Source organism: Bradyrhizobium sp. Ai1a-2 (assembly GCF_000426245.1).
Taxonomy (GTDB): domain Bacteria; phylum Pseudomonadota; class Alphaproteobacteria; order Rhizobiales; family Xanthobacteraceae; genus Bradyrhizobium.
Genome location: NZ_AUEZ01000002.1, coordinates 172,518 through 287,860 on the forward strand (window position 1 = coordinate 172,518; position 115,343 = coordinate 287,860).

Below are 115,343 nucleotides of genomic sequence, written 5' to 3' on the forward strand. Positions count from 1 at the left end.
ATGCACACGCACCACCAGGCATTCCTCGTAATAGGAACGGTTGAAGATGCCCATGCGGCCGCGCTCGGGCAGCGCGATCATCGAACGCCACATGAAATCGTGGTCGAGCTCCTTGGACGACGGCTCCTTGAACGAGGTCACCTCGCAGCCCTGCGGATTGACGCCCTCGAACACGCTCTTGATCGCGGAGTCCTTGCCGGCCGCATCCATGCCCTGGAAGACCAAAAGCAGCGACCAGCGGTCCTGGGCGTAGAGCTTCTCCTGGAAATCGTTCAGCCGCTTGCGATTGGCCTCGATGATCTCTTCGCCCACGACCTTGTCGATGCCGCCTTTCTCATTGGTCTTGAGCGATTTGAGATGAAAGTGGTCCGATCCGTCGACACGGAATGGCTCCACGAAAGGTTTCAGCTCGTCGGCCAGCAGCTTCGATTTCTTGCCCATGGGCCCTTTCTTACCTGCTCAGATGCATCTCGATGAAAGCGGTGACGAAGCGCGGCATCGCGGCGGTCAGGTCGCCGGCATCCCGCACCAGGCAGATCGCCGCCAGTTCGGGGTCTTCCTGCAAGGCAAGATTGCTTTCGATCCGCGCGCGCAAGGCATCGCCGGGCATGTCGACATACAGGATCCGCATCATGGCGATGGCGACACCGGTGAAGACACAATCCCAGTGCCCATCGGGGCGGTAGTCGGCGGGGGTGAGCCCGGTCTCCTCCTCCACTTCGCGCGCGACGCTGCCGGCGATGTCGAGCACGTCGCCCCTGATGTCGTCGAGATCAGGCGTGCCCGACGGGAAGTAGACCCGTCCGGGGTTCGAGGTGTGGTGGCCCATTTCGCCGAGCACGAACGCGCCGTCGCTTGCGAGCAGCGCGCCCATGCCAAAGCCGTTGAACACGCCCTCGTCTGGATAGCCCCAGTCGCGCCAGGCGAGGAAGCTCGCGAAATCGGTCTCGAAATAGCTCGCGGTCAAGCGCTCGCCTTCGAACGTGGCACTGCGTCCGAGCAACACGCGACCGTTCCAGAGGCTCGGCCGTTCGCGCTGCTCCTTGGCGAAATGAGCATCGATCTCGGCGCGCCGCTCTTGTGCAAACGGCCACGCCCATGGCTGCACCTTCAGATCAAGCGAGGTGACGCGGTGAATGGAGGGTGGCGTCATCGACCGGGGCTTACTTCGAACCCGTGCCGGTGGTCTTCTTCGCCTGTTCGACGAAGCTGTTGGTGTAGGTCTTGCTGACGTCGATATTGGCCTTGGCGACCTCAGGCGAACCTTCGCTGAACACCGCCAAGACCGCATCCGCGCCCTTCGGGTCCATCTTGCCGGTCTCCGAATACATCGGGATCGTGTTCTTCAGTGCGGCGAGATAGAGCTCCTTGTTCTTGCCGACCATCGCCTCGGGCATCTTTGCCATGATGTCTTCCGCCGAATGCGTATGGATCCAGGCGAGCGTGGCGAGGATCGCATTGGTGAGCGCCTGCGTCTCCTTCTCGTGCGACTTGACCCAGGCCGCGGTCGAATAGAGCGCGCCGCCCGGATATTCGCCGCCGAACACCGCCAGCGTGTCATGCTGGGTGCGGGTGTCGCTCAGGATCTTCAGGTCGGGATGGCTGCCCTGCAGCACGGTGACGGAGGGATCGAGCATCACGGCAGCATCGATCTGGCCTTGCTCCATCGCCGCGACCGAAGTCGCCCCCAGGCCGACGCCGATCACGGCAGCGCTGGCGGGATCAAGGCCGTTCTTCTTGAGCAGGTATTTCAGGAAGAAATCGGTCGACGAGCCGGGCGCGCTGACGCCGACCTTCTTGCCGGCGAGGTCCTTGATCGAGTTGATCTCGCCAGTGTGCTTCGGCGACACCACCAGCACCAGGCCGGGATAGCGGTCATAGACCACGAAGGCCTGCAACTCCTGCCGCTTGGCGGCGAGGTTGACGCAGTGATCGAAATAGCCGGAGACCACGTCGGCGCTGCCGCCGAGCACCGCTTTCAGCGCGTCCGAGCCGCCCTTGAGATCGACCAGCTCGACCGCAAGCCCTGCCTTCTCATATTCGCCGAGCTGCTTGGCGAGCACCGTCGGCAGGTAGCACAGGCAGGCGCCGCCGCCGACCGCGATCGTGACCTTGCTTTGCGCTGCGGCAAGAGATGACGTCAGCACCAGCGCCAGCAGCGCGCCGGCCAAGTGGCCAAACAGTTTACTCATCGACTTTCTCCATTCCGTTGGCCGCAGGATAAGGCAGCGCGCGGGCCTTGAGAAGCTCCGCCGTCATTGCGAGGCTTTGCCCACCCTACGCTTCGCGCGCCGCCGCTGGTCGCCAAACCAATAGCCGCCGTTCCACCACAGTCACGGCCATGTCGATCAGTATGACGAAGGCCGACAGCACGAACATGCCGGCGAATACGCCGGCGACGTCGAACACGCCCTCCGCCTGCTGGATCAGATAGCCGAGGCCGGCGGCGGCGCCGAGATATTCGCCGACGACGGCGCCGACCACCGCAAAGCCCACCGACGTATGCAGCGACGAGAACATCCACGACAGCGCCGAGGGCCAATAGACATGCCGCATCAATTGCCGCTCGCTCATGCCGAGCATGCGGCCATTGTCGAGCACGGTCGTGCTGACTTCCTTGACGCCCTGATAGACGTTGAAGAACACGATGAAGAACACGAGGGTGACGCCGAGCGCGACCTTGGACCAGATGCCGAGGCCGAACCATAGCGCGAAGATCGGCGCCAGCACGACGCGCGGCAGGGCGTTCGTCATCTTCACGTAGGGATCGAACACGGCGGCGACGCGCGGCTGGCGCGCGAACCAGAAGCCGACCAGGATGCCGAGCGCCGAGCCGATCACGAAAGCGAGGATCGATTCCCACAGCGTGATCGCAAGATGCTTCCAGATCACGCCGCTCGCGAACCAGTTAATGATCTGGCTGAAGACGTCGATCGGATTGGAGAAGAAGAACGGCGGCAGCAGGATGCGGCCGAACAGCGGCACGGTGGTAAAGACCTGCCACAGCGCCAGCACGACGACGGCGACCAGGACCTGGCAGAGCAAAAGCGCGGCGCGGGACATCAATTGGTTCCCCCGGCTTGTGTTGATTGCGCGTAACCTTTCATCACCTCTTCCTTCAGCACGCCCCAGATCTCGCGATGCAGTTCGTGAAACTGCTTGTCCAGCCGCACCTCGAAGATGTCGCGCGGGCGCGGCAGCTCCACGCGCCAGTCGCCGATGATGCGCGAGGAAGGGCCGGCCGACATGATGACGACGCGGTCGGCGAGCGCGATCGCCTCCTCCAGGTCATGGGTGACGAACAGCACCGCCTTGCGGTCGGCGGTCCACAATTCGAGCAGGAGATTGCCCATCACCTGCCGGGTCTGGGCATCGAGCGGGCCGAACGGCTCGTCCATCAAGAGGATTTTTGGATCGCGGATCAGGACCTGCGCGAGGCCGACGCGCTTGCGCTGGCCGCCCGAGAGCATGTGCGGATAGCGGTTCGCGAAGGCTCCAAGCCCGACCGAGGTCAGCCAGGCCTGCGCCTGCTCCAGCGCCTTCTGCCGCGGCGTGCCCTTGATCTCGAGCCCGATCGCGACATTGTCAATCGCGGTCTTCCAGGGGAACAGCGCATCGGCCTGGAACAGGTAGCCGGCGTCGCGGTTCAATCCGGCGAGCGGCTGGTCGAAGATCGTGACCGCACCCGCGGCCGGCTTGAGGAGGCCGGCGGCCACGTTCAGCAGGGTCGACTTGCCGCAGCCGGTGGGGCCCACGATCGCGACGAATTCGCCATGCGCGACCGCAAGACGTGCCCTCTCGACGGCGGTATAGACACGGGCATCCGCGAGGCGAAACGCCACCGTCGCATCCTCGAGCGCCACCGCCGTTGGCTTGGCCTTATCCATGGCCTGGTTCACCACGTTCCCTCCCTGGTCGGGAGGATGCCTTAGCCTCTCGTGCGGACAAGTTCAACGCAGCATCGTGACGTGCTAGTTGATCTGGGATCTCCCAAAATGGGGGCCGCAGCGCGAGGTTTGAACGGCATTGTCCAACGGACCACTCATTGCCTACACCAACGTCGGCAAGACCTTCTCCAACGGCGACGTGGTCGCGGTCGACGACGTCTCGCTTGATGTCGCCGAGGGCGAGTTCCTCGCGATCGTCGGCGGCTCCGGCTCGGGCAAAAGCACCCTGCTGCGGCTAGCCAACCGGCTGATCGAGGCCGACAGCGGCAGCGTCATGGTCGAAGGCGAGGACGTGCGCAATGTCGATCCAATCCGCTTGCGGCGGCGCATCGGCTATGTGTTCCAGAGCGGCGGGCTGTTTCCGCATCTTGCCGTCGGCGCCAATATCGGCATCACGCCGAAGCTGCTCGGCTGGCCAGCGGCGGAGATCGCAGCGCGCGTCGACGAACTGCTCGAACTGGTGCAGCTCGACGGCGCGCAATATCGGGACCGGTTGCCGAATGAGCTCTCCGGCGGCCAGCGCCAGCGCGTCGGCGTCGCGCGGGCGCTCGCCGCACGGCCCCGCATCGTGCTGATGGACGAGCCGTTCGGCGCGCTCGATCCCCTCACCCGCGACGCGCTCGGCGATGATTTCCGCGAGCTGCATCGCAGACTCAAATTGACCACGGTCATGATCACCCATGACATGACGGAAGCGCTGCTGCTCGCCGACCGAATCGCCGTCATGCACGAAGGCAGGCTGCTCGCACAGGGAACGCCGGCGGAGCTTTCCGAGAGCACCGACCCTTACGTCGAAAAACTCCTGCACACGCCGCGGCGGCAGGCGGAACGGCTCGGCAAATTGCTGCCAGGGGACGGCGCCGCATGAGCCTGTTTTCCGATCAGCGCTGGAGCGAGGCGCTCGCGCATCTGCCCGATTATCTCGGCAACCACGTCCGCGTGAGCCTCGCTGCGCTTGCGCTCGGGCTCATCGTCAGCCTGCCGCTGGCGATCATCGCACGCAACCGGCCGGTGCTCCGCGGCGTGCTGCTCGGCTTTGCCAGCATCGTGCAGACCGTGCCGGGGCTCGCGCTGCTGGCGCTGTTCTATCCGCTGCTATTGGTGCTGGCGGCGCTGACGGCGTCCTGGTTCGGCTTCGACTTCTCCGCGTTCGGATTTTTGCCGGCGGTGCTGGCGCTCGCGCTCTATTCGATGCTGCCGGTGCTGCGCAACACGATCACCGGCCTGTCCGGCGTCGACCCGGCGCTGACGGAGGCGGCGCAGGGCGTCGGCATGACAGAGCGGCAATCGCTGTTCATGGTCGAGTTGCCGCTGGCGCTGCCGGTGATGATGGCGGGCATCCGCACCGCGGCAGTCTGGGTGATCGGCACCGCGACGCTCTCGACGCCGATCGGGCAGACCAGCCTCGGCAATTACATCTTTGCGGGGCTGCAGACCCAGAACTGGGTGTTCGTCGTGTTCGGCTGCCTCGCCGCCGCTGCACTTGCGCTCGCGGTCGACCAGCTCCTGGCGCTGATCGAGAACGGCCTGCGCCACCGCAGCCGGCTTCGCGCCGCGCTCGGCGCCGTCGGCATCGCGGCGCTGGTCGCAGCGACGCTGGTGCCGACGATGGCGCGCTCGGCGTCGAACTATGTCGTCGGCGCCAAAACCTTCACCGAGCAATATGTGCTGGCAGCCCTGATCGCGCAGCGGCTGAATGCGGACGGGCTTTCCGCGACCACGCGCGCCGGCCTCGGCTCCAGCGTGATCTTCGATGCGCTCAAGGCCGGCGACATCGACGTCTATGTCGACTATTCCGGCACGCTGTGGGCCAACCAGTTCCATCACACCGACGTCAGGCCGCGCGAAGAACTTCTGGCCGACTTGAAGTCGATCCTGGCGAAGCAGGACATCACGATGCTCGGCGAGCTCGGCTTTGCGAACGCCTATGCGCTCATCATGCCGAAGCAGCGCGCGGAAGCGCTCGGCATCCACACCATCGCCGATCTCGCCGCGCTCGCACCCTCGATGTCGATCGCCGGTGATTACGAATTCTTCTCGCGACCGGAATGGGCCGGTATCAAACAGACCTACGGCCTGTCGTTCCGCACGCAGCGGCAGATGCAGCCAGATTTCATGTATGCCGCGGTCGCTTCAGGAGAAGTCGACGTGATCGCCGGCTACACCAGCGATGGGCTGATCGCGAAATATGATCTCGCGGTGCTCGGCGATCCCAAGCACGCGATCCCGCCCTATGACGCGGTGATGCTGCTGGCGCCCAAGCGCAAGGATGATGCAAAGCTACACGCGGCATTGCAGCCGCTGCTCGGACGCATCGACATCGCCGCGATGCGGGAAGCAAACCTGCGCGCGGCCGGCAATGATGGCTCCTCATCGCCTGATGCCGTCGCGCGCTGGCTGTGGGAGAAGATCGGGAAGAAGTGACGGCTCTGTCGTTGAGGAGCCAACGGATCCCGCCTTAGGCGGGCCCGATGACAGGCTCCGTGACGAAGCAATCCGTCCTCCGCTTGTGGCGCAATGGATTGCTTCGCTTCGCTCGCAATGACGGAGAATCGTTGCTGGATTGGCCCGATCCAAATCGGTCAGCTCGTCCGTGGTGCTAGAGCATGATCCGGAAAAGTGTGAAGCGGTTTTCCGAAAAGATCATGCTCAAACAACAACCTAAAGCGCGATGATGATTCATCCTCATCTCATCGCGCTTTAGTCGGCACGCACCCAAAGCGCTTCCAGTCCATTGAAGTTCAGCATCGTCCGGCGCTCCAAGGGGCGGTCGGTTCTCAGGCGCAGCTTCGGGAACCGCTCGAAAAGCATCGAAAGAGCGATCTGTGCCTCGGCCCGGGCCAATGGCGCGCCGAGACAGAAATGAGCGCCCCCGCCAAACGAGTTGTGACGCTTGTCTGGCCGTTCGATGTCAAACTGCTTTGGATCGGGATGCGCCTCCGGGTCATGATTCGCTGCATAGAGCATGGCTGTGATCGTCTGCCCCGCGGCGACTGGGCACCCGCCGATCTGCATCGCCTCGGTTGCGATCCGACCGCCCTGCATCACCGGCGAGTCATAGCGTAACACTTCCTCGACGGCGTTACGGACCAGGTTCGGCTCAGCAAGCAGTTTGCTGAGTTCACTGGGATGCTGTAGCAGCGCCAGCACGGCGTTACCGATAAGATCGGTCGTCGTCACGTTGCCCGCAATGAGCAAAGCATTGCAAACGTCAATGATCTCCGCTTCGTCGAGTTGCTCGCCGTCCTCTTCGGCGTCGATCAGGCTGCTGATCAGATCGGCCCGGCGTTCCTTACGACGTTTTTGGATCACCTCGGTGAAATAGCCGGCGAGAGCGGCGTCACAGGATGCCAGGACGGCCTCCTGCTCTGGCGTTCGTCGCGGGTTGAACATCTGTATTTTGCCCTCAGACCACTGCTTGAAGTCGTGGCAGCGAGCAGTATCGACGCCCAACATCAGCGCGATGGCTATCGTCGGCAACGGTCGAGCATAAGCGTCCATGATATCGAAGCAGGATGGATCGTCGATATCGTCCAACAAGCCGCATGCGACCTCAGTGATACGCGGGCGCATGGCATCGACCGCCACCTGGTTGAATGCTTTGACGACCAGGTTACGGAGGCGCTTATGGTCCGGGTCGTCCATATGCAGTATGAGCGGCCGAAATGTCTCATCCACTTTCAGTCGTACCCGGGAGAACGAACCCGGGCGGGATTTCCGTGGATCAGAGGCCAGGTGGCGATTGTTCATAACGGCTTCGACATCGGCTGCACGGGTCAGCACCACCCGATCGAACATCCGATCCTGGTGCACCGGCTCCTGCGACCTCAGCATGTCAAGATATTCGTCCGGCCGCTGACGAAAGACGGGATCAAAGTGGGTCAGGGCCATTCCCGTTGGCACAGCAGTCTCATCCTTACTCATGGGTCTCGTCCTTTCGCTAGGGTTTAGTTTCGATCGGCTTGGAACGAGCGAAGCCTCCGCATCGATGGCATGCCGATCCTAGGCAACTGGACCTCGGGTATCGTGAGGCGATCGCGCCCAATCGTCCGTACTATCGCGCACAGTCTCGCGCCTTACGACGGCGGCGCTGGCGCAATCTCGGAGGCGTGATTTGGCATGACGCAGAGGTGAGAAGGACCTGTCCGGGTCCGCGCTAGGCTGACCTGCTCGTGGCTTTGGAACAGGCTGCTGCGAACCAAACGATTAGGCTTGCAAGATCGCTGGCCCGTGGAGTCGATGGTGCATCCGAACGACGATTTTCTCAGCGCTCCAGAATTGGACTATGACGGCTTCCGAGCTGCACTGAGTGACGATTGGGGGTGGTTTAGCCCCGCTCACGAACCCAACATCTTCGCCGGCAAGGTACGCACGCGGCGCGTCTTCGGATTCGTTGCAACGGATCTCACCTGCAACGCCACCCGCGTTGAGCGGACGGAACTCGATATTCGCCGTGATGACATGGAGTACTATTACGTCACAGTTCAGGATACGGGCGAATCGACAATCATTCACAACGACCGGGTCGTAAATGTCGCCGCTGGCGATGTCGTCCTGCTCGATTCCACAAGACCTGTGACATTCGTCCCGGCGCCCCAGCACCGGCGCGCGCAATGGCTTAGTTTGCAATTGCCGCGCCAGAACCTGGCGTCGTATCTCGGCTTCGAGCCGCAAGGTGGCATGTGCGGCCGCCGGCAGGCGCAAGCGGCCCGTCTGCTCTGTCAACTCGCTCTTGACCCGGTCAGCGATGCGGAACCGGCGCTCGCGTCGGCTGATAAATTCATGCGCCTGGTGGTCTATGATCTCCTCGGCGCACTGTTTGCACCTCCCGCCTCGCCTAGCTCACGCCACAACGACAAGCTGTTCGCGCGCGTGCGCGACATCATCAAGGAGCGCTTTGCCGATCCGGACATCTCGCCGAGGGAGGTGGCTGCCGAGACAGGAATTTCGCTGCGCTATTTGCAGAAGCTGTTCACTGTCCGCGGGTCGACATGCAGTCACTACATATCTTCGCTCCGTCTGGATCATGCGGCGCATTTGATCGAACGCCGCGCGTCAATGAAGACAGGTCAGCCTCTCAGCGATATTGCCTACGCCTGCGGCTTTCGCGACTACACGCATTTCGCGCGCGGATTCCGCCAGCGTTTCGGCACCGCGCCGGGTGCTGTCGGCACAGGCAATACCGGTAATGACAACGCATGAGTCCGCGCCGACTTTGGGCAAAGTCGACTCGTTGCGCTGCTCGCCAACAATGACTCGGTCCCGCTTTACACCCGAGAGCGGGCGTCCACCCTACGCGGCTCACGGTCCCTTGATCATGAAGGCCAGCCAAACGCCCGCGGCTACACATGCAATGCCGGCAGCACGCGCGATCCATCGTCCGACCGGCGTCACTTTCTCCAAAAGGACGAGCAGCGCCAGGAGCGCGATCCAAAGCACGTTCATCACGCCGCCTACGAACAAAAGCGCCATCAAGACCCAGCAGCAGCCGACGCAATAGCCTCCGTGCCGAAGCCCCAGCAGCAGGCAGCCTCGCGGGTCGTTGCGAAAGCCGCCGTGGCGCATCAGGAACAGAAACGGCGACTGGCATTGGGCGAGACAAACGTCCTTGAGCGGTGTCCATTGATAGACTCCCGCCGCGATCAGCACGACGGCGCCGATCAGGTTGCTGTCGATCACCATCCGGGAATCCAGCAGGGCTGCCCGCTCGACCATCCATTGGAGGAAGGTTGCCGCCAGCGAAAAGCCGCTCCAGGCGAGGAGATAGCCGGCCGCAAACCAGCCGGTCGCAGCGAACGGCTTGCCCTGCGCTTTCCCCTGTCGACCCACGCGGGCGTACATGAGGATCATCGGCGCTGCCGAGGGCGCCATCATCCCGACCATCATTACCGCCCACATCAGGAACACATACGCGAACTCGATCGCTCGCCATGGCTCGTTGGCCGGCAGCATGATTCCGATTCCGGCCGGGATCATCCGGAATCCGGTCATGTCCATGCCGCCCATGTCCATGTCGTTGGCGAGCCAGAGCACATAGCCCCATGCCAGCGCCGCAATGATCCCGATCGCGCCGCCGACGATCCAGCGATCGCGCCGCAGCACGGCTTCCAGGGTGCTGCCGGTCATTTGCGATTGACGTTGCCGACCTTGTCGCAGGGCCGGATCAGGAACTGCATCACGCCTGGTTCGACCAGTTGATCGGCGCATAAAGGCCGTTCTTGCCGGAATTGTCCCAGCGCATGCCATGATCGCTGAACGTGTTGCCGGAGGCGCCAACCGCCAGCACCATCCCGTCGGGGCTGACCGGATGGCCGATGTTCGCCCACATTTCCCCGCTCGGATGCATGGTCGGCAACGGATCGACCGACATGTGCAGAATGCCCGGGATTTCTGCGGACCGCGTCTTGCCGTCGATCCGGAATGTGATCGGGACCTTCTTCACGCCCAGGTTCTTGCTGATCAGCGGTGTGAACGCAGCCATCGGACCACCGGCGACGCCGGTGAAGATCGCAGCCAGGGCCTCGGTCTGCTCATCATCGGCGCGCTGATCGATATAGGCGGCCACCGACCAATCTCCGTCTGCCATGACCCCAGGTGCGTGAAGGACAATCAGAACATTGAGTCCATCGAGCGCGATGTCGCCATAGCGGCCACTCTCGACGTGGAAGATCAGCGGTACGTTGCAAAAGCCCTCGGTCGGTCGCGAGGTCAACGGTGCTGCCGCTGACACAAGGCACGGACACACGATGCTGCAACTGCAATTCTCGAAATAGTCACCGGAAAGGTGCCATTGGACGTCCGCCATCGCTCTCTCCCGCTAGGCCGAACCCGACAAATTGCTTCCGAATGATCTACGTGTAGTTGAAAATTACGCTCCGCGGGGAAGAACCGCAAGCCGATTCCACTGCGGGGACCCTTGACCTGCTCCGATATATAGCGCGGAGGCGCTGAAGTGAGGATTGTAGGATGGGTAGAGCGAAGCGAAACCCATCAGCTTCGCGCCAAGCCGCCCGAATGATGGATTTCGCTTCGCTCTACCCATCCTACGCGGCTCCGCCCCTACAACCCCTTGATCATGCCGGCGTCGATCAGGAGGCGATTGAAGCGGCGCGCTTCGGCGCCGTCCTTGCAAGCGTAGAACAGGCCGTTGCAGCGGAGCATGATTTGCTTCTGCTCCTCGAACGAGGGATCGAGCGGAATGCCGGCGGCTTCCTGGATCACCAGGGGCAGATAGGCCGCATCGATCGTGTCCATCACGGCCGGCGACTTCACCGGCTCGAAATTGATGGCGTCGATTGCGTAATAGGTCGCGAAATAGCGCGGATCGTACTTCTCGAGCTTCTTGCCGATGCCGGCCGCATCCAGGCTGGGGTCTAGAAGATGCGGCGCGAATTCCGGCTGGTGATCGCCGTAGCGCACGATCAGGAATGGCCGTGCTGGAAACTTCTTCTTCAATCCCGCGACGAAGGCGGCGTAGTCGCCGGCGCTCATCGCCTGCCGGCGTACATATTCGTCGATGACGGGCGCGTTGCCGAGCGGGCGCCACGACGGCGTCAGGTCCGGGCGCAAGCGCGTCTGCCATGGAAAATGGTTAGCAGCGAGATAGACGAAGGTGAACAGCGGCGCGCCGGGCGGCTGCTCCGTCATCAGCCGCAGCGCCTTGTCATAGAAGAAGCGGTCGGGCTCGATGTCCTTGGCGCCGAGATCGCGCGCGTCGTAGAAGCTCTGGATGCCGGTCGTGGCCTGGAAGCTGCGCGCGCTCATGAAGGCGCCGAACGCCGGATAGAGTGAAAGCGTGTTGTAGCCGCAGCGGCGAAGCGCAAGCGGCAGCCCGCGCTCGACGCGGCCGGAGGCGATGCGGGTGACAAAATAGGCGAAACGGCCGAAGGAGCGCGAGGAGAGCCCGGCGAGCACGTTGTATTCGGTGAACCAGCTCGGTCCGCCATTGCTCTCGGCCAGGAATTTTCGCTCGACGCCATCATAGGACTTGAACTGCGCGCCGTAGCCCGGCGGCACCTTGATGCCTTCGGCCGCGCGGATATCGAAGCTCGATTCATCGTGGATCAGGATGATGTTCGGCCTGCGGCCGGTCGGATGGCAGGCATCGACCAGCGGGACTTTGAGGCGCTCGCTCGCGACCGCATCCGACTCCATGAGGCCATAGTTGATGAAATCAGAAACCGCCGTGACGGAGGAGCGGGCGAATTTCGAGAGATAACCGTCATCGTAATAGCTGCGCCAATCCTCGTCCGGCCAGATGACGGCGTAACCGGCCAGTGCGGCGAGGCACGCCAGCATGCAGGCCAGCGCCGGCAGGCGGCGGACACGGAACGGATCGAGCCACCACAGCGCGTACATCAAGGGCAGCGTGACGAGACCCGCGCCGAGCAGCGACCAGCGCAGGTTCGGGAAGATCGTCAGCAGGAAGGACGCGGTGTCGTGGTCGACCACCATCAGGTCGACGAAGTTCGCGGTCATCTGCACGACCTCGTGCTTGAACCGCGAGAGCAGCACCAAGGTCACCACCAGCGTCAGCGACAGCGCACCCGATAGCGCCGGCCGCCGCAGCAGCGCGATGAAGAAGAAGTTCAGCGTGCCCCACGACAAGAGAAAGCAGAGGCGCGCGCCGAAATCGGTCTCGGTCTGCACCATGATCGCGAGCGCCGCCATCTGCGGCGCGGTGACCGCGAGCAGGCGCCAGATGCCGATCGCGGCCAGACCGCCCGCGATCGCAGCAGCAATCGAAGAACCTTGATTCGGCGCGGGCGCCATGGGTGACCGACGCAACGTTCCCCGGCGCGGTAGTTCGCCTTGGCTGGAGGTGACCAGGAGGCGGACGACGCAGCCGGACCCCGCGTCGCGTCATAAAACCGTAATGCAACTGTCATGAATGCGCAATGAATTTGCGGCCGCTGGCGTCACGCGCGGCAAATCGAGGACGCCGTGCCGCTCAGCGCTTCGCAATCCCGTCGATGAAGAGGACGATGATCGCTTCCGCGGTACGGTCGGCATCGTCGCCTGCGAAACCTTAGCGCGGCGCGCCGTCGAAGCCGGATAGCCTGGAGCATATTGGCGTCCGATGGGATCAGAACGGAATATGCTCCAGCTGGTCGCTCGGTATCATTTCTTTCGCAGAATTTTATCCATCGCTTTTCCCTGCGCCAGCTCGTCGATCAGTTTGTCCAAGTAGCGGATTTCTCGCATGGTCGGTTCTTCGATATCCTCCACTCGGACACCGCAAACCACGCCTTTGATCAGGGCCCGCGAAGGATTGATCTTGGGGGCCTTTGCAAAGAAGGTTTCAAAGTCAGTCTGTTTTTCCAGCTCAGCGTCCAGCGCCTTCTGACCATAGCCCGTCAGCCAAGAGATAACCTGATCGACCTCTGCTTTTGTGCGTCCCTTTTTCTCTGCTTTCGCAACGTAAAGTGGATAGACCTTCGCGAAGCTCGTTGTGTAGATTCGATGCTTTGCCATGAATACTCCAGCTTTTCCGCAATCAAGCACATAAGGTTTGAGACAAGCTGACGGTGCCCGAGAACAGGATATCGTATACCTTCGAGGCAATCCGCTCCTGCGCAAGTAGCCGCACCGGGGAGCGACCATACGTCCCGGCTGTCGACCTTGTCCGGATGATCCATCTGCTGGATCATGCGTGAATCTTGCATACACGAAAACGGCTTGCTGCCGCCTCCACTCCGGCTGATCCAGCCGGAATAGAGCCAAGAAGAAAAAGGCGCCGCCGACGAGAGGACGTGACCCACCATCGGGAGGAGGTTGACTTGAGGCTGAAATCAATCGGTTACGTCTTGTTTGCGCTGCTGGCAGGCCTGTCTGTCCTGGCCGGCCAGGCCCGGGCCGACGCGTGGCCCCAGAAGCCGATCACCTTCATCGTGCCATTCGCGGCCGGGGGCGGCACCGACGCCTTTGCCCGCCCGCTCGCAGCCCAACTTGACACCCAGTTGGGCAAGCGCGTGCTGATCGAAAACCGCGCGGGCGCAGGCGGCACGGTGGGCGCTTCGGCGGCCGCCAAGGCCGCGCCGGACGGCTACACTTTCTTCATGGGCGCGGCGCATCACGCCATTGCGCCATCGCTCTATCCTAATCTCGACTACGACATCGAGAAGGATTTTGTCGCGGTGGCCTTGATCGCGCGGCCGCCGCAGGTGGTGGTCGTCAATCCCGACAAGGTCGCAGCCAAGACACTTGCCGAGTTCATCACCTACGCGCGTGCCAACCCGGGTAAGTTGAATTACGGCTCGGCCGGCGCTGGCACCACGCATCACCTCGCGGGCGAGCTGTTCAAGATCCTGACCAAGACAAACATCCAGCACGTCCCCTATCGCGGGGCCGGGCCCGCAATGCAGGATCTCATCGCCGGCCACGTGCCGGTCGTGTTCGATGGACTCGGCTCGTCGGCCGCGCCGATCAGGGCCGGGCAGTTGCGGGCTCTTGCGGTGGCCGCGCCAAAGCGGGTGGCGGCGTTCCCCGATCTTCCGACGGCCAAAGAAGCAGGCCTGGCCAATTATGAAGTGTCGACCTGGTACGGCCTGTTCGCGCCGAAGAACACGCCGCCGGAGATCGTCAAGCAGATGGTCAAGGAGCTGCAGAAAGCCATGCAGACGGCCTCAATCAAGGAGGCCTGGGAGCGCAACGGTTCCGACGTACCCGACGTCACCGGCTCTGCGTTCGCGACCATGGTCTCCGCAGAAGTCGTGCGCTGGCGCAAGGTCGTGAACGAGGCCGGAGTTAAACTGGATTAGCCTGCGTGAAACTGGCCAAGTTCACTCCTGCCCGACCAGATGAAATTTGCGGCCGAGCTGGTGATGCACGGTGATGACGGCGCGGTCGACGTCGCTGATCAGGCTGTCGCCGAGGACGACGTTCGGGATTTCCCAGTTGCGGCCCGCATTGGCGTGCGGCCGGGCCGAGACGGCGACGACTTGCGCCGTCTCGCATCCGGGCTGGCTGCGCAGCGCCTCATTCGCGAGCTGGGTGAGGTCCGCATTGCTTTTTCCGATCGTCGCCATCGCTACTCCCGAAAGGTCGATTGTGTGGTGTGCAACAGGCCTGCGGCGCGTTTTGGGCAGCTCAGGTGCGTCGTCACCGCTTTTGGCGGGGGTGATCCGACGATCTTGAGTTGAATGGGTTACGTCTCGCTAACCTTTTCGATGAGCGCGGCCCGGGTTCGGGTTCCAACTTAACGCGGGCGTAAGACCGCGCTTGCCATTTTCCGGACCAATCCGAGAAACCTGCAACAAGAACAATGCCAATGATGGTGCAACAGCCGGCTCACTCGATCATCGCCGAACTCGAGGAAGCCGTGAGAGACGGCTCGTCGGCGAAGCGGATCAAGACCCTTCGGCGGGTGACAGACCTCTTCCTGAACGACGGCGAACGCTTGAGCGACGAACAGGTCAATGTGTTCGACGACGTCCTGTGCCTGCTGATCACGCGCGTCGAGAACCGGGCCAAAGCCGAGCTCAGCAAGCGCCTCGCGCCGCTGGACTACGCGCCGTTCGAGGTGATCCAGCGCCTGGCAAAGGACGACAAGATCGAGGTCGCCGGCGAAGTGCTGGCGCATTCGAGCCGCGTCTCCACGGAAACCCTGGTCGAGGTTGCCAGCACCAAGGGACAGGATCACCTGCTTGCGATCTCCGGCCGCGCCAGCCTGCCCGAGGAGGTCACCGACGTGATCGTCGACCGCGGCGAGGTGCGGGCGATCCGCCGGCTCGCCAACAATGCCGGCGCGCGCTTTTCGGAGGCCGGCTATTCCGGCATCGTCGCGCGCGCGGAAAGCGACGACGAACTGGTCGAGATCCTGGGGCTACGCATCGATCTTCCGATCAAGTTCCTGCGCGAGCTGCTGCACCGCGCCAAGGACGCCGTGCGCGCCCGCCTGCTCTCGGTTGCGCCGCCGGCGCTGCAGGAGGAGATCCAGCAGGTGCTCGACGAGATCGCGCGCGAGGAGCCTGCGGCACGACGCAGCTTTGGCATTGCCGAACAACTGGTCAAGCTGATGAAGGAGCTGAACGAGCTGGACGATGCGGCAGTGTTCAAGTTCGCCGAAGCGGGCAAGTTCGACGAGGTGATCGTTGCGATCGCCCTGCTCAATGACGTCGCGCCCGAGATGATCGCGCGGGTGATGGAGGGGCACCGCTCCGACCTGATCCTGATTCCCTGCCGCGCTGCCCGGCTGAACTGGCCGACGGTGGAGACGATCCTGCGCAACCGGCCAGCGGCGCAACCGATCTCCGCGCAAACCATGGAGCAGGCGCAGCGGGATTTCCGCCGCCTGTCGATCGAGACCGCCCAGCGCACTGTGCGCTTCTGGCAGCTCCACAATCGTATCGAGAAGCCGGCGGAGGGGCGACCGGCAGCGAATTGACTCCCGTCGTCCGTAGGGTGCGCAAGCGCAGCGTGCCCACCAACACGAGCGGAGTACGGAAGGTGGGCACGGCGCAAAAGCGCCTTTGCCCACCTTACTTCTTCTTAGTTCTTCGTCTTGTCGACGAGGGCGCCCTTCTTGATCCAGGGCATCATGTCGCGCAGCTTGGCGCCGACTTCCTCGATCGGGTGCTGGGCGAGCTTGGCGCGGGTGGCCTTGAACGAGGTCTGGTTGACCTTGTTCTCCAGCATCCAGTCGCGGGCGAACTTGCCGCCCTGGATGTCGGCGAGGACGCGCTTCATCTCGGCCTTGGTCTCCGCGGTCACGATGCGCGGGCCGGTGACGTATTCGCCATATTCGGCAGTGTTGGAGATCGAGTAGTTCATGTTGGCGATGCCGCCTTCATAGATCAGGTCGACGATCAGCTTCACTTCGTGCAGGCACTCGAAATAGGCCATCTCCGGCGCATAGCCGGCTTCGACCAGCGTCTCATAGCCGCCCTTGATCAACTCGACCAGGCCGCCGCAGAGCACCACCTGCTCGCCGAACAGGTCGGTCTCGCATTCTTCCTTGAAGGTGGTCTCGATGATGCCGGCACGGCCGCCGCCGATCGCGGATGCGTAGCTCAGGCCGAGATCATGCGCATTGCCGGAGACATCCTTGGCGATCGCGATCAGGCAGGGCACGCCGCCGCCACGCTGATATTCGGAGCGCACGGTGTGGCCGGGGCCCTTCGGGGCGATCATCAGGACGTCGAGATCGGGACGCGGGTCGAGCAGGTTGAAGTGGACGTTGAGGCCGTGTGCGAACACCAGCGCTGCGCCCTTCTTCATGTTGTCGTGCAGGTGCTCGCGATAGATGTCGCCCTGCAATTCGTCAGGGGTGAGCATCATCACGAGGTCGGCCCATTTCGCGGCATCAGCCACGCTCAGCACCTTGAAGCCGGCGGCCTCCGCCTTCTTGGCCGAGGCCGAGCCCGGGCGCAGCGCGATCGACACTTCCTTGACGCCGGAATCCTTCAGGTTGAGCGCATGGGCGTGGCCCTGGCTGCCATAGCCGACGATGGCGACCTTCTTGCCCTTGATCAGGTTCAGGTCGGCATCGCGATCGTAATAAACTCGCATCGTAGTTTCCTCTTGAGGGGGCCGGACATCGGCCGATGGATCGGGCTTTCAGGTGGATCAAGACCGCCGGGCGCCCGCGAATTTCCGGCGTTGTCTAGAACGAAATGGCGCTTCTTTGAAGCGTCATTTCGTTCTAGCTCTTTGTTGGGCATGATCTTTTCGGAAAACCGGTTTCCACTTTTCCGGATCATGCCCTAAAGCTTTTCCCCGTCAGGGGAAACCCCGTTCTCGCATGGCGCGGTGCGGCATCATGCGTCCATGAAGACCGGGTAGAGTGAGGCGAGCAACAGGATCGCCATCACGATATTGAAAGCACGCACCGCCAGACGCGAAGTCAGGACCGGCCGCAGCGCGGTGCCGAACAGTGCCCAGGCGATGCAGGACAAGGTCCCGAGGATCAGGCTCAAGCCGACCTGGATCGCGATATTCCAGGGGAATGCGGCAATCGCCGCATAGGCGGTGATGGTGCCGATCACCATCACCCAGCCCTTGGCGTTGACCCATTGGAACATGGCCGCGCCCCAGAACGTCATCGGGCGGCCGCTTCCGTCGCCGGATTCCGGCGAGGATGGCTCGGCCATCGCGATCGCGGCGGCAAGATAGACCAGGTAGGCGACGCCGATATATTTGAGGATGGTCTGCAACACGGGATAGGCGATGAAGACGGTGCCGAGGCCAAGGCCGACGGCGCCGACCATGAACGCAAATCCGACCGTGATGCCCGCCATATGCGGCACCGTGCGGCGGAAGCCGTAAGTCAGCCCGGAGGACAGCAGCATGATGTTGTTCGGCCCCGGCGTGAAGAACATCACCACGGCGAACATCACGAAGGCGATCAGAACCGACTGGGACATGGCACCACTCATGCGATCTTCGCTCGGGGTTGCGGACGCTTCGAAAACAGCATGATGGCGATGCCGCCGACCACCGCGGCCATGCCCGCAAGCCGCAGCGGCCCGAACCTCTCGCCGAACGCGATGCTGGAGGCGGCGGAGCCGACGAACGGCACCAGGAGCGCGAACGGCACCACCTGCGCCGCCGGATAGTCGCGCAGCAGCCGGCCCCACAACCAATAGGCGATGCTGGTCGAGACGCCGCCGATGAACAGCATGCAGACGATGCCGGTCATCGACATCTGCGACAGCGCCTGCCAGGTCGGCTTCGGGCCGAGGGTGACCAGCGACAGCGCGAACAGGGGAACAGCGGCGCAGAGGCACAGCCATGCGAACAGATCGTACATGCGCGCACCCTGCGCGGGCCGCAGCAGGAGATTGCCGACCGCGAAACAGATCGGCGAGATCATCAGGATCGCGAATGCGCCGGCACTGAAATCATGGCCGACGGTGCCGGAGATCATCAAGAGGCCGATCGCGGCAATGCCGATGCCGACTAGCTGCATCCGGCTCGGCCATTCACTGAAAATGATGGCGGCGAACGCGATGGTGAACAGGGCCTGGCTCTGCACGATCACGCTGGTGAGCCCGACCGGCATGCCATGCGCAATGGCGATCGATTGCGCCAGCAACTGGCCGAGGAACAGGTTCAGGCTGATCGCGATCAGAAGCGGCCAGGACACTTTCGGCTTGCGCAGGAACAGGCACGGCAGCGCCGCGATCCCAAAGCGCAGCGCCGTCATCAATTCCGGCGGCAATTCGTCAAGCGCGAGCCGGCTCGCGACAAAGGCAAGCCCCCAGATCACCGCGACCATGACGGCGATGCAGACGTCGGCCGGTTTCATTGGCTCGTCTTTTCCAGCTCGTTGATTCTAGCTCTTCTGTTCCGGCTTCGGCTTGCGCAGGAGGTAAGTGCCGTGCAGCGGCGCGTGGTAGTCGGCGGAGACCAAAGTGAAGCCGGCCTCGGTCAGCATGCGTTCCATGACCCAACCGAAGGTCGAATATTCGTCGCGCATATGCGTCACCACGCCGTCGCGCTCGAAATCGTGGTTCTTGATGGAAAAATCAGCCCAGCCCTCGACGTCGCGCTCGACGCCGTCGGGCATGCTGACGAACACGATGTCGCGCAGATAGAACTCGCAGCCCGGCTTCAGCGCGTTGAAGATCCGCGACATCGCCACCGCTTTCCAGAAATCCGGCAAATGATGCAGCGTGAATTCGCTGACGATCAGGTCATAGGAATTCGGCTGATAGGCGAAGCTCAGAAGCCCCGCCGGCTGGGTGCGGATGCGCGCCCTGCGGTCACGTGCATAGATGTTGGCAAGCGTCAGCATCGCCGGCGAGATGTCGATCGCATCGACGTCGGCACCCATCAGCGCCGCTTCGCAGGCGAGCACGCCGTTGCCGCAACCGATATCGGCGACGCGCCAGCCCGGCTCGACGCCAAGCATCTTGAGCGTCTGGCGGGCGCGAAGGTCGGCGTCGTCATGGCGGCCATAGATCGAGGCGACCGCGGTGTCGATGCCGACCCGGCGTCTTTGCGTGTAATACCAGTCGCGTGCCAACATGGTTCACATCCCTTCCGGCCCGCGTCCGATCGCGGCAACGCCCGTACGTGACACCTCGACCAGGCCGAGCGGGCGCATCAGGTCGATGAACTGATTGATCTTGGCGGTATTGCCTGTGATCTCGAACACAAAACTCTCGGTAGTGGCATCAATTACCCGTGCCCTGAACGCGTCCGCCAGCCGCAGCGCTTCGACACGATGGTCGCCAGTGCCGCGCACCTTCACCATCGCCAGCTCCCGCTCGATCGAGCGTCCCGTCAGCGTCATGTCGACGACGCGGTAGACCGGGATCATGCGGTCGAGCTGATGCTTGATCTGCTCGATCACCATCGGCGTGCCCGTGGTCACGATGGTGATGCGCGAGAGATGTTTCTGGCTCTCGGTCTCCGAGACGGTGAGGCTTTCGATGTTGTAACCGCGGCCGGAGAACAACCCGATCACGCGCGCAAGCACGCCCGGCTCGTTCTGCACGAGCACCGAGAGCGTGTGGGTCTCGTTCGGGTCATGACGCTCTTCGAGGAAGTAAGCGGATGCGGGCTGGTTCATGGTCGTCCCCTCAAGAATTGCTCTGTCACGCCATCGCGCGTTCGGCGATGGCGTCCGTCCCGACCCACTGGCGGAACAGGTCAAAATCGATATTGCCGCCGCTCAAGACCAGGCCGACGCGCTTGCCTTGCAGCCTGTCCCGCTCCTGCAGCGCGGCCGCGAGCGCGGCGGCGCCGGCGCCTTCGGCGAGGTTGTGCGTATCGGTCCAGTAGGTGCGGATGGCGGAGCCGACCTCGTCGTCGGTCACCTGCACGATGCGGGAGGCGCCCTTGCGAATCATCGCGAGCGCATCGGCGTCGGGAATGCGGGTCGCCATGCCATCGGCGTGGGTATTGGCGGTCTCAGTGGTGACGACGGCGCCGGCCGCGAATGACAGGGCATAGGACGGCGCCTCGGTCGACTGCACGCCGACGATCTCGGTCTTCAGGCCGAGGAGATCGCGGACGCGGATGCAGCCGCAGATGCCGGAGCCCTGCCCGATCGGCACATAGAGCAAGTCGAGATCGGGTGCGGCCTTGAACAGCTCGAACGCATAGGTCGCAACGCCCAGCACCAGATCGGGATGGAACGACGGCACCATGTGCAGGCCAGCACTTTCGGCGCGCCGCACCGCCTCCTCGCGCGCCGCCTGAAAATCCTGGCCATGCTCGACCAGCTCGGCGCCGAACGCGCGCATGGCGCGGTTCTTCTCCACCGAGTTGCCATGCGGCACATAGATCGTCGCCGGCAACCCATGACGGCGCGCGGCGAAGGCGAGGCTCTGGCCGTGATTGCCGCGCGTCGCCGAGATGATCCCGGGCGTATCAGGCTGCTCGCGCTTCAGGCGATCGAGATAGACGAGCCCGCCGCGCACCTTGAAGGCGCCGGTCGGCGTGTGGTTCTCATGCTTGACCAAAACATCCGCACCCAGCCGCTCGGCGAGCAGCGGCCAGGCATGTGCCGGTGTCGGCGGCACCGCGGTGCCGACAATCGCCTGCGCGCGCTCGAGCTGTCCAAGATCGAACATCAATCCATCTCACAAGTAACCCCCTCTCCCCGCCCTTCGCGGGGAGAGGGTTGGGGTGAGGGAAGACGGTGAGAGTTGGACTCTCGGAGAGTCCCCCTCACCCGGCGCGACGCGCCGACCTCTCCCCGCAAGCGGGGCGAGGTGAAGGAAGTGCGCTCGCGGTGAAAGCATCATCATCACACCAGCGCCTTGCCGCCGGCGAAGGCGGTCGCGGTTGCCTCGTCGGTTGCCTCTTCCGGGAGCAGCATCTCGTTGTGCGCCTTGCCGGAGGGGATCATCGGGAAGCAGTTTTCCAGCGCGGCGACGCGGCAGTCGAACAGCACCGGGCGCTTGATCGCGATCATCTCCTTGATCGCGCCGTCGAGGTCGGCGGGCTTGATCACCTGCAGGCCGACGCCGCCATAGGCTTCGGCGAGCTTGACGAAATCCGGCAGCGCCTCGGTATAGGAATGCGACAGGCGGTTGCCGTGCAGGAGCTGCTGCCACTGCCGCACCATGCCCATGTACTGGTTGTTCAGGATGAAGATCTTGATCGGCAACTCGTATTGAACCGCCGTCGACATCTCCTGGATCGTCATCTGCACCGAGGCGTCGCCGGCGATGTCGATGACGAGGCTATCGGGATGGGCCACCTGCACGCCGACTGCGGCGGGCAGGCCATAGCCCATGGTGCCGAGGCCGCCCGAGGTCATCCAGCGGTGCGGCTCCTCGAAGCCGTAGAACTGCGCCGCCCACATCTGATGCTGGCCGACTTCGGTCGTGATGTAGGTGTCCTTGCCGCGCGTCAGCTCGAACAGGCGCTGGATCGCATACTGCGGCAGGATGATGTCGTTGTTCTTGCGGTAGGACAGCGAGTTGCGCGCACGCCATTGCGCGATCTGCTGCCACCACGCCTTGATGTCCGGCCGCTTCGCCTCCGCCTTGAACACCTGCAGGAGATCGCCGAGCACGTTGCCGGCATCGCCGATGATCGGCACGTCGACGCGGATGTTCTTGTTGATCGAGGACGGGTCGATATCGATGTGGATCTTCTTCGAGCCCGGCGAGAACGCATCGATGCGGCCGGTGATGCGGTCGTCGAAGCGCGCGCCGACGCACAGCATGACGTCGCAATCATGCATGGTCATGTTGGCCTCGTAGGTGCCGTGCATGCCGAGCATGCCGAGCCAGTTCTTGCCCGAGGCCGGATAGGCGCCAAGGCCCATCAAGGTCGAGGTGATCGGGAAGCCGGTGACCTCGGCGAATTCGCGCAAAAGTCTTGACGCCTCGGGGCCGGAATTGATGACGCCGCCGCCGCTATAGATCACCGGTCGCTTCGCGGACGCGAGCAGCGCCACGGCTTTGCGGATCTGGGCCGCCTCGCCCTTGACGCGCGGCGAGTAGGAGATGTGCACGTCGGACTTGCGCGGCGGATGATAGGTGCCGACTGCGAACTGCACGTCTTTGGGCACGTCGACCACGACCGGGCCTGGGCGGCCGGAGGTCGCGACGTAGAATGCCTCATGCAGGACTTTGGCGAGGTCGTTGACGTTGCGCACCAGCCAGTTGTGCTTGGTGCAGGGGCGCGTGATGCCGACCGTGTCGCATTCCTGGAACGCGTCGTTGCCGATGAGATGCGTCGGCACCTGGCCGGTGATGCAGACCAGGGGAATCGAATCCATCAGCGCGTCGGTGAGCGCCGTCACCATGTTGGTGGCGCCGGGGCCGGAGGTCACCAGCACGACGCCGGGCTTGCCGGTCGAGCGCGCATAGCCTTCGGCCGCGTGGCCGGCGCCCTGCTCGTGCCGCACCAGGATGTGCTCGACCTCGCTCTGCTGGAAAATCTCGTCATAGATCGGCAGCACCGCGCCGCCCGGATAGCCGAAAAGGTGCTGCACGCCGTGATCGATCAGCGCGCGAACGATCATCGCGGCTCCCGTCATCTGGTTCGGATCGTGGCTCTTGTCTTTCATGGCTGGCTCCGGATGCGCTGTTTTGCGCGGCTTCAAGTCTTTGATTTGGGAAATAAAAAAGGGCCCGAGAGGCCCCATGCACACCGCCTGTCTGTCAGATGGCCGCTAGCCATCCCCGGCGGTGTGCCTGGGTACGACGACGATGAGTTTGGTAATAATGTTACGCATAGAGCGGCTCAGGCTTCCCAAAGGTTGCGCGACCATAACGGCCAATGCCCGATTGTCAAGGCAGGGACGCGTTCAGGCCGATTTTTCATACTCTAACGGCGTTCCCGACATTCGACGAGTGTTTTTGCACGCATGGCAGAGGCGCCGTAGCCCGGATGGAGCGCAAGCGAAATCCGGGGCTGGGAGCCGCGAACTCGGCGTCCCGGATTGCGCTGCGCTCCATCCGGGCTACGGGACTACCGGCGATATGCCTCCAGCCATCCCCTCGCCGCCTCCGGCGTCACCCATTCGAATTCGGGCAACTGGTGGCGGAACCAGGTGAACTGGCGCTTGGCGTAATGGCGGGTGTCGGCGCGGCCGATTTCGGACGCTTCCTCGCGGCTGATCTCGCCGTTGAGGTGCCGGATCAAGGCCGGCACCCCGTGGGCCTTCATCGCCGGCAACAAGGGATCGAGATGGCGCGCCGCAAGCTTTACAACCTCCTCCAGCGCGCCCGCGTTCAGCATCGCCTCGAACCGGGCATCGATGCGCGCATAAAGCTTGTCGCGCTCGGGCGCGAGGAACAGGGCGAAGAATTCGCCTGATGGCAATAGCGGCGGCAGGCCGTTGCGATGCCATTCGGTCAGCGAGCGGCCGGTCGCCTCGACGACTTCGAGCGCGCGGGCAATGCGAGTGCGGTCGCGCGGCTTCAGGCGCTCGGCATAGGCGGGGTCGCGCCGGGAAAGTTCCGCATGCAGTGCCTCCACCCCGTCACGCTCGAGCCGCGCGCGCACGCCCTCGCGCACCTCGGCAGCGATCGGCGGCACTGCCGACAGCCCGCGGGTGAGCGCCTTGAAATACAGGCCCGAGCCGCCAATGAAGATCGGCAGCCGGTTCTCGGCCCGTACCTCGGAAAGCACCTTCGCGGCATCCGCAACCCAGGCGCCGGCGGAGAAATTCACGCTTGCATCGACATGGCCGTAGAGCCGGTGCGGAGCTAGCGCCTCCTCCTCGACCGTCGGCCGCGCCGTGATGACGCGGAGGTCGCGATAGACCTGCATCGAGTCGGTGTTGATCACCACGCCGCGAGCTTTTTGCGCAAGGTCGAGCGCCAGCGCCGACTTGCCGCTGGCGGTCGGCCCTGCGATAAGCACCGCTCTTGTCCCAGCTTGGGAAGTCGCCGCCATGTCGCTCGTCGCCACCCTCATCTGCAATCCCGCCAATCCGGCGCTCGACTCCACCATCGTCGACGGCGCGCTGGCCGTCCTGCCTTCGCCGGGCGCAGCGCAGTGGCTGTTCGACGAGGTCGCCGTCGACATTCCCTTTGACGGCAGCGAGGATATCAAAGCGGTCGAAGCCCGCCTGCAGGAGGCGCGCGGCGACCTGCCCATCGATATTGTGGTGCAGCCTCGCGCCTTCAGGCGCAAGAAGCTTTTTCTCGCCGACATGGATTCCACCATGATCGGCCAGGAATGCGTCGATGAGCTCGCCGATTTCGCCGGGCTGAAGGAACATGTTTCTGGGATCACCGAGCGTGCGATGCGCGGCGAGATCGCCTTCGAGCCGGCGCTGCGCGAGCGCGTCGCGCTATTGAAGGACCTGCCCGTCAGTGTGGTCGACGAGGTGCTGGAGAAGCGCATCACGCCGACGCCGGGTGGTCGCGAACTGGTCATGACCATGCGCGCGCATGGCGCCTGGACCTGCCTGATCTCTGGCGGCTTCACGCTGTTCACCAACGCCATCGCCGCCAGGATCGGCTTCCAGGAGAACCGGGCCAATGAGCTGATCGCGCGCGACGGCAAGCTTGTCGGCGAGGTGAAGGAGCCGATCCTCGGGCGCGCCACCAAGCTCGCCACGCTGATAGAGCTGCGCGAAGCCTTCGACCTCGATGACATCGACACGCTGGTCGTCGGCGACGGCGCCAATGACCTCGGCATGATCGAGGCCGCCGGCCTCGGCGTCGCCTACCACGCCAAGCCCGCGGTCGCCGCTGCCGCTGCTGCGCGGATCGACTACGGCGACCTCACCGCGCTGCTCTACGCGCAAGGTTATCGGCGGGACGAATTCGTGGCGTAACGCCTCGGTCGTCATCACCCGCGAAGGCGGGTGATCCAGTATTCCAGCGGACGCGGTGCAGGGCAGAGAAGTCTCGGCGTACTGGATACCCCGCCTTCGCGGGGTATGACAGTTGTGGTGTGGAAGCGCTCCGCCGCCCTACTGCACGCTGAGCGCCACGAAGCGCAGTTCGCCGTCGCCGTTGGAGACGAGCAGAAGAACCGACTTCTTGCCGTCCTTCTTCAACTGGTCGACGCGCTTCTTGATGTCGGCGGCGCTGGCGACCGCCTCCTGCGCGACCTCGACGATGACGTCGCCGGCGGACAGGCGCTTTTCGGCGGCGTCCGAGGTGCCGTCGACGCCGGTGATGATCACGCCCTTCACGCTGTCCTTGATCTTGTACTTGGTGCGGAGGTCCTTGCTCAGCGCCGCAAGATCGAGCCCGAGCGCCTTCTGCGTCACCGGCTTCTCCGCCGGCTCATCCTTGGTCTTGGCGTTGGCCTGCTGCACCTTGTCGGTGTCCTCGAGCCGACCGAGCGTGACCCGCTTGGTCTCCTCGTTGCCTTTGCGGATGACGACAACGTCGACTTCCTTGCCGACCGCGGTGTCGGCGACGATGCGCGAAAGATCCTTCGGATCCTTGACGTCCTTGCCGTCGAACTTGACGACGACATCGCCGGGCTCGATGCCTGCGGGTTTCGCCGGCCCCTTGTCGTCAATGCCCGCAACCAGCGCGCCGCGCGCCGGCTTGATGTTGAGGCTGTCGGCGATCTCGTCAGTGACCTGCTGGATCCGAACGCCGAGCCAGCCGCGCCGCAGTTCACCAAATTTCTGCAGCTGATCCACGACGGCGGCGACCGTCTTCGACGGCACGGCAAAGCCGAGGCCGATCGAGCCGCCGGTCGGCGAGATGATCAGCGTGTTGACGCCGACCACTTCGCCATCGAGGTTGAACAGCGGTCCGCCCGAATTGCCGCGGTTGATGGCGGCATCGGTCTGGATGTAGCTGTCGTAGGGACCCTGGCTGATGTCGCGGTTGCGCGCCGACACGATGCCGGCGGTCACCGAGCCGCCGAGGCTGAAGGGGTTGCCGATCGCGATCACCCATTCGCCGAGCCTGAGCTTGTCGGAATCGCCGAACTTCACCGCAGTCAGCGGCTTCGGTGGCTTGAACTTCAGGACGGCGAGGTCGGTCTTCTTGTCGACGCCGACCAACTCCGCTTTGACCTTGGTGCCGTCGTTCATGATGATGTTGATCTCGTCGGCATCGGCAATCACGTGGTTGTTGGTCACGACGATGCCGGCGGTGTCGACGATGAAGCCGGAGCCGAGCGAGTTGGTCTTGCGCGGCTGGAATTCGCCGTTCTTGTCCCCGCCCTTGCCGCCGCCGGGGCCACGGCGGTTCTTGAAGAAGTCGTCGAAGAACTCCTCGAAGGGCGAGCCCGGCGGCAGTTGCGGCATGGCGCCGCCGCCCTTGGCCTCCACCGTCTGCGACGTCGAGATATTCACGACCGCATCGATTACCTTTTCGGCGACATCGGCGATGCCGTCGGGCCCTCGCGCGAAGGCCGCAGGCACTGAAGCAAACACACCGGCAGCGCCGATGGCGATCGCGGCTCCCATCAGGCGCAGGCGACGGCTCAAGGCTGGTCTGGCACCGGTCATGTCAGCTTATCTCCAGGAAATGCAAGGTTTGGCGCACAGTGCGCCCTAACGGGGTGGCCGCGCAAGCATTTGAGACAACCATTTCGGCGAAAAACCGACGCCTTGCGGCTCACGATTGCGTTGGACCGATAAGTTCCGGATTGCCAATAATTTTCTGCTTACCGCCGCACCAGCCAGATCAGGATCAAGCCGCCGATTGCTGATCCGATCCCGACCACGCGTAGCACATTATCCGGGGTTGCAAGCGCGCTTTTCATCGCGCGCCGCATCCAGGTCGGACTTGCGGCAAATATCAGGCCTTCCAGCACGAACAGAATTCCCAACCCGATGAGGAAGTCGGCGAACGCTATGGACCTCATCGGATGGCAACCTCCCGTGCGGACGTTTCTTCTTGGCTAAGGGGCGAAGCCGATGCTTCGCCCGCGTGACGCGGTTACTGTTGCTTTGGCGCTGCGGCCGTGGCCGACGGATTGGCGGCCGCCGGACGGCCGGACGCGCTGCCGAAATATTTGAAGAAATCGGAGTCCGGGCGCAACAGGAAACGCGTGTCGTTGGCGCGCAGGCCGTTCTCGTAGGCCGTCATCGAACGGTAGAACGAGAAGAAATCCGCGTCCTTGCCGTAGGCCTCGGCGAACAGCCGGTTGCGCTCGGCGTCACCCTCGCCGCGCACCTGCTCCGCGCTCGAATTGGCCTCGGCGACGATGACGGTGGCCTCGCGGTCCGCCTTGGAGCGGATCTCCTGTGCCTTCTGGCCGCCCTGGGCGCGGAATTCGGCCGCCTCGCGCTGGCGTTCGGTCTGCATCCGCTGGTAGACCGCCTGGCTGTTCTGCTCGGGCAGGTCGGCGCGGCGGATGCGGACGTCGACCACCTGGATGCCGTAGCCGTCGGCTTCGTGGTCGAGCTGCTCGCGGATACGCTGCATCAGCCTTTCACGCTCGTCGCGGACCACGTTGATGAAGGTGACCTCGCCGAGCACGCGGCGCAGCGCAGCGTTCAGCAGCGTCGTCAACTGGACGTTGGCCGCCTGGATCGTGCCGATGCTCTGATAGAAACGCAGCGCGTTCTTGATGCGATAGCGGGCGAAGGCATCGACCACCAGCCGCTTCTGATCGGAGGCGATCACTTCCTGCGACGGGTTCTCCAGGTCGAGGATGCGCTTGTCGATCGAGATCACGGAATCGATGAACGGCGCCTTGAAGTTGAGGCCGGGGTCGGTGACGACGCGGACGGGCTCGCCGAGCCGGACCACCAGGACCTGCTCGGTCTGCTGCACGGTGAAGACCGAGCTGTAGCCGATGATGATCAGCACCAGCAGGATGATCAGGGCGGCAATGCCGGTGACGGGAGACCTCATCGCGTGGCTCCACCCGGCTGCTGGCCGGTCGTGGTGGACGGACGCCGCGGCGTCAGCTCGCTCAGCGGCAAGTATGGCACGATGCTCTGGCTGGACGCGCCGCCGCCGTCATAGACCAGCTTTTCCGAGCCGCCGAGGATGCGTTCCATGGTCTCCAGGTAAATGCGTTGCCGCGTCACGTCGGGCGCCTTCTTGTATTCATCATAGACTTTCAGGAAGCGCGAGCTCTGGCCCTTGGCCTCCGCCACCGCCTGCTCCTTGTAACCTTCGGCCGCCTGCACGATCTGGGCGGCGCGGCCGCGCGCCTCCGGTATCACGCGATTGGCATAGGTCTGCGCCTCGTTCTGCAGCCGCTCCAGGTCGGCGCGGGCCGCCTGCACATCGCGGAACGCGTCGATCACCTGCTGCGGTGGATCGACCTTTTGCAGCTGCACCTGGGTGATCAGAACGCCAGCGCCGTAGGTATCGAGCGTCTTCTGCATCAGTTCCTGCACGTTCTGCTCGGTGGTGGTGCGCGCGCCGGTCAGGATCGGCTGGATCTGCGACCGGCCGATCACCTCGCGCATGGCGCTTTCCGCCACCGCCTTCACGGTGCCTTCGGGATTCTGGATGTTGAACAGGAAGTCGCCGACGCCGTCGGGCTTGATCCGCCACAGCACGGTGAAATCGACGTCGACGATATTCTCGTCGCCGGTCAGCATCAGGCTCTCTTCCGGCACGTCGCGCATGGTGCGGCCGCGCCGCGCCGGGTCGTCGATCAGGGTCATGCCGATCGAAATGGTGGAGACGCGCAGCGCCTTTGGCAGCAGCACTGTCTCGATCGGATAAGGCAAATGATAGTTCAGGCCCGGCTGCACCGTGCGTACATGCTTGCCGAAGCGCAGGACGACGCCGAGCTCTTCCGACTGCACCCGGAAGAAGCCGGAGAGGCCCCAGATCACGAGCGCGCCGACGATGACCAGCGCGATCCCCATGCCGCCGAAATGGCCGCCGGGCAGGAGCTGCTGCAGCCGGTCCTGGCCGCGGCGCAGGAGGTCCTCAAGATCCGGCGGGCGCGGCCCGACCGATTGCGGTCCGCTGCCCCATGGTCCCTTCGGACCCGAGCCCCACGGCCCCCCGCCTTGATTCTTCCACGGCATTAACGCTTCTCCTCGGCAAGCCCGGGATGGATGATGGACGCCCGGCCTCGTCAGTCCGCCCGGCTTTATAGGGGACCGAATGGCCCCTTACAACGCAAGCTTCCAGCCCGAACGAGCTATGCCTGCGGACATAATTGTCAATGCAAACATTGGCTAGCGGGGTTAACGCCCAACGCGCCGACGATATGTCACATAGGAAAAATCGACGCTGTCATTTGGCCCGGCCGGATTCCGCACCCGCGCCGCTTCTTCCCATTTCGCCGGGTCAATTGTGGCGAAATACGTATCACCTTCCGGCCGCGCATGCACTTCGGTGATTTCGAGCCGATCGGCGCCATCGATCGATTGCGCATAGATCTCCGCGCCGCCGATGACGGCGATTTCGGTGGCGAAACGCCGCAGCGCATCGCCGAGCGCGATCGCGCGGGCGTTCTCGAACGACTGGGTGACGATCGCGCCGGGAGCGCGATAGTTCAGGTCGCGCGTCACGACGATGTTGGTCCGGCCGGGAAGCGGCCTGCGCAGGGACTCGAAGGTCTTGCGCCCCATCACCACCGGCCTGTTCATGGTGATGGCCTTGAAGCGCTGCTGGTCGCTCTTCAAGCGCCACGGGATCGCATTGTCGCGCCCGATCACGCCATTCTCCGCGACCGCGACGATGAGCACGATCTCCATCAGCGCGCCCCATCTGCCAGCGCCTGCAGCGCCGGACCAGTGACACGGCACAATGTCCATTCGTCCATCATGACGGCGCCGAGTGATTTGTAGAATTCGATCGACGGCGCATTCCAGTCGAGCACCGCCCATTGCAATCGCGCCCAGCCGTTGGCGACGCATTCCCTCGCAAGATGGGCGAGCAGCGCCTTGCCGATGCCCTTGCCGCGCAGCACCGGACGGACGAACAGATCCTCCAGATAGATGCCGTGCTTGCCGGCGAAACTGGAGAAATTGACGAACCAGAGCGCAAAGCCCGCAGGCTCCCCGTTCCACTCGGCGATATCGCAAATGAGCCGCGGATTGTCACGGAACAGCGCCTCGGCGATATCGGCTTCGGTCGCCTTCACTTCGTGCAGCAGCTTCTCGTACTCGGCGAGCTCGCGAACGAGCGCGTAGACGAGCCCGGCTTCATCTGCACGCGCACGGCGGATGGTCAGCGACATCCCTAAGGCGCTCACACCGCGACTTCGGCCTTGATATGCGGGTGCGGGTCGTAGCCCTCGAGTTTGAAGTCCTCGTAACGGAAGGCGAAGATGTCCTTTACCTCGGGATTGATCTTCATCACCGGCAGCGGCCGGGTCGGACGCGTGAGCTGCAGCCGCGCCTGCTCGAGATGGTTGGAATAGAGATGCGCATCGCCGAGCGAGTGCACGAAATCGCCGGGCTTCAGTCCCGTCACCTGCGCCACCATCATGGTGAGCAGCGCGTAGGACGCGATGTTGAAGGGCACGCCGAGGAAGACGTCGCCGGAGCGCTGGTAGAGCTGGCAGGATAGTTTGCCGTTCGCGACGTAGAACTGGAACAGGCAGTGGCAGGGCGGCAGCGCCATCTTGTCGACGTCGGCCGGATTCCAGGCGCTGACGATCAGGCGGCGCGAATCCGGATTGCGCTTGATCATCTCGATCACGTTCGAGATCTGGTCGATGCTGCGGCCGTCGGGCGCCGGCCAGGAGCGCCATTGCGAGCCGTAGACCGGGCCGAGATCGCCGTTGGCGTCGGCCCATTCGTCCCAGATGGTGACCCCGTTGTCGCGCAGATATTTGATGTTGGTGTCGCCGGCCAGGAACCAGAGCAGTTCATGCACGATCGCCTTCAGCGGCAGCCGCTTGGTCGTCAGCATCGGGAAGCCGGCCAACAGGTTGAAGCGCATCTGGTGGCCGAAGATCGACAGCGTCCCGGTGCCGGTGCGGTCGTGCTTCTCCGCGCCGTCGGCGAGGATGCGTTCGAGCAGGTCGTGATACTGGTTCATGGCGTGAGCTTCGGGCCTTCTGGGAACGGCGAATGTAGCGGCCGCGGCCACCGATCGACACCGCGACTCGGGGTCCAAGGCTGATTATACCCGGAAAAATGATGGGCCGCTCGCAAACGACAAGAGGACGGAACCCGCCTTTCGAGCGGCCGCCCTGTAGCCCGGGTGAAGCGCCAGCCTAACCCAGGTCCGCTCTCAATGTTGAGGCGCCTGTCCCGGGTTGCGCTGCGCTCCACCCGGGCTACGAGAGCTCTAACCCGCCGGCTTGAGCACCGGGGTCCACTTCTTGATCTCGTTGTTGACCAAGGTCCCCAGCGCCGCGGGCGTGCGGTCGGCCGGCTGCGGGACGACGCTGCCGAGTTCGAGCAGGCGCTTGCGGACGGTCTCGTCATCCAGCGCCTTGACGGCCGCCGCGTTCAATTTGGCGATGATCGGCGCCGGCGTGCCCTTGGGCGCGAAGATCGCGTTCCAGGCCTGGGCCTGGAAGGCCGGCAGGCCGGCCTCCGCCGTGGTCGGGACGTTCGGCAGCGACGGGTTCCGCTCGGGGGTCGCAATCGCATAGGCCTTGATGGTGCCGGCATTGATCTGCGGCACGGCGTTGACGATCTGGTCGCACATGTAGTCGACCTGCCCGGCCACCAGCGCGTTCATCGCCGGGCCGGTGCCGTTGAAGGGCACGCCGACCGGCTCGATGCCGAGGATCGAGTTCAGGAGCTGGCAGGAGACATGCGAGACCGAACCGACGCCGGCATGGGCCGCGTTGACCTTCTCGGCATTGGCCTTCACGTAAGTCACGAATTCCTTCAGGTCCTTCGGCGGAAAGTCCTTGCGCGCCAGGATCAGGATCGGCGTGCCGGCCAGCAGCCCGACCGGCTCAAAGCTCTTCTCCGGGTGATAGGCCAGATTGGGATAGAGCGGCACCGAGGCCGCGTGCGTCCCCATGTGCCCCGTGATCAGCGTATAGCCGTCATTGGCGGCGCGCGCCGCGCGTGCGCTCGCCGTGGTGCCGCCGGCGCCGACTACGTTCTCGATGATGATGCTCTGGCCGAGCGTCTGCGCCATATGCCCGGTGACGATACGGGCGATGACGTCGGTCGGGCCGCCGGCCGCGAACGGCACGATCATGGTGATGCTGCGCGTCGGATAGTCCTGCGCGCGGGCTGGCGCGACGACAGCCGACAGCACGGCTGCCAGCGCGAGAGAAGCACTCGCAAGCGAGCGACCATACCAATTCATCGTAATCCCCTGGGCTCGTTAAAGAGAAATGCCGGCTGGAGCGTGGCGAGGTTTCTTTGAACCGTCACCACGCTCCAGTTTTGATTTGAGCATGATCCTCTCGGAAAACCGGTTTGCACTTTTCCGGATCATGCTTTCGGCCAGCATTTCTTTTCATACCGAACTTCGGGGAGTCGATACGACTTCCGCCTGCGACACGCCGACGCAGGCGTGCCTCAGCCTTCGGACTCCACGAACACCTCGTCGCGCTTGGCGCGCAGGGTTGGCAACACCGCCAGCACCAGAAGGCCTGCGGCGATCGCCAGAAGCACCGCCGACAGCGGGCGGCTGACGAACACGCTCCAATCGCCGCGCGAGATCAGGAGCGCCCGGCGCAGGTTCTCCTCCATCAGCGGCCCGAGCACCATCCCGAGCAGCAGCGGCGCCGGCTCGAAATCGTGCTTGATCAGCCAGTAGCCGACCAGGCCGAACACGCCGGCCAGGACGACGTCGACCGGTGCGTTGTTCACGGAGTAGATGCCGATCGCGCAGAAGATCACGATCGAGGGGAACATCAGCCGGTACGGCACGCGGAGCAGCCGCACCCAGATGCCAACCAGCGGCAGGTTGATGATGACCAGCATCAGGTTGCCGATCCACATCGAGGCGATCATGCCCCAGACCAGATCCGGCTGCTTCTGCATCACCTGCGGTCCCGGCACGATGCCGTGGATCGTCATCGCGCCGACCATCAGCGCCATCACCGCGTTGGGCGGGATGCCGAGCGTGAGCAGGGGGATGAACGAGGTCTGCGCCGCGGCGTTGTTGGCGCTCTCCGGCGCCGCCACGCCCTCGATCGCGCCACGGCCGAACCGCGACGGATTCTTGGCAAGCTTCTTCTCCAGCGTATAGGCGGCGAAGGAGGCGATGACGGCACCGCCGCCCGGCAGGATGCCGAGGATCGATCCCAGCACCGTGCCGCGTCCGATCGCGGGCGCGGAGTCGATGAGGTCCTTTCTCGTCGGCATCAGGCCGGTGATCTTCTGCTGCACCAGATCGCGGCTCATCTCGGCGCCGTGATCGAGGTTGCGGATGATCTCTGCGAAGCCGAACACGCCCATTGCCACCGTGGCGAAGCCGAGGCCGTCGGCGAGTTCGGGAATGTTGAAGGCCATGCGGGAAGCGCCGGTCTCGATGTCGGAGCCGACCATCGACAGCAGCAGCCCAAACACGATCATCGCGATCGCCTTCAGCACTGAGCCCTTGGCGAGCACCACCGCGAAGATCAGGCCGAGCACCATCAGCGAGAAATATTCGGCCGGCCCGAATGCCAGCGCGAGTTTTGTCAACGGCGCTCCCAGGACGGCGATCAGGATGGTGGCGACGCAGCCGGCGAAGAACGAGCCGATCGCAGCGATCGCCAGCGCCGGGCCGGCGCGGCCCTGTTTTGCCATCTGGTGGCCGTCCAGGGCGGTGACGACCGAGGTCGCCTCTCCCGGGATATTGACCAGGATCGAGGTGGTCGAGCCGCCATACTGGGCGCCGTAATAGATGCCGGCGAGCATGATCAGCGCGCCGACCGGCGGCAATCCGAACGTGATCGGCAACAGCATCGCCACCGTGGCGATGGTGCCGATGCCCGGCAACACGCCGACCAGCGTGCCGACAAGCGCGCCGATCAGGCACATCAACAGATTGACCGGCGAGAAGGCGACGACAAAGCCGTGGGCGAGGTTAGCAAAAAGGTCCATCACGCCCTCACTGGATCAAAAAACGCGGGAACATCGGCATCGGCAGTCCCAGCACATAGGGGAAGAGGAGCGCGCAAGCGACCGTCAGGCACGCGCCGACGATGATGGCCTCGACCCATCGGGTCTCATGCGAGCCGACTGCAGCAATCATGAAGCTTGCGAAGGCCGACACCACCAGACCGAGCGGACGGATCGCCAATGCAAAGAAGATGATCGCGGCGCAAACGAACAGCGGTCCGCGCCAGGAATAGTGAGCCAGCCCTGGTCCCTCGGTGAAGAGCCCCATCACGGCAATGCCGGCGCCGAGCGCCACCAAGAGCACGCCGAACATCCACGGCGCGGTGCCGGCGCCGAAGGAGAAGCCGCGCATGCCCTGCAGGTCGCTCGAGGCCCACAGCGCGAGCAGCGCGAGCGCCAGCAGCATGATGCCGCCGATATAATCCTGCGGCGCTCGGATCTTGACGAACAGCGTGACGATCGCAACCGCAAATAGCGGATATGAATAGATCAGCGCCAACAGCACATCCGAGGAAAAGCCCTTCTTGGCGTCGGCGGCGACCGATCCGAACACCGCGTTGGGGGCGGCGGACAACAGCGCCCCGCCATGGGCGAGCAGCACCTGCGCCGGACCACGACCCGCGCCCAGTCCGATGATCGTGCCGAACGACCACACCAGCTCGAAAAGCTGCGGCGCCAGTGCCAGCACGACAATGCCGATGGCGGCCTTCGTGTTACGTGTGCTTGATGCGGTTTGGCCCATCGTTTCGGCCATACATGTCTCCTCCGTGCCCGCGCCGCGGGCCCTGTTATTCTATTGGCTGGAACTGACCCTGCCCCGGCCTTGCCTAACGATTTTCGTCAGATAACGCCAGCGAAACCGAGGACGCCCCCGGCCAGCAACAGCCAAAAAGGATTGAGCCGCGTCGCGAAGGCAACAATGGCCGTTATCACTGTCGTAAGAGCGGCAATCCAACTTTGGTCGGAGGTCCGGGCCAAAATGAACCCGCTCGCGGCCATCAGCCCGATCGAGAGCGGAACCAGTGCCGCCTGGATGATCGCCGGCCAGCGCGAATGGCGCGAGCGCGTGAGCAGATGGCTCACATAATAGGCAAGCAGCGCGGTCGGCCCGCACATCGCAAGCGTCGCCGCCAACGCACCGGCAAAGCCGGCGACGGAGTAGCCGATCAGGGTCACGATCAGCACGTTCGGCCCGGGCGACAATTGCGAGATCGCGAAGACGTCGGCGAACTCCTTGTCGGTCATCCAGTGGTGGACCTCGACCGCGATCCGGTGCATCTCGGGAATAGCCGCATTGGCGCCGCCGACGGCAAACAGCGACATCAGGCCGAACGTCCAGATCAGCGTCCAGATCGGATTGAGATCATCGTTCATGCCCGCCCCCGCCGGCGGATCAACAGCGTGACGGCCAGGCTTGCGGGAACGGCGACCAGCAGCACCGCTGCCAACGGCAGCCGCAACACGCCGATGGCGATGAAGACCGCCACAAGGACGACGAGGCCGGCGATATCGCGCCGCTTGATCAGCGGCATCGTCATCTTGAGCATCACCGACAGCAAAAGGCCGACGGCGACGCAGGCTACGCCGGCGAGCGTCCGCCGCAGCGCTTCGAGTTCGCCGTAATGCTTGTAGAGCGCCGCCAGCACGATCGCGATCAGCATGGGCGGCCCGACCAGCCCTGCAAAGGCCGCGATCCCGCCGGCGAGCCCCCGGAAGCGGGAGCCGAACACGAACGACAGGTTGACGATGTTGGGCCCCGGCAGGAAATGGCACAGGGCGAAAGTCTCGTTGAATTCGTCCGCGGTCATCCAGCGGTGCTGCTCGACGATACCCCGGCGCGCCCAGACCAGGACCCCGCCGAAGCCGGCCAGCGACATTTTTGCAAAGGCCACGAACAGTTCCCCCAGGCCGGGCTGGATCGGTGGGGTCGAGGCGGGAAGGTCCGGAACGGGAGCGGCGGCCGGCGGGGAATCGGAGGACATGGCAAGACCCTAAAATGCCGCACCGTGCCGGCCAAGGCGATAAACCGAAGCCGATCCATGCACGAAACGCCGGGTGGGACCGCCAAGGGCCTGTCTTTCCGTCGCTTTGCACCCTATATTGGGGGTGCCGGCTTGCCGGCTATGGAAATAAACGACCGTCGAAATAAACCATTCGGACCCGGGGGCGGTACCCGGCGCCTCCACCAGAGCCCATGCGGAATTGAGAGCCGTGGGTTCCGGCGGGGGCGAAATAGGATCGACGAGGGCGTAAAGGGCGTGTTTTTTCTCGGTATGGTTCCGCCGATATCGGGCCAATGCAATAGTTGCCAACGACAACTTTGCTCCGGTTGCTCAGGCTGCGTAACGCAGTTTGAAAGACCACTTTGAAGTCCTAGCGGGTTAAGCTCCGCTAGGCGGGGTTCGGAGGCACCTGGCAACAGAAGCCTCCACTTCACATTAGCATGGTAAAGTGCGTGCATCCTAAACGGGCGTTTGCGCCGCAAATTCGACCCCGAAGGCCTCATGACGTTGGCTTGTGGCCGGGATACCATAAAGCTAAAGGCGAGTCGGGCGACCGATATGCGGCCGGCCATTTTTGAAGGCGACAGGACCATCATGGCGACCGATCAGATCCGATATGACGTGCTGGCGCGCGACGCGCTGCGCGGGGTGGTGCGCCAAGTGCTGGCGGACGCCGCGGAGCATGGACTTCCCGGCGAGCATCATTTCTACATCACTTTCATCTCCAACGCCGAAGGCGTGAAGCTCTCGCCGCGGCTGCTCGCGCAATATCCGCAGGAGATGACGATCATCCTACAGCACCAGTTCTGGGACCTGGTGGTGACGGACGACCGCTTCGAGGTCGGGCTTTCCTTCGGCGGCATTCCGGAGCGGCTTGTCGTTCCCTTCGCTGCGGTCAAGAGCTTCCTCGATCCTTCGGTGAAGTTCGGCCTGCATTTCGAACCGTCCGAAGAGGACGTCGCGCCCGAGAAGCCCGCGCCCAATCTGCCGACGACTTCAGCTGCGCCACCGCCGCCTGCTCCGGCAGCCGAGGCTGCCGCGGAAGAGAAGGAAGAGTCGGAAAAGCCGAGTGAAGGCGCCGAGGTGGTTCGGCTCGACCGCTTCCGCAAGAAATAATCTAAGCACGCATCAATCTTCGACGCTGTAGAATGAACGTGGCGCCGCTTCATGGCGCAACGGACATTGGCAATGGCTCGATCAACATCCTCCTCACAAAAAAACAAAACCACCCGCGTCGAGACCGACAGTTTCGGTCCGATCGACGTCGCCTCCGACCGCTATTGGGGCGCGCAGACCGAACGCTCCCGGCAGAACTTCCGCATCGGCCGCGACCGTATGCCGATCGAGATCGTGCACGCACTCGGCATCGTGAAACTGGCGGCAGCTCTCACCAACCGCGAGCTCGGCCTGATCGACGCGCGCCGCGCCAGTGCGATCACGCGCGCCGCGAAAGAAGTACTCGAGGGCAAGCTCGACGATCATTTCCCGCTGGTGGTGTGGCAGACCGGCTCGGGCACGCAGACCAACATGAACCTCAACGAGGTGATCACCAACCGCGCCAACGAGCTGCTCGGCTTCGAGCTCGGCGCGAAGAAGCCGGTTCATCCCAACGACCACGTCAACATGAGCCAGTCGTCTAACGACTCGTTTCCGACCGCGATGCACATCGCCGCAGCGCAGGGAATTTTCGGCAAACTGATTCCAGCGCTCGGCGAATTGCATCGCGAGCTGCGCCGCAAGGAGAAGGCGTTCGCGAAGATCGTCAAGATCGGCCGCACTCACACTCAGGACGCGACACCGCTGACATTGGGTCAGGAATTCTCCGGCTATGCCGCGCAGGTCGAGAGCGGCATCGCGCGGCTGCGCACAGCAGCAAAGGATCTCTTGCCGTTGGCGCAAGGCGGCACTGCCGTCGGCACCGGCCTCAACTCCAAGCCGCGCTTTGCGAGACTGTTCGCAAAGCACGTCGCCAAGATCACGAAGCTGCCGTTCATCAGCGCGCCGAACAAGTTCGAGGCACTCGCTTCCAACGACGCCTATGTGCTGGTGCATGGCGCGATCAATTCGGTGGCGACCGGCTTGTTCAAGATCGCAAACGACATCCGCTTCCTCGGCTCTGGCCCGCGCTCAGGCCTCGGCGAATTGGTCCTGCCGGAGAACGAGCCGGGCTCCTCGATCATGCCGGGTAAGGTGAACCCGACGCAATGCGAGGCGATGACGATGGTGTGCACCTACGTGTTCGGGAACGAAACCGCCGTCACCATCGCGGGCAGCCAGGGACATTTCGAGCTGAACGTCTACAAGCCGGTGTTGGCGTATTGCATGATGAGTTCCATTCAGCTGCTGTCGGACGTTGTCCACTCTTTCACCGAGCATTGCGTGATCGGGATACGTGCCGACGAGAAGCGCATCGGTGAGTTGATGCAGCGATCGCTGATGCTCGTCACTGCGCTTGCGCCGAAGATCGGATACGACAACGCAGCGAAAGTCGCGAAAGCAGCACACGCGCGCGGCACCACGCTCAAGGAAGAGGCGCTGCGGCTCGGCTATGTATCCGAACGTGAATTCGACTCTTTGGTGCAGCCGGAGAAAATGACTCACCCGGGCTAAGTGAAACCGCGAGTTGCATAGTTTTCCCGGGAAAAAACGGTGATCGGGCTGCACTCACGCACAACGAGTTAACGCAGCCCGTCAATTGATATAATTATGGATCATAACGCCTAAAGAATGATTGGTTGTAGCGGGCGTTGCGTTGACGCATGGGACAGCGGCGAAATATATGGTTTTCGCGGGGCGAAGCTGACCTTTTGATGCTATCACAAGGCGCTATATAGGGACTTCGGATGGGCATGTGCTCTGCTTGCGCGCGATTTGGCTGCGCCGATCTCGCCAACAGGCACTTGCACTTTCGGATCACTGGATGATGGGGCGGGCATGGGGCACGTGATCAATTTGAACCGAGTAAGAAAACAAGAGCAGCGTAAGGAAGCTGCGAAGCAGGCTGAAATCAACCGCGCGCGATTTGGTCGTACCAAGTCCGAACGGAAGACGGACGAGCTTCGCAAAGCACACGACGAGAAGCTGTTGGATCAGCATCTCATCGACGGCGGAGACGCATCATGAAATCGCCCGTCGTCAAACGTTCGATCGTGGTCGCCGGCCACAAGACCAGCGTCAGCCCTGAAGAAGCTTTCTGCAATGGCATGAAGGAAATCTAAGGCATCCGGAACATGACGCTGTCGGAACTGGTCGGCGAGATCGACAGCAATCGCCAGCAGGGCAACTTGTCGTCAGCGATCCGGCTTTTCGTGCTGGAGTATTTCCGTTCTCGCGCAATCGCCGCGACGACGGCCCAGGCACCGGACAACAGGCCGCAAGCCTGATCCGTTGCAGATAGCCGGTGCCCTGGCACCGGCTTCACCGACGAACCAGAGTGGAGAGCGAAATGGATATGGCCAAGCGAACCTCGCCGCGAAACCTGTCCATTTCGGAAGCTCTCCATGTCTGCCTTTGTCGTCCTGGATTCGATCTCACTTCACGCGCCTGACGGCCGTCCTCTATTCGATGAACTGACGCTCGCGATCGGACGCGAGCGCACAGGCGTGGTCGGGCGCAACGGCTGCGGCAAATCGACACTGCTGCGCCTGATCGCGGGCGAGGTCGAACCGGCAGCGGGATCGATTCACCGTGCCGGATCGATCGGCATGCTCGCGCAGATCGCCGACGAACGCCTGACGGTCGCGCAAGCCGTCGGCGTCGATGGCGAACTCGCGCGCCTGCGCCGGCTCGCGCGCGGCGACGGCACGCTCGAGGACGCCGCATCAGCCGACTGGACACTGGAAGCACAACTACAGTCCACGCTGAGCGAGGTGGGGCTGCCCGCGCTGTCGCTGGATCGCGCGGTGGCGTCGCTCAGCGGTGGCGAGCGGACGCGCGTCGCGCTGACGCGGCTATTGATCCAAGCACCTGACGTGCTGCTGCTGGACGAGCCCACCAACAATCTCGATGCCGACGGCCGCGAGGCCGTGGCGCAATTGCTTCGGCGATGGCAAGGCGGCATCGTGGTCGCAAGCCACGACCGTATGCTGTTGGAGCATATCGACCGCATTGTCGAATTGACGCCGGTCGGCGTCACGATTTTCGGCGGCGCGTGGCCGGCTTTCGCCGAGCAGCGCGACGCGACACGCTTGCGCGCGGAAACCGAACTCGAGCGCGCCGCCGATGCGCTGCGCAACGCCGAGCGCACGGCGCAGAAGGCGCGCGAAAGAAAGTCGCGCCGCGACAAGGCCGGCCGCGCCTGGCGCGCCAAGGGCATCGAGGACAAGATGTTCATGGATCGCGAGAAGGAGCGCGCCGAGGCCAGTGCCTCCCGCGAAGGCCATCTCGCCGAGCGCCTGATCGGCGGGCGCGCGGATGCATTCGAGGAAGCCCGCGCGCGGGTAGAGATCGTGACGCCGCTGTCGATCGACCTGCCGAAGACCGCCCTCCCCGCCGGCCGCGAGCTCGTCACCTTCAACGACGTGGCGATGGCCTTTGCCGGCCGACGCCTGTTCGGCCCGCTCTCGTTCGAGCTGCGCGGCCCTGAGCGCGTTGCGATCGGCGGCGCCAATGGCGCGGGCAAGAGCACGCTGCTCCGTCTGATCACCGGAGCGGCGCAGCCGACTGCAGGCACGATCCATCGTCGTACTGAACGGATCGCAATGCTCGACCAGCATGTCGGCCTGCTCGATCCCGGCACCAGCATTTTGGACAATCTGCGCCGGCTCAATCCGGAATTGTCAGCCAATCAAGCGCATGCCGCGCTGGCGCGATTTGCCTTCCGCAACAGGGCCGCGCTCCAGGTCGTGGATACGTTGAGCGGCGGCGAGCGGCTTCGCGCTGGGCTGGCGTGCGTGTTCGCGCGGCCGGAGCCGCCACTGCTGTTGCTGATGGACGAGCCCACCAACCATCTCGACCTCACCGCGATCGAAGAGCTGGAAGGCGCGCTGCGCGACTTCGATGGCGCCCTCGTCGTCGTCAGCCACGACAAGACGTTCCTGCAGGCGATCGGGATCGAACGGGAGATTGCGCTCTGAGGCGTAGCCCGGGTGAAGCGCCAGCGTAACCCGGGATCGTTCGTAGTTGCTGATGCAGATGTCCCGGGTTGCGCGCTCCGCTCCACCCGGGCTACGAGCGCTAATTCTGCGCCGCCGGACGCGATGGCGGATTGGCGACCTGTGGCGTCAGTGCAAGCGGCGGACGCGGTTTTGGTTTCGCTCCGCCCGGCAAGGGCTTGACCTCGATCGGCGGCGGCAATGGGGCGAGTTGCGGCTGGCTCGCGACCGACGCCGGTGGATTGGCGGCTGGCGCGCTGGCCGGAGGCTGTGCCAGCGGCGGCCGCGGTGCGCTCGTTTTCGCCTTTTGCGCTCCCTTGCGCGGATCGCGGCCCGGGATCGGCACATCCGTTGACGCCGGCGGGATCGCCGCGCTCGCATCCGGCACTTCCGCCGGCTCCTGCGGCGGGATCAGCGGCGGCGTCGGCTGGAACGTTGGAGGCGGCTCGCCGCGCTCAATCGCATCCAATCGCCTGGTCTCGCGGTCGATCGCGCGCACCGCAAGCCAGGACGACAGCGCCGCGACATCGACGCTGCGGGTCAGCTCGTCCGGTGTGCCCACTGCGAACAACTGGATTTCCGGCCGGCTCGCCGCGGTGATCGCGGTCGGCACCAGCACAGCGCGGATGTCGGCCTGGTCGGCCGGAATGTCGTAGCCGCCGGAGATGGTGGCGTTGACGCCGTTGGCCGCGAGGGTGGTGGCGCCGACACGGATCCGCCCGTCGCGGATGTTGAATGGGATCTGGGCTGAGGCGACCGACAGCACACCATTTGCGAGCGCCGACTCGACGATCTGCTTCAACCGCGCGTCATCAGCGACCTGCCCGTTCTCGCTGGCGCGGATCGCAATGTCGAAAGCACGCGGATCGAGGCCGGCGATGCGCGCACCTTCCAGCGTGACCGTGCCGCTGCCGGACAGCGCGCCGGTCAGCGCCGCCGCGCTGCGGCCCTGGCTCATCAGCGTCATCTGCAAGGAGGCGCGCCCCTTGGGCATGCTGAGATTTCGGTAGCGCAGCGCCGTGCCATCGACGCCGCTAAGCTGCACGCTTCCATTCACGGTGATGCCGTTTGCACCCGGCCTTGCATCGATGGCGCCGCTGAGATCGCCGCCGCCGATCTTGCCCTTCAGGGCGTCGAAGGTCAGCGTCTGGCCATCGCTCTTGATCGTGCCGCTCACCGGCTGCAATTCGATGCCCCCAGGCAGCGCGCCGCGCAATGCCTGGAATGCGATGTTGCCGCGCCAGCCCTTGAGCACGCCGCCACCGAGCGGCTCGGCCGGATCACGCCCGCCGGCGCCGACAGCGAACGCGAACACCGGTGCGAGCGTGACCTGGTCGAGCCCGATCTCACCTTCGATGTTCTTCTCATCCCCCAAGGCGAGCGCGACCCGGCCACGCAGCCGCGAGCCGCCGACGATGCTGTCGAGATCGTCGAACGAGAGCTTGTTGCCGGCAAGCGATACGCGCGACGACAGGCGGACGCCGTCCACCGCCGTGTCCGACGGCTTGAGATCGAGCAGCGGACTGATGTCGGCGCTCCTGACCCGCAGATTGATGCTGGCCTTCTTCGCCTCGTCCCATGGCTCGACAGAGCCTTCAGCGTCCGCGTCAAGCCCCGCGCCCCAGATCCTCGCCTTCAGCCGCAACGGCGCGCGCCAGGCGCCATTAACTGAGCCTTCGAACTGGGCGGGGCCGTCGCCAACCGCGATGATGCGATCGAGGCTGAGCAGCGCGAGCATTGCACGCCCCTGCCCGGCTGAAAATCTGGCGTCGATGCCGAGATCGCTGCGGCTGAGGGCATCGAGGTCGGTGCCGCGGATCGCGGCGACCTGCGGCTTCGCCGTCACCGTGGCGGTGCCCTTGAGCTGCGGCGCGTCGAGATCGAACGCGGCGCGAAGGCTGCCGCGATCGGCCTGCCCCTTGTCGAGATCAAGCGCGAGCTTCAACCGTGCCGGACCGGGGATCGCAGCCAGTGTGTTGAGGCGCGGTGCGGCCGATGGCGCGAACGATGAGACCAGGCCGGTCAACTGGCTGAACGATGCCGCGTTGGCGTTGAGCGCAAGCTTTCCGGTCGCATTGATGCGATCGAAATTGCCGGTGCCCTCGATCGTCACGTTGTCCGGCTGGCCGATCTTCAGCCGCTCAAGCGAGACCATCTTCGGTCCATAGCCGAGCTTGGCCTGCAGCGGACGCAGCTCCTGTCCGGCCGAAATCGCGCGCCCGATATCAAGCGAGAGCTGCGCTTCCTCCGGCCATTCCGCCTGCGGCCCCGCCAGCGAGCGCACGACGGCGGTGGCTGCATCGAGATCCAGCCGGTCGGCCTTCACGTTGGCGTCGACCTTCGCGCCGCTATTGCCGGTGGGATACGACACCGCGACTCGTCCGGCGATCGCGCCGCCATCGATCTCGGCCTTCATGCTGTCGATGGCAAAACCGCTTGCGGCGACCGTGACGTCACCGCGCAGCTTGAGCGGCTTTTGGTTGCGAGAAGGGAGATCGCCGCGGCCCTGCAACCAGACCATCAACGCATCGGGATCGGAAGATTCGACATTGAGCGCCGCCTTGAAGCTGTCGGACTGGGCGCTTTGCGGACCGGCACCGCTGAGCGAGACGCGCGTGGCGCCCGGTGCGCGGAAGTCGAGCCGCCGCACCGTCCAGCCCTTGTCGTCGCCGTGAAGCTCGGCCGCGATGTCCTGCAGCGGCCGCCCACCGAGCATGATCTGCTCGGAAGCGAATTCGATCTGCGACGGCAGCGCGACGTGTGGAACGCCTGACAGCAGCGCGCGCAGCGCCGGCAGCGCACGAGCCGGTTCGGCGTTGTTGTCCTTGGTGGCAAAGCGGTCGACATCGAGTTGCCGTGCCGAGAGCGACGCGCGCAGCAGCGGCGAGGCGCCGAAGCGGATATCGCCGGCGCCTGCGAGCTTCAGCGCGCGCTCTTCATTGCCATAGCTGATCTCGATCTGGTCGAGCCGCGCCGCCGAATAATCCGCCTTGACCCTGGCTCCGACACGCCAGGGCGTCGGCGCGGCGTCATCGTTCTTTGACGCGGGCGGCGAGGCCAACGCTACCACGCCTTCGAAGCGCGGCGCGCGGGCCTCGAAGGTGAGCACGCCATCGAGGTCGGCCGACAGCGGGCGCTGGCCGGGGTCGATGTTGACATGCACGCGGGTGCCGTTGCCATCGGCGCTCTGGCCGGAGGAAATCCGGAACGGATAGCGGGAGCCGTCGAATGTGAAATTGCCGTCACCACGGATTGCGCCGGCAAGCGAGCGGACGTCGCCGCTGAAGGCGATGTCGCGCAGTTCCAGCGTGCTGCGGCTCGCGGCATCATGCAGGGCGATGCGACCGGTGAGGTTGACGCGATCGATCGCAAGCGAGGCGAAGTCGAAGCTGCCCTGCGAGGCCGGCCAGTCGATCCGTCCCTTCTGGTCGAGACCGAGATCGAGTGACATGCCATTGATCGTGAGCTCGGTCGCGCGCCACTCTCCACGCATCAGCGAGCCCAGGCTGAACTCGACATCGAGCTTGTCGGCCCGGATCTTGCCGCGATCGTTGTCGCCGCCGACCACGGCCGAGCGCAGCCGAAGCTGCGGCGCCGGCAGCAGCCGCGCGTCTAGCTCGCCGCCGATGCGCACGGGCGCGCCGATGATTCGCGTCGCCTCTGCCTCGAATTGCGGACGGAACTGGTTCCAGTCAATGAAGTACGGTCCGACCAGCGCGGCGATCAGCGCAAGAATGAACGCGATTGCCAGGCCGAGCAGCGTCGTCTGCACGGTGTCTCCCTTTGAGCCCCGCCCCGGCGCACGTGGCCAATACAGCGCCGGAGCAGCCCAATATATAGAGACAAGTATGGCGAAGTCACAGCGGTATCACACTGCGGCCGCTGGCGAGGATCGAGAACGTTACCAGCTCGCCGGCAGGCGCTTCAGGCCCCGCAGCACGAAGGTCGGCCGCCACTCCGGATTTTCCGCGTCATCCAGCCGCAGGTCCGGCAGGCGGCGGAGCAGCGTCGAGATCGCGATCTCGGCCTCGATTCGCGCCAATTGGGCGCCGAGACAGAAATGGATGCCGCCCCCAAAGGACATCGGTTTCACATTGGGACGCGTGATGTCGAGCCGCTCCGGATGGTCGGGATAGACAGCCGGATCGTGGTTGGCCGAGCCCAGCAGGCACAGCACGGCCTCGCCCTTGGGTATGCGCTTGCCGCAGAGATCGATGTCCTCCAGGGCCGCGCGTCCGGTCATTTGCACGGAGGAATCATAGCGCAGGAATTCCTCGATGGCGTTGGTGATCAGGCCGGGATTTGCCTTGAGCAGCGCGAGCTGGTCTGGGTTGCGGTGGAGCGCGAGCAGGCCGTTGCCGATCAGGTTGACGGTCGTCTCGTGTCCGGCCCCGAACAGAAGGATGATGTTGGCGGTCAGCTCTTCATTGCTGAGCTTGTGGCCGTCCTCCTCGGCCTGCACGAGCTGTGTCGTCAGGTCATCGCCGGGCTGCTTCCGCCGCAACTCGAACAGCTGCTGGAAGTACATTTGCGACATCATGGTTCTGGCGTTGCCCTGCTTGATCTCCTCCGCCGACAACGGCACCGGTTCGAGGATGCGCCCGCTGTCGCGCGCGCCGGTATAAAACGTATCGCGATGCTCCTCGGGGATTCCGAGCATGTCGCAGATCACCGTCACCGGCAGGCGGAACGCAAAGTCCTCGATCAGGTCCATCCTGCCCTGCGGGATGACACGATCGAGCGTCTGATCGACGATTTCCTGAATCCGCGGCCGCATGTCCTCGACCCGGCGCGCCGTGAATGCCTTCACCACAAGGCCGCGCAGGCGGGTGTGATCGGGCGGATCCTGCTGCAGCATCATTTGGCTCATGCTGCGGAAGACCGGGTCCTCCATGGCCTTTGGCCCGTAGCGGCGTATGGCGCGGCCGGCATAGTCCTTGCCAAAGTGCTTGTCGCGCAACACGAAGCTCACCTCCGCCTGACGGCTCGCGACGAAAGCGCCGAACGGCGTGACATGCATCGGGTCCTCGGTGCGCAGCCGCTCGTAATGGGGATAGGGGTTGCGGATGAATTCCGGCGCCAGGGGATTGAACAACGGATCGTTGTTCGCCGGCCGAACTTGCTCATTCATGGTGACCTCGATCGGTTGTCGCGTTGAGACAATCTTACGTTGAACGCTACCGGCCGACAACCCGGACGACCAGGCGCTTCCATCCCCCGCAACTCGATACACTCTTGTATCGAGTTGCATTGTGGCCTAAACAGGGCCGATGTCAAGAGTTCGGACCAGACCGACCAGGGACGACACCTGCGAAAAGCTGTTCGAGGCGGCGGCGCGCGTGTTCGAGGAACAGGGCATCGGCGGCGCCAGCATCGAGGCGATCGCGGCCGCCGCCGGTTTCACGCGCGGGGCGTTCTATTCGAACTTCAAGAGCAAGGAAGAACTCATCTTCGCGATGCTCGAGGACCATGTCGAGCAAACTATCCGGCGCAACCTCGATCTGCTTTCCCGGCACGGTAGTCTTGCCGACTTCATCGATGCGCTGAAGAGCATGGATCGCACCAGGCAGGATCCGCTCGGCCGCTCGCCGCTTCTGCACATGGAGATGATCCTGTTCGTTGCGCGCGCGGAGAAGCGCCGGCCCGAACTTGCAAAGCGCCTGCGCGCCCGGCGCAAGCTGGTCACCGAGATCATCGAGACCGCGCGGAAGAGCAACGGCAGGAACGGCCGGCTGGATGCGGCATGGACCGCCGCAATCGTGCTGGCGCTCGAGGACGGCTTTCGCCTGCACCGCCTGATCGATCCGGAGACCACGCCGGCCGACAGCTTCCTGCGCGCGATCGGCGACCTGCAGCGCGCGATCGGCAACGCCGACCGCTCCGTAGCCCCGGTGGAGCGCTAGCCCCGTAGCCCGGGTGGAGCGAACGCGTAACCCGGGATACCTGCATCGGCGCTTGCGAGTGGCCCCGGGTTACGCTGACGCTTCACCCGGGCTACGGGGCTGCAACGTGTGCAGACGCCCTGCTACCGCACGGACTTTTCCGGGCGCGGCCTGCCAGATCGCGAATGCGGACAATGCGCTCACGGCAATGCTGATCGCGAACGCCGCCGTGTAGCTGCCGGTGAAATCATACAATAGCCCCGTCGCCCACGGGCCCGCGGCACCGCCCGCGAGCGCGGCCAGCATGATGGTGCCGAAGATGCTGCCGTAGTGCCTGCCCTGGAAGATCTCGACCACGACCGGCCCCATCACCGAGGTCAGGCCGTAACCGAGCGCGCCTTGCGTGAACACCATCAGATAGACCAGCGGCAACGAAGGCGCGTATTTCAGCGCCACCAGGCTCGCAAAGCAGATTGCAAAGCCGACGCAGCTGATCGCCCACACCGCTTCGCGCCCGATCCGGTCGGAGAGATGGCCAAGCCAGATCTGGCCGGGAATGCCGAGCAGGCTGACGACGCCGAGTGACCACACCGCGACATTCGGGCTGAAGCCGATGTCGAGCAGGAATTTCGTCTGATGCACCTGCACCGCGTACCAGATGTAAAGGCCGCAGAAATAGCCGAGCGCGATCCACCAGAAGCGCGCGGTGCGGAGCGCCAGAGACAGCGTCCAGTCGGTGCCGGCCCAGACGGGATCAACGATGTTCGATACTGGTTTCGCCGAAGTGGCGGTCGGCGCAGCGTCGCCGTCGGGCAGCAGCCCGATATCCTCGGGACGTTTTCGCAGCAATAGATTGATCGGTGCGAGCACGACCAGCACGAGGATTCCGATCGCGGTGCAGGCAGTGCGCCAGCCGGTCTGCTCGATCATGTGCTGCACCCACGGCAGCAATGTCACCGAGCCGATGCCGACGCCGGCGAAGGCGATCCCGATCGCCAGTCCGCGGCGGCGGAAGAACCAGTTCGGCAGGAAAAACGATTGGCCGGAATAGCCGAGACAGACGCTGCCCGCGCCAACGAGAACGCCGATGCTGAGATAGAGGTGCCAGGGCTGCGTCGTCAGCGGCGCCAGCAGAAAGCCTGCGCCCATCAGCACGACGCCGAGTTCCATCACCGCGCGCGGTCCGGCGCGATCCATCAAGCGGCCGATCAGCGGACTGGCGACGCCGGAGGCCACGAATCCGAACGAGAACGCACCGGCGGTGACGCCGCGCTCCCAACCGAACTCGCCAAGGATCGGTGGATAGAACAGCGAGAAGGCGGTGCGCGCATTCACGCCGATCGCCATGGTGACGAAGGTCACCGCAATGATGATCCAGCCGTAGAAGAAGGGAAGCCGCATCAAGGGGTCACCAGCGCGTGGCTCTCATGGCCGAAATAGGCGCGCTCCAGCCGCTGCGCCAGATTGCTCTCGTCGGTCGATGCTTCCAGCACGATATTTCCCTGCACCAGCGCGTAGACGCGGTCCGCCGTCGCCAACGCCTTCTCCAGCAATTGCTCGACCAGCAATACCGCGGTGCCCTGCGCGCGCAAGCGGCCGATGACGTTGAGCACCCGATCGACCAGCACCGGCGAGAGGCCGGCCGATGGCTCGTCGAGCATCAACAGCCGCGGGCGTCGCACGAGGCCTTGCGCGACGGTGAGCATCTGCTGTTGTCCGCCCGACAGCGCGCCGCCGCGCTCGTGACGCTTCTCGGCGATCTCGGGGAAATACGCCAGGGCTTCCTCGACGCGCTCTGCACGCTCGGCGCGCGGCACGTCGTAGCCTGCAAGCAGGAGATTGTCGGTGACGGAAATCTGCGTGAACACGCGATGTCCCTCGATCACATGGACCAGGCCGGCACGCGCGGCATCCCGCGGCGTCGCGTTGGTCATGTCGCGGCCGTCGAAGCGCACCTGTCCCGCCGTCACCGGCAGCAATCCGGACAGCGCGCGCAGCATCGTGGTCTTGCCGGCGCCATTCGGCCCGAGCAGCGCCACCACCTCGCCGGCAGCGACCTGGAAATCGATGCCATGAAGCACGCGGATCTTGCCGTAGCCGGACTCCAGCGCGCGCACGGAGAGCAGAGGTTCAGCCGCCGAGGTAAGCACTGACCACCTCCTTGTGAACGCGGATTTCGGCCGGCGTGCCCGCCGCCAGCGTGCGGCCGAGATTGAGCACGGTGACCTGGTGGCAGATGTCGAAAATGAGATCGGCGTGATGCTCCACCAGCAGGACGCCGGTTCCGCGCGCGCTGATCGCCTTGATCAGTGAGGCCAACCGCTCGATCTCGTCATTGGAAAGACCGGCCGCGGGCTCGTCGAGCAGCAGGAAATCGGGATCGAGCATCAAGGCACGCGCGATCTCGATGAAGCGGAGTTCGCTGTGCTGCAGGCGGTCGGCGCGCGCCTCCGCCAGCGTCTCCAGCCCGACGACGCCGAGCAGCGCCCGCGCTTTCGCGGCGAGCATCCGCTCGTCCTCGCGATTGCGCGGAGCCGACAGCATTGCTTCGACGAAGGTCGCCCTGCCCTCCACCGAGCCGCCGATCATCACGTTCTCCAGCACCGAGGCCTCGCCGATCACGCGCGGGGTCTGGAATGTCCGCGCAATGCCGCAAGCTGCGCGCAATGCCGGCTGGCCCGGTGGCAACACGTCCTCGCCCAGCGTCATGGTGCCGGCCTTGGCGGCGTAGTAGCCGGAGATGACGTTGAGGGTGGTGGTCTTGCCGCTGCCGTTCGGGCCGATCAGGCCGTGGATCTGGCCGGCCGTCACGTCGAGGTCGAGCCCGTCGATCGCCTTCACATTGCCGAAGCTCAGCGCGATGTCGCGCAGCTTCAAGTGCTTGCCGCCAGTGCGCCGACGCACGATGTCGGCGAGCGCTGCCGGACGCGGCACGATGGCGCGGTTGCTGGCGAGCGGGCGGCGGTTGCGGAAATCGAGCAGTGCCGCGATGCCGCCGGGCATCACCAGCACGATCACGAGCAGCAGCACGGCGTAGAGGAAGGTCGACCAGGCCGCCAGCGGCGCGGCGATCTCGGGCAGGATGGTCAGGATGATGGTGCCGAGCATAGGCCCCAGGATCGAGCCGCGGCCGCCGATCAGGATCGCGATGAAGAACAGGACCGACAGATCGAAGGTGAAGGCGTCGGGTGTGATGTAGGTCTGCAGCGTCGCGAACAATCCGCCGGCGATCGCGGCCAGCGCGCCGGCGAACAGGAAGATCGCGATCAGCATTTTCGGCTTGGAGATGCCGGTGGCTTCCGCCGCCACCTCGGCGTCACGCACTGCGATCAGCGCGCGGCCGTACCGGCTGCGGGCGACGTTGGCACTCATCCAGGTGGCGACCGCCGCAACCGCGACGCAGAGCCCATAAAAGCCCCACGGCGTATCGAACGGCGCCGGAAATTCCGGACCGGCGATGCCGATGCCGCCGCCGGTGACGCTCTGCCAGGCCAGCGCGATCTGCGTGACGATGGTGGCGAAACCAAGTGTCGACATCGCGAAATAGAAGGTGCGCAGCCGCAGCGCCGGCAATCCGACGATCACGCCGAACAGCGCGCCGACGCAGCCGGCAATCGGCAGCGCCAGGAACACCGGCACAGCAGGCGTGACGTTGCCGGCGACGAGCACGCTCGTCGTGTAAGCACCGAGCGTCAGCAGCGCGACATAGCCTATCGCGAGATGGCCGGCAAAGCCGACCACGAGGTTGAGGCCGGAGACCAGCACCCAGTAGATCGCCATGCGCGTGCCGATCAGCGCCCAATAATCGTTGCTGACGAACGGCAGCAGCAATGCAAGCGCAAGGATGCCGAGGAACGGCGCAATGTGCGGCAAGGCGGCGCGCCAGGCGCCGCTTTCGCCTTGAGCAGAGGTCGCAGTGACAGTGGTCATCACACCCTCCGCGCCGTAGTTCCGCCGAACAAGCCTTGGGGCGCTGCCAGCAGGACCACGATGAACAGGGTGAAGACCGCAACGGACGAGAAGATGCCGCCGACCAGGAAATTGGCGGCCTGCTGGAACAGGCCGAGCGCCAGCCCGCCGAAGATGGCGCCGCGATTGTTGCCGAGGCCTCCGAGCGCGACCGGCACGAACCCGTAGAAATTGAGCAGCGCGCCATTGGCAAAGAACGCCAGCAGGAGCTGGCCACCGGAGAAGCCGGCGATGCCGCCGATCACGCCGGCCAGCGCGTAGCTTGCGACCCGCAGATTACGCTCGGGAAGACCGAGCGCGCGTGCTGCGAAATTATCCTCCGCGATCGCGACAAAGGCGCGGCCGACCAGCGTGCGGCGGTAGAGATATTCGAGCGCCACGATCGTCACCGCACAGGCGACGACCGGCAGCCAGAACTTTTCGTCCCAGATACCGCTGCCGAGCCCGAACACGCGCGGGAATGGTTGCGGCTCGGTGCCCCATTTGATCGCCGCGATCTGCTGGATCATCAAAGCAAGCGCCAGTGTCGAGAGCACGTAAAGATGCTGGTCGAGGCTCTTCAGGACCGGCCGTACCGCGACGAATTCGGTGATGACGCCGACAATCGCGCAGGCGGCCAGCGTCAGCACGAAGCCCACGATGATGGGCATGCCCATCTTGAGCGTGAACATCGAGCCGAGCACGCCGCCCAGCATGGCGAGCTGCCCGGCGGTGAAGCTCATCACCCGCGAGGTCGAGAACATCGTGTTGTAGGTGACGCCGACGAGCGCGTAGATCGCGCCCGCCGCGAGACCGGATGCGAGGATCGAGACGAGCATCGGATGCACCCTCTGCCCGCCGGCCTATGTATAGCCCGGCGCCAGCGCGAACGTCCCGTTCTTGGCGGTGCTGGCCTCCGACATCACGATTTCGTCGGTCGGATAGCCGTTATGCTGCGTCGGCGTGAAGGTGTAGGTGCCGAAATAGCCGGGATATTTCGACAGCGTGTTCCAGTATTTGACTAGGCCCGCGCTTTCGGTCGATCCGCTTTCGGCGACCGCCTTGGCGATCAGCTCGATCGCGTCGATGCCGCCCGCGACCCACCACAACAGCGTGTCGTTGAGCGCGATATTCGCCTTGGCGAGGCGCGCGACCAACTCCTCGCTCTTCGGCGGCAGCTTGCCGGCTGCATCATAACTGCAGCTCTTGTAACCGATCGCGTAGACCTTCTTCCAGTTCTCGGGCTTGTCGACGAGGCCGGCGAGTTCACCCGAGGCAAGCGAGGGATGGCCGACGAACGGCACGTCCCAGCCCATGGCAGCGCGTGTGTTGAACATCCGCGCCTCCATGCCGGTGGTGACGCTCCAGACCACGATGGCCTCGGAGCCCGCGTTCTTGGCGCGGAGCATGTCCGGCGTCATGTCCGGCTGGGTCGCATCGATATTGGCCTGGTAGACGACGTCGGCGCCGTCCTTCTTGAACGCCGCTACCGAGGCGCCGACTGCGGTCACGCCATAGCCCGTGGTGTCGCCGATGACGGCGACCTTCTTCACCTTGAGGACGTTGAGGCAATAATTGCGGACGGCGTCGTCCCACTGGCTGTTCGACGGCGCCATGCGGAAGGCATTCGGATATTTGGTGGTGTCGATCAGGCTTTCGACCACGCAAGGATGAATGTCCGGAATCTTGGCCCGCGCCATGATCGGCGTGGTCGCGAGCGCTTCGCCGGAATTGACCGGCCCCCAGATGGCATGGACCTTGGCCTGGCTGATCAATTCCTGCGTCGCGTTCACCGCCTTGGTCGGGTCGCCCTGTGTGTCGCGCATGACGAGCTCGATCTTGCGGCCCTTGACGCCGCCGGCCGCATTGATGCTGTCCACCGCAAAATTGATGCCGCGGTTGAAACCGACGGTCGGCGCGGAACTTGGTCCGGTGATCGCTGCGAGGCATCCGATCTTGATCGGCTCGGTCTGGGCGATGGCAGGTCTTGGGAATGAAAATGATGCGGCGCCCAAGGCGCCGGCGCTTCCCAACAGCACGTTGCGGCGTGAAATAGCCATGTGATGCTCCCGTTCGTTTCCTTTTTGCGGCGCCCGTCTTCAGAATGCGGGCGTCCGCATGATTTTATTTTCCCGGCTGGCAGCCGAGGCTTGTCGCGGGACTCAAGTTTGAGCCTGACGGCACCGGCTTGTCCAGCGTTTATCCCGTAGAATTGCGGAGACGATTCGCGATCAATACCCGGACACGGGCCTGTGACCGTTCTCTCAGGCTTAGGTGCATGAAACCTCTGGAAACTTGTCGCCGTCCACGTCAATAGGTGGCCACGCCAGATGCCGCCCTCGAAGGTCAGTTGATGCACGATGTCTCGATCCCGGCAGCCCTGATCGCCGGACTAGTCAGTTTCCTGTCGCCCTGCGTGCTGCCGCTGGTGCCGCCCTATCTGGTTTATCTGACCGGCGCGACCATCGAGCATGTCGCCCATGACGAGAGCAAACAGGCGTCCAAGCGCGCCGTCATGATGGCGGCCCTGATGTTCGTGCTCGGCTTCTCAACGGTGTTCGTGGCGCTTGGCGCCAGCGCCTCCCTGGTCGGCGGGCTGGTTCGCGCCTGGTCGGCACAGCTCTCCATCGTCGCCGGCATCGTCATCATCGTGATGGGGCTGCACTTCCTCGGGCTGACCCGGATCGGGATCTTGATGCGCGAGGGCCGGATGAGCATGCCGAAGCCGGTCGGACTGTGGGGCGCCTACGCGATGGGGCTCGCTTTTGCCTTCGGCTGGACGCCCTGCATCGGCCCGATCCTCGCCGCGATCCTTTCGATCGCCGCAGCAGAAGCGACCGTGACCAAGGGCGCCGTGCTGCTTGCGATCTATTCCGCCGGGTTCGGCATCCCCTTCCTGCTCGCGGCATTCGCGGTCAAGCAGTTCTCGTCATTGTTTATGCGGATGAAGCGGCATCTGCGGACGGTCGAGCACGTCATGGGCGTGCTGATGATCATCACCGGCGTCGGCTTCCTGACCGGCGCCGTCACCAATGTCAGCATCTGGCTGCTGGAGACGTTTCCGGCGCTGCAGAATATCGGCTGAGGCCTGGTCGGGCTTGTGCCAGCGCAAAGCAAGGCTGGCCTTTCGCATCACGATGTCGAATAGTGGACGGCCCTGACGCTACCGCTGATCGCACCGAGGACCGATGGCCGAGGACACGCCCGGGACAGCAGGCCGCTCCTGGCCGATCTTCCGCTCGCTGGCCGCGTTCCGGCCGGGCGATTTGCCCGGCGACCTGATCGCAGGCCTGACACTAGCTGCGATCGCGATACCCGAGCAGATGGCGACTGCGCGCCTCGGCGGCTTCACCCCGCAGATCGGTTTTTTCGCCTTCATCGCAGGTTCGCTCGGTTTTGCCATGCTGGGCAGCAACCGCTTTCTGTCGTGCGGCGCCGACTCCACGATCACGCCGATCTTCGCCGGCGGTCTTGCGCTGATGGCCGCCGCCGGCTCTCCGGAGGCTATCGCGCTTGCCGCGGCCCTGGCGCTGATGGTCGGAGCGATCCTGGTCGTCGGAAGCCTGTTTCGCCTCGGCTGGATCGCCAATCTGCTGTCGACCCCGGTCACCGTCGGCTTTCTTGCCGGCATCGCCATCCACATCATGGTTTCGCAACTCCCCGTCGTGCTCGGCGCACCGCCACCGAAAGGGCCGATGCTCGAGCGGATCGCGGAGATTGCGGAGCATCTTCCTGCCGCCAACCCCTACAGCGTCAGCATCGGGCTTCTGGTGCTGGCCTTTGTTGCCGGGTCCGAGGCCATCAGCGCCAGGATTCCCGGCGCACTGATCGCGCTGGTGGCGGCGACCTCCGCGGTGATCTGGGGCGGATTGGAAGCCAAGGGGGTCAGCGTGGTCGGCACCGTACCGGGCACGCTGCCGATGCCATCGTTTCCTGAGATCTCGCCGGAACGATGGGTCAAGCTGCTGCCACTGGCGCTCCTGATCGCCATGGTCGTGATGGTCCAGACCGCAGCGACGACGCGGGCATTTCCATCCGATCCGGACCAGCCCGCCGATGTCGACCGCGATTTTCTCGGCGCCGGGGCCGGCAGCATCCTTGCCGGCCTGTTCAGTGCCTTTCCGGTGGACGCGAGCCCACCGCGAACCGGCATCGTGGCCGAGACCGGCGGACGCACGCAGCTGGCAGGACTGTTCGCCGCATCGATCGTGCTGGCGCTGCTGGCGTTCGGCGCCGCGCTGCTCCATCACGTTCCGGAGGCTGCGCTGGGCGGCGTCCTGCTTTTCGTAGCGTTGCGCATCATTCGCTTCGGGCAGATCGCTGCGATCTTTCGCCAGTCGGTCGGCGAGTTTCTGCTCGTGGTGGCAACGGCAGCTTCGATCATCATCCTGCCGATCGAGCAAGGCGTCGCCGTCGGCATCGCTCTCTCGCTGCTCCATGGCATCTGGAGCACGACGCGGGCGCGGCTCGTCGTGTTCGACCGCGTACCTGATACCACGATCTGGTGGCCGGCCAATCCGAACATCAGAGGCGAGCGCGACCCGAAAGTCGCCGTGGTCGGCCTGCAAGCGCCGCTGTCGTTTCTCAACGCCTCGAGCTTTCGTGCCGACGCGCTGAAGGTCGTCAAGGCGGTCACACCGAAGCCACAGCTGCTGGTGATCGAAGCCAGCGGCATCGTGGAGATCGATTTCACCGCCGCGCAAACGCTGCTCGCGCTATTCCGTGAATGCAGCGAGGAAGGCGTGACCGTCGCAATCGCTCGCCTCGAATCGACCCGCGCCCAACAGGCATTCGAGCGCTTCGGCCTCTATCGCGCGCTACCGAAGAGCCACGTCTTCCATAGCGTCGCCGAGGCCGTTGGCATACTGGCTAGCACTGCGCAACGCGCCTAGTCTACCTCCAAATTTCGGCAAACACCTTCGGCAGTTTTCGTCCGCTACGCCGGCACGATCTTTCCGGGGTTGAAGATGTTCTGCGGATCGAGCGCCTTCTTCAGCGCGCGCATGGCGTCGAGCGCCTCGGGCCCTAGCTCGGCTTCGAGATATTTCTGCTTGCCCTGCCCGATGCCGTGCTCGCCGGTGCAGGTGCCGCCCATCGCCTGCGCCCGCTCGACCAGGCGATGCATGAATTCCTCGCCGCGCGCCATCTCGTCGGCATCGTCGACGTCGCAGAGCAGCGAGCAATGGAAATTGCCGTCGCCGACATGACCGACGATCGGCGAGATCAGATTGAGCCGCTTCAGATCCTCTTCGGTCTCGGTGACGCAATCGGCCAATCGCGAGATCGGCACGCAGACGTCGGTCGCGACCACGCCTGAGCCGGGCCGCAGCGCCTTCACCGACCAATAGGCGTCATGCCGCGCCTGCCAGAGTTTTGTGCGGTCCTCGGGCCTGGTGGTCCAGGTGAAATCGCCACCGCCGCAATCCGCGGCGATTTCCTTGAAGTTCTTCGACTGCTCGGCGACCTCAATCTCGCTGCCGTGGAACTCCAGCAGCAATAGCGGCGTCTCGGGCAGCGACAGCTTCGAGTAGGCGTTGCACGCTTTCACCTGCGCCGCATTCAGCAGCTCGATGCGGGCGACGGGAATGCCGGTCTGGATCGCCAGGATCGTCGCCTGGCAGGCGCCGCGCACGGTCTCGAAAGAGCACGCGGCCGCCGCGATCGTCTCGGGGATGCCGCGTAACCTGATCGTGAGCTCGGAGATGATGCCGAGCGTACCCTCGGCGCCGATGAAGAGATGCGTCAGGTCGTAGCCGGCGGAGGATTTCTTGGCGCGCGTACCCGTGGTGATGATCTCGCCATCGCCGCGCACGACCTTCAGGGCCAGCACGTTCTCCCGCATCGTGCCGTAACGGACCGCGTTGGTGCCGGAGGCGCGCGTCGCGGTCATGCCGCCGAGCGATGCGTCCGCGCCGGGATCGATCGGGAAGAACAGGCCCTGGTCGCGCAGATGCTCGTTGAGCGCCTTGCGCGTGACGCCGGGCTCGATCACGCAGTCGAGGTCCTCGGCATGCACGGCGAGCACCCGGTTCATGTCGCGCAGGTCGATGCAGATGCCACCGGCCGGCGCATTCACCTGGCCCTCCAGCGAGGTGCCGGTGCCGAAGGCGATCACCGGAACGCGATATTTGGCGCAGATCCGCACCACATCCTGAATGTCGGCGGTCTCCTGCGCCATGACCACCGCATCCGGCGGCTGCGGTGGCAGCCAGGTCGTGGTGTGGGCGTGCTGCTCGCGCACCGCCTGCGAGGTGATCAGACGGTTGCCGAAGCGCGCCGCCAGCGCGTCGATCGCGCCCTTCAGGGCCTGCGGCTCCGGACGCGTCAAATTGCTCGAAATCGTAGTCGCCACGTGAAATTTCCTCCCGGCTTCAGCCGACCGTGGCAAACGTTATATAACCGGTCAAGAGAGCTATTCGAACTAGCAGGGATGGAATAATGACGACCTTTAATGCCGCCCAGGACATGAAGCTGCCCTCAGCCCCGTTCCTGTCCTCGGTGATGCAGATCGAGCCGCAATGGATCGACTATAACGGCCACCTCAACATGGCCTATTACAATGTAATGTTCGACCGCGCCATCGACGAGATCTGGCTGCAACTAGGCATCGGCCCCGGCTACAAGAAAGAGCGCCACGGCTCGACCTTTACCGCCGAATGCCATGTACGCTATTTGCGCGAGGTCCATCTCGGCGATCCCGTCCAGGTGACGGTCTACCTGCTCGCCGCCGACGACAAGCGGCTGCACACGTTCGAGGAGCTGCGCCACGCGACCGAAGGCTGGATCTCGGCCACCTCCGAAAACATGTCGCTGCATATCGACATGAACTCGCGCAAGGTCGCCCCGTTTCCATCCGATATCCGCGCCCGCATCAAGGCGATCGCAGATATCCATGCCTTGGTCCCGCGCCCCGAGGGCATCGGCCGTAGCGTGGCGATGCCCTCACGATAAGCGCGGGTGCCTAGACCCTGGAGCGGCCGCGCACCAGGCCGACCACTGCCGAGATCAGGAACAGGATGATGGCGATGAAGAAGATCGCCTTGGCGATTTCGATGGAGACGCCGGCGATGCCGCCGAAGCCCAGAACACCCGCGATCAACGCGATGATCAAAAACGTTACGACCCAGCCTAGCATGGCCAAACCCTCTGCTTTCCGTTTCCACCGGCGCGATTGACCATCGCGCCGAACTTGAGGAAACAATCCGCCCCCAAAACGAAGGTTCCGGGCGGTGGAAGCGCGAAATTTGCCGCTACGTACGGAACAAACCGCGCTTTGGATGCGGCCGGGTCGGGCCTTCACTGCTGCCACTACACCTCCTGATAGTCGGCGGGAGCCACGCGAACAAACCCGCCGGCGCGCAGCGATTCTGCCTCAACCACATCCTTGTCGGGAGCCGTCGGTGATTTCAGCGCGGTCTTCCAGTCGCTCTCGAAGATCTGCGTGAAGTAATCGCAGATGCCCGAATGCGAGAGCCACACGCCGGCCTCGCGATTCTTCGAAACGGCTGAATCCGACCAGTTCTGCGAGCTGACCAGGACGTTCTGGCCATCGACCAGGATCATCTTGTTATGGCAATGCACGAAGCGCGTGGTGTCGATGTAGCGAATGTTCTTGCCTGCCACGAGGCCGAACTCCTGTTTCAGCAGCGCGAGATTCTTCTTCTCGGCGTCCAGGTCCTTCTTGCTGAAGACCTTGCCGAGAACGATGCGGATATCCAGGCGGCCGTTCCGGCCTCGTGCCTCCTTGATCGCCGTCAACAACTCCTGGATATCGGGCTGTTTGCCGCGAATATATTGCTGCTCGATGAGAACAGATTTTTTTGCGACCCGAAGCTTGTCGGGTATGACCTGCATGTAATTGTCCGGGCTGAGGACCGGCTGGACGCTGAGCGACTTGGTCAACTTGAAGGTCTTGCTCGGAAACAGCTTGGTCGGAAGCTTGGTGGGCGCCTTCTCGATCATGAAGGCATTGGCGGCTTCGATGGCTTCCGGCAGCGCCTCCGGCCCGGTCAGCTCCAGATTCATGTCGCTCTCGAGAATGCCGGTGAAGAATTTCGAAAGCTTCCTCGAACGAATGGCAAGACCGGTATCGCGATTGCCGTGCCGGAAATGGGCGGGATCGCCGCCGTCCTTGACGTTGAGGGGGATGCTGTTCTCGCTGTAATTGCCGCTCTGCACGATGCACCACTCGCCGTCGATGACGATCACCTTTTCATGGGACGAGCTGAAATAGTGCACGCGGTGACTGGCGCATGACGGCGCCGGCACGCCATCCACTCCGGAATCGCTCAGTGAATCGAACAGCTCCTGCTCGTCCTTGCTGTCGATATCGAGCATGAGTTTGACTTTGACGCCTCGCTTGAGCGCGTCCAGGACGAGCTCCTTGATATATTCCGCGGAGAAATCGTAGATGCCGATCAGAATCGACTTTTTCGCATCGTCGAACAGCTTCTTGGTCACCGCGTAGGTCGAATCCGGCGAGCAATAGGTGATGATCTCCTGATCGACATCGACCGCAGGAACCTTGACCTTTTCGTACTCCTCGAGCCTGCAGTTGCGCGGAACCATCTCCGGCAGGAAAGGCTCGGTCCGGACCGGCTCCACATGAGTTCCGACCGGACGGACGCTCTCGGGCTCGGCAAGAAACGGTCCCCGATGCTTGAGCATCGATTGGCGCAAAACGAGGCTCGGCATATCAACCCCCAGTGCTGGCGAGAATCATTCCGGTTTGAAGGGCTCGCTCTTGATAGCGACGAGCGGCACCTGGACGTCTCCCCGCGCGGTCGCGACGGTGAGCGCCGAAGGCAACGTCACATTGGTTTCGGGGGCGACGTGAGCGACAACGACCCACCCGCTCCTGCCATGATTCTTCCCCGCTTCCACGCCGATGGCATGGACGCCACATTCCAGGAGCTTGCGGCTGTTCAGCTCGCGCGCTCTGTTGGCCTGTTCCTCGTTCGCCATTGTCAACCCGCATGGCCGGTGCGCGCCTCATTTCTGCACGAAGCGGAACTTGAGCGCCTTGATGACCTCTGCGATCGGATTGAAGATACTCGCAGTGCTGGACCCGGCAAAGTGCAGCCCGACGATCTTTTTACTGCCCTTGTCGACGATGATTGCGCCGGAATCTCCGGGCTTCGAGTAATGCGTGCACTTGACCTGGTCCAGGAACCCGATCTTGCCGACACCCGGGTAAGGGAGAATGATCCGGAAATGAACGTCCTGGACTTCGCCCTCGGTGTCGCCAGAGGTCCGTCCGCGCGTGACGATCTTCATTCCCCGAACCGGCTTGCTCGTGGCGAATGGGGTGGCCGCCCCTCGTATCGAAAAATCGATGTTGTCGAGGAAATCCTCATCGATCTCGGCGAGCGCCGCATCGACCCGGTTGAGAAAGTCGTCGCCAGCCTGGAACTTGAGGATATTCGACAGCTCTGCGACGACCTGGTCCCTGCCGCTGTTGTCGGATTCTCCGGGAAAGACAATCTTGTCGCCGACCTTTCCCAACCCGCTCTTGGCGAGCACATGGGAATTGCTCAGCACGTACAGCTTTTTTCCCTTCCTTACGATCGCCCCGAGGGTTCCCGTATCGGTCAAATTTCCGATGCTGTAGCCGCTGAGCAGCGGCGATTTCTGCTTGTTGACCTGGGGACGGACCTTTCCGATCGCCTGGACGTCGGTGAATACAGCCTTCCGATCCGCGCTGAGAACCGGCGGGATCAGCTTGTGGCCCTTCATCCTGCTCCGGGCGAGCTTCTTTTCGACGTAGAAGCAGACACTGAGTTCGCCCGTGTTCTTGTTCTCGGTTATCTTTTGCGCGATACCGATGCCGACGATGTTCGGGTCTTCGAAGATGGACCGCACGCGCCGAACCTGCGTCGCTGCAACCAGGCCCAGGGATTCGGGCCGGGCAGCCTTCTCGCCGGTGACCAGTTCGAGCGCATCGAGCAGCTCTTTCGGAGTATCGCTCTTTGCCATCCCGCCCTCCCAGAGAAACGGCTCTCCTCGCAAACAATTTAGAGTTGAACATCGCCTCTTGGCAAGGCCGCCCGATCGGAAAGCTCGTGAATCAACGCTGGCACGCCCGGGCTCACGGCACGCCGAAACGGCCTTTTATTGGTCATGCCGCTCTCGTAAATCGGCGGCGTAAGTGCCATCTTATCAGGCTGAGAATCAAGGACTTCGTTATTGACTGATCTGCGCAAGCCCCTGCCACACGCCCCTGCTCCGGCGGCCTCGCCAGTGCCCGGCGGCATCGCCGCGCGCGCCCGCGCTGCCGCTGGCCCGCAATATCTCGCAGGGCTCAATCCCGAGCAGCGCGAGGCGGTGGAGACGCTGGATGGCCCGGTGCTGGTTCTTGCCGGCGCCGGCACCGGCAAGACGCGGGTGCTCACCACCCGTATCGCTCACATCCTGAGCCAGGGCCGCGCGCGGCCGCACGAGATCCTGTCGGTGACCTTCACCAACAAGGCGGCGCGCGAGATGAAGCTGCGGCTTGGCCAGATGCTGGGCCAGGCGGTCGAGGGCATGCCGTGGCTCGGCACCTTCCACTCGATCGCCGGCCGCATCCTGCGCATCCATGCCGAGCTGGTGCAGCTCAAATCCAATTTCACCGTGCTCGACGTCGACGATCAGGTGCGGCTGTTGAAGCAACTGCTGCAGGCGGAGAACATCGATGACAAGCGCTGGCCGGCGCGGATGCTGGCCGGGCTGATCGACACCTGGAAGAACCGCGGCCTGACGCCGTCGCAGGTGCCGGCCGGCGAAGCGGCGAGCTTTGCCAACGGCAAGGGCGGCAAGCTCTATGCGAGCTATCAGGAACGGCTGAAGATCCTCAACGCCGCCGATTTCGGCGATCTCCTGCTCGAGAACATCCGCCTGTTCCGCGAGAACCCTGACGTGCTCAGGCAATACCAGAACCGCTTCAAGTTCATCCTGGTCGACGAATATCAGGATACGAACGTCGCGCAGTATCTCTGGCTGCGGCTGCTGTCGCAGGCGCCGTCGCCCAAGTCGGCGCCTCTCTCCACCGTCATTCCGGGGCGCATCGAAGATGCGGACCCGGAATCTGGAAATGAAGAGGACTCATCTCGAGAGTCCGTGTCTGCGCTTTCAGCGCATCCCGGAATGACGGATGTCCCCTCTCCTGCACCCACTTCCCCACCCAAGAACATCTGCTGCGTTGGTGACGACGACCAGTCGATCTACGGCTGGCGCGGTGCCGAGGTCGACAACATCCTGCGCTTCGAGCACGATTTTCCCGGCGCGAAAGTCATTCGCCTCGAGCGCAACTATCGCTCGACCGGTCATATCCTCGCCGCCGCCTCGCATCTGATCGCGCACAATGAAGGCCGGCTCGGCAAGACCTTGCGCACCGAGGACGAGGACGGCGAGAAGGTCACTGTCACCGGTTCCTGGGATTCGGAAGAGGAAGCGCGCGGGATCGGCGAGGAAATCGAGGACCTGCAGCGCGCCGGCGAGAACTTGAACGAGATCGCGATCCTGGTGCGCGCCTCGTTCCAGATGCGCGAGTTCGAAGACCGCTTCGTGACGCTCGGCCTGCCCTATCGCGTGATCGGCGGCCCGCGCTTCTATGAGCGCGCCGAAATCCGCGACGCGCTGGCCTACCTGCGCACGATCAATTCGCCGGCCGACGATCTCGCGTTCGAGCGCATCATCAATGTGCCGAAGCGCGGGCTCGGCGATGCCACCGTGCAGCTGTTGCACGACCACGCCCGCAAGCGCCGCATTCCCCTGTTCGAGGCGGCGCGCGCGGTGGCAGAGACTGACGAGTTGAAGCCGAAGGCGCGCGGGAGCTTACGCGATCTCGTGAAGCAATTCGACCGCTGGCGGGCACAGAGCGAGGTGACCGCGCACACCGAATTGGCCGAGATCGTGCTCGACGAGAGCGGCTACACCGAGATGTGGCAGAAGGACCGCTCGGCGGACGCCGCCGGCAGGCTCGACAACCTCAAAGAGCTCATTCGCTCGATGGAGGAGTTCGAGAACCTGCAAGGCTTCCTCGAGCACATCTCGCTGGTGATGGACCGCGACGGCGAAGCCGGCGACGAAGCGGTGTCGCTGATGACCCTGCATTCCGCCAAGGGGCTGGAGTTCGACAACGTCTTCCTGCCCGGCTGGGAGGAAGGCCTTTTTCCAAGCCAGCGCACGCTCGACGAGCAGGGCCGTGCGGGACTGGAGGAAGAGCGCCGTCTCGCCCATGTCGGGCTGACCCGCGCTCGGCGCCGTGCGAAGATCTATTTCGCCACCAACCGCCGGATCCACGGCACCTGGTCGACCACGATCCCCTCGCGTTTCCTCGACGAATTGCCGGCGCATAATGTCGAGATCACGGAATCCAAGGGTGGCTCCGGCTGGGGCGGCGCCGGCGGCTACGGCCCCTCGCGCTTCGACAATGTCGAAGCCTTCGGCTCGAGCTACTCGACACCCGGCTGGCAGCGCGCCCAGGCCAACCGCGCCCGCAACCAGAACCGCGGCGGCTCACGTGGCGGATTCGACGAGGAGCAATCGCCCTTCGGCGGTTTCGGCCGCAACAAACGCGGCCCGATGGTGATCGAGGGCGAACTGGTGGCGAAATCCACCGGGACCGTTTCGGAATTCGCGCTCGATGACCGCGTGTTCCACCAGAAATTCGGCTACGGCCATGTGGTGAAGATCGACGGCAACAAGCTCACCATCGCCTTCGAGAAGGCCGGTGAGAAAAAGGTGGTCGATAGTTTCGTGGAGCGGGCCTAGCGGATTGCGGAACGCGCCGGGCGTTCCTATGTAGGGCCGGCCCTCCTCCCTGCGCGGCCGAGCGCTGCGTCATCTCTTGCCACACTTCCAGATCACTCACCGTCAGCCATGTCGCCGATCATTTCCGTCACCAATCTTTCGAAGGTCTATGGCTCCGGCTTCAGGGCGCTCAACAATATCAATCTCGATATCCGGCGCGGCGAGATTTTTGCGCTGCTCGGACCAAATGGCGCTGGCAAGACGACGCTGATCAGCATCATCTGCGGCATCGCCAATCCGAGTGAAGGCAGCGTCTCGGTCAACGGCCATGACATCATCAGGTCCTACCGCCCCGCACGCGCGATGATCGGCCTAGTGCCGCAGGAACTGCACACCGATTCCTTTGAGACGGTATGGGCGACCGTGAGCTTCAGCCGCGGCCTGTTCGGCAAGCCGAAGAACCCTGCTCATATCGAGAAGGTGCTCAAGGATCTCTCGCTGTGGGAAAAGAAGGATTCCAAGATCATCACGCTGTCTGGCGGCATGAAGCGGCGTGTGATGATCGCGAAAGCGCTGTCGCACGAGCCGCAGATACTGTTCCTGGATGAGCCAACCGCCGGCGTCGATGTCGAACTGCGCAAGGGCATGTGGGAGGTGGTGCGGACGCTGCGGGATGCCGGCGTCACCATCATCCTGACCACCCATTACATCGAAGAAGCCGAGGAGATGGCCGACCGCATCGGCGTCATCAACAAGGGCGAGATCATCCTGGTCGAGGACAAGGCCAAGCTGATGTCGAAACTCGGCAGGAAGCAGCTCAAGCTGCACCTGGCGCACAAGATCGATGCCATTCCGCCGGCGCTCGCGCCCTATCATCTCGTGCTGTCCGAAAGCGGCACCGAACTGATCTATGATTACGACACTGCGGGCGAACGCACCGGGATCACCAGCCTGCTCGGCGATCTCCGCAACGCCGGGATCCGTTTCTCCGACCTCGAGACCAGCCAGTCTTCGCTCGAAGACATCTTCGTGAGCCTGGTGAGGACACCATGAATTATCGGGCGATCCGCGCAATCTATTTGTTCGAAATGGCGCGCACCTGGCGCACGCTGTTGCAGAGCATCGTCTCGCCGGTGGTGTCGACCTCGCTCTATTTCGTGGTGTTCGGCGCAGCGATCGGCTCGCGCATCACGGAGGTCGAGGGCGTCAGCTACGGCACCTTCATTGTGCCTGGTCTCGTGATGCTGTCGGTGCTGACGCAGAGCATCGCCAACGCATCCTTCGGCATCTATTTCCCGAAATTCGTCGGCACGATCTACGAAATCCTCTCCGCGCCAATCTCCTATTTCGAGATCATCGTCGGCTATGTCGGGGCGGCCGCGACCAAATCGATCATCCTGGGGCTCATCATCCTGGCAACGGCCGGCTTGTTCGTGCCGCTGCACATCAATCACCCGATCTGGATGCTCACCTTCCTGGTGCTGACCGCCGTCACCTTCAGCCTGTTCGGCTTCATCATCGGCATCTGGGCCGATGGCTTCGAGAAGCTGCAGATGATTCCGATGCTGGTGGTGACGCCGCTGACGTTCCTGGGCGGCAGCTTCTATTCCGTGAACATGCTGCCCCCGGCCTGGCACACCATCGCCCTGCTCAACCCGGTGGTCTACCTGATCTCGGGCTTCCGCTGGAGTTTCTCCGAGATCGCCGACGTCAGCGTCGGCTTGAGCCTCGGCATGACGCTAGGCTTCCTCACCATCTGCATGGCGACCGTCTGGTGGATCTTCCGGACAGGCTACCGGCTCAAGAACTGATCGCCGCGAGCCCGCAGCCCGTGATCAGCGATAGCAGCGGAAATGACCCGAGCGGGTGTAGTAGCCGCGGCAGCGATGGCCACGGTGCCAGCCCCGATTGGGAATGCCGAGCACGCCATTGACCGCACCCACGGCGCCGCCGACGCCGGCGCCGATGGCACCACCAACCGCACCGCCCACCGGACCGGCGACCCGATTGCCCTCGTAGGCCCCCTGCTGGGCGCCGCGAACGATGCCCTGGGCATGTCCCAGATGAGGCATCGCAAGCAATGCGAGGATGATGGCGGCAGCCACAAACAAAAGCCGCGCCGGCGTCACATCAGGCAGCGCCAGCGTCTTGATCTTGGTCTTCTTCATCACAATTCCCAAAAATGCACGGCAAATTGCACCGTCAGGCGGGAGTGTGAAACGCCCTTGCGGCCAAATGGTTGCGCGTCTGTGACGAATTCGAGTCGTCGCTCACAACTCGCGAAAAAGTCAGCAGGCCGGCCTGCATCGCTCGCTATATTGACGACGCATAGCCGGGCTACTGGAACCCAAGCCGGATTCAGGGCATATTGGTTGCCGGGGACGGAGAACCGCGGCGCTGCAAACTCAGGCCTGGAGGGCCAAAGTAAGATGCGTACGTTCCTCGTTGCTTTCACCGCCCTGACGCTAGCGTTCGCTGGCGCCGCACAGGCCAAAGTCGCCATCACCGTCGACAAGGACAACCAGCAGATGACCGTCGCGGTCGACGGCGTCGAGCGGTATCACTGGCCGGTCTCGACCGGCATCCCCTCCTATGAGACGCCGAGCGGCAGCTTCCGCACCTTCCGTATGGAGGAAGACCACTACTCCAAGGAATTCGACGACGCGCCGATGCCGCATTCGATCTTCTTCACCAAGATCGGGCATGCGATCCATGGCACCGACTCAGTCAATCGCCTCGGCAGCCCCGCTTCCCATGGCTGCGTGCGATTGTCGCGCGAACATGCGGCCACGCTTTACGCGCTGGTGCAGGATCAAGGCGTGCTCAACACCACCGTGACGCTGACCGGCTCCTCGCAGGTGGCGCTCGCGCGCAATCCGAGGCGCGGCAACACCGCAGTCGCCCGCCGCGCGCCGCAGCAGTACGACCAGCAATATGACGCTGCCACCGCAGGCGATCCTGTGATGCTCACGCCGCAACAGCAGCAGCAATTGCCGCAAGCCCGCGCCGACGACGGCTACATCTATCCGGCCGACGGCAGTTCCACCGCGCAGATGTATCCGGCGCCTCGCAGCCGCCGCGTCTACGATACGCAGACCTACTATCGGCAACCACAACAGCCGCAGCAGCCGCAACAATATTCCGACCGCTACGTGCCAGCGCCGCAGGGCTATTACTACCAGCAACGCCAGCGCGGGTTCTTCACGTCGCAATATTGACGAGCGCAGAGTCGGTCGACATCTAGAGCGGGCGGCTTCTCCATCCCGCTCTAGACACTGGATTGACGCGTTTTCTTCACGCGAACCGGCATCTACATCGCTCGAAAACACTCTGGTTTTTGCCTGCGCACGATCTTTGCGCAAACTCCTGCCATTCCCTCAATGTCCGCTCGACGCCAGCGCCATCCTGCACGCCGGATCGTGCATGATCGTCATCAACACGCCTGCGTGAGCCTAAATTGACAATGCCCGCTGTGTCCGTATTGTGTCTGATCGTTTCTCTGGATTTCCCATGACACAGGAAGAAATAGCCGGTTTTTGCGTCGCTTCGCTCGCGAAAGTGCTGCGGGTCGCCAAGGACCGGATCAAGACCGATACGAAATTCAACCGACTCGGGCTCGATTCGGCGATGGTTGTCTATGTCATGATGGAACTTGAGGAGAAGCTCGACCTCGAGCTTTCGACTGACGACTTCTACGACTATCCCACGGTCGACGCGCTGTCGCGTTACCTCGCTGAAAAGCTTGCGGCCCGCTCCGCTGCCTGATCCCTATCGTCGCCGGATGTCATTGGCTAACATGGAGACGTTTTCCTCGCTGGTGGCGCTGCTGGCAAAGCGCGCGGAAACGCAGCCCGATGCGCGCGCCTACGTCTTCCTCTCCGATCGCGGCACGGAGGAAGCGGCCCTCACCTTTCGCGAATTGCATGATGCCGCCCGCGCGCTGGCGGCACGGCTTGGCGAAGTCACCCGGCCTGGCGATCGCGCGATGCTGGTGTTTCCGCCCGGGCTCGAATTCGTCGTCGCCTTCTTCGGCTGCCTGATCGCGCGCGTGATCGCCGTGCCGATGATGATGCCGCGGCGGCAGAGCGCTCGCGACTCCAGCGCCGCGATCATGGCCAATTGCGAACCTGCGATCGCGCTCACCAGTTCCGCCTTCGCTATCCGCGGCGATCTGCAGGAGCGGTTTTCGCGCGAAGGCCTGCAATGGCTGGCCGTTGATCTCGATACGACGCCAGCGCAGCCCGCGGCCGATCTGCCGCTTCCCGCCCGAGACGATATCGCCTTCCTGCAATACACCTCGGGTTCGACGTCCGAGCCCAAGGGCGTCGCCGTGAGCCACGGCAACCTGCTCGCCAATCTCGAGATGATCCGCATCTCGCTCGGCAATACCGAGCAGTCGACCTATGTCAATTGGGTGCCGCTCTATCACGACATGGGGCTGATCCTGAATACGCTGGAGGCGCTCTATATCGGTGCGCTCTGCGTGCTGATGGCGCCGAACGCCTTCACCCAGCGCCCGCTCAACTGGCTGCGCGCGATCAGCGACTACCGCGCCGAGGTCGCCTGCTGCCCGAATTTCGGCTACGACCTCTGCGTCAGCCGCTATCGCGCCGACCAGATGCAGGACGTCGATCTCTGCTCCTGGAAGATCGCGCTCAACGGCGCCGAACCGGTGCATGCCGAGACGATCAAGCAATTCATCGAGACCTTCTCCGCACACGGCTTCGATCCCCGCGCGGCGTTCCCGGCCTATGGCATGGCGGAAGCGACGCTGCTGATTTCAGGGGGCGGCCGCGGCGCCGGCCATGTGACGCGCGATATCGGCCGCGCAGCGCTGCAGGCGCATCGGGTCGAAGCGCCGGCTGATGCGGCGGACAGCCAGACGCTGGTCGGCTGCGGCCGCGCGCTTGAAGGCGAGCGGATCGCGATCATCGATCCCGACACCTGCGCGCGCCTGCCCGTCGACCAGGTCGGCGAGGTCTGGGTCAACGGAGCCAATGTCGCGGGCGCCTATTGGAAGAATCCGGAAGCGACCAAGACCGGCTTGCACGCGCGCATCGCGGGCGATGACGACGGCGCGAGCTGGCTGCGCACCGGCGACCTCGGCTTTCTGGATCAGACAGGCGAACTCTTCATCACGGGGCGAATCAAGGACCTCATCATCGTCCGCGGCATCAACCACTATCCGCAGGATATCGAGCGGACAGTGCAATCGGCACACACCGCTCTGCGCGCCAATTGCGGCGCGGCGTTCTCGGTCGGCGACGAGCATGGCGACGAACTACTGGTCGTCGTGCAGGAGGTCGAGCGCACCGAGCGCAACCGCATCGACGGCACCGAGATGAAGGGCCTGATCCGCGAGCACGTCACCGACCAGCACGAATTGTTCACGCGCCATATCGTGCTGATCCGGCCGGGCACGCTTCCGAAGACCACCAGCGGCAAGATCCAGCGCAGCCTGGCGCGGCGGCTGTGGTCCGAAGGCCGGTTCGAGGATCTCGCCGCCGACGCGGATTGATCAGAAATCGATCTTCGCCGCCTCGCCATCGCGGATGCTGGCGGCGACGCCCTCTTGTATCTTGCTTGCGATGCTCGGGCGGTAGTGGATGAAATCCGCAAAATTCGCGCGGTCGCGGGTCAGCGCATTGTCGATGCGATAGTTGATGAAATTGCTGTTCGGCCGGCCGGCCACGACGCGCTTTAAGGCTGCGTCGCACGCCGCACGGTCCGCTGCGGCGGGCGTGCCCGGCTGCGCCATCTTGCTTTGCAGGGTCGGCGGCACGACGATCACGACGCTGGTTTCGGGCGAGAGTTTCTTGACGACCGCGTCGAGCCGCGCGACCTCGGGAAGCGTCCCGCGCTCCGCGACGGTCGCGGCAGGCGGCGGATCGCGCGGCGCATTAGTCTCGCGAAACGTGCCGGGCAGCCAGATATCCTCGTAGCTGAAGAAGCCGGAGGGATCCCGGCGGTGGTGCCAGCCGAGACCGATCGATATCCGCTGGAAGGCGTGCTCGATCGCCGGCCATGACAGCAAGCGAGCCGCATAGGTGATCCGGTTCTGGTCATAGAGCCAATCCGGGAATGCGCCCGGCGGCGACTGCGCCGGAACGTGAGCGCACCAATAGGGATCGACGACGAAGACCAGTGCTCCCACGCGCGAATGATTGCGCAGGAACAAATCCAGCGCCGTGAGCTGCTCCTGCGGATTGGCGCCGGTCAGATAGAGCTGCACGAAGCGCAGCCCGGTCGCCTCGGACAACTCGGCCGGCTGCAGCATCTGCGCGGTCGAATTGCCAATGATGGCGGAATCGAAATTTGGATCGCGCGCGCGGCTCGGCGTTGCCGTGAAGGTATTGTGGTCGTCGACGCCTCTGATCCCGAGCAGGCCGAACTTGCCGGTGTCATAGGGATCGACCAGGATCATCAGCGCGTAGACCAGCACGAGACCGATCACGAGCGTCCTGACGCAGTTGGCCAAGCAACGCCCCCATTCGGGCGACGTGTCAGAACTGGTAGTAAGCGAAGCCACGAACGTTCCCTTCTCCGAGCAAGATCAGGATGGCAAGCAAGCCGAGGCCGCCCGCTACGCCAAGCCAGGGTCGCGGCCGCCGCATCACGCGTTCGACCATGTCCTGCGTTGCCGGCAGCAGGAAGGCCATTAGCGGGACGATCACGAGCGGCCACAAACGCTTCCCTTCCGAGAGGTTGGGCGCAACGGCGAGGCCGTGGAAGATGTTCAACGCCGCATCCAGCGTGCCGGCGCGGAAGAACACGCCGGTCAGCAGCACGAAGATCACCGTCAGCGCCCATCCGACGAGCGCGGGCAGCCGCGGCCCGTAGCGGCGCCACAGCGAGCAGACGACCAGCGCCAGGCCATGCAGCGTGCCCCACAGCACGAAGGTCCAGCTCGCGCCGTGCCAGAGGCCGCACAGCGCCATGGTCAGCACCATCACGGCGAAATATTGCAGCTGGTAGAAGCGCCGCGGCACCATGCGCTTGTTGGCGAGCGGAAAGAACAGATATTCGCGCAGGAACGTCATCAAGGTGATGTGCCAGCGCTGCCAGAAATCCTGGATGCTGGTGGAGCGGAACGGCGCATCGAAATTGTACGGCAGCTTGACGCCGAACAAGAGGCCGAGCCCGACCGCGATGTCGGAATAGCCGGCGAAGTCGTAGAGGATCTGGATGGCGAAGCCGAGCGCAAGCCATGCGTCGCCATTGCTCACCGGCCCCTCAAGTGCCCGCGCATAGATCGGATCGATCAGCCGCGCGATGCGGTCGCCGAGCAGGATCTTTTCGATGAGCCCGATCAGGATGAAGGCGATGCCGATGCAGAATTCGCGCTGCCAGCCCGGCGCATAGACCTTCTTGCCGAACTGCTCCATCACCTGCGACCAGCGCACCAGCGGCCCGGCCAGCGCCTGCGGGAAGAAGGAAATGTAGAGCGCGTAGCGGTTCAGTGAATAGGTCGGCGCCTTTCCCTTGCGCAGATCGACCAGATACATGATGTGGTGGAAGGTGAAGAAGGAGATGCCGAGCGGCAGCACGATGTCGAGCACCGGCATTGGCCGTCCCAGCGCGAGGCCGATATTGTAGGCGAGGAAGTTGGCGTATTTGAACCAGCCGAGGACGGCGAGATTGGCGACGATGGCCGCGGTGATGATCCACGACATCTTGGTCCTGGCATAGATCATCGCCGCGAACCAGTTGACCAGGATCGACAGGATCAGGAGCAGGACGAAGGGCGGATTGCCGTAGGCGTAGAAGACCAGCGACATCCCGACCAGCGTCCAGATCCGCCATTGCGGATGCGGATCGACGAATCGATAGATCAGGATTGCCGTCGGCAGGAAGCCCAGCAGGAAGGGGTAGTCGTTGAACAGCATCAGCCGGCGATCTCAGGCATGAACCGGGTTACTCACCTTATCCGCCGGAAGCCGACGACTATCCGTGCTCGAGCTCGGCCGCGTCGAGCGCCGGCTCGTGCAGCCGGCGCAGCGCGATCTTCTCCGCGCTCGGCACCTTGACATTCCAGGCCAGTCCCAGCGCGGCAAGCAATCGGATGAAGAGATAGCCCGGATCGAATTCGAACCATCGCAACCCGAACGCCGCCGAATAAGGGAAGGCATGGTGATTGTTGTGCCACCCCTCGCCCCACGCCAACCATGCCATTACGCCGAGATTGCGGCTGTTGTCACCCCTGGTGCGGTAGGGACGTGCGCCAAACGTGTGCATGATCGAGTTGATCGCCGACATCCCCTGTTCGACCGCGAACATGCGCACCACGCCGCCCCAGAGGAACCCGGCCACCGCGCCCCACAGGCTGCCGGCAACGAGCCCTCCAATGGCGGTCGGGATCAACAGCCCCAGCAGCACGCAGACGTAATAATAGCTATTGACCCGGACCAGCGCCGGCTGCGCCATCAGGTCCGGTACGTAGTGGGCAACGTTGGGATAATCGTGCTCGATCATCCAGGTCAAATGTGCGTGCAGGAAGCCGCGCAGGCGGCCGAGGAAGCTCTCGCCATGCAGATTGGGCGAATGCAGGTCGCCCTGGTGATCGCTGAGCTCGTGGTGGCGGCTATGCATCGCGGCCCAGGATACCATTGGCCCCCGCCCGGCCATCGAGCCCATGATGATCAGCATCGCGCTCACCGCCGTGCCGGTTGCGAAGGCGCGGTGCGTGAACAGCCGGTGATAGCCGACCGTGAGGCCGAGGCCCGTGACCAGCCAGATTGCAAAGAACAGGCTGATTTCGAGCGCCCCGATCGGGCGATAGAACAAGGCGGCAACCGCGATCAATGTCCCGATGAATGGCAATACATCGAACAGGATGAAATGCCGCCGCTGCAATCGATGAAAGTGCCGGCTCCGGATAATCCGATGGTCGCGCATGACTAATGGAACAATTGGGAAACGAGTTCCATCAGTATAGAGGCGACCCACGGCCCGCAACCGTTGCGGCCGATTGTCCCGCCAAACCGCGAAGGCGGGCGGCCAGTGTTGCAAAAATATCGAGCTCACTGCTCGCCGTCGCGCAATCGCCGGTAAACCGCGCCCAGGATGTTGGAATAGTCGTCGGTCCAGACACGCTGTTTTTCATCGGCCTCGGTCTCGGTCCACGAGTCGGACGAGGCGAGCTTGCCGATATCGTCCTCCTCGCGTGCGGAGATCACGACCGAGGTCGAGAAAATGTATTCGCTGTCGCGGCCGGAATCCTCGCTGTAGACCCAGCTCTTGAGGTCGTTAGCCTCGGCGATGCCGACCACGACGCTGGAAAGCTCGAGGTGGCGGTTGGAGACATGCATGACCACCGCGCCCTGAGGTGCCAGCTTTGCCTTGTAGATCGCCATCGCCTCCTCCGTCGCCAGATGGAACGGGATCGCGTCGGATGAATAGGCATCGACGATGATGAGGTCGTAGATGCCGTCAGGCTCGCGGGCGAAAGTGAGCCTGGCATCGCCGATCACCGGCTTGAGGTCGGGCGCGCAATTCTGGATGTAGGTGAAATATTTCGGGTCGCGCGCGGTATCGACCATGGTCTGGTCGATCTCGAAGAACTTCCATTGTTCGCCCGGTTCCGCGGCGCAAGTGAGCGTGCCCGAGCCGAGCCCGATCACGGCGACCCTGAGCGGAGCGCCCTTGCGCTCGCGCATCGCCGTGATCGCCTGCCCGATGCCGCCGTCCTTGTGATAGTACGTAATGGGTTCGGGCCGCCCGGTTGCCGGGGTGCCGTCGTCATTCTTGAATCGCTCGGCGCCGTGAATGGTGGTGCCGTGCATCAGCACGTGATACTGGCCGTTCGCCGTCACCACGATCTTGTGCACGCCGAAGAAGCTGCGCACGGTCTCGACCCGCCCTTCATCGGAGGGGTAGGCGCGCAACAGCAGCAGCGCGACGACGACGGTCGCGAAGATCTTCCAGCGGTTGGCATTGAGCGCGAGCGCCAGCAGCGCCGACAGCACGCCGACCCCGCCGATCACCCACGCCCGCCGTTCGTCGAACCAGTTGAACAGCGTCCCGGTCGAATAGGACGGCGCGATCAGCGCCACCGCGAGCACGGCAAGGAACGGCCAATACCACGCGCTCCAGCGCGGCAGCCGCTCGTCGCCGCGGGACGGCCGGCACAGCGCGGCGAGCGACAGCAGGATCGGATATTCGGCCACCCAGGAGAAGGTGAACGGCGCGATCAGGCCTGCGAACAGGCCGCCGACCATGCCGCCGAACGACAGCGCCACGTAGAAGCCGGTAAGATATTTTGCCGCCGGCCGGGTCCGCGCCAATTCGCCATGGCAGGCCATCGCGATGATGAAGAAGCAGAGCTGATGGCCGCCAAGCGTCAGCAGCAGGTTCTGCTCGCCACCAACCGCAAGCAGGACGACGACGCCCGCGATTGCGAGCGGCTGCAGCATCAGCATCCATTTGTGCGGAAACAGCGGGCGCGACTGGAACACCAGCACCCAGGTCAACAGGTAAAGTGACAGCGGCAAGACCCAGAGCAGCGGCGCTGCGGCAACGTCGGTCGAGATATGCGCGGTCACCGCGATCAGAAGGCCCGAGGGCACCGCGGCGAGGAAGATCCAGCGCAAGCGCAACAGCCACGAGGGCGCCGGCGCATCGGGATCATCGACCGGCAAATTCAATGCCGCCGCGCTCGCGGGCGAACGCAACAGCAGCACGCCGCAACCCGCAATCAGCAGGATCAACAGGCCATAGCCGCCGGTCCACATCAGGTTCTGCATGCGCAGCGTGAACATCGGCTCCAGCAGCACCGGATAGGACAGCAGCGCCAGAAAGCTGCCGATGTTCGAGGACGCGTAGAGGAAGTAAGGATCGGGACCGTTGGGATGGCCGGTGCGCACGAACCAGGCCTGCAGCAGCGGGTTGTTGGCGGCGAGCGCGAAGAACGGCAGGCCGATCGAGACCGCGAACAGGCCGAGCAACCAGAACGCGTAGCCGGAGTTCGGCGGGTCGCCCCAGCCGCTCGTGATCGCGAGCGGCAGCGTCAGCATGGCCGCGACCAAAAGCAACAGATGCACCGCGACCGGAGCTGCGCGGCTCTTCAGCTTCATGAGGTAATGCGCGTAGGCGTAGCCGGCGAGCAGCAGCGACTGGAAGAACACCATCGCCACCGACCACACCGCCGGTGAACCGCCGAGCCGCGGCAGCACCATCTTGGTGAACAGCGGCTGCACCGAGAACAACAGGAGCGCGCTGACGAAGATCGCAGTGGTGTAGACGATCAATACCAGCCGGTTTCGCGCGGCGGACGGCTTGGAAGTCATGAAAGCTCCGGCTTGGGCCCGGCGGACGCCGATGGCGAGATTTCCGGCGGATGCATTCCGGAGGTTGCTTGAGCATATGGCAGTATGGCGGGGAATGTAACCCGATAACGTTGACTTGACGACGTGGCGCTGTGGAACAACAACACGCGTCAATATTACGGTTTCATAACTGAGTACCTCGCAATGCGGGAGGTCGTCGTTGCGAACCACTACTCCCCCGTCATTGCGAGCGCGGCGAAGCAATCCATAGCGCCACAAGCGGAGACGTGGATTGCTTCGCTGGCGCTCGCAATGACGGGGGATGAGACCGGGTTCAAGTGTCAAACAGCAATTCCGTAGGATGGGTAGAGCGCAGCGAAACCCATCGCGATGGAGCAAGCCGCGCGATGATGGGTTTCGCTGCGCTCTACCCATCCTACGTCTGATTCAAACAGCGGATATGAGTCTGTGTTCTCGCGGCATGGATTGCCCGAGCTTTGCATCTCGTTTCACCCTCTCATTGAACAGAGGGCGCAGGGAAAGCCGGGTGCTGGTTGCACCCGTGGGTCCCGTGCAACAAAAAGCACGGGGGTAGGACCACAGGTTCAACCGAAGCATTCCGGCTTTCCCTGCGCGATGGTGTTACGGCTTACTTCGTGCTCTCCCCGGTGACCGGGCTCTTTTGCCACCGTCACTTCACAAGAAGCTTAGCGCCAGCGTCGGGGCGCCAGGACCACACGACTTCGCCGTCCGCGAGTGCCACGCTCGTCAGTCGCAGCACCCTCGTCCACCGCATCTCACCGCAACGTTCGTGACGATCGCGACCCGCCCCTCATCCGCCGTGAGACGCGCGGAGTTAAATCACTGATTTGCCCGACGGGTTAAGTGATTTATTTTTCGCGTGACGGATGGACAGACTTTTGGTGATTTGCCCGTCGGGTTGTTTTGTCGCATCCAGTCGGCAAGCTCCTCAAGAGAATGAAGCGGACATGAACGAAACGGATGTCGTCATCATCGGCGCGGGGCATAACGGCCTCACCTGCGCGGCCTATCTCGCGATGGCGGGCCTGCGCGTGAAAGTGGTGGAGCGCCGCAAGGTCGTTGGCGGAGCGGCGGTGACGGAGGAATTCCATCCCGGGTTTCGCAACTCGGTCGCGGCCTACACGGTCAGCCTGCTGAACCCCAAGGTGATTGCGGATCTCAGGCTCGCCGAGCACGGCCTGCGGATCGTCGAGCGCCGCGCGCAAAACTTTCTGCCCTCCCCTGAAGGAAGCCATCTCCTCACTGGCGAAGGCCGCACCACGGAATCCGTCGCCAGGCTGAGCGCGCATGATGCGCAGGAGATCGGCATCTTCTCGCGCCAATTGGAGGCGATCGCCGACGTGCTGCGCCAATTCGTGCTGCGCTCACCGCCGAACATCGTCGAGGGATTTGGCGCGCAGGCGCTCCGCGAGGCCTTCAACGCGCTCGGCTCCGCCAACCTCTTGCGCAAGCTCTCGCTGGAACAGCAGCGCGACCTGCTCGACCTCTTCACCCGCTCTGCCGGCGAGATGCTGGACGAGCGGTTCGAGAACGACCTGGTGAAGGCGCTGTTCGGCTTCGACGCCGTCGTCGGCAACTATGCGAGCCCCTATGCGGCGGGCTCGGCTTACGTGATGCTGCACCACGCCTTCGGCGAGGTGAACGGCAAGAAGGGAGTCTGGGGGCACGCGGTCGGCGGCATGGGTGCGATCACGCAGGCGATGGCGGCCGCAGCGCGCGCGCATGGTGTCGAGATCGACGTGGATAGCGGCGTGCGCGAGGTGATGGTCGAGAACGGCCGCGCCGCCGGTGTCGTGCTCGATAACGGCAGCACCATCCGCGCCAGATATGTCGCCGCCAACGTCAATCCGAAACTGCTGTACACGCGGCTGATGCCGGCGGGCGCGCTGGCGCCGGAATTTTTGCAGCGCATGTCGCGCTGGCGCAACGGCTCCGGGACCTTTCGCATGAATGTCGCGTTGAACGCCCTGCCCTCCTTCACGGCGCTGCCAGGCATGGGCGACCATCTCACCGCCGGCATCATCATGGCGCCGAGCCTTGGCTACATGGACCGCGCCTGGCTCGATGCGCGCAGCTTTGGCTGGAGCCGCGAGCCCATCGTCGAAATGCTGATCCCCTCGACGCTGGACGACTCGCTGGCGCCGGCGGGACAGCATGTCGCGAGCTTGTTCTGCCAGCACGTCGCGCCGGAACTGCCTGATGGCAAATCCTGGGACGACCATCGCGACGAGGTCGCCGACCTCATGATCGCGACGGTCGACAGATACGCGCCCGGCTTCGCCTCAAGCGTGCTCGGGCGGCAGGTCCTCTCCCCGCTCGACCTGGAGCGACAGTTCGGGCTGTTGGGCGGCGATATCTTCCACGGCGCGCTGACACTGAACCAGCTCTTCTCCGCCCGTCCGATGCTCGGCCATGCCGACTACCGCGGCCCGATGAAGGGGCTCTATCACTGCGGCTCCGGTGCCCATCCCGGCGGCGGCGTCACCGGCGCACCCGGCCACAACGCCGCGCAGGCGATCCTGAACGATCACCGCTCCCTGTTCGCAAAGCGTTGAAAAGGCTGTAGACAGCCTGTGGATATCGGGTGGAAGCGGATGTGCATCCCTGCCGGTCAGGCAGCCGCTGGCCGTGAAATGTCGCGATCGTCGGCGAACAGCGTTTCGAGAAGTTTTACAAGCTCGTCTCGCCCCTCACTGGGCTGCTTCAGGAATTCGGCGAGTTCGATCTCGCCGGTCTCAATGGCCCAGCCAGCGCCACGGAAGTCACCGCGCTTCTTTTCGTGCTCGACGAACAGCCGGCTGGTTTCGGTGTCGAATGCCAGGCGCCAAAGGTCCTCGTCGACACCTTCCGAGCGCTGATAGAGCGGCCGTCTTAACAGGGACATAGGGCCCTCCTTGTCTTGTGGCAGCCTATCACGACGTCGCTTGCCGGGCCTGCCTCCGGAGGAAAGGAACCTGGACGCGCTTCCCGATCGGGATTGTGGGTAAGCCTAGCCCCGTCGGGTGGAGAACCCTGTTGAAAACCCCGGCATTCTCGGCTGGCAACTTCTCCATCGCGGCCATGCGACGCGCCAGAAGGCAAGCGCATCGCAAACCGCGATGAACGAGCTGTGGTTTACCGCCGCCGGCGGCCGGGGCGATTGATGAGGAAATCGTCCAGCTTGGAACCGGCACCAAGTCGCTTTGCGAGCCATCGAGGCTGTTTGCCGCGACCCGACCACGTCTCTCCAGGGTTTTTCGGGTTCCGATATTTGGGGACAACTTTTGGATAGGGACGGCGGCTACGATCCGGCTTCGCAGTTTCGTCGGACGACCGAAGCTTGCGCAGCCGATCCTCGAGCGTGGCCTTCTCGGTGATCATGCGTTGCGTCAGTTCGGCCGCCACTTTTTCATGGAGCCTCCACAGTGCGTCTGTGGACATGGATCGGAAGCCGTTACTTTTCATCGAGTCGCGCCCAGGAATAAAAACAAGAGCGCACTTACCAATGACGCCGGGTGCAAACAAGCGGGTCCTGATACCGCTTGGCGGATCCCTTACCAAGAGAAGTTCCGTTTCCGGTCTTCAAGACACCGGACTCGGGCATTCAAGCAGCTGTGACGAAGTCCTTTCTTCATGCTTCGAGGCCGCCTGGAACATGCTGGCCGTCGCCGGGAAAGCGCCCTTGTTTCCGCCTCCCGCACCTGTCTCCGAAGATTGAGAAGTTCGGCAATGCGTTGGGCCATCAGCTTTAGGGTCTTGCGGAGAATCTCGGCCCGCGTCCTTTTGCAACCACTCATGACCGCTCCCGGACAAAACTACTATAAATTTAATTAAAACAACAGGTTACCATCATGCATTGTTCTCGTGAACTTTCAATTATGGGAAAACTACGGAGTTTTGGCGCGAAGGCTCACCGTGCAGCGAGTTGGCTGAAGTTTCGGCTACTGCTGACTCGATGGAATCCAACGTGATAATCGATCGCAGCTGACGCTAAAGTTCCAGATGAAGTCGAAACGGTTAACCTAAATGCTTCCGAAACCTACCCATCGTGCCAGCCTCGCGCTTCCCGACGAGCAGACCGCCAGGCGGCTGGTCGACGCGCTCACTGAAATATTCTTCGAGGGCGAGACGGCGATTGCCGCATTCGAGCGGCCGGACGGACGCTGGGAGGTGACCGCGCATTTTGCCGATGCTCCCGACCAGGCGCTGATGCGCGAGCTCGTCACCAATGCGGCCGGCGAGGACCTTGCAAGGACCATCGTCTTCGACACCGTCGAGGCCAAGGACTGGGTCAAGGCCAGCCTCGAGGACCTCGTCCCCGTCCCGGCCGGGCGCTTCGTCGTGCACGGCCAGCACGACCGGACTCGCGTGCCACCGAACAAGCTCGGCATCGAGATCGAGGCCGCGCTGGCCTTCGGCACCGGCCACCACGGCACCACGCGCGGCTGCCTGCTTCTGCTCGATCACGTGCTGAAAGCGCATCATCCGCGCCGCGTGCTCGATCTCGGCACCGGCACCGGTGTGCTGGCGATCGCCGCAGCGAAGGCACTGCATGGCGCAGTGCTGGCGAGCGACATCGATCCGCCATCGGTCAACGTCGCACGCGAGAACGCCGCGCTGAACGACACAGGCCACCTCGTGACGACAATCCACGCCACCGGCTTCTCGGCGCCGCAGTTCGCCGAGCGCGGCCCGTTCGACCTGGTGCTCGCAAACATCCTCGCCAATCCGCTGCGGCAATTGGCAGGCCCGATGGCGCGGCATCTCGCACCTTCAGCGCACGTGATCCTGTCGGGGCTTTTGACGCATCAGGCGCCAAGCGTGATCGCCGCCTATCGGGCCCGCGGGCTGGTGCCGTTACGGCATCTGAGAATCGAGGGCTGGAGCAGCCTGTTGCTGCGCTCCACGCGTTAGGGCATGTCCGCTCAAGTTGAAAATCGGCTGCGGGTTGGCTTCACCTCCCCCGCTTGCGGGGGAGGTCGGATCGCATCGCGAGATGCGATCCGGGTGAGGGCTCTCTCCACACAAAGAATCTCGCCCGCGGAGACACCCCCACCCCGACCCTCCCCCGCAAACGGGAGAGGGAGCGCAGCTTCGCTGCGGCGGCATTTCATTCTGATTGGATGACGCGTTAGAGACCTGGCCGGTCACTCGTCCTGCTGGCGGACGGCGGTTTCGCTCTTCTCCGCCTTCAGCCGGCGCCAGACGCGCCGTTCGACCAAGCGGTCCAGGATCTGGACGATGACGCCACGCTGCTTCTGTTCGATGGGAGCAATCGGGCCGCGGCGGACCGGCGGCGAAATCTTCTCAAAGCTGAAAGCAGGCATTGTGTATCGCCTCGCCGTTGAGTTGAAACACTCCTGGAAGCCTCCCGACATCATTGTCGAACGGCCTGCCTTGAAAACCGTTCCGTCTTTTCTAAACCTGCAATGACGGTATTGAAGCACAAGTTATGCCAAATTGTGGCGATTCCGCTTACATTGCAGACCCGTCCACGCAGCCATAAAGTGACCGGCATGTTCGAGGCCCATTTCCAGACGTTCGAAGAACCCGAAGGCGGCGTTGCGCTGACGGCGCGGCTGGCCGCATTCCGCGCGGAATTGGCGCGGCGGAAGCTGACCGGCTTCGTGATCCCCCGCGCAGACCAACAGCAGAATGAATATGTTGAGCCTTCCGAGGAACGGCTTGCGTGGCTGACCGGCTTCACCGGATCGGCGGGACTTGCAATCGTGCTGATGCAGGAAGCCGCGCTGTTCGTCGATGGGCGCTACACGCTGCAGGCGGGGAAGCAGGTCGACCCGAAGGCCTGGCAAATCCAGCCGCTGGTCGATCCGCCGCCGGAACATTGGCTGACAAAACATCTTGCCGCCAGCGACCGCCTAGGATTTGACCCGTGGCTGCACACTTCTGCGGCAGCCGAGCGTCTGGCAGCGGCTTGCGCCAAAGCCGGCGCCGAGCTGGTCGCGGTCGACAGCAACCCCGTCGATGCAATCTGGACCGAGCGCCCGCGCCCGCCGCTCGGGCCGGTCACCATCCATGGCCTGCCATTCGCCGGCGAGGCGGAGGCCGCAAAGCTGGAGCGGATCAGGGACGAGATCGACAAGCTTGGCGTCGACGCGCTGGTGCTCTCGGACAGCCACGCGGTGGCCTGGACGTTCAACATCCGCGGCGCCGACGTCTCGCATACGCCGCTGCCGCTCTCCTATGCACTGGTGCCGAGAGAGGGCCGGCCGACGGTGTTCATCGATCACCGCAAGCTTTCGAACCTCACGCGCGACCATCTCGAGCAATCCGCCGATGTCGTAGAGCCGGACCGGCTGACTTTGAAGCTGACCGAGCTCGCGCAGCGCGGCGCCGCGATCGCGCTCGACACTGCGACCGCGGCCGACGCGCTGAACCGCCTGATCACCGCTGCCGGCGGCAGGCCGGTGCGCGGCAACGATCCGGTGAGCCTGCTGAAGGCCGTGAAGAACGCCGCGGAGATCCAGGGCACGCGAACCGCGCATCAGCGCGACGCGGTGGCGCTGGCACGCTTCCTCGCCTGGATCGACCGCGAAGCGCCCGCCGGCGGGCTCACAGAGATCGACACCGTCGAGGCGCTGGAGACGTTCCGTCGCGAGACCGGCGCGCTGAAGGATGTCTCGTTCCCGACCATCGCCGGCACCGGACCGAACGGCGCCATCGTGCACTACCGCGTCACCCGCAAGAGCAACCGCCGGATCGCAGCGGGCGATCTGCTCTTGATCGATTCCGGCGCACAATACGAGGACGGCACCACCGACGTGACCCGAACCATCGCGATCGGTCAGCCGACGGCGGAGATGCGCGACCGCTTCACCCGGGTGCTGCGCGGCCATATCGCGATTGCGCGCGCGGTGTTCCCCGACGGCACTACTGGCGCACAGCTCGACACGCTGGCGCGGCAGTATCTCTGGCAGGCCGGCATCGATTTCGAGCACGGCACCGGCCATGGCGTCGGCAGCTATCTTTCCGTGCATGAGGGGCCGGCGCGAATCTCAAAGCTCGGCACCACGCCGCTGAAGCGCGGCATGATCCTCTCCAACGAGCCCGGCTACTACAAGACCGACGCCTACGGCATCCGGATCGAGAACCTCGAGCTGGTGATCGGCATCGACATCGCGGGCGCGGAAAAGCCGATGAACGCATTCGAGACGCTGACGCTGGCGCCGATCGACCGCCGGCTGGTCGACGTGGCGATGCTGAGCGAGGCCGAGCTGAAGTGGCTCAACGACTATCATGCGCGCGTCAAGGCAGAGGTGCGCCCGCGTCTCGACGATGACGCCACGAAGCTGTGGCTGGACGAGGCGACGGCGGCGTTGAAGTAAGCAAGCGCCGCCCCATCCACCGTCATTCCCGCGAAGGCGGGGAATCCAGTACGCCACGGCTTAGCCGCATATAACTCCGCCCTCTGGAATACTGGATCATCCGCCTTCGCGGATGATGACGGCGGAGAAGGTGGAAACGCTGCAAAATCACCGCCTCGCAGAATCGGCATAGCCGCATGCCGAAACATCCGTATTCGTATCTGCGCATCTCGCTACATTCGCCCCCACGAAAGGATGCGAAGCTGAATGCATGGCGTGATGGGCAAGCCGCCCGACGCGGCGACGGACAAGAGCATCGCGACGTCGAAGCTCATGCTGCTGTTGCTCGTCGCGATGACCGGCGTGGCGCCGATCTCGCTCTATATGCTGGTGCCGGCGCTGCCGGTGCTGGCGACGACGTTCGGCCGCGACATTTCGATCGCGCAGATGACGGTGTCGCTGTTCATGGTCGGCATCGCCTGCTCGCAGCTCATCATGGGGCCGCTATCGGACAAGTTCGGGCGGCGGCCGGTGCTGCTGGCCGGCCTCGGCCTGATGGTGGTGGCTGGTATCGGCAGCATCTTCGCGGAAACGCTGCCGCAACTGATCGCGGCGCGCTTCTTCCAGGCGCTCGGCGGCGCCAGCGGCATGGTGGTGAGCCGCGCCATCATCCGCGATCTCTACAGCCGCGACCGCGTCGGCGCCATGATCAGCCTGGTGATCGCGGTGATGATGATCGCGCAGATGCTGAGCCCGCTCACCGGCGGTCTGCTCGAGACCGCATTCGGCTGGCGCGCGATCTTCTATGCCATCACCGCGGGCTCGCTCGCGGTGGCCGTCGGCATCGCGCTGGCGCTGCCGGAGACGCGCCGCGTCCGCAGCGAGGGCAGTAACTTCCGCCGCGATCTCGGCAGCCTGATCAGGAGCCGCGCCTTCATCGGCTATGTGCTGTGCCAGGTGCTGGCCTCGCAGATCATCTTCACCTTCGCCGGCGGCGGCCCCTATATCGTGGTGACCCAGATGGGACGCACCAGCGCCGAATATGGCGCGTGGTTCGCGACCACGGGCTTTGCCTATCTGGTCGGCAATCTGCTCTGCGTGCGCTTCGCGCCGCGCCACTCGCTGGAACAACTGATCTGGTTCGGGCTCGCGCTGCAACTCGGCGGCAGCCTCCTGAACCTCGTCTTCAGCTTCACCGGGGTCAACCAGGCCCCGCTCTGGCTGTTCGGCACCCAGATGATCGTGATGGCCGGCAATGCCTTCGTGATGGCGAACTCGGCCGCCGGCGCGATCAGCGTCCGCCCCGAAGCCGCCGGCACCGCCTCCGGCGCGATGGGCTTTCTGCAGCAGGGCATCGGCTCGCTGGTGTCGCAGTTCGGCGCCTATCTCGGCGGCCACTCCACCACCACACTGCCGCTCACGAGCGCGATCCTCATCATCTCGATCGCCTGCGCATCGAGCATGATTTTTCTCGTGCCGAAGCGGAAGGTGGTGGTGAGCGAGGAACTGATCGAGGAGGCGGAGGAGGATGAAGCGGGCATGATGTGAGGTGCGCGGCGCCACTCACTCTCTGTCGTCATACCCCGCGCAGGTGGGGTATCCAGTACGCAGCGGCCTATCCGTATCCCACCATCGTCTCTGGAATACTGGGTCACCCGCCTTCGCGGGTGACGACAGCGTGCGTGAGGCCGCTCACTCCCCGATCAGCTTCAGCCACTCGTCCTCGGTCAGCACTTCCACGCCGTGCTTCTTGGCTTCCGCCAGCTTCGATCCCGCGCCGGGACCTGCGACCACATAATCCGTCTTCTTCGACACTGAACTCGCCGCCTTCGCGCCCAATCGCTCGGCGGTGGCCTTGGCCTCGTCGCGTGTCATCTTCTCCAGCGAACCGGTGAAGACGACGGTCTTGCCGGCGATCGCCGAATTGCTCTTCGGCTTTTCGGTATCGATGATCTCGTCGAGCTCCTTGACCAGCCGCTCGACGATGCCGCGGTTGTGGCTTTCGCCGAAATAGGCGGCGACGCTCTTGATCACGGTGTCGCCGATCTGGTCGAGCGCGTCCATCTCCGCGATCGCTTCCTCGTCGCCCTTTGCAACGCGCAGGCAGGCATCGTGGAACGCCTCCCATGAGCCGTAGCCGCGCGCCAGCGCCAGCGCCGTGGTCTCGCCGACATGGCGCATGCCAAGCGCGTAGATGAAGCGCTCGAGCGCGATCCGGCGGCGGCTCTCGATCGCGGCGAACAGGTTGCGCACCGAGGTCTCGCCATAGCCCTCGATCTCTTCGAGCTTGAGCTTCTGGTTGCGCTTGGGCAGCGTGAAGATATCGGCGGGCTCGCGCACCCATTCCTTCTCGAAGAAGAATTCGAGCTGCTTCTCGCCGAGCCCGTCGATGTCGAAGGCGCGGCGTGAGACGAACAGCTTCAGGTGCTCGATCTTCTGGAACGGACAGGCGAACTCGCCGGTGCAGCGGGCGCGCGCGCCTTCCTCGCCGGTCGCGGTCTCCTCGCGCACCACATCGGTATGCAGCGGGCACGGGCACTTCTTCGGGAAATGAAACTCCTTGGCGTTCTTCGGCCGCTTGTCGATGACGACGTCGACCACCTGCGGAATCACGTCGCCGGCGCGCTGGACCACGACGGTGTCGCCGATCCTTATGTCGCGCCCCTCTCGCAATTGCTCGCCGTGACCGCCAATGCCCTTGATGTAATCCTCGTTGTGCAGCGTGACGTTCTGCACGATGACGCCGCCGACGCCGACCGGCTCGAGCTTGCCGACCGGCGTGAACGAGCCGGTGCGCCCGACCTGGATCTCGATGTCGCGCAGCACCGTCATCGCCCGCTCGGCCGGGAATTTATGCGCGATCGCCCAGCGCGGCGTGCGCGATACGAAGCCGAGCCGCTCCTGCCAGTCGATCCGGTCGACCTTGTAGACGACACCGTCGATGTCGTAGTCGAGCGCGGCGCGCTGCTCCTCGATCTTGCGATGGAACGCGAGCAGCTCATCGACCGATTGGCAGATCTTCGTCAGCGGATTGGTCTTGAAGCCGCAGCGTTCGAACCAGTGGATCATGCCGCTCTGCGTGCCCTCCGGCATCGCGCTCATCTGGCCCCAGGCATAGGCGAAGAATCCGAGCGGCCGCGAGGCCGTGATGCCGGGATCCTTCTGGCGCAGCGAGCCCGCGGCCGAATTGCGCGGATTGGCGAAGACGGTGTCACCGGCGGCCTTCTGGCGCTCGTTGAGCGCAAGGAAGGCCTTCTTGGTCATGTAGACTTCGCCACGCACCTCGCAGATGTCAGGCACGTTGCGGCCCTTCAGCTTCTGCGGGACGTCTTCGAGCGTCCGGATGTTGGCGGTGACGTCTTCGCCCTCGGCGCCGTCGCCGCGGGTCGCGGCGGTGACGAGCTCGCCGCCCTCATAGCGCAGCGACATCGAGAGGCCATCGATCTTGGGCTCGGCGGAGAAATCGATCTTGTCGTCACCGAGCCGCAGGAAGCGGACGATACGGTCGACGAAGTCGCGCACGTCGGCTTCGGCAAAGGCGTTGTCGAGCGACAGCATCGGCAGCGAATGCCGCACTTTCCTGAATCGTCCCGACGGCGCTGCGCCGACCTTCTGCGAGGGTGACTCCGCGGTGACGAAGTCGGGAAAGCGCTTCTCGATCGCATTGAAGCGCTGACGCAGCGCATCGTATTCGGCGTCGGAGACGGTGGGCGCGTCTTCCTGGTAGTAGCGCCGGTCGTGCGCCTCGAGTTCGAGCGCGAGCCGCGTATGCTCGACCTTGGCCTGCGCCTTGGTGAGCTTGTCGACGTCGGGAAGCGCTCGCGCTTTTGCTGCCTTGGCCATGGCGCAAGATCAGGCGGTTGCGGCGCGCAGCAGCCGTTCCGCCGCCGCGCGCGCTTCGGCGGTGATCTCGGCGCCGGCGAGCATGCGGGCGATTTCCTCGCGGCGGTGGTCGGCGGCGAGCGCGTTGACGCGGGTGGCGACGCGCTTGCCTCTGTCGAGCGCGTCCTTGGAAATGAGCAAATGCTGGCTGGCGCGGGCTGCGACCTGCGGCGCATGCGTCACCGCCATCACCTGCACCTTGTCGGCAAGCCGCGACAGCCGCGCGCCGATCGCATCTGCCACGGCGCCGCCAACGCCGGTATCGATCTCGTCGAACACCAGCGTCGGCGCCGAGCCGCGGTCGGACAGCACGACCTTCAGCGCCAGCAGGAAGCGCGACAGCTCGCCGCCGGAAGCGACCTTCATCAACGGCCCCGGCTTGGTGCCCGGATTGGTCTGCACCCAGAACTCGACGCGGTCGATGCCTTCCGGCCCCGGCGAGGCGACATCGGTCTCGACCTGCGTCATGAATTTCGCGCGTTCGAGCTTCAGCGGCGCCAGTTCGGCGTTGACGGCCTTGTTGAGCTTTTCGGCGGATTTGGTCCGCGCCGCCGACAGCCTCGCCGCCGCCGCAGCGTAGCGCTTGTCGGCCTCTTCCGCCGCGGCTTCGAGCTTCTTCAATTGATCGGCGCCGGCATCGATCAGCGCGACGTCGGCGGCATATTTGCTGGCGAGCGCGGCCAGTCCATCGACCGGCGTCGCATATTTGCGCGAGGCCGCGCGCAGCGCGAACAGCCGCTCTTCGATCCGCTCGAGCTCGGCCGGATCGAAATCGGCCGCCGCGAGCGCCGCATTGAGATGCTGGTCAGCCTCCTCCAGCGCGTTGATCGCGGCATCGATCGCCTTCACCGCGGGCTCGACCAGTGACGGCGAGCTGGCGGCGCGGCGCTCCAGGCGGCGCACGGCGGCCGACAGCGCGGCCACCGGCGAATGAGGGCCCGAGATCGCCTCCTGCGCCTCGCGCAGATCGGTGGCGATCTTCTCGCCCTGCATCATGGTGGTGCGGCGCTGGGCGAACTCGGTCTCCTCGCCGTCCTTTGGCGCCAGCGTCTTCAATTCCTGCGAGGCGTGGCGCAGATAGTCGGCCTCGCGCGCGGCGCGTTCCATGCCGGCGCGATGCTGCTCCAGCGCGGCGTTGGCGCTGCGCCGTGCCTCCCACAGCGATTCGAGCGCCGCCACGTCCTTCTCGAGCCCGGCAAAGGCATCAAGCAGGCGCCGGTGGGTCGAGGCATCGACCAGGGCGCGCTCGTCATGCTGGCCGTGGATCTCGACCAGCGCGGCGCCCACCGCCTTCAGGGTCTGCACGCTGATCGCCTGGTCGTTGATGAAGGCGCGGGTGCGGCCATCGGCAAGCTGCACACGGCGCAGGATCATCTCACCGTTGTCGTCGAGCCCGTTATCGGCCAGCAGCTTGGCGGCGGGATGGTTCTTCGGCACATCGAAGGTGGCCGTCACCTGCCCCTGCTCGGCGCCGTGCCGCACCAGGCCGGCATCGCCGCGGCCGCCAAGGGCGAGCGCGAACGCATCGAGCAGGATCGACTTGCCCGCGCCGGTTTCGCCGGTCAGCACCGCAAGGCCATGGGAGAATTCGATATCGAGCCGTTCGATCAGGACGATGTCACGGATCGACAGACGCGCCAGCATGTGAGGACTATTCCTGGCCTATAAGATCTTCTTGAAGGTCCTGCTGATCCAGGAGCCCTGATTCTCGCTTGGTTCGAGACCGCCAGACCTTACTAGATTATAGGCGTCCTTGTACCAGCGGCTGTCAGGAAAATTATGCCCGAGCACGGCGGCTGCGGTCTGCGCCTCGCTCGGGATGCCGATCGCCATATAGGCCTCGGCCAGTCGCGCCAGGGCTTCCTCGACATGGCGCGTGGTCTGATACTGCGTGACCACGGTCTTGAAGCGGTTGATCGCGGCAGTGAAGTCGCGTCGCTCCATATAGTAGCGGCCGACATTCATCTCGCGGCCGGCGAGTTGGTCGCGCGCGCCTTCGAGCTTGGCCTTGGCGGAGGTCGCGTATTCCGAGGTCGGATATTTGCGAATCACCTCTTCCAGCGAAGCTATGGCCTTCTCGGTGCGGGTCTGGTCGCGGGTGATGTCCGGGATCTGATCGTAATGCGAGGCCGCGATCAGGTATTGCGCGTAGGCCGCGTCCGGACTGCCGGGATGCAAGGTGACGTAACGTGTCGCCGACCCGATGCAGGTATCGTAGTCGCCTTGCTGGTAGGAGGAATAGGCCGACATCAGGAGCGATTTGCGCGCCCAATCCGAATAGGGATGCTGACGGTCCACTTCCTCGAACTTCTTCGAGGCCGCACGAGGATCCTTGCGCTGGTTCATCAGGTACAAGCCCTCATTGTAGAGCTTGTCCGCGGGCTCCTCGTTAAAGGTGTCGTCCTTGGCCAGGAACTTGTCCCACAGCGGACCGGTGCCGCAGCCGCCCAACGGCAGCGCCAGCACGATCAGGCCCGCGGCCAGCCGCAACAATGACGCCCATCCGGCGCGACCGGCCAACGGGGTGCATGATTCGTGCGAGCTACGCGATAACGGCATGAATGTGAGAACCCGGCGCCTTGAAAGCAGTTGATGGCGATCTGGCCACGAACGAGGCCATGGACGGAAATTTTCCCCGTGCCTGTGCTGCCCCGTGCAACCGCAGGCCTGTCTAGCCGAAAAACGACCTTGGACCAATCGAATACGGAGCCATTCCGCCCGGATTAAGGCGATCCAGGGATCGTCGTTGTTGGCTGTGGTTACTACGGAACGCGTGGACGGACCGATTCAACCAAAACGCATCGCCCACTAGAGAATGCCAACGGAAAGCGCTTCTAGGAGACGTCCGGGCCGTAGGCCGGGGCGATCATGCCGCCGACGGTGGCACTCCCGACCTCGGCAACGGTGCGGGAACGGCGCGCGGTTTCCGATTCGACCACACGCCAGGCGCTGCGATCGGAAAGCAGCGCGGTCAGCGCTGCGTGGTTCAGCTTGTGGCCGCCGCGAACCGAGCGATAGGCCCCGAGGATCGGCAGTCCGGCCAGCGCGAGATCGCCGACCACGTCCAGCACCTTGTGGCGGACGCATTCATCGCGGAATCGCAGGCCTTCGGCATTGAGCAGGCGGGTCTCGTCGAATACCACCGAGTTCTCGAAGGAGGCGCCCAGCGCGAAACCTGCGCTCCACAGCCGCGCCACGTCGTTCATGCAACCGAAGGTGCGGGCACGGGAAATCTCGCGGCGGAAGTTCTCGGCGGAGAGATCGAAACAGTAGCTCTGGCGGCCGATCAAGGGATTGGAGAAGTCGATCTCGACTTCGGCGCGGAAGCCACCTGCAAAGGGACGGAACTCACCAAAGCAGTCGCCGATCGCGACCTGTACCGGCTTCAGCACCTGGAGAACCCGGCGGGCGGCGGATTGGGTGACGATGCCGGCCTGATCCACCGCAGCGACAAAGGCCGCAGCGCTGCCGTCCATGATCGGCACTTCCGGACCGTCGATTTCGATGGTGGCGTTGTCGACACCCATGCCGCGCAGCGCAGCGAGCACGTGTTCCGCGGTCGATACCAGCGGCCCCTCGCGATCGCCCAGAACGGTGGCGAACTCGGTGGCGATCACGGCCTCGGCGGTCGCCCGAACTTCGCGGTCGGCGCCGTCGAGGCCAGTCCGGATAAAAATGTAGCCGGCATCAACAGGCGCAGGTCCAATAGTAAGGCTGACCGGTTGGCCGGAGTGAACGCCGACGCCAGTCACGGTGGCTTGCGACCGAAGCGTTGTTTGACGGCTTAATTTCATCCGATATGCGCCCGCTACCCGACGTAACCTAGACGAGAGGGCCTTACTTCCCCAACCGACTCGCTTAGGCATCCCCAAAGTTGGACCGACCATAGTCACTGCCCGAAAGCGTACAACTCACGCTTCTTTACCGATTGTTACCCCATCTCCGCCGCAATCGCGCCAACGCTTAACCAAATTGCGAAGCGACGGGACACCCTCCCGGCGCCATGACCAAACCATGGAATACCCGATTAATCATTTAATTTCAGTTGCTTGTTGATCGGGCTGCGACTGCGATGACGGTTAAAGGAAAGAGCCCCGGCGGGTTCCGCCGAGGCTCTTTGGCTGGTCAGGATTGTAACAAATCTCAGTTAGCCTGGCGGCGCAGGAAGGCCGGGATATCAAGATGGTCGTCTCCCTGTGGCGTTGGCGCAACAGGTGCCGGGCGTCCATGGGCATCCAAACCTTGCGGCGCCGGACGCTTGGCGTACTCCGACACTGGCTCATGGGCTGCCATCTGCTGCGCCACGCTACGCTGCGGCTTGCGCTCCGGCAGCGGCGGCATGGCCGGACCGGAGGCACGGGCCGCGACCGGCGGCTCGCTCTCCTCGTCCCGGCGGCCGAGGCCGACATTGGCGAGTCGCTGCAGGAGCGACAGCCGGGTCTTCTGCGGATGTTCCTCCGCCGCCTCGCCGCGGGCCTGGCGAATCTCGGCCTGGGCCGGCATTGGCAGGTCCTCGAACTTCGGCATCCGCGGCGTGCGCACCGGCGGCCGCTCGGCGGTCGGCGGGATGTAGGTTTCCGGCGTCGCCGGCTCATGGACCTCGGCCCTGGTCGCTTCCGGATCGGGGAACAGGGTCGGTTTCTGCGCGATCGGGCGGACGGTGACATCGCCATAGGAGGCCGGCTGCATCGGCGCGGCCTGCTGTTCCGGCGAGACGGCGGCGGCGATGGCGGCGAGCGCGGCACGCTCGACGCTGCCCTGCTGGCGCAGCTGTGGCGGCGCGGCAGGCGCCGGCGCGGCGGGCGCAGCCATTGGAGCGCCGGCGCCGGCTTCCAGCTTGTGGGCGCGTTCGGCCAGGCGCTGGTTGTCAGCGCGCAGCCGCGCGGTCAGATCGGCGAGCCGGCTCTCGGGCGAACCATTGCCGGCCGGCGCAGCGGGAGCCGCGGCGGCGGCGTTGCGGGCGATCGCGGCCTGCTCGATGCCGGTCGCAACCACCGAGACGCGGATGATGCCGTCGAGCGTCTCGTCGAAGGTGGCGCCGACGATGATGTTGGCGTCGGGATCGACTTCCTCGCGGATGCGGGTGGCAGCCTCGTCGACTTCGAACAAGGTGAGATCCTTGCCGCCGGTGATCGAGATCAGCAGGCCCCTGGCACCCTTCATCGAGGAGTCGTCGATCAGCGGATTGGCGATCGCGGCCTCGGCGGCGGTGAGCGCGCGCTTCTCACCGGTCGCCTCGCCCGTGCCCATCATCGCCTTGCCCATCTCGCGCATCACGGCGCGAACATCGGCGAAGTCGAGGTTGATCAGGCCTTCCTTGACCATCAGGTCGGTGATGCAGGCAACACCCGAGTAGAGCACCTGGTCGGCCATCGCAAAAGCGTCGGCGAAGGTGGTCTTCTCGTTGGCGACCCGGAACAGGTTCTGGTTCGGGATGATCAGCAGCGTGTCGACCACCTTGTGCAGCTCGGCAATGCCGTTCTCGGCGGTGCGCATGCGGCGCTGGCCTTCGAAGTGGAACGGCTTGGTCACCACGCCGACGGTGAGGATGCCCATCTCGCGCGCGGTCTTGGCGATCACCGGAGCAGCGCCGGTGCCGGTGCCGCCGCCCATGCCGGCGGTGACGAACACCATGTTGGCGCCGGTGAGGTGGTCACGGAGCTCGTCGATGACCTCCTGCGCGGCGGCTGCGCCGACATCCGGCTGCGAACCGGCGCCGAGGCCCTGGGTCACCTGCGTGCCCATCTGGACGATGCGCTGCGCCTTCGACATGGTCAGCGCCTGCGCGTCCGTATTGGCGACGACGAAATCGACGCCCTGCAGCCCGGCGGTGATCATGTTGTTGACAGCATTGCCGCCAGCGCCACCGACGCCGAAGACGGTGATCCGCGGTTTCAGCTCGCTGATGTCAGGAGGGGTCAGATTGAGTGTCATGGTTGCCTCTCGATTACGCGCGCGCGTAGGTTGGCCCCGGCCAGCGGCCGCGGGAGCTGGTGAAAATCCTGTGGGCCTTAAGAGTGGTCATCAGAAGCCCTCGCGAAGCCATCGTCCGACCTTTCCGAAATAACCGTCAGTCCCTGTCTTGAGCTGCCGCGTGTGCCGCGGTTCGACATGTTCAAGGTGAGCGTATTGCGGATAGACCAGCAGCCCGGTGGGCACCGCGAACGACGGCCCCTTGGCCTCGTTGGGCAGACGGCCAAAGCCGAGAGGACGGCCGATCCGCACCGGCCGATTGAGAATGCGGGTGGCGAGTTCGACCATGCCGGTGAGCTGCGAGGCGCCACCGCTCAGCACGACCCGCGCCCTCGGCTCCGCCGCAAACGGGGAAGCCTTGAGCCGGTCCCGGACCATCTCAAAAATCTCCTCGGCTCGATGCCGGACGATGTTCGCAATCGTGGCGCGGGAGACGATCTGCGGCGTCTCGCGTTCGTCGCCGGCGGTCGGGACCGACATCAGCTCGCGCGCATCCGAGCCGCCGGTCAGCACGGTGCCGTAGAGAGTCTTGATTCGCTCGGCATCCGCAATGCACGCGCCGATGCCGCGCGCAAGATCCATCGTGATGTGTTGCCCGCCGAGCGCAAATCCCGACGCATGCACGAAGCGTCCACCTGAATAGGTCGCGATCGTGGTCGAGCCGGCGCCCATCTCGACCACGGCGGCGCCGAGATCGGCTTCGTCGTCGGTGAGCACCGAGAGGCCGGCGACATAGGGGCTCGCCGCCATCGCCTCGACATTGAGGTGGCAACGCTCAACGACCAGCATCAGGTTCTTGGCGACGGTGGCGTCGGCCGTGACGACGTTCATGTCGACACCGAACTGGCGCGCCACCATGCCACGGGGATCGCGGATGCCCTTGACGCCGTCGAGCGCGTAGCCGACCGGCAGCGCATGCAGCACCGTGCGCCCGTGGGCGGTCGCGTGGATCATCCCGGCCGTGGTGACGCGGCTGATATCGGCTTCCGTCACCGAGCCGCCGCGAATGTCGGCGGCAGCTTCGACGAGCTGGCCCGCGGGCCGGCCGCCGGCGACCGGCAGCAGCACGGATTCGACTCGGACCTTGGCCATACGCTCGGCCAGCGCCACCGCATGGCGCACCGCCTTTTCGCATTCGGCGAGATCGACCACCGCGCCGGCCTTCACGCCGCGCGACTGGATCTGGCTGTAGCCGATCAATTCCACCGCATGGGTGCGGCCGCGCAGGGCCTCGCTCGGCGGCGACGGCTTCAGCCGCGCGATCATGCAGGCGATCTTGCTGGTGCCGATATCGAGCGAAGCCACCAGCGCAGTGCGCTTGTGGGCCATCGGGCGCGTCTTCGGCGTCAGGTTGCGATCGAGGACGGTCATGCGTCACCGCCCTTCTTCTTGGACTTCTTGTCCTTGAACAGCTCTTCGCGCGCCTTTGCCGCGTCCTCGGACAGTTGCACCGTCAGCCGGTCAGGCAGGCGCATGTCGACGGCGACGATGTCGCGCGAGAACAGCCGGTCCTCCTTGTCGAGCTTGGAGAGCGCGGCGAGCGCATTGCCGACGTCGTTCTCGGGCAGGCGGATGTCGAGCCCATCCTTGAGCCGCAAATTCCAGCGCCGTTCGCCGACGAAGATCGCGGCCTTGGTCACCGAGCGCACCTGCGGATAGCGGTCGAGCAGCGCCAGGAAGTCCTTGGCCCTCGTCTCGGCCCCCTTGCCGACCACGAGCGGCAACGTGAGGAAGCGGCGCGACACGTAGGGCTCGAGCACTGCGCCATCCTCCGCGATCACGGACAGGCGCCCGTCCTGCTGCCACAGCGCGAAAGCCTTGCGCTCGACGATGTCGATCTGGAGCTGGCCCGGATAGAGCTTCAGGATCGTCGCTTCGGCGATCCAGGGGTTGGCCTTCAGCCGGTCGCGCACGGTCGCGGCATCCAGGAACAGCAGCGAGGACCGGCCGTTGACGCCGCCGATCCCGAGCACCTCGTCCTGGCTCAACTGCTTGCGGCCTTTGATGACCACGGTGGTGATTCGGAAGCCCGCCGAGTTGGCGAGCGCATTGCGCGCGTCCGAAAGGCCGGTAACGAATTCGTCGACATGGCCGCCCTTGACGATGCCGAGGCCGGCGCTGCCGAGCAGGATGAAGACGGTGGCGGCAAGACCGATGCGGCGCGGCAAATAGCGCTCGATCAGAAGAATGAAGCGGCTCGGCGGATCGCGATCGATCACCGGCGGGGCGCGGCGAGCGCGGCGGCGGGCAAAATACTCGCGCAGCAGCACCACCGCTCCAATAGCGGCTGCCCTCAGGTCAGCTTCGGGCCTCAGCGATCGCAGCGATCGAGTGAGGCGGCCTGCACCATCCATTGCACGAGCTCGTCAATCTTGTGCCCGCAACACGTTTGCGGATCCTTGGCGCATACGACGTCTCGGTGATGCCGGCCTGGGTGTCGAAGCCAGTAAGAAAGGCCCCCTGTCCCTCGTTCCGCGTGTCGAAGTGAAAGTTCCCGCGACAGCTCACGCCCGGCAGCCAAGCGCCACATGCGCCGCCGGCGTTAACCTTCGGACTTCCTGGTAAACAAAAGGTAAAAATGGTTAACGCAGCGCACGTTTTGATGAGCAAAGTGCGTAGTTTGCCGTGCAAACCTTAGGATTTTAGCAATCCCGGGGTTCCCGATTCGGGATGGAACCCATTTAGGTCCGCTGGAACTATTTGTGGGCGCGTCGCTTCGCCAATTCGATCTGCTCGTGCAGGAAATCGACGAATTCGATGCCCTGCGCCTTGAGCGCCTTCGGATAGAGCGAGGCCTTGGTCAGCCCCGGCAGCGTATTGGTCTCCAGATAGATCGGCCCCCTGGCGGAGACGATGAAGTCGGTGCGGGAATAGCCGGTGCAGGACAACGCCCGGTGGGCGCGGAGCGCGAGGTCCATGATCGCGGCACTGATGTCCGCTGAGAAGCGCCCGGGGCAGATCTCCTGCGTCGATTTGAGCAGGTATTTTGCGGTGTAGTCGAACGCGCCCTCCGCCGGCACGATCTCGATCGGCGGCAGCGAGACAATTGCGCCGTCGGACCGCTCCAGCACGCCACACGTTGCCTCCACGCCTGCAACGAACGGCTCGATCAGATATTCCTCCGTCGCGGCGGCGCTGCGGACGGCGACGATGTCCTGCTTCGCATTGACGAAGATCAGGCCGTAGCTCGATCCGTCGCGCGCCGGCTTGGCGATCAGCCTGCCGTATTCGGCGAAGGCAGCGTCGATATCGTCGATAGCGATGCCGCTCGGCGCCGGCACGCCGGCGATCGTCGCGAATCGCTTCGCCGCGACCTTGTCGAACGCGAGATGCGAGGAGGCCGAGCCCGAACCGGTGAAGGGGATGCCGCGCATCTCGCACATCGCCTGCAATTCGCCGTTCTCCGCGCTCCCACCGTGGAGGCCAAGCACCAGCACGCGATCCTCGCGGGCGGCCTGGTCGAGCGCCTGCGCGAGCGGGATGCCGCGCGTGCCGGGCCTGAACTCGTCCTGGAACGGCCTCGTATGTTCGAGAAGCTGCTCGGACTGCACGACATGGACATTGTCAGCCACGTCCCAGAACCAGAGATCAGCCTCCGGCAGCGCTTGGTGCAGCGCCTGCGCGCTCGCCACCGACACGAGACGTTCCTTGTTGTTGCCGCCGAAGAGAATGGTTGTTCGCATCGCTGTTGCCCGCCGCTTCTTGTCATTCCGGGCCGCGCGCAGCGCGAACCCGGAACGACTAGGGAATCCCGATCCGCTTGATTTCCCAGTGTAACTCGATTCCCGACGTCTCTTTCACCCGCTGCCGCACGGTTTCGCCGAGCGTCTCGATATCGTGTCCGGTGGCATCGCCGGTGTTGATCAGGAAATTGCAGTGCATCTCCGAGACCTGGGCGCCGCCGACGCGCAAACCGCGGCAGCCGGCGGCATCGATCAATTTCCAGGCGCTGCTGCCCGGCGGGTTCTTGAACGTCGAGCCGCCGGTCTTCTCGCGAATCGGCTGTGCGGTCTCGCGGTGGGCCTGCACCTCGTTCATGCGCGCGCGGATCGCCTCGGCCGCGGTGATCTTGCCGCGAAAACGCGCGGAGGTGAAGATGATCGAGGGATCGACGCCGCTGCTCCGATAGACGAAGTTCATGTCGGCATTGGTGAATACGTGTTTGGCGCCGTCGCGGCCGATGCCGGTGGCATCCAGCAGCACGTCCTTGGTCTCGCCGCCATTGGCGCCCGCATTCATGCGCAGCGCGCCGCCGACGGTGCCGGGGATGCCGAAGAAGAACTCCATGCCGCCGATATTTGCCGTAGCCGCGGTCTCGGCCACGCGCTTGTCGAGCGCGGCGGCGCCGGCGCTGACGAGGTCGCCTTCGGCCCTGGTCTCGCCGAATGCACGCGGCGCAAGGCGAATCACGACACCCGGCATGCCGCCGTCGCGCACGATCAGGTTCGAGCCGACGCCGACGACATAGACCGGCAAATCCTTCGGCAAGCGCGCCAGGAAATAAGCGAGATCGTCCTCATCCGCCGGCGTGAACAGCACCTGCGCCGGTCCGCCGACGCGAAACCAGGTCAATTCCGCCAGCGACTGGTTCCCGAGCAGCCGCCCACGCAATTGCGGCATCGCGGCTTTCAGCTCCAGCGTGATGTCGGGGAAGCCGGCCACGCTAGTCCAACGCCTTCAATTCGCCGGGCAGCGCGTAAGCCCATTGCGTGATGTTGCCGGCGCCGAGGCACACAACCAGATCGCCGGGCTTGGCAAGGCCGCGAACGATCTTCGCAAGCTCGCCGGCATTCGGCAGCGGGATCACATCGCGGTGGCCGTGCGCGCGCAGGCCGAGCACGAAGTGATCGCGGTCGATGCCCGGGATCGGCGCCTCGCCTGCCGGATAGACCTCGGCAACGACGACCGCGTCGGCATCGTTGAAGCATGTGCAGAACTCCTCGAACAGCGACTGCAGGCGGGTGAAACGATGCGGCTGCACCACGGCGATGATCCTGCCGCTGTAGGACTCGCGCGCGGCCTTCAAGACCGCGGCGATCTCGACGGGATGGTGGCCGTAATCGTCGATCACGGTGACGCCGTTCCACTCTCCGGTCCTGGTGAAGCGCCGCTTCACACCGCCAAAGCCTGCGATCGCCTTGCGGATCGCTTCGTCGGAAATGCCGAGCTCATGCGCAACCGCGATCGCCGCGGTGGCGTTCAACGCGTTGTGGCGGCCCGGCATCGGCAGCACGATGTCAGATATCTCGTGCGTTACGTTAGTCTTGCGGTTGCGGAAGGCGACCTTGAACTTCGAGCCGCCGGGAATCGGCTGCAGGTCGACCAGCCGCGCATCGGCCTGCGGATTTTCGCCATAGGTGATGATGCGGCGGTCCTCGATGCGGCCGACGATCGTCTGCACCACGGGATGGTCGATGCACATCACGGCGAAGCCATAGAACGGCACGTTCTCGACGAAGGCGCGGAACGCATCCTGCACGGCTTCGAAGGTCTTGAAGTGGTCGAGGTGCTCGGGGTCGACATTGGTGACGATGGCGACGTCAGTCGGCAGCTTGAGGAACGTGCCGTCGCTTTCGTCGGCCTCCACCACCATCCAGTCGCCGGCGCCCAGCCGTGCGTTGGTGCCGTAGGCATTGATGATGCCGCCATTGATCACGGTCGGATCGAAATCGCCGGCATCGAGCAAAGCTGCGACCATCGAGGTGGTCGTGGTCTTGCCATGGGTGCCGGCGATCGCAACGCAGCTCTTCAGCCGCATCAATTCGGCGAGCATCTCGGCACGGCGCACCACCGGAATGCGGTGCGCGCGCGCCGCCATCAGCTCCGGATTGTCGCGCTTGATCGCGGTCGAGACCACGACGACGTCGGCGCCATTGATGTTCTCGGCCTTGTGGCCGACCGAAACCTTGACTCCCTTGTCGCGCAGCCGCGCGACATTGCCGCTCTCGGACGCGTCAGAGCCCTGCACGGTGTAGCCGAGATTGCTGAGCACCTCGGCGATGCCGCTCATGCCGATGCCGCCGATCCCGATGAAGTGGATAGGTCCGATCTCGCGCGGCAGTCTCATGGGACAATCCTTCGATATTCTGCGCAGCCCGAGAGATTCAAATCGGCTCTGCAGGTTACTGGATGCCCCGCTTTCGCGGGGCATGACAAGGGCAATTTCTGCAGAATCGCCTAAATTCCAGCCACTTTCACCACCAGATCAGCGAGTCGCTCGGCGGCATCGAGCCGGCCGACGCCGTGCGCGGCTGCCGCCATCGCCGTCAATTTCTCAGGCTCGGCCGCGAAAGCGGAGATTTCGGCCGCCAGCCGATCCGGGGTGAATTCCGCCTGCGCAATCCGCAACGCGCCGCCGGCCTGCGAGAGCACGCCGGCATTGGCGAACTGGTCCTGATCGATCGCGCCTGGCAGCGGCACCAGGATCGAGGGCCGGCCGATCGCGGCGAGCTCGGCGACGGTGCCGGCGCCGGAGCGGGAGATCACGAGATGGCTGGCGGCGAGTCTTGCCGGCAAGTCGGTGAAGAACGGCGCGAGCTCGACATTGATCTTGAGCCGGTCGTAGACCGCGCGCACCCGCGCCATGTCCTCCTCCCGCACCTGCTGGGTGAGGATCAGGCGGCTCCACAGCGCCGGCTCGAGCTTTTCGATCGCGCCGGGCACGATATCGCTCATCACCCGCGCGCCCTGGCTGCCGCCGACCACGAGCAGATGCAGCGGCCCGTTCGGATCGGGCGCGGCAAACGGCACCGCGGCAGCCGTGAGGATCGCCGGCCGCATCGGCGTGCCGACGGTGGTGGTCTTGCCGGCCAGCGCCGGATCGCGATCGAGCACGCCGGGCAGCGAGGTCGCGATCGCATTGACGCGGCTGGAGAGGAAACGATTGGCGCGGCCAAGCACCGCGTTGGCGTCATGGATGATGCCGGGTACGCCAAGCAGGCGTGCGGCGAGCAGCGGCGGCACCGTGGGATAGCCGCCGAAGCCGACCACTGCGGCCGGCTTCAGCCGGCGCACCAGGTTGACGGCAACCACGATACCGTAGCCGAGCGTGATCGCGCTGCGGGCGAGCGAGATCGGATTGCGTCCGCGCACCGTCTCGCTCGGCACCACGTCGATATTTTCCTTGGAGAACAGTCCGCTATAGCGCAGCGCGCGCGCGTCGGTCGCGAGCCGCACACGCAGGCCGCGCTTGTTCAGTTCCACGCCGAGCGCTTCGGCGGGAAACAAATGGCCGCCGGTGCCGCCGGCCGCAAGCAGGATGAGGGGTGCGTTCTCCATGATGAGCCTTCTACAGGCATCTGCTCGTCATTGCGAGCGAAGCAAAGCAATCCATGCGTCCGCGCGCTCGGATGGATGGATTGCTTCGCTTCGCGCCTCGCAATGACAACGGAATGAGCTACGCATAGCTCGGCGCTGCACTGGCCGCGTTGGTCGATTCGATCTCGGTGCGCGGGCGCTGCCGGGTCAGCGCCAGCATCATGCCGACGCCGTAGGCGAGCGAGACGATCGACGAGCCGCCATAGGAGATGAACGGCAGCGTCATACCCTTGGCCGGGATCAATTGCAGATTGACCGCCATGTTGATCGCGGCCTGCACGCCGAACAGGATCGCAAGCCCCGACGCCGCAAAGCGCGCGAACATGTCCTCGGTCGCATAGGCGCGCGAAAGCGTGCGGATCACGACGAAGGCGAACAGCGCCAGCAGCGCAAGGCAGAGGATGATGCCGAACTCTTCCGCGGCGACCGCAAAGACGAAGTCGGTGTGGCTGTCCGGCAGGCTGCGCTTTGCAATGCCCTCGCCCGGCCCGAGCCCGAACCAGCCGCCGTTCCAGAATGCCTCCATCGCCATGTCGACCTGGAAGGTGTCGCCCGAGGCCGGATTCATGAAGCGCTTGATGCGGCCGGCGACGTGCGGGACGAACAGATAGGCGCTGAACAGGCCGAGGCCCGCGGCGCCCGCAAGTCCCGCGACCCAGATCATCCGCATTCCTGCGATGAAGAACAGGGCGCCCCACACCATCAGGATCAGCATGGTCTGGCCGAAATCGGGCTCCATCACCAGCAGCGCGACCAGCGTCAACAGCAGCGCCAGCGCCATCGAGGTCGCCGGCATCTCGGGGCGCCTGGTCGATTCCGCAAACAGCCAGGCCGCGAGGATGACGAAGGCCGGCTTTGCCGATTCGGAGGCCTGGATGTTGACGCCGACCAGCGTGATCCAGCGCCGCGAGCCCTTCACCTCCGGGCCGATCAGCAGCGTCATCACGATCAGCGCGACGCTGACGAAAAACACCACCAGCGCGGCGCGCCGGATCTGGCGCGGCGACAGGAAGGAGACCGTGATCAGCACGATGAAGGACGGCAGCAGGAACAGCACGTGCCGGCTGAAGAAATGGAAGGGGTCGAGCCCGATCCGGGTCGCGACCGGCGGGCTCGCCGCCAGCGACAGGATGACACCGCCGAACATCAGCGCGATGATCGCAGCCAGCAGCGGCTTGTCGATGGTCCACCACCAGTCGGAGAATGGGGTGCGTTGATCACGGGCAAGCATGGGCGTCCCCAGATGGCAGAGGTAACTACCATTGGTGGACGAGGATGGTTTCCGAAGGGTTAATGGATTGCGGAAGTTTTGAAGCGTCACACCACTGGCTTGACGCCGGGCAGCGCTGTCACGAGGTCGCGGAAGGCGGCGCCGCGGATTTCGAAATTGCGGTACTGGTCGAACGAGGCGCAGGCAGGCGACAGCAGCACGACAGCATCCGCAAGCCCGGAGGCTTCCGCGTCACGCGCTGCGTTGGCGACTGCCACATCCAGTGTCTGCGAGATCTCGTGCGGCACGGCGTCGCCGAGCGTGCCGGCAAATTCCTGCGCCGCCTCGCCGATCAGATAGGCTTTGCGGATGCGCGGGAAATAGCCGGTCAGGCTGGTGATGCCGCCGGCCTTCGGCTTGCCGCCGGCAATCCAGAAGATATCGGAGAAGGAGGACAGCGCATGCGCCGCCGCATCCGCATTGGTGCCCTTGGAGTCGTTGACGAACAGCACGTTGCCGCGGCGGCCGACCTGCTCCATGCGGTGCGCGAGGCCGGGGAAGCTGCGCAGGCCGTTCTGCAGCACATCCGTCGGGATGCCCATCGCCAGCGTGCAGGCCGCAGCGCATGCTGCGTTCTGCGCATTGTGCAGGCCGCGCAGCGAGCCGATGCCGCCCAGCCGCGCGACCTCGCTGCGCGCAGCGCCAGACGCAAGCACGATGGTCTCATGTTCGACATAGATGCCGTCGGGCAGCGGGTTCCTCACGGACACCCGCACCACGCGCTTGCCTGACCGATCGAGGCGATCGGCGATGTTGCGGCAGAAGATGTCGTCGACGCCGACGATCGAGGTGCCGCCCGGCTGCACGCCCGCCACCAGCCGTTCCTTCACCGCGGCATAATTCTCCAGCGTGCCATGGCGATCGATGTGGTCCTCGCTGACATTGAGCAGGATGCCGACGGACGGATCGAGCGAGGGCGTGAGGTCGATCTGGTAGGACGACATCTCGATCACATGCACGCGCCCCATCCGCGGCGGCTCCAGCGACAGGATCGCAGTGCCGATATTGCCGCCCATCTGGGTGTCGTAGCCGGCGACCTTCATCAGATGCGCGATCAGCGCTGTCGTGGTCGACTTGCCGTTGGTGCCGGTGATGGCGACGAACGGCGCTTGCGGCGCGTGACGCCGTCGCTCGCGGCAGAACAGTTCGACGTCACCGATCACCTCGACGCCGGCCTGGCGTGCCAACAGCACGCTCCAATGCGGCGCCGGATGAGTCAGCGGCGCGCCGGGGGTCAGGATCAGCGCGGCGAAATTCGCCCATGAGACCGAGCGCAGATCGGCGGTGACGAAGCCGGCCTGCGCGGCCTTGGTGACGTTGTCGGAATTGTCGTCGGCAGCGATTACCTCCGCCCCGCCCGCCTTCAGCGCCTGGCAGCTCGCAAGCCCCGAACCGCCGAGCCCGAACACGGCGACCGTCTTGCCCGCGAAAGAAGTGACTGGGATCATCGCAGCTTCAGCGTGGAAAGGCCGGCGAGAGCCAGCATCACGGAGATGATCCAGAAGCGGATCACGATCTGCGGCTCGGTCCAGCCTTTCTGCTCGAAATGGTGGTGCAGCGGCGCCATCCGGAACACGCGCTTTCCGGTGAGCTTGAAGGAAGCCACCTGCACGATCACCGAAACCGCCTCCAGCACGAACAGACCACCGATCACCGCCAGCACGATCTCATGCTTCACCGCGACCGCAGTTGCCCCCAGCATGCCGCCGAGGGCGAGCGAGCCGGTGTCGCCCATGAAGATCGAGGCCGGCGGCGCGTTGAACCACAAGAATCCAAGTCCCGCTCCCAGCACGGCGCCGCAGAGCACCGCGAGCTCGCCGGTGCCGGCGACGTAGTTGATCTGCAGATAGTCGGAGAACACCGCGTTGCCGGTGAGATAGGAGATCATGCCGAAGCTGGCGGCCGCGATCATCACCGGAACAATGGCGAGACCGTCGAGGCCGTCGGTCAGGTTCACCGCGTTGCCCGCGCCGACCATGACGAAGGCGCCGAAGATCACGAAGAACCAGCCGAAATTGAACACCATGTCCTTGAAGAAGGGAATCGCAAGCGAGGTCGAAGACACGTCGCGGCCGAGCCGCACCAGCGCGTAGCAGGCGGCGAGCGCGATGATCGCCTCGATCGCAAGCCGCAGCTTGCCGGCAAAGCCGCTGTGGCTCTGCTTGGTGACCTTCAGATAATCGTCATAGAAGCCGACGAAGCCGAAACCCAGCGTCACCGCCAGCACGATCCAGACATAGGGATTGATCGGGTTGGCCCAGAGCAGCGTCGCCACCACCACGCCGGACAGGATCATCAGGCCGCCCATGGTCGGCGTGCCCTTCTTGGTGATCAGGTGCGATTGCGGGCCGTCGGTGCGGATCGGCTGGCCCTTGCCCTGGCGCAGCCGCAAATGATCGATGATCCAGGGCCCGAACAGGAACACGAACAGCGCGCCCGTCACCATCGCCCCGCCGGTGCGGAAGGTGATGTAGCGGAACACGTTGAGCGCTCCCCGGAACACCCCGAAGCCGGGCACCGTGTTGGAAAGGTCGATCAGCCAATAAAACATTAATATATGCCTATACCGCTTCTTCGTGCGCGGCTTTGCCGGGAAAGCGCTTTTCCAGCGCGTTGACGATCCGCTTCATCTTCGAACCCAGCGATCCCTTGACCATGACAGCGTCGCCGGGGCGGATGGCCGCGACCGCCTGGCTCTCCAGACTCGCCGAACTATCGGCATAGCCCCCCCGCCTTCCCGTGGAAAGAGCGTCCCAGAGGTTGCGCATCAGCGGACCACAACAATAAACGAGGTCGATATTGTTGGCGTTGACGACCTCGGCCAGGCCACGATGCAGCGCAGCGCCGGTCGGCCCGAGTTCGAGCATGTCGCCGAGCACGGCGATGCGGCGGCCGTGTGGGCCGAGCTGGGCCTGCCCGAGCACGTTCAGCGCCGCCGCCATCGACGCCGGATTGGCATTGTAGCTCTCATCGATCAGCGTCGCCTCGCCGGCGCCGACGTCGAGCATGCGCCGCGCACCGCGGCCCGCCGGCGGCTCGAGCTGCGACAGCGACAATGCCGCGCGCGCAAGGTCCGCGCCGATCAGCGACGCGCCGGCGAGCACGGCGAGCGAGTTCATCGCCATATGGCGGCCGGGCATGCTGATCTTGTAGGTGACGTCGTGGCCGAGGATGCTGGCATGCACGGCGGAGCATGTCGCGTGCAGCGAGACATCGAGCAGCCGCGCGTCGGATTGCGCGTCAGTGCCGAAGGAAACGATGCGTGAAATGCCGAGTTCCTTTGCACGCGCTTGAAGCCTTGCGAATTGGGCATTGTCGCGGTTGAGCACGACCGCTCCATCGGGCTCGAGACCCAGAAAGATCTCCGCCTTGGCATCCGCGATCTCTTCGATGCCGGAGAAGAATTCCAGATGCACCGGCTCGACGGTGGTGATCACGGCAACATGCGGCCGCACCATCTTCACCAGTGGCGTGATCTCGCCGACATGGTTCATGCCGATCTCGAACACCGCGAAGCGCGCCGCTGCCGGACAGCGCGCCAGCGACAGCGGCACGCCCCAATGATTGTTGAAGGAAGCAACGGAGGCATGCGTCTCGCCTTGCGCCGAAAGCACGTGCCGGAGCGCTTCCTTGGTCGAGGTCTTGCCGACCGAGCCGGTGACCGCGATGATCCTGGCCTTGAGCCGCGCGCGCGAAGCGTGGGCAAGATCGACGAGGCCGCCGAGCACATCGTCGACAATCAACAGCGGTGCATCGGCGGGGAACTTTTCGCGCTGCGCGCTTTCGACCACCGCGAGCGCAGCGCCCGCCTTCAACGCGGCCTCGACAAAGCTGTGGCCGTCATGCACATCGCCCTTGATGGCGAAATAGGCCTCGCCCGGCCGAAGCGTGCGGCTGTCGATGGAAAGACCGGTGACGCCGGAGGGCAAACGCCCCTGGGTTTCGGCGCGCATCGCGTCCGCCATTGCCGCCGATGTCCAGAGTGGCGTGCTCATGCGACCCTCGCTTCCAGCGCCGCGGCCACGGCCTCATGATCGCTGAACGGCAGCGTCTTGTCGCCGATAATCTGTCCGACTTCATGCCCCTTGCCGGCGATCAAAAGCACATCGCCCGGCTGCAATGCGGCGATGCCGGCCCTGATCGCTTCCGCGCGATCGCCGATTTCGCGGGCGCCCTTCGCCGCGGCGAGGATGGCAGCACGGATCGCCGCCGGATTCTCGCTGCGCGGATTGTCGTCGGTGACGATGACGCTGTCCGCATTGTCAGCGGCAATCGCGCCCATCAGTGGACGCTTGCCCGCATCGCGATCACCGCCGGCGCCGATGACGACGATCAACTTGCGCTTGGCATAGGGCCGCAGCGCCTGCAGCGCCTTGGCGAGCGCGTCCGGCTTATGCGCGTAGTCGACGAAAATCGGTGCGCCGTTGCGCTCGCCGACGCGTTCGAGCCTGCCCTTGGCACCCTCGAGATGTTCGAGGCTTGCGAAGACGGCATCGGCGTCGCTGCCGGTGCCGATCGCGAGGCCGGCGGCCACCAACGCATTCTCGATCTGAAATTCACCGACCAGCGGCAAATGGATGGCGCGCTTCCGGCCATGGTGCTCGACGGTCAGCTTCTGCGCAAAACCATCGATCGAAGCGTCGACCAGGCGAATGCCATCCTCGCCATCGGCGTTGCGGCCAACCGTGATGATCCTGAGCTTGCGTTTACGCGCCGCATCGATCACCTCAGGCGAACAATCATGATCGGCCGAAATCACGGCCGCGCCGCCATCCATCACGAGATCGCGGAACAGCCGCAGTTTCGCGTTCAGATAGTGCGCCACGTCGGGGTGATAATCCATGTGGTCGCGCGACAGGTTGGTGAAGCCGCCGGCGGCGACGCGCACGCCGTCAAGGCGGTACTGGTCGAGCCCGTGTGAGGACGCTTCGAATGCGAGATGCGTGACGCCATCGCGCGCGATCTCGTCGAGCTGGCGATGCAGCTCGATCGGATCAGGCGTGGTCAGCGAGCCATAGACCGTACGCTTCGGCGACACCAGGCCGATGGTGCCGATGCTCGCGGCATCGTGCCCCAGTCGCTGCCAGATCTGGCGCGTGAAGGCCGCCACCGATGTCTTGCCACTGGTGCCGGTCACCGCCGCAATCGTCTCGGGTTGGCGCGGGAAAAATTTCGCCGCAGCCAGCGCCAAAGCGCGGCGCGGATTGGGTGTCACGACGAAAGGCACGCGCAGACCGACTTGCGGCTGATGCTCGCCCGCAACCGCGACCGCGCCCGCGGCAATCGCGGCATCGACGAAGCGCGCCCCGTCGGTCTTGTAGCCCGCGAGCGCGAAGAACACATCGCCCGGCTTCACCGTGCGGCTATCAGCCGTCACCCCTCCGATCTCGACGGCTTCCGCCTGCGGATCGATCGTGGCATCAGCGCTGAAAAGGTCGCGAAGTCTCATGATCTTCCAGTCCGGCCGGCTGCTCAGACGTGACGGCACCCGTCGTAGCGTCGCCCCGCTTTCCGTTTGAGCATGATCCCCGTGGAAACCCCGCATCCGCGCTTCCGGATCATGCCCTGCCCCACGCCTTACTGGGTTGTCCTCGATGCCGCAAGAATAAGGCGGTCGGACGGCGGCAGGTCAAATCGCGGCTCGAGCCCCAAAAGCGGCGCAATACGGGCGATGACCTTGCCGCCGGTCGGGACCGCGTTCCAGCCCGAGGTGATGAAACCATGGGTCTCCGGCAGCGCCTTCGGCTCGTCCAGCATCACCAGCAGCTGGTACTTCGGATTATCGGCCGGCAGGATGGCGGTGAAGGAGTTCAGCACCTGCTTCTTGGAATAGCGGCCGCCCACCACCTTTTCCGCGGTGCCGGTCTTGCCGCCGATATAATAACCCTTGACGTCGGCCGACTTGGCGGTCCCGATCTCGGCATTAAGGCGCATCAGATAACGGATCTTGTCCGACGTCTCGGGCTTGATCACCCGCTTGGCCGTCGCCTTCGCGTCTTCCTCCGAGCGCTTCAGGAAGGTCGGCGGAATCAGATAGCCGCCATTGACCATCGCATTGATGCCCATCACCGCCTGCAGCGGTGCAACTGCGATGCCATGGCCGAAAGAGATCGTGATCGTGTTCAATTCGCCCCAGCGCTTCGGCACGATCGGCGATGCGCTCTCCGGCAGTTCGGTCCGGAGCCGGTCGAGCTGGCCGACCTTCTTCAGGAACGCCTTGTGCGCCTCGACTCCTTGCGCAAGCGCTATGCGCGCCGCGCCAACGTTGGAGGAGAAGGTGAACACTTCCGAGAGCGAGATCGCCCGGCCCAGCGGATGGGTGTCGTGGATCGCGAACTTGCCGTAGTGCAGCGCGCCGCGCGCGTCATACATGGTGTGGAGCGTCGCCTTGCCCGAATCCAGCGCCATCGCCAGCGTCAGCGTCTTGAAGGTCGAGCCCATCTCGAACACGCCCGTGGTCAGGCGGTTGATGCGATCGGGATCGTGCGCTTCCTTCGGGTTGTTCGGATCGAAATCGGGCAGCGACACCAGCGCGACGATCTCGCCGGTCCGGACATTGGAGACGAGGCCCGAGGCCGCCTTTGCCTTGTACTTCTCCTTGGCCTTCAGGAGCTCGTCGCGCAGTGCGTGCTCGACGCGCAGATCGATCGACAGTTCCACCGGCTTCTGCAAGCGGTCGGTGGCAAAGCCCGCGCGATGCAGATCAGCCAGACCGTTATTGTCCAGCCACTTCTCCATGCCGGCGATGCCCTGGTTGTCGATGTTCACGAGACCGATCAGGTGGGCAACGGTAGAGCCGGTCGGATAAATGCGCCTGTTCTCGCGCAGGAAGCCGATGCCGGGAACGCCGAGGCGGTGGATATCCTGCTGCTGCTGCGGCGTGATCTCGCGCTTCAGCCAGACGAAACCTTTTCGCGAGGACAGGCGGTCGCGCACTTCGACGGTGTCGAGGTCGGGCAGCGTCGCTGTCAGAAGTTCGATCGCCTCGTCCTTGTCGATGATGCGGCGCGGCTCGCCGAACAGGCTCGGCGCCTTGACGTCGGTCGCGAGGACTGCGCCATTGCGGTCGATGATATCAGGACGCGCGGTCGCGATCGCATCCTGCGCGGCAGTGCGGCGCGCGCCATGGCTGTCGGCGCCGATCGCGAACAACACCAGCCGCCCGGCAATGATGGCGTAGACCGCCGCAAAAGCGACGATCGCGAGGCCGACACGGGCGCGCGCCTTCGCGCTGCGGTCGACATTCCGCCCGTAGAGCAGGCCCCGGATCAGCCGCTGCCGCCACGGCTCGGCCGGCTTTGTGCTTGGCGCGCGGTCGGTCATTGCTGATCTCCCTGCTGCGCGGGCTCTCGTACCGATCCGGTCACGCCCTCCTGGTCGGCGGCAGCCTCGATGGTGTTGATCATCGCGCCAATCGGATCGGGCGAGCCCGGTCGTGCGAAGTTCGGCGGTCGTTCGGGCAGATTCTTCAACGAGTCATATTGATTGGCGCTGAGCGGCTTCAACGCGAGATGGCGCTCGGCGAGGCCCTGCAGCCTCATCGGCGAGTCGAGCTTGGCCCATTCGGCGCGCAGGCCCGCGATCGCGTCACGCTGCTCGCGAATTTCGGCGTTCAGCCGCAGCACACGTTCGGTACGGGACGTCGATTCCATCTTGATGCGGTAGACATAGGCTGCACAAACCACGAGGAAGCCGATCACGAGGAAGTGGAGGATGCGCATGCGCTAGCCTCCCCTCATCACGCGTTCGAGCGTCGGCCATGACGGCGGCGCACTCTCGGCATGCGCCGATGCTTCCGTGCGCTCGGCGGCGCGCAATTTGGCCGACCGCGCCCGAGGATTGGCCGCGATCTCGTCCTCGGACGGCGTCAGCGGACGTTTTGTCAGAATCTTGAAGCTCGGCGCCAGCTGCGCCACTTCGGGCAGATGCCGCGAGCCGCTGGAAACCTTGCCGCGCTCAGCCAGGAAATTCTTGACGATGCGGTCTTCCAGCGAATGGAACGACACCACCGCCAGCCGCCCGCCCGGCTTCAGCACGTGCTCAGCGGCGGTAAGCGCGCGCTGCAATTCGTCGAGCTCTTCGTTGACGAAGATGCGCAGCGCCTGGAACGTCCGCGTCGCCGGATGGATCTCGTTCGGCTTGGAACGGACGACCCTGGCGACGATGTCGGCGAGCGCTTGCGTCGTGGTGATCGGCGCTTCCTTGCGCGCGGCAACGATGGCGCGCGCCACCCCGCGCGAGTGCCGCTCCTCGCCGAAGAGATAGATGATGTCGGCAAGATCGCGCTCGGATGCGGTCGCGATCACGTCCGCCGCGGTCGGCCCCGCATGCCCCATCCGCATGTCGAGCGGACCCGACAGGCGGAACGAGAAGCCGCGCGCGGCCTGGTCGAGCTGCATCGAGGAGACGCCGATGTCCATCACCACGCCGTCGACGGCGTTGAGGCCCTGGGCAGCGCAGATGTCGGCGAGATTGGAGAAGCGGTCCTCGACCAGCGTCAGCCGGCCATCGGCCCGATCGACCAGATCGAAACCGCCTGTGATCGCCGACCGGTCGCGGTCGATGCCGATGACGCGGGTTCCAGGCACGGCGAGGATCAGGCGGCTATAGCCGCCGGCGCCGAAGGTGGCGTCGACATAGATGCCGCCGTCACGCGGATCGAGCATCTCGACCGCCTCGCGGCCAAGCACGGAAATGTGTGGCGCAACCGGCGTCATGCGTCGGCTCCGGAGATTGTCCGGCGTGTAGGGTCGAAACTGGACACGGACCAGCCCATGGCGCCTCGAATGGTTGCGCGTCGCGCCGCGGTTCCAACTGAGCAACCGCGGCACAAAGCACACGCCGGTTCCCATATCAGGCCGCAAATCCTGATTTCCGACCGGAGTTTGCTGGGCTGCCATGGGATTTCGCGCGCAAGCGGGCCTCGGCCGTCCCTCAAATACCGGTTCGGCTATTCACCACTTAGTAACGGCACTTAGCGTTAAGAAAGCGTTGCCGAATCCGACACGGTTTCTTTTGCTTTTTAACCACACATGGAACCGGCTGCTGCGCACCGTCCACAGGCAGGTCTAAAATCCGCGAGATGTGCGCGTCATGTGATTGCACCCATGGCAGGGTAAAGGAATAGTAAATTCGAGGCTGTCCGGATATCGCAGGGCTGCCGTACCGCTGCCGGGTTTGAGATTTTGGATGCCGTCTGGTTCGTTCACGTCAGCTGATTCGAAGCGTCAACGCGCCCTTCCGGTTCCCAGGGCCCTAGCCGACATGAAGACCTTTACTCCAGATTCCTCCATCGTCTCCGATGTCATCCCGTCGGTGAATTTCGGCGAACGCGCCAACAACCGGCAGCCCGACATGATCGTGCTGCACTACACCGGCATGCCGGACGTCGAAGGCGCCATCGCGCAGCTCTGCACCGCCGGCACCGAGGTCTCCGCACATTATATTGTGCTTGAGGATGGCCGCATCGTGCAATGCGTGCCGGAGAGCAAGCGCGCCTGGCACGCCGGCGTGTCCTGCTGGGCCGGCGAAGAGGACATCAATTCCTGCTCGATCGGTATCGAGATCATCAACCGCGGCCATGACTGGGGCTATCCGGATTATCCGCTGCGCCAGATCGCAGCAGTGATCGCGCTGTGCCGCGGCATCATGCTTCGTCGCAACGTGCCTTCGTATCGCGTGCTCGCTCATTCCGACGTCGCGCCGGCGCGCAAGAAGGATCCCGGCGAAAAGTTCCCGTGGCATTCGCTCGCCAATTCCGGTGTCGGGCACTGGGTTCAGCCTGCGCCGATCGTGCGTGGGGAGACGCTCCAGCTGGGCGCGATCAACGACAACGTCACCAACATGCAGAAGGCGTTCGCCCGCTACGGCTACAACATCCCGACCAACGGCAAGTTCGACGGCCCCACCATGGAAGTCGTCACCGCCTTCCAGCGCCATTTCCGCCAGGCGCGCGTCGACGGCATCGTCGATCGCTCAACCATGGCCACCTTGCACGCGCTGCTGGAGAGCCTGCCGCCGGAAGCCGCAACAGAGGTTGCGGCGAAGTAGGCCTCCTGCATACCTGTCTCGTGTTGCGCTTCAGCCTGCGGATACGCCCGCCTTTGCCCGGCTTATTCCGAGAGCCAAAATGCGATGCAGCAGGTCCGGGTAGTCGAGTCCATCATGCTGAGCCGCCGTAGCGAACTCCTGGCTTTTCGCGATTTCGGGGTTGGGGTTCGCTTCAATGAAATACGGAGTGCCATCGGCTGCGAGGCGAAAGTCGATGCGCGCGTATCCATCAAGCCCCAGTGTTCGATAAATGCGTTTCGCTATTCGCTGAATACCGGCGGATACGTCCGGCGAAAGGTTGTTGGCGGGACCATCTGCAATTCCAACACGTTCCTGATAACTGGTATCGTGTTTGACTTTTTCAGTGGCTATGTGCCGTGCCCCGTGACCGCCCATGCTGCCAAATTTCAATTCCCAAACCGGCAGAACTCGCAGCCGATTGTTGCCGAGCACGCCGACATAGAGCTCGCGTCCCTCGATATACTGCTCGGCGATGGCAGCAGTCCCGATCCGCTCGTGGATGAAGGCGACTCGCTCTGCGAGCTTCTCGTCCGTATCGACGATGGATGCCTGCGAGATACCCAGGGATCCATCCTGGTTCAGGCTCTTGACGATGAGCGGCAGCGCGAGACGCGCTGGCCGTTTGACCTTGCGGCGCATCGGGAACACGGCGAAGGCCGGCACCGGGATCCGGCGATGGTGCACCAATGTCTTGGACAGATCCTTGCCGCGCGCCAGGATCAGGCCGCGCGGGTTACACCCGGTATATGGGATCTTCATCAGCTCCAGATAGCTTGCGATGTGCTGGTCATACACGACCTCGTTATGAAATTCCTCCAGCAGTGTGAATACCACGTGCGGCTTGAAACCATCGATCTCGTCGCGCACCGGCTTGATTTCCTCCTGCACGCCGAGCGGGCGAACGTCATGGCCGGCCGCGCGCAAGGTGCTCACGACGTCGTATTCTGTTTTCCATTCGTTGATTTGCCGCGCGGTGTATCCGTCGGTCGACTCCGGGGGAACGAAGTCTGGATGCATGAGCACTAGAACGCGAAGGCGTCTCATAGCGCGATCCATTTTCGCCGCGACGGGCCGAACAGCGCGTGCATGGTCTTGGCAGTCACCAGGACGGTGAAGTTGATCAGAAGCTTCTGTTCAGGGCCGGTCGCGCGCAGGTCGAGTTCGCGGCAGCGGGAGATCATGTCGTCAAGCACAGCATCAAGCGTAAGCTGGTTCTCGCCCGTCCACCGCGCAACCAGCTGCCTGATCTGGGCGCGGTGCCGCCTGATGAAGGCCGAAGCCGGTTGCGCCCGTCGATGCCGTGGATCGGCGGAAAAGAGCCGGGAAAGGTCGCGGTCGTAGGTCTTCGGTGGCTTGAAGGCGTAGAACGCCTGCTTTTTTTGATAGTGGTCGCCAAGCGTCTGGCCGAGCTCATGCAGCGGATCGACACGCTCCCGCGTCGTGACCAGCGGCCGCTTTCCGGCGATTTCGTTCATCAGTTCGTCGACATATTCGAGCTTCTTCAGCGCTGGCCAACCGGCATAGCGCGTCCGCCAGTTTGAACGCGGCCGCAGCCACACCGCGAAGGTTTCGGCGAAATCCTCATCCGGATGGCTCTGCGCGTACCAAAGCCGAAGATGCTGAACATAACTCCGGCTGGCCGGATTGGGCCGGTAGTAGCGCGGGTAGTGTTTCGAGGACGGGCCGAACAGCTGCTGCCAACGCCGGCGGCGTTGCAGCTGGTAGCCGTGCTGCACGGCATGGCCCGCCTCATGACGGAGAATGGCCATGCACTCTGTCCATGTGCCGCCCTCGACGTCGAGCATCATTTTCTTCTCGATCTTCATCAGCCGGGGGTGGGTGAGATAGAACGGGATGGCAATGCCGGGTACATTTGCCGGACTAAACCATTCGCTCGATATCCATGCGTGTGGCCGCAGCCGGATGCCCCGCCCTTCGAGCTCTTCATATAGAGCGTTGAGACAATCCTCGAGCCAAGTGTCTTCGACCGCAACCCTCAGACTGCTGAGGCGTTGCGTGAGCAACTGCTCATCCGACAGCTTTTCCCAAGCATATTTCCGGCGTGGCATAGGTACCTGGAAGGCATAACAACTAGGTACTGAGATGGTGTCATAGGACGCTGCCGGCAACAACCGCCCAGCCTTCGCGGCGTGCCGTTGTTCGGCGGCCCGTTCAGTCACCAACGCCCAACTGCTACGGCTCCATGAGTACACACTGTGGTTTGCGTCTCGGGCAGCTTTGACTTTGAACCAACTGCGGCCGCAAAAATGAAACCGCCGCCGCGCTCACCGACGCAGCAACCACACGCAAAAGTAGTCCATCTCATATATTCAATCTATTGTAATCAAGATATTGATATATAGAGACAATTTTGCGCGTCGCAGCAGGGCTGTCCTGCCAAAACATGACATGCAGGTGTCGCTCAAAGGGTGTATCATTTCATCCTTACAATCGGTTGGGGGAGGTCATGCAGAACAATGATCGCTTGTTTGCTGCGATCGCGGTGCTGTCGAGCATTGGCTCGGCAGTGCTCATTGCATTCGTGGTGTTCTCGTTCTGAGCGGCTCGACGAGCTACCACCCGCGCGGCGCGCAGGCGCGAGCGCCCATGCGTTCTTTCGCTGTGTCTGGTCCAAGTGGCGTGATCAACCCATCTCCGCGATGCGCCGCGCATAGAGCCGGCGCAGCGGCTCCAGTTGGGTCGCGGCGGTTGCCGCCAGATACGCTTCGCGCGCGGCGTCATGGCGACCGAGACGGCGCAAGAGATCGGCGCGGACGGCGGGCAGCAATTCGTAACCCTTGAGGCTGCCGCGCGCTTCCAGCGCATCGATCAGGTCGAGCGCGCGCGCCGGACCGTCGACCATCGATACCGCCGCGGCGTGGTTCAACTCGATCACCGGTGACGGGCTGATGCGAAGCAGCACTTCATAGAGACCGGCGATCTGCGGCCAGTCGGTGTCCTTATAGCTCGGCGCACGGGCATGCAGCGCCGCGATCGCGGCCTGCACGGCGTAGGATTGCGGCCGGCCAGGCATGCGCAGCGCTTCCTCCACCAATCGCAAGCCTTCGGCGATCTGGCGATAGTCCCACAGCGAGCGGTCCTGCTCCTCCAACAGCACGATGTCGCCGCCTGCGGTCTTCCGGCCGGCGCGGCGGGCGTCGTGCAGCAGCATCAATGCCAGCAGCCCCTTGATCTCGCCGCGGGCGGGCATCAGCGCATCGATCAGCCGCGCCAGCCGGATCGCCTCGCGCGCCAGATCCGGGTGCATCAGATCCTCGCCGGAGGTCGCTGCATAGCCTTCGGTGAAGACGAGATAGATCACCGCGAGCACACCGCGGAGCCTGGGCTCCAGCGCCTCGCGCTCCGGCACTTCATAGGGAATGCCGGCGAGGCGAATCTTCTGCTTCGCGCGCAGCAGCCGCTGCGCCATCGCATCCTCGCTCACGAGAAAGGCGCGCGCGACCTGGGCCGCGCTGAGGCCGCAAACCGTGCGCAGCGTCAGCGCGACCTGCACCTCGTCGGCAAAGGACGGATGACAGCAGGTGAAGATCAACCGCAGCATGTCGTCGTCGAGCGTGGCATCGGCGATCTCGCATGGCGCAGACGCGTTGAGCAGGAGTTCGTGCGTCAGTTCCTGCTGCTTGCCGCGGAACACGGCATTGCGGCGAATGCGATCGATCGCCTTGTTGCGGCCGACATTGACGAGCCACGCCCGCGGGTTTTGCGGCAATTCGCCCGCATACCAGCGCTCCAGCGCCACCGCGAACGCATCCTGCAGCGCGTCCTCCGCCAGATCGAAATCGCCGACGAGGCGGATCAGCGTCGCCAGCG

The 115,343-nt window shown here is 64.2% G+C and carries 98 protein-coding genes, 1 other RNA gene and 1 pseudogene (2 of these 100 cut by a window edge); 27 read left to right on the forward strand and 73 right to left on the reverse strand.

Annotated features, from left to right (window positions below; translation table 11 throughout):
• The 5 genes from K288_RS0102265 to K288_RS0102285 form a co-directional block, all read right to left on the reverse strand.
• Positions 1–441, reverse strand: partial view of a polyphosphate kinase 2 family protein gene (locus K288_RS0102265; RefSeq protein WP_027578113.1) — the start only. Its footprint begins 489 nt before the window's first position; 441 of the gene's 930 nt are visible here — the first part of the coding sequence; the start codon lies at positions 439–441; its stop codon lies off the left edge, out of view.
• A 10-nt stretch (positions 442–451) separates the two neighbouring features.
• Entirely contained in the window at positions 452–1,153 is a 702-nt protein-coding gene (locus K288_RS0102270) for an NUDIX hydrolase (RefSeq protein WP_027578114.1), read from the reverse strand.
• Positions 1,154–1,163: 10 nt separating this feature from the next.
• On the reverse strand, positions 1,164–2,192 hold the full coding sequence (locus K288_RS0102275; RefSeq protein ID WP_027578115.1) for an ABC transporter substrate-binding protein: 1,029 nt from the start codon (positions 2,190–2,192) through the stop codon (positions 1,164–1,166).
• Between the two features lie 85 nt (positions 2,193–2,277).
• Positions 2,278–3,063 (reverse strand): ABC transporter permease, encoded by a 786-nt coding sequence (locus K288_RS0102280; protein WP_027578116.1) that lies wholly within the window; start codon positions 3,061–3,063, stop codon positions 2,278–2,280.
• Complete coding sequence (locus tag K288_RS0102285) at positions 3,063–3,887, reverse strand: ABC transporter ATP-binding protein (RefSeq protein ID WP_027578117.1); 825 nt, start codon at positions 3,885–3,887, stop codon at positions 3,063–3,065. Before K288_RS0102285 ends, K288_RS0102280 begins: the two co-directional genes overlap by 1 nt.
• Positions 3,888–4,026: 139 nt before the next feature.
• Here K288_RS0102285 and K288_RS0102290 point away from each other — a divergent pair, with 139 nt between their 5' ends.
• Together K288_RS0102290 and K288_RS0102295 are read left to right on the forward strand one after the other, a co-directional pair.
• A complete protein-coding gene (locus tag K288_RS0102290) occupies positions 4,027–4,815 on the forward strand; it encodes an ABC transporter ATP-binding protein (RefSeq protein ID WP_027578118.1) in 789 nt (262 codons plus the stop codon).
• Complete coding sequence (locus K288_RS0102295) at positions 4,812–6,371, forward strand: ABC transporter permease/substrate-binding protein (protein ID WP_027578119.1); 1,560 nt, start codon at positions 4,812–4,814, stop codon at positions 6,369–6,371. The genes K288_RS0102290 and K288_RS0102295 overlap by 4 nt, the downstream gene beginning before the upstream one ends.
• A 276-nt stretch (positions 6,372–6,647) precedes the next feature.
• Here the strand turns inward: K288_RS0102295 and K288_RS0102300 are convergent, their stop codons facing one another.
• Positions 6,648–7,871 carry a cytochrome P450 gene (locus K288_RS0102300; protein WP_027578120.1) on the reverse strand — a complete coding sequence of 408 codons (1,224 nt, stop codon included), beginning with the start codon at positions 7,869–7,871 and terminating at the stop codon, positions 6,648–6,650.
• Positions 7,872–8,189: 318 nt separating this feature from the next.
• On the opposite strand from K288_RS0102300, the gene K288_RS49375 reads away from it, so the two are divergent.
• Positions 8,190–9,149, forward strand: a complete 960-nt coding sequence (locus K288_RS49375) for a helix-turn-helix domain-containing protein (protein WP_160168913.1) — start codon at positions 8,190–8,192, stop codon at positions 9,147–9,149.
• Between the two features lie 99 nt (positions 9,150–9,248).
• Here the strand turns inward: K288_RS49375 and K288_RS0102310 are convergent, their stop codons facing one another.
• The 4 genes from K288_RS0102310 to K288_RS0102330 form a co-directional block, all read right to left on the reverse strand.
• A complete protein-coding gene (locus K288_RS0102310) occupies positions 9,249–10,073 on the reverse strand; it encodes a DUF2182 domain-containing protein (protein ID WP_027578122.1) in 825 nt (274 codons plus the stop codon).
• A 49-nt stretch (positions 10,074–10,122) separates the two neighbouring features.
• Positions 10,123–10,752: a DUF1326 domain-containing protein gene (locus K288_RS0102315; RefSeq protein ID WP_027578123.1), complete on the reverse strand. Its 630-nt coding sequence runs from the start codon at positions 10,750–10,752 to the stop codon at positions 10,123–10,125.
• Between the two features lie 254 nt (positions 10,753–11,006).
• Positions 11,007–12,719, reverse strand: coding sequence for a sulfatase-like hydrolase/transferase (locus K288_RS0102320; protein ID WP_027578124.1), 1,713 nt, complete (start codon positions 12,717–12,719; stop codon positions 11,007–11,009).
• A 348-nt stretch (positions 12,720–13,067) separates the two neighbouring features.
• Positions 13,068–13,421: a DUF2200 domain-containing protein gene (locus tag K288_RS0102330; protein WP_027578125.1), complete on the reverse strand. Its 354-nt coding sequence runs from the start codon at positions 13,419–13,421 to the stop codon at positions 13,068–13,070.
• A gap of 332 nt (positions 13,422–13,753) precedes the next feature.
• Between K288_RS0102330 and K288_RS0102335 the strand changes: the two genes are divergently transcribed.
• Positions 13,754–14,707, forward strand: coding sequence for a tripartite tricarboxylate transporter substrate binding protein (locus K288_RS0102335; protein WP_244443037.1), 954 nt, complete (start codon positions 13,754–13,756; stop codon positions 14,705–14,707).
• Between the two features lie 21 nt (positions 14,708–14,728).
• Here K288_RS0102335 and K288_RS0102340 read toward each other — a convergent pair whose 3' ends face one another.
• On the reverse strand, positions 14,729–14,974 hold the full coding sequence (locus tag K288_RS0102340) for a hypothetical protein (RefSeq protein WP_027578127.1): 246 nt from the start codon (positions 14,972–14,974) through the stop codon (positions 14,729–14,731).
• 242 nt (positions 14,975–15,216) lie between these two features.
• Between K288_RS0102340 and K288_RS0102345 the strand changes: the two genes are divergently transcribed.
• Complete coding sequence (locus tag K288_RS0102345; RefSeq protein WP_244443038.1) at positions 15,217–16,332, forward strand: DUF2336 domain-containing protein; 1,116 nt, start codon at positions 15,217–15,219, stop codon at positions 16,330–16,332.
• Between the two features lie 104 nt (positions 16,333–16,436).
• On the opposite strand, the gene ilvC is transcribed toward K288_RS0102345, so the two are convergent.
• From ilvC to miaA, 8 genes are all read right to left on the reverse strand, one after another.
• Complete coding sequence (gene ilvC, locus K288_RS0102350; protein ID WP_027578129.1) at positions 16,437–17,456, reverse strand: ketol-acid reductoisomerase; 1,020 nt, start codon at positions 17,454–17,456, stop codon at positions 16,437–16,439.
• Positions 17,457–17,704: 248 nt separating this feature from the next.
• Positions 17,705–18,310 (reverse strand): LysE family translocator, encoded by a 606-nt coding sequence (locus K288_RS0102355; RefSeq protein ID WP_027578130.1) that lies wholly within the window; start codon positions 18,308–18,310, stop codon positions 17,705–17,707.
• Between the two features lie 8 nt (positions 18,311–18,318).
• Positions 18,319–19,194, reverse strand: coding sequence for an EamA family transporter (locus K288_RS0102360; RefSeq protein WP_027578131.1), 876 nt, complete (start codon positions 19,192–19,194; stop codon positions 18,319–18,321).
• A gap of 27 nt (positions 19,195–19,221) precedes the next feature.
• Positions 19,222–19,917 (reverse strand): class I SAM-dependent methyltransferase, encoded by a 696-nt coding sequence (locus K288_RS0102365; protein ID WP_027578132.1) that lies wholly within the window; start codon positions 19,915–19,917, stop codon positions 19,222–19,224.
• Positions 19,918–19,920: 3 nt separating this feature from the next.
• Positions 19,921–20,463, reverse strand: a complete 543-nt coding sequence (gene ilvN, locus K288_RS0102370) for an acetolactate synthase small subunit (protein WP_027578133.1) — start codon at positions 20,461–20,463, stop codon at positions 19,921–19,923.
• Positions 20,464–20,488: 25 nt separating this feature from the next.
• On the reverse strand, positions 20,489–21,469 hold the full coding sequence (locus K288_RS0102375; protein ID WP_027578134.1) for a threonine dehydratase: 981 nt from the start codon (positions 21,467–21,469) through the stop codon (positions 20,489–20,491).
• A gap of 176 nt (positions 21,470–21,645) precedes the next feature.
• Positions 21,646–23,421, reverse strand: a complete 1,776-nt coding sequence (locus K288_RS0102380; protein WP_027578135.1) for an acetolactate synthase 3 large subunit — start codon at positions 23,419–23,421, stop codon at positions 21,646–21,648.
• Positions 23,422–23,825: 404 nt separating this feature from the next.
• Positions 23,826–24,755: a tRNA (adenosine(37)-N6)-dimethylallyltransferase MiaA gene (miaA, locus tag K288_RS0102385; RefSeq protein ID WP_027578136.1), complete on the reverse strand. Its 930-nt coding sequence runs from the start codon at positions 24,753–24,755 to the stop codon at positions 23,826–23,828.
• On the opposite strand from miaA, the gene serB reads away from it, so the two are divergent.
• The gene (gene serB, locus K288_RS0102390; RefSeq protein WP_027578137.1) at positions 24,754–25,644 is read left to right on the forward strand and encodes a phosphoserine phosphatase SerB; all 891 of its coding nucleotides are present in this window, start codon (positions 24,754–24,756) and stop codon (positions 25,642–25,644) included. The two genes, miaA and serB, sit on opposite strands and share 2 nt — an antisense overlap.
• 138 nt (positions 25,645–25,782) lie before the next feature.
• On the opposite strand, the gene K288_RS0102395 is transcribed toward serB, so the two are convergent.
• The 12 genes from K288_RS0102395 to K288_RS0102450 all read right to left on the reverse strand — a co-directional run bounded on the left by K288_RS0102395 (position 25,783) and on the right by K288_RS0102450 (position 36,713).
• Entirely contained in the window at positions 25,783–27,288 is a 1,506-nt protein-coding gene (locus K288_RS0102395; RefSeq protein ID WP_027578138.1) for a Do family serine endopeptidase, read from the reverse strand.
• A gap of 158 nt (positions 27,289–27,446) precedes the next feature.
• On the reverse strand, positions 27,447–27,647 hold the full coding sequence (locus K288_RS0102400) for a DUF2065 domain-containing protein (protein WP_027578139.1): 201 nt from the start codon (positions 27,645–27,647) through the stop codon (positions 27,447–27,449).
• Positions 27,648–27,721: 74 nt separating this feature from the next.
• Positions 27,722–28,642, reverse strand: a complete 921-nt coding sequence (hflC, locus tag K288_RS0102405; protein ID WP_027578140.1) for a protease modulator HflC — start codon at positions 28,640–28,642, stop codon at positions 27,722–27,724.
• Positions 28,639–29,781 carry an FtsH protease activity modulator HflK gene (gene hflK, locus K288_RS0102410; RefSeq protein ID WP_027578141.1) on the reverse strand — a complete coding sequence of 381 codons (1,143 nt, stop codon included), beginning with the start codon at positions 29,779–29,781 and terminating at the stop codon, positions 28,639–28,641. Before hflK ends, hflC begins: the two co-directional genes overlap by 4 nt.
• Before the next feature lie 162 nt (positions 29,782–29,943).
• Positions 29,944–30,456, reverse strand: coding sequence for a dihydrofolate reductase (locus K288_RS0102415; RefSeq protein WP_027578142.1), 513 nt, complete (start codon positions 30,454–30,456; stop codon positions 29,944–29,946).
• Positions 30,456–30,941 carry a GNAT family N-acetyltransferase gene (locus K288_RS0102420; RefSeq protein ID WP_027578143.1) on the reverse strand — a complete coding sequence of 162 codons (486 nt, stop codon included), beginning with the start codon at positions 30,939–30,941 and terminating at the stop codon, positions 30,456–30,458. Before K288_RS0102420 ends, K288_RS0102415 begins: the two co-directional genes overlap by 1 nt.
• A gap of 11 nt (positions 30,942–30,952) precedes the next feature.
• Entirely contained in the window at positions 30,953–31,747 is a 795-nt protein-coding gene (locus K288_RS0102425) for a thymidylate synthase (protein ID WP_027578144.1), read from the reverse strand.
• A gap of 252 nt (positions 31,748–31,999) precedes the next feature.
• Positions 32,000–32,983 (reverse strand): tripartite tricarboxylate transporter substrate binding protein BugD, encoded by a 984-nt coding sequence (locus K288_RS0102430; RefSeq protein WP_027578145.1) that lies wholly within the window; start codon positions 32,981–32,983, stop codon positions 32,000–32,002.
• Between the two features lie 215 nt (positions 32,984–33,198).
• Complete coding sequence (locus K288_RS0102435; protein WP_027578146.1) at positions 33,199–34,713, reverse strand: tripartite tricarboxylate transporter permease; 1,515 nt, start codon at positions 34,711–34,713, stop codon at positions 33,199–33,201.
• A gap of 7 nt (positions 34,714–34,720) precedes the next feature.
• Complete coding sequence (locus tag K288_RS0102440) at positions 34,721–35,485, reverse strand: tripartite tricarboxylate transporter TctB family protein (protein WP_027578147.1); 765 nt, start codon at positions 35,483–35,485, stop codon at positions 34,721–34,723.
• A gap of 86 nt (positions 35,486–35,571) precedes the next feature.
• Positions 35,572–36,105, reverse strand: a complete 534-nt coding sequence (locus tag K288_RS0102445) for a chromate transporter (RefSeq protein WP_027578148.1) — start codon at positions 36,103–36,105, stop codon at positions 35,572–35,574.
• Positions 36,102–36,713 (reverse strand): chromate transporter, encoded by a 612-nt coding sequence (locus K288_RS0102450; RefSeq protein WP_027578149.1) that lies wholly within the window; start codon positions 36,711–36,713, stop codon positions 36,102–36,104. The genes K288_RS0102445 and K288_RS0102450 overlap by 4 nt, the downstream gene beginning before the upstream one ends.
• 87 nt (positions 36,714–36,800) lie before the next feature.
• On the opposite strand from K288_RS0102450, the gene ssrA reads away from it, so the two are divergent.
• From ssrA to K288_RS0102475, 6 genes and pseudogenes are all read left to right on the forward strand, one after another.
• Positions 36,801–37,164: a transfer-messenger RNA gene (gene ssrA / locus K288_RS50155) on the forward strand.
• A gap of 164 nt (positions 37,165–37,328) precedes the next feature.
• On the forward strand, positions 37,329–37,850 hold the full coding sequence (locus tag K288_RS0102455) for a ClpXP protease specificity-enhancing factor SspB (RefSeq protein ID WP_027578150.1): 522 nt from the start codon (positions 37,329–37,331) through the stop codon (positions 37,848–37,850).
• 72 nt (positions 37,851–37,922) lie between these two features.
• Positions 37,923–39,344, forward strand: a complete 1,422-nt coding sequence (gene fumC / locus K288_RS0102460; RefSeq protein WP_027578151.1) for a class II fumarate hydratase — start codon at positions 37,923–37,925, stop codon at positions 39,342–39,344.
• 324 nt (positions 39,345–39,668) lie between these two features.
• On the forward strand, positions 39,669–39,857 hold the full coding sequence (locus K288_RS50320; protein ID WP_084799447.1) for a DUF4169 family protein: 189 nt from the start codon (positions 39,669–39,671) through the stop codon (positions 39,855–39,857).
• Positions 39,854–40,117, forward strand: a pseudogene (locus K288_RS44435) (ribbon-helix-helix domain-containing protein). The gene K288_RS50320 and the pseudogene K288_RS44435 overlap by 4 nt, the downstream one beginning before the upstream one ends.
• 117 nt (positions 40,118–40,234) lie before the next feature.
• Complete coding sequence (locus tag K288_RS0102475) at positions 40,235–41,809, forward strand: ABC-F family ATP-binding cassette domain-containing protein (RefSeq protein ID WP_027578153.1); 1,575 nt, start codon at positions 40,235–40,237, stop codon at positions 41,807–41,809.
• 100 nt (positions 41,810–41,909) lie between these two features.
• On the opposite strand, the gene K288_RS0102480 is transcribed toward K288_RS0102475, so the two are convergent.
• Together K288_RS0102480 and K288_RS0102485 are read right to left on the reverse strand one after the other, a co-directional pair.
• A complete protein-coding gene (locus K288_RS0102480; RefSeq protein ID WP_027578154.1) occupies positions 41,910–45,599 on the reverse strand; it encodes an AsmA-like C-terminal region-containing protein in 3,690 nt (1,229 codons plus the stop codon).
• 129 nt (positions 45,600–45,728) lie between these two features.
• Positions 45,729–46,958, reverse strand: a complete 1,230-nt coding sequence (locus tag K288_RS0102485; RefSeq protein WP_027578155.1) for a cytochrome P450 — start codon at positions 46,956–46,958, stop codon at positions 45,729–45,731.
• A gap of 139 nt (positions 46,959–47,097) precedes the next feature.
• On the opposite strand from K288_RS0102485, the gene K288_RS0102490 reads away from it, so the two are divergent.
• The gene (locus K288_RS0102490; protein WP_027578156.1) at positions 47,098–47,730 is read left to right on the forward strand and encodes a TetR/AcrR family transcriptional regulator; all 633 of its coding nucleotides are present in this window, start codon (positions 47,098–47,100) and stop codon (positions 47,728–47,730) included.
• 69 nt (positions 47,731–47,799) lie between these two features.
• Here the strand turns inward: K288_RS0102490 and K288_RS0102495 are convergent, their stop codons facing one another.
• Genes K288_RS0102495 through K288_RS0102515 form a run of 5 tightly spaced genes read right to left on the reverse strand, consistent with a single transcriptional unit; the run spans position 47,800 to position 53,717 of the window.
• Positions 47,800–49,110 (reverse strand): MFS transporter, encoded by a 1,311-nt coding sequence (locus K288_RS0102495; protein WP_027578157.1) that lies wholly within the window; start codon positions 49,108–49,110, stop codon positions 47,800–47,802.
• A complete protein-coding gene (locus tag K288_RS0102500; protein WP_027578158.1) occupies positions 49,110–49,859 on the reverse strand; it encodes an ABC transporter ATP-binding protein in 750 nt (249 codons plus the stop codon). Before K288_RS0102500 ends, K288_RS0102495 begins: the two co-directional genes overlap by 1 nt.
• Entirely contained in the window at positions 49,840–51,639 is a 1,800-nt protein-coding gene (locus K288_RS0102505) for a branched-chain amino acid ABC transporter ATP-binding protein/permease (RefSeq protein WP_027578159.1), read from the reverse strand. Before K288_RS0102505 ends, K288_RS0102500 begins: the two co-directional genes overlap by 20 nt.
• Complete coding sequence (locus tag K288_RS0102510) at positions 51,639–52,496, reverse strand: branched-chain amino acid ABC transporter permease (protein WP_043159219.1); 858 nt, start codon at positions 52,494–52,496, stop codon at positions 51,639–51,641. Before K288_RS0102510 ends, K288_RS0102505 begins: the two co-directional genes overlap by 1 nt.
• Positions 52,497–52,520: 24 nt before the next feature.
• Positions 52,521–53,717, reverse strand: coding sequence for an ABC transporter substrate-binding protein (locus tag K288_RS0102515; RefSeq protein ID WP_244443039.1), 1,197 nt, complete (start codon positions 53,715–53,717; stop codon positions 52,521–52,523).
• A gap of 293 nt (positions 53,718–54,010) precedes the next feature.
• Here K288_RS0102515 and K288_RS0102520 point away from each other — a divergent pair, with 293 nt between their 5' ends.
• Together K288_RS0102520 and K288_RS0102525 are read left to right on the forward strand one after the other, a co-directional pair.
• Positions 54,011–54,742 carry a cytochrome c biogenesis CcdA family protein gene (locus K288_RS0102520; RefSeq protein WP_152535356.1) on the forward strand — a complete coding sequence of 244 codons (732 nt, stop codon included), beginning with the start codon at positions 54,011–54,013 and terminating at the stop codon, positions 54,740–54,742.
• A 103-nt stretch (positions 54,743–54,845) separates the two neighbouring features.
• The gene (locus tag K288_RS0102525; RefSeq protein WP_027578163.1) at positions 54,846–56,549 is read left to right on the forward strand and encodes a SulP family inorganic anion transporter; all 1,704 of its coding nucleotides are present in this window, start codon (positions 54,846–54,848) and stop codon (positions 56,547–56,549) included.
• A gap of 44 nt (positions 56,550–56,593) precedes the next feature.
• Here K288_RS0102525 and K288_RS0102530 read toward each other — a convergent pair whose 3' ends face one another.
• Complete coding sequence (locus K288_RS0102530; protein ID WP_027578164.1) at positions 56,594–58,009, reverse strand: FAD-linked oxidase C-terminal domain-containing protein; 1,416 nt, start codon at positions 58,007–58,009, stop codon at positions 56,594–56,596.
• Positions 58,010–58,122: 113 nt separating this feature from the next.
• Here K288_RS0102530 and K288_RS0102535 point away from each other — a divergent pair, with 113 nt between their 5' ends.
• Complete coding sequence (locus K288_RS0102535; RefSeq protein WP_027578165.1) at positions 58,123–58,608, forward strand: thioesterase family protein; 486 nt, start codon at positions 58,123–58,125, stop codon at positions 58,606–58,608.
• Positions 58,609–58,618: 10 nt separating this feature from the next.
• On the opposite strand, the gene K288_RS50325 is transcribed toward K288_RS0102535, so the two are convergent.
• The 4 genes from K288_RS50325 to K288_RS0102555 form a co-directional block, all read right to left on the reverse strand.
• Entirely contained in the window at positions 58,619–58,792 is a 174-nt protein-coding gene (locus K288_RS50325) for a DUF1328 domain-containing protein (RefSeq protein WP_027578166.1), read from the reverse strand.
• A gap of 173 nt (positions 58,793–58,965) precedes the next feature.
• Entirely contained in the window at positions 58,966–60,351 is a 1,386-nt protein-coding gene (locus tag K288_RS0102545) for a phospholipase D-like domain-containing protein (RefSeq protein ID WP_244443040.1), read from the reverse strand.
• Positions 60,352–60,375: 24 nt separating this feature from the next.
• A complete protein-coding gene (locus tag K288_RS0102550; protein WP_027578168.1) occupies positions 60,376–60,621 on the reverse strand; it encodes a hypothetical protein in 246 nt (81 codons plus the stop codon).
• Between the two features lie 27 nt (positions 60,622–60,648).
• Entirely contained in the window at positions 60,649–61,632 is a 984-nt protein-coding gene (locus tag K288_RS0102555) for a hypothetical protein (protein WP_027578169.1), read from the reverse strand.
• 219 nt (positions 61,633–61,851) lie between these two features.
• Between K288_RS0102555 and K288_RS0102560 the strand changes: the two genes are divergently transcribed.
• From K288_RS0102560 to K288_RS0102570, 3 genes are all read left to right on the forward strand, one after another.
• Positions 61,852–64,410, forward strand: a complete 2,559-nt coding sequence (locus K288_RS0102560; protein WP_027578170.1) for a UvrD-helicase domain-containing protein — start codon at positions 61,852–61,854, stop codon at positions 64,408–64,410.
• Positions 64,411–64,518: 108 nt separating this feature from the next.
• Complete coding sequence (locus tag K288_RS0102565) at positions 64,519–65,442, forward strand: ABC transporter ATP-binding protein (protein ID WP_027578171.1); 924 nt, start codon at positions 64,519–64,521, stop codon at positions 65,440–65,442.
• Entirely contained in the window at positions 65,439–66,200 is a 762-nt protein-coding gene (locus K288_RS0102570; RefSeq protein ID WP_027578172.1) for an ABC transporter permease, read from the forward strand. The genes K288_RS0102565 and K288_RS0102570 overlap by 4 nt, the downstream gene beginning before the upstream one ends.
• A gap of 24 nt (positions 66,201–66,224) precedes the next feature.
• On the opposite strand, the gene K288_RS0102575 is transcribed toward K288_RS0102570, so the two are convergent.
• Positions 66,225–66,557, reverse strand: a complete 333-nt coding sequence (locus tag K288_RS0102575; protein WP_027578173.1) for a hypothetical protein — start codon at positions 66,555–66,557, stop codon at positions 66,225–66,227.
• A 261-nt stretch (positions 66,558–66,818) separates the two neighbouring features.
• On the opposite strand from K288_RS0102575, the gene K288_RS0102580 reads away from it, so the two are divergent.
• The 3 genes from K288_RS0102580 to K288_RS0102590 all read left to right on the forward strand — a co-directional run bounded on the left by K288_RS0102580 (position 66,819) and on the right by K288_RS0102590 (position 69,907).
• A complete protein-coding gene (locus K288_RS0102580) occupies positions 66,819–67,607 on the forward strand; it encodes a L,D-transpeptidase (protein ID WP_027578174.1) in 789 nt (262 codons plus the stop codon).
• Between the two features lie 292 nt (positions 67,608–67,899).
• Positions 67,900–68,154, forward strand: coding sequence for an acyl carrier protein (locus K288_RS0102585; protein WP_027578175.1), 255 nt, complete (start codon positions 67,900–67,902; stop codon positions 68,152–68,154).
• Positions 68,155–68,185: 31 nt separating this feature from the next.
• A complete protein-coding gene (locus K288_RS0102590; RefSeq protein ID WP_027578176.1) occupies positions 68,186–69,907 on the forward strand; it encodes a fatty acyl-AMP ligase in 1,722 nt (573 codons plus the stop codon).
• On the opposite strand, the gene K288_RS0102595 is transcribed toward K288_RS0102590, so the two are convergent.
• From K288_RS0102595 to K288_RS0102610, 4 genes are all read right to left on the reverse strand, one after another.
• Positions 69,908–70,867 carry a hypothetical protein gene (locus K288_RS0102595; RefSeq protein WP_152535352.1) on the reverse strand — a complete coding sequence of 320 codons (960 nt, stop codon included), beginning with the start codon at positions 70,865–70,867 and terminating at the stop codon, positions 69,908–69,910.
• Positions 70,868–70,892: 25 nt separating this feature from the next.
• A complete protein-coding gene (locus K288_RS0102600; RefSeq protein WP_027578178.1) occupies positions 70,893–72,275 on the reverse strand; it encodes an MBOAT family O-acyltransferase in 1,383 nt (460 codons plus the stop codon).
• Positions 72,276–72,333: 58 nt separating this feature from the next.
• Positions 72,334–73,242 (reverse strand): fatty acid desaturase, encoded by a 909-nt coding sequence (locus K288_RS0102605; RefSeq protein WP_027578179.1) that lies wholly within the window; start codon positions 73,240–73,242, stop codon positions 72,334–72,336.
• A gap of 167 nt (positions 73,243–73,409) precedes the next feature.
• On the reverse strand, positions 73,410–75,674 hold the full coding sequence (locus K288_RS0102610) for a fused MFS/spermidine synthase (protein ID WP_027578180.1): 2,265 nt from the start codon (positions 75,672–75,674) through the stop codon (positions 73,410–73,412).
• Between the two features lie 968 nt (positions 75,675–76,642).
• Here K288_RS0102610 and K288_RS0102620 point away from each other — a divergent pair.
• Positions 76,643–78,250, forward strand: a complete 1,608-nt coding sequence (locus tag K288_RS0102620; RefSeq protein WP_027578182.1) for an NAD(P)/FAD-dependent oxidoreductase — start codon at positions 76,643–76,645, stop codon at positions 78,248–78,250.
• Positions 78,251–78,306: 56 nt separating this feature from the next.
• Here K288_RS0102620 and K288_RS0102625 read toward each other — a convergent pair whose 3' ends face one another.
• Both K288_RS0102625 and K288_RS0102635 read right to left on the reverse strand, forming a co-directional pair.
• The gene (locus tag K288_RS0102625) at positions 78,307–78,579 is read right to left on the reverse strand and encodes a hypothetical protein (protein WP_027578183.1); all 273 of its coding nucleotides are present in this window, start codon (positions 78,577–78,579) and stop codon (positions 78,307–78,309) included.
• 230 nt (positions 78,580–78,809) lie between these two features.
• Entirely contained in the window at positions 78,810–79,139 is a 330-nt protein-coding gene (locus K288_RS0102635) for an H-NS histone family protein (RefSeq protein WP_027578184.1), read from the reverse strand.
• Between the two features lie 561 nt (positions 79,140–79,700).
• Between K288_RS0102635 and K288_RS0102640 the strand changes: the two genes are divergently transcribed.
• Positions 79,701–80,588: a 50S ribosomal protein L11 methyltransferase gene (locus K288_RS0102640; protein ID WP_027578185.1), complete on the forward strand. Its 888-nt coding sequence runs from the start codon at positions 79,701–79,703 to the stop codon at positions 80,586–80,588.
• 233 nt (positions 80,589–80,821) lie between these two features.
• Here the strand turns inward: K288_RS0102640 and K288_RS0102645 are convergent, their stop codons facing one another.
• Positions 80,822–81,001: a hypothetical protein gene (locus K288_RS0102645; RefSeq protein WP_027578186.1), complete on the reverse strand. Its 180-nt coding sequence runs from the start codon at positions 80,999–81,001 to the stop codon at positions 80,822–80,824.
• A 189-nt stretch (positions 81,002–81,190) separates the two neighbouring features.
• Here K288_RS0102645 and K288_RS0102650 point away from each other — a divergent pair, with 189 nt between their 5' ends.
• Complete coding sequence (locus K288_RS0102650) at positions 81,191–83,020, forward strand: aminopeptidase P family protein (protein ID WP_027578187.1); 1,830 nt, start codon at positions 81,191–81,193, stop codon at positions 83,018–83,020.
• A gap of 246 nt (positions 83,021–83,266) precedes the next feature.
• On the forward strand, positions 83,267–84,547 hold the full coding sequence (locus tag K288_RS0102655) for a multidrug effflux MFS transporter (RefSeq protein ID WP_027578188.1): 1,281 nt from the start codon (positions 83,267–83,269) through the stop codon (positions 84,545–84,547).
• 144 nt (positions 84,548–84,691) lie between these two features.
• Here the strand turns inward: K288_RS0102655 and ligA are convergent, their stop codons facing one another.
• From ligA to rsmH, 19 genes are all read right to left on the reverse strand, one after another.
• Positions 84,692–86,842, reverse strand: coding sequence for an NAD-dependent DNA ligase LigA (gene ligA / locus K288_RS0102660; RefSeq protein WP_027578189.1), 2,151 nt, complete (start codon positions 86,840–86,842; stop codon positions 84,692–84,694).
• A gap of 9 nt (positions 86,843–86,851) precedes the next feature.
• A complete protein-coding gene (recN, locus tag K288_RS0102665) occupies positions 86,852–88,525 on the reverse strand; it encodes a DNA repair protein RecN (protein ID WP_027578190.1) in 1,674 nt (557 codons plus the stop codon).
• Positions 88,526–88,543: 18 nt separating this feature from the next.
• A complete protein-coding gene (locus K288_RS0102670; RefSeq protein ID WP_244443041.1) occupies positions 88,544–89,374 on the reverse strand; it encodes an outer membrane protein assembly factor BamD in 831 nt (276 codons plus the stop codon).
• A 341-nt stretch (positions 89,375–89,715) separates the two neighbouring features.
• Positions 89,716–90,675 carry a UDP-3-O-acyl-N-acetylglucosamine deacetylase gene (gene lpxC / locus K288_RS0102675; RefSeq protein WP_027578192.1) on the reverse strand — a complete coding sequence of 320 codons (960 nt, stop codon included), beginning with the start codon at positions 90,673–90,675 and terminating at the stop codon, positions 89,716–89,718.
• A 349-nt stretch (positions 90,676–91,024) separates the two neighbouring features.
• The gene (gene ftsZ / locus K288_RS0102680) at positions 91,025–92,815 is read right to left on the reverse strand and encodes a cell division protein FtsZ (protein ID WP_027578193.1); all 1,791 of its coding nucleotides are present in this window, start codon (positions 92,813–92,815) and stop codon (positions 91,025–91,027) included.
• Between the two features lie 90 nt (positions 92,816–92,905).
• Entirely contained in the window at positions 92,906–94,225 is a 1,320-nt protein-coding gene (gene ftsA / locus K288_RS0102685; RefSeq protein WP_027578194.1) for a cell division protein FtsA, read from the reverse strand.
• Positions 94,222–95,208 (reverse strand): cell division protein FtsQ/DivIB, encoded by a 987-nt coding sequence (locus K288_RS0102690; RefSeq protein ID WP_027578195.1) that lies wholly within the window; start codon positions 95,206–95,208, stop codon positions 94,222–94,224. Before K288_RS0102690 ends, ftsA begins: the two co-directional genes overlap by 4 nt.
• A 342-nt stretch (positions 95,209–95,550) precedes the next feature.
• Entirely contained in the window at positions 95,551–96,537 is a 987-nt protein-coding gene (locus K288_RS0102695; RefSeq protein WP_027578196.1) for a D-alanine--D-alanine ligase, read from the reverse strand.
• Between the two features lie 58 nt (positions 96,538–96,595).
• Positions 96,596–97,474, reverse strand: coding sequence for a UDP-N-acetylmuramate dehydrogenase (gene murB / locus K288_RS0102700; RefSeq protein WP_051334316.1), 879 nt, complete (start codon positions 97,472–97,474; stop codon positions 96,596–96,598).
• Between the two features lie 43 nt (positions 97,475–97,517).
• Positions 97,518–98,921 (reverse strand): UDP-N-acetylmuramate--L-alanine ligase, encoded by a 1,404-nt coding sequence (gene murC, locus K288_RS0102705; RefSeq protein ID WP_027578198.1) that lies wholly within the window; start codon positions 98,919–98,921, stop codon positions 97,518–97,520.
• Between the two features lie 110 nt (positions 98,922–99,031).
• Entirely contained in the window at positions 99,032–100,135 is a 1,104-nt protein-coding gene (murG, locus tag K288_RS0102710) for an undecaprenyldiphospho-muramoylpentapeptide beta-N-acetylglucosaminyltransferase (protein ID WP_201449637.1), read from the reverse strand.
• 115 nt (positions 100,136–100,250) lie between these two features.
• On the reverse strand, positions 100,251–101,402 hold the full coding sequence (ftsW, locus tag K288_RS0102715; protein ID WP_027578200.1) for a putative lipid II flippase FtsW: 1,152 nt from the start codon (positions 101,400–101,402) through the stop codon (positions 100,251–100,253).
• An 86-nt stretch (positions 101,403–101,488) separates the two neighbouring features.
• Positions 101,489–102,889: a UDP-N-acetylmuramoyl-L-alanine--D-glutamate ligase gene (murD, locus tag K288_RS0102720; RefSeq protein ID WP_027578201.1), complete on the reverse strand. Its 1,401-nt coding sequence runs from the start codon at positions 102,887–102,889 to the stop codon at positions 101,489–101,491.
• On the reverse strand, positions 102,886–103,992 hold the full coding sequence (mraY, locus tag K288_RS0102725) for a phospho-N-acetylmuramoyl-pentapeptide-transferase (protein ID WP_027578202.1): 1,107 nt from the start codon (positions 103,990–103,992) through the stop codon (positions 102,886–102,888). The genes murD and mraY overlap by 4 nt, the downstream gene beginning before the upstream one ends.
• A 10-nt stretch (positions 103,993–104,002) precedes the next feature.
• On the reverse strand, positions 104,003–105,436 hold the full coding sequence (locus K288_RS0102730) for a UDP-N-acetylmuramoylalanyl-D-glutamyl-2,6-diaminopimelate--D-alanyl-D-alanine ligase (protein ID WP_027578203.1): 1,434 nt from the start codon (positions 105,434–105,436) through the stop codon (positions 104,003–104,005).
• The gene (locus K288_RS0102735; RefSeq protein ID WP_027578204.1) at positions 105,433–106,890 is read right to left on the reverse strand and encodes a UDP-N-acetylmuramoyl-L-alanyl-D-glutamate--2,6-diaminopimelate ligase; all 1,458 of its coding nucleotides are present in this window, start codon (positions 106,888–106,890) and stop codon (positions 105,433–105,435) included. Before K288_RS0102735 ends, K288_RS0102730 begins: the two co-directional genes overlap by 4 nt.
• Positions 106,891–107,018: 128 nt before the next feature.
• On the reverse strand, positions 107,019–108,764 hold the full coding sequence (locus tag K288_RS0102740; protein ID WP_027578205.1) for a penicillin-binding protein 2: 1,746 nt from the start codon (positions 108,762–108,764) through the stop codon (positions 107,019–107,021).
• Positions 108,761–109,162: a hypothetical protein gene (locus K288_RS0102745; RefSeq protein WP_027578206.1), complete on the reverse strand. Its 402-nt coding sequence runs from the start codon at positions 109,160–109,162 to the stop codon at positions 108,761–108,763. The genes K288_RS0102740 and K288_RS0102745 overlap by 4 nt, the downstream gene beginning before the upstream one ends.
• A 3-nt stretch (positions 109,163–109,165) precedes the next feature.
• Positions 109,166–110,158 carry a 16S rRNA (cytosine(1402)-N(4))-methyltransferase RsmH gene (rsmH, locus tag K288_RS0102750; RefSeq protein WP_244443042.1) on the reverse strand — a complete coding sequence of 331 codons (993 nt, stop codon included), beginning with the start codon at positions 110,156–110,158 and terminating at the stop codon, positions 109,166–109,168.
• A 472-nt stretch (positions 110,159–110,630) separates the two neighbouring features.
• Between rsmH and K288_RS0102755 the strand changes: the two genes are divergently transcribed.
• Positions 110,631–111,491: an N-acetylmuramoyl-L-alanine amidase gene (locus tag K288_RS0102755; protein ID WP_027578208.1), complete on the forward strand. Its 861-nt coding sequence runs from the start codon at positions 110,631–110,633 to the stop codon at positions 111,489–111,491.
• Positions 111,492–111,521: 30 nt separating this feature from the next.
• Here K288_RS0102755 and K288_RS0102760 read toward each other — a convergent pair whose 3' ends face one another.
• The 3 genes from K288_RS0102760 to K288_RS0102775 all read right to left on the reverse strand — a co-directional run.
• Positions 111,522–112,556 (reverse strand): ATP-grasp domain-containing protein, encoded by a 1,035-nt coding sequence (locus K288_RS0102760; protein ID WP_027578209.1) that lies wholly within the window; start codon positions 112,554–112,556, stop codon positions 111,522–111,524.
• On the reverse strand, positions 112,553–113,536 hold the full coding sequence (locus K288_RS0102765) for a putative zinc-binding metallopeptidase (RefSeq protein WP_244443043.1): 984 nt from the start codon (positions 113,534–113,536) through the stop codon (positions 112,553–112,555). The genes K288_RS0102760 and K288_RS0102765 overlap by 4 nt, the downstream gene beginning before the upstream one ends.
• Before the next feature lie 620 nt (positions 113,537–114,156).
• Positions 114,157–115,343, reverse strand: partial view of an RNA polymerase sigma factor gene (locus K288_RS0102775; protein ID WP_027578211.1) — the 3' portion only. Its footprint extends 49 nt past the window's final position; only the last 1,187 of its 1,236 coding nucleotides appear in the window; its start codon lies off the right edge, out of view — the gene reads right to left on this strand; the stop codon is at positions 114,157–114,159.

What these genes read in the sequence shown, in the direction of transcription:
- K288_RS0102575 (WP_027578173.1), bottom strand. Translation starts at nt 66,557, where the DNA reads ATGAAGAAGACCAAGATCAAGACGCTGGCGCTGCCTGATGTGACGCCG.
- K288_RS50320 (WP_084799447.1), top strand. Translation starts at nt 39,669, where the DNA reads ATGGGGCACGTGATCAATTTGAACCGAGTAAGAAAACAAGAGCAGCGT.
- K288_RS0102450 (WP_027578149.1), bottom strand. Translation starts at nt 36,713, where the DNA reads ATGTCCTCCGATTCCCCGCCGGCCGCCGCTCCCGTTCCGGACCTTCCC.
- recN (WP_027578190.1), bottom strand. Translation starts at nt 88,525, where the DNA reads ATGCTGGCGCGTCTGTCGATCCGTGACATCGTCCTGATCGAACGGCTC.
- ilvN (WP_027578133.1), bottom strand. Translation starts at nt 20,463, where the DNA reads ATGAACCAGCCCGCATCCGCTTACTTCCTCGAAGAGCGTCATGACCCG.
- K288_RS0102380 (WP_027578135.1), bottom strand. Translation starts at nt 23,421, where the DNA reads ATGAAAGACAAGAGCCACGATCCGAACCAGATGACGGGAGCCGCGATG.
- K288_RS0102365 (WP_027578132.1), bottom strand. Translation starts at nt 19,917, where the DNA reads ATGTTGGCACGCGACTGGTATTACACGCAAAGACGCCGGGTCGGCATC.
- K288_RS0102270 (WP_027578114.1), bottom strand. Translation starts at nt 1,153, where the DNA reads ATGACGCCACCCTCCATTCACCGCGTCACCTCGCTTGATCTGAAGGTG.
- K288_RS0102760 (WP_027578209.1), bottom strand. Translation starts at nt 112,556, where the DNA reads ATGAGACGCCTTCGCGTTCTAGTGCTCATGCATCCAGACTTCGTTCCC.
- K288_RS0102475 (WP_027578153.1), top strand. Translation starts at nt 40,235, where the DNA reads ATGTCTGCCTTTGTCGTCCTGGATTCGATCTCACTTCACGCGCCTGAC.
- K288_RS0102730 (WP_027578203.1), bottom strand. Translation starts at nt 105,436, where the DNA reads ATGAGCACGCCACTCTGGACATCGGCGGCAATGGCGGACGCGATGCGC.
- K288_RS0102580 (WP_027578174.1), top strand. Translation starts at nt 66,819, where the DNA reads ATGCGTACGTTCCTCGTTGCTTTCACCGCCCTGACGCTAGCGTTCGCT.
- ftsZ (WP_027578193.1), bottom strand. Translation starts at nt 92,815, where the DNA reads ATGACACTCAATCTGACCCCTCCTGACATCAGCGAGCTGAAACCGCGG.
- ftsA (WP_027578194.1), bottom strand. Translation starts at nt 94,225, where the DNA reads ATGACCGTCCTCGATCGCAACCTGACGCCGAAGACGCGCCCGATGGCC.
- K288_RS0102485 (WP_027578155.1), bottom strand. Translation starts at nt 46,958, where the DNA reads ATGAATGAGCAAGTTCGGCCGGCGAACAACGATCCGTTGTTCAATCCC.
- miaA (WP_027578136.1), bottom strand. Translation starts at nt 24,755, where the DNA reads ATGGCGGCGACTTCCCAAGCTGGGACAAGAGCGGTGCTTATCGCAGGG.
- K288_RS0102585 (WP_027578175.1), top strand. Translation starts at nt 67,900, where the DNA reads ATGACACAGGAAGAAATAGCCGGTTTTTGCGTCGCTTCGCTCGCGAAA.
- K288_RS0102650 (WP_027578187.1), top strand. Translation starts at nt 81,191, where the DNA reads ATGTTCGAGGCCCATTTCCAGACGTTCGAAGAACCCGAAGGCGGCGTT.
- K288_RS0102395 (WP_027578138.1), bottom strand. Translation starts at nt 27,288, where the DNA reads ATGACCGGTGCCAGACCAGCCTTGAGCCGTCGCCTGCGCCTGATGGGA.
- K288_RS0102510 (WP_043159219.1), bottom strand. Translation starts at nt 52,496, where the DNA reads ATGCTCGTCTCGATCCTCGCATCCGGTCTCGCGGCGGGCGCGATCTAC.
- K288_RS0102535 (WP_027578165.1), top strand. Translation starts at nt 58,123, where the DNA reads ATGAAGCTGCCCTCAGCCCCGTTCCTGTCCTCGGTGATGCAGATCGAG.
- K288_RS0102360 (WP_027578131.1), bottom strand. Translation starts at nt 19,194, where the DNA reads ATGAAACCGGCCGACGTCTGCATCGCCGTCATGGTCGCGGTGATCTGG.
- hflK (WP_027578141.1), bottom strand. Translation starts at nt 29,781, where the DNA reads ATGCCGTGGAAGAATCAAGGCGGGGGGCCGTGGGGCTCGGGTCCGAAG.
- murB (WP_051334316.1), bottom strand. Translation starts at nt 97,474, where the DNA reads ATGCCGCAATTGCGTGGGCGGCTGCTCGGGAACCAGTCGCTGGCGGAA.
- rsmH (WP_244443042.1), bottom strand. Translation starts at nt 110,158, where the DNA reads ATGACGCCGGTTGCGCCACACATTTCCGTGCTTGGCCGCGAGGCGGTC.
- K288_RS0102285 (WP_027578117.1), bottom strand. Translation starts at nt 3,887, where the DNA reads ATGGATAAGGCCAAGCCAACGGCGGTGGCGCTCGAGGATGCGACGGTG.
- K288_RS0102345 (WP_244443038.1), top strand. Translation starts at nt 15,217, where the DNA reads ATGATGGTGCAACAGCCGGCTCACTCGATCATCGCCGAACTCGAGGAA.
- K288_RS0102695 (WP_027578196.1), bottom strand. Translation starts at nt 96,537, where the DNA reads ATGCGAACAACCATTCTCTTCGGCGGCAACAACAAGGAACGTCTCGTG.
- K288_RS0102740 (WP_027578205.1), bottom strand. Translation starts at nt 108,764, where the DNA reads ATGACCGACCGCGCGCCAAGCACAAAGCCGGCCGAGCCGTGGCGGCAG.
- K288_RS0102655 (WP_027578188.1), top strand. Translation starts at nt 83,267, where the DNA reads ATGCATGGCGTGATGGGCAAGCCGCCCGACGCGGCGACGGACAAGAGC.
- K288_RS0102625 (WP_027578183.1), bottom strand. Translation starts at nt 78,579, where the DNA reads ATGTCCCTGTTAAGACGGCCGCTCTATCAGCGCTCGGAAGGTGTCGAC.
- K288_RS0102280 (WP_027578116.1), bottom strand. Translation starts at nt 3,063, where the DNA reads ATGTCCCGCGCCGCGCTTTTGCTCTGCCAGGTCCTGGTCGCCGTCGTC.
- K288_RS0102440 (WP_027578147.1), bottom strand. Translation starts at nt 35,485, where the DNA reads ATGGCCGAAACGATGGGCCAAACCGCATCAAGCACACGTAACACGAAG.
- K288_RS0102300 (WP_027578120.1), bottom strand. Translation starts at nt 7,871, where the DNA reads ATGAGTAAGGATGAGACTGCTGTGCCAACGGGAATGGCCCTGACCCAC.
- K288_RS0102745 (WP_027578206.1), bottom strand. Translation starts at nt 109,162, where the DNA reads ATGCGCATCCTCCACTTCCTCGTGATCGGCTTCCTCGTGGTTTGTGCA.
- K288_RS0102295 (WP_027578119.1), top strand. Translation starts at nt 4,812, where the DNA reads ATGAGCCTGTTTTCCGATCAGCGCTGGAGCGAGGCGCTCGCGCATCTG.
- K288_RS0102310 (WP_027578122.1), bottom strand. Translation starts at nt 10,073, where the DNA reads ATGACCGGCAGCACCCTGGAAGCCGTGCTGCGGCGCGATCGCTGGATC.
- K288_RS0102525 (WP_027578163.1), top strand. Translation starts at nt 54,846, where the DNA reads ATGGCCGAGGACACGCCCGGGACAGCAGGCCGCTCCTGGCCGATCTTC.
- K288_RS0102570 (WP_027578172.1), top strand. Translation starts at nt 65,439, where the DNA reads ATGAATTATCGGGCGATCCGCGCAATCTATTTGTTCGAAATGGCGCGC.
- K288_RS0102455 (WP_027578150.1), top strand. Translation starts at nt 37,329, where the DNA reads ATGGCGACCGATCAGATCCGATATGACGTGCTGGCGCGCGACGCGCTG.
- K288_RS0102495 (WP_027578157.1), bottom strand. Translation starts at nt 49,110, where the DNA reads ATGCGGCTTCCCTTCTTCTACGGCTGGATCATCATTGCGGTGACCTTC.
- K288_RS0102610 (WP_027578180.1), bottom strand. Translation starts at nt 75,674, where the DNA reads ATGACTTCCAAGCCGTCCGCCGCGCGAAACCGGCTGGTATTGATCGTC.
- murC (WP_027578198.1), bottom strand. Translation starts at nt 98,921, where the DNA reads ATGAGACTGCCGCGCGAGATCGGACCTATCCACTTCATCGGGATCGGC.
- K288_RS0102735 (WP_027578204.1), bottom strand. Translation starts at nt 106,890, where the DNA reads ATGAGACTTCGCGACCTTTTCAGCGCTGATGCCACGATCGATCCGCAG.
- K288_RS0102505 (WP_027578159.1), bottom strand. Translation starts at nt 51,639, where the DNA reads ATGACCACTGTCACTGCGACCTCTGCTCAAGGCGAAAGCGGCGCCTGG.
- K288_RS50325 (WP_027578166.1), bottom strand. Translation starts at nt 58,792, where the DNA reads ATGCTAGGCTGGGTCGTAACGTTTTTGATCATCGCGTTGATCGCGGGT.
- ligA (WP_027578189.1), bottom strand. Translation starts at nt 86,842, where the DNA reads ATGGCCAAGGCAGCAAAAGCGCGAGCGCTTCCCGACGTCGACAAGCTC.
- K288_RS0102400 (WP_027578139.1), bottom strand. Translation starts at nt 27,647, where the DNA reads ATGAGGTCCATAGCGTTCGCCGACTTCCTCATCGGGTTGGGAATTCTG.
- K288_RS0102340 (WP_027578127.1), bottom strand. Translation starts at nt 14,974, where the DNA reads ATGGCGACGATCGGAAAAAGCAATGCGGACCTCACCCAGCTCGCGAAT.
- K288_RS0102690 (WP_027578195.1), bottom strand. Translation starts at nt 95,208, where the DNA reads ATGGATGGTGCAGGCCGCCTCACTCGATCGCTGCGATCGCTGAGGCCC.
- mraY (WP_027578202.1), bottom strand. Translation starts at nt 103,992, where the DNA reads ATGTTTTATTGGCTGATCGACCTTTCCAACACGGTGCCCGGCTTCGGG.
- K288_RS0102555 (WP_027578169.1), bottom strand. Translation starts at nt 61,632, where the DNA reads ATGGCAAAGAGCGATACTCCGAAAGAGCTGCTCGATGCGCTCGAACTG.
- K288_RS0102330 (WP_027578125.1), bottom strand. Translation starts at nt 13,421, where the DNA reads ATGGCAAAGCATCGAATCTACACAACGAGCTTCGCGAAGGTCTATCCA.
- K288_RS0102550 (WP_027578168.1), bottom strand. Translation starts at nt 60,621, where the DNA reads ATGGCGAACGAGGAACAGGCCAACAGAGCGCGCGAGCTGAACAGCCGC.
- ilvC (WP_027578129.1), bottom strand. Translation starts at nt 17,456, where the DNA reads ATGCGAGTTTATTACGATCGCGATGCCGACCTGAACCTGATCAAGGGC.
- K288_RS0102315 (WP_027578123.1), bottom strand. Translation starts at nt 10,752, where the DNA reads ATGGCGGACGTCCAATGGCACCTTTCCGGTGACTATTTCGAGAATTGC.
- K288_RS0102425 (WP_027578144.1), bottom strand. Translation starts at nt 31,747, where the DNA reads ATGAACCAGTATCACGACCTGCTCGAACGCATCCTCGCCGACGGCGCG.
- K288_RS0102415 (WP_027578142.1), bottom strand. Translation starts at nt 30,456, where the DNA reads ATGGAGATCGTGCTCATCGTCGCGGTCGCGGAGAATGGCGTGATCGGG.
- K288_RS0102645 (WP_027578186.1), bottom strand. Translation starts at nt 81,001, where the DNA reads ATGCCTGCTTTCAGCTTTGAGAAGATTTCGCCGCCGGTCCGCCGCGGC.
- K288_RS0102445 (WP_027578148.1), bottom strand. Translation starts at nt 36,105, where the DNA reads ATGAACGATGATCTCAATCCGATCTGGACGCTGATCTGGACGTTCGGC.
- K288_RS0102565 (WP_027578171.1), top strand. Translation starts at nt 64,519, where the DNA reads ATGTCGCCGATCATTTCCGTCACCAATCTTTCGAAGGTCTATGGCTCC.
- K288_RS0102375 (WP_027578134.1), bottom strand. Translation starts at nt 21,469, where the DNA reads ATGTTCGATCTTGGACAGCTCGAGCGCGCGCAGGCGATTGTCGGCACC.
- K288_RS0102620 (WP_027578182.1), top strand. Translation starts at nt 76,643, where the DNA reads ATGAACGAAACGGATGTCGTCATCATCGGCGCGGGGCATAACGGCCTC.
- K288_RS0102590 (WP_027578176.1), top strand. Translation starts at nt 68,186, where the DNA reads ATGGAGACGTTTTCCTCGCTGGTGGCGCTGCTGGCAAAGCGCGCGGAA.
- murD (WP_027578201.1), bottom strand. Translation starts at nt 102,889, where the DNA reads ATGATCCCAGTCACTTCTTTCGCGGGCAAGACGGTCGCCGTGTTCGGG.
- K288_RS0102755 (WP_027578208.1), top strand. Translation starts at nt 110,631, where the DNA reads ATGCCGTCTGGTTCGTTCACGTCAGCTGATTCGAAGCGTCAACGCGCC.
- K288_RS0102640 (WP_027578185.1), top strand. Translation starts at nt 79,701, where the DNA reads ATGCTTCCGAAACCTACCCATCGTGCCAGCCTCGCGCTTCCCGACGAG.
- K288_RS0102515 (WP_244443039.1), bottom strand. Translation starts at nt 53,717, where the DNA reads ATGGCTATTTCACGCCGCAACGTGCTGTTGGGAAGCGCCGGCGCCTTG.
- K288_RS0102545 (WP_244443040.1), bottom strand. Translation starts at nt 60,351, where the DNA reads ATGCCGAGCCTCGTTTTGCGCCAATCGATGCTCAAGCATCGGGGACCG.
- K288_RS0102275 (WP_027578115.1), bottom strand. Translation starts at nt 2,192, where the DNA reads ATGAGTAAACTGTTTGGCCACTTGGCCGGCGCGCTGCTGGCGCTGGTG.
- K288_RS0102520 (WP_152535356.1), top strand. Translation starts at nt 54,011, where the DNA reads ATGCACGATGTCTCGATCCCGGCAGCCCTGATCGCCGGACTAGTCAGT.
- lpxC (WP_027578192.1), bottom strand. Translation starts at nt 90,675, where the DNA reads ATGAAATTAAGCCGTCAAACAACGCTTCGGTCGCAAGCCACCGTGACT.
- K288_RS0102355 (WP_027578130.1), bottom strand. Translation starts at nt 18,310, where the DNA reads ATGTCCCAGTCGGTTCTGATCGCCTTCGTGATGTTCGCCGTGGTGATG.
- K288_RS0102635 (WP_027578184.1), bottom strand. Translation starts at nt 79,139, where the DNA reads ATGAAAAGTAACGGCTTCCGATCCATGTCCACAGACGCACTGTGGAGG.
- K288_RS0102600 (WP_027578178.1), bottom strand. Translation starts at nt 72,275, where the DNA reads ATGCTGTTCAACGACTACCCCTTCCTGCTGGGCTTCCTGCCGACGGCA.
- K288_RS0102435 (WP_027578146.1), bottom strand. Translation starts at nt 34,713, where the DNA reads ATGGACCTTTTTGCTAACCTCGCCCACGGCTTTGTCGTCGCCTTCTCG.
- serB (WP_027578137.1), top strand. Translation starts at nt 24,754, where the DNA reads ATGTCGCTCGTCGCCACCCTCATCTGCAATCCCGCCAATCCGGCGCTC.
- K288_RS0102490 (WP_027578156.1), top strand. Translation starts at nt 47,098, where the DNA reads ATGTCAAGAGTTCGGACCAGACCGACCAGGGACGACACCTGCGAAAAG.
- K288_RS0102320 (WP_027578124.1), bottom strand. Translation starts at nt 12,719, where the DNA reads ATGGCGCCCGCGCCGAATCAAGGTTCTTCGATTGCTGCTGCGATCGCG.
- fumC (WP_027578151.1), top strand. Translation starts at nt 37,923, where the DNA reads ATGGCTCGATCAACATCCTCCTCACAAAAAAACAAAACCACCCGCGTC.
- hflC (WP_027578140.1), bottom strand. Translation starts at nt 28,642, where the DNA reads ATGAGGTCTCCCGTCACCGGCATTGCCGCCCTGATCATCCTGCTGGTG.
- K288_RS0102430 (WP_027578145.1), bottom strand. Translation starts at nt 32,983, where the DNA reads ATGAATTGGTATGGTCGCTCGCTTGCGAGTGCTTCTCTCGCGCTGGCA.
- K288_RS0102420 (WP_027578143.1), bottom strand. Translation starts at nt 30,941, where the DNA reads ATGTCGCTGACCATCCGCCGTGCGCGTGCAGATGAAGCCGGGCTCGTC.
- ftsW (WP_027578200.1), bottom strand. Translation starts at nt 101,402, where the DNA reads ATGCTTGCCCGTGATCAACGCACCCCATTCTCCGACTGGTGGTGGACC.